The sequence below is a fragment of the Streptomyces sp. R44 genome (assembly GCF_041053105.1).
Classification (GTDB): Bacteria; Actinomycetota; Actinomycetes; order Streptomycetales; family Streptomycetaceae; genus Streptomyces.
In genome coordinates, this window is sequence record NZ_CP163444.1 from 3,382,925 (window position 1) to 3,498,267 (window position 115,343).

At 71.5% G+C, this 115,343-nt stretch carries 86 protein-coding genes, 3 rRNA genes, 1 other RNA gene and 3 pseudogenes; 36 read left to right on the forward strand and 57 right to left on the reverse strand.

Translation table 11 applies throughout. The annotated features are described in order from the left end of the window. Positions 1–292 precede the first annotated feature (292 nt). The 3 genes from AB5J54_RS15595 to AB5J54_RS15605 form a co-directional block, all read right to left on the reverse strand. A complete protein-coding gene (locus AB5J54_RS15595; RefSeq protein ID WP_369144518.1) occupies positions 293–1,429 on the reverse strand; it encodes a uroporphyrinogen-III synthase in 1,137 nt (378 codons plus the stop codon). Between the two features lie 84 nt (positions 1,430–1,513). Further along, positions 1,514–2,869: a nitrate/nitrite transporter gene (locus tag AB5J54_RS15600; RefSeq protein WP_369144519.1), complete on the reverse strand. Its 1,356-nt coding sequence runs from the start codon at positions 2,867–2,869 to the stop codon at positions 1,514–1,516. Positions 2,870–3,002: 133 nt separating this feature from the next. Continuing rightward, positions 3,003–3,953, reverse strand: coding sequence for a LysR family transcriptional regulator (locus AB5J54_RS15605; protein WP_369144520.1), 951 nt, complete (start codon positions 3,951–3,953; stop codon positions 3,003–3,005). Positions 3,954–4,036: 83 nt separating this feature from the next. On the opposite strand from AB5J54_RS15605, the gene AB5J54_RS15610 reads away from it, so the two are divergent. Beyond that, on the forward strand, positions 4,037–5,317 hold the full coding sequence (locus tag AB5J54_RS15610; protein WP_369144521.1) for an MFS transporter: 1,281 nt from the start codon (positions 4,037–4,039) through the stop codon (positions 5,315–5,317). A gap of 99 nt (positions 5,318–5,416) precedes the next feature. Here AB5J54_RS15610 and ssrA read toward each other — a convergent pair. The 5 genes from ssrA to ftsE all read right to left on the reverse strand — a co-directional run bounded on the left by ssrA (position 5,417) and on the right by ftsE (position 9,340). Next, positions 5,417–5,810, reverse strand: a transfer-messenger RNA (tmRNA) gene (gene ssrA / locus AB5J54_RS15615). Positions 5,811–5,890: 80 nt separating this feature from the next. Continuing rightward, positions 5,891–6,436: an SsrA-binding protein SmpB gene (gene smpB, locus AB5J54_RS15620; RefSeq protein WP_369144522.1), complete on the reverse strand. Its 546-nt coding sequence runs from the start codon at positions 6,434–6,436 to the stop codon at positions 5,891–5,893. Positions 6,437–6,454: 18 nt separating this feature from the next. Continuing rightward, a complete protein-coding gene (locus tag AB5J54_RS15625) occupies positions 6,455–7,633 on the reverse strand; it encodes a S41 family peptidase (protein WP_369144523.1) in 1,179 nt (392 codons plus the stop codon). A gap of 78 nt (positions 7,634–7,711) precedes the next feature. Further along, on the reverse strand, positions 7,712–8,629 hold the full coding sequence (gene ftsX, locus AB5J54_RS15630; RefSeq protein ID WP_369144524.1) for a permease-like cell division protein FtsX: 918 nt from the start codon (positions 8,627–8,629) through the stop codon (positions 7,712–7,714). 21 nt (positions 8,630–8,650) lie between these two features. Beyond that, a complete protein-coding gene (gene ftsE, locus AB5J54_RS15635) occupies positions 8,651–9,340 on the reverse strand; it encodes a cell division ATP-binding protein FtsE (protein WP_030692056.1) in 690 nt (229 codons plus the stop codon). A 235-nt stretch (positions 9,341–9,575) separates the two neighbouring features. Between ftsE and AB5J54_RS15640 the strand changes: the two genes are divergently transcribed. Further along, complete coding sequence (locus AB5J54_RS15640; protein WP_041129480.1) at positions 9,576–9,758, forward strand: hypothetical protein; 183 nt, start codon at positions 9,576–9,578, stop codon at positions 9,756–9,758. Between the two features lie 102 nt (positions 9,759–9,860). On the opposite strand, the gene AB5J54_RS15645 is transcribed toward AB5J54_RS15640, so the two are convergent. Further along, positions 9,861–10,058: an LPXTG cell wall anchor domain-containing protein gene (locus AB5J54_RS15645; protein ID WP_369144525.1), complete on the reverse strand. Its 198-nt coding sequence runs from the start codon at positions 10,056–10,058 to the stop codon at positions 9,861–9,863. A 31-nt stretch (positions 10,059–10,089) separates the two neighbouring features. Here AB5J54_RS15645 and AB5J54_RS15650 point away from each other — a divergent pair, with 31 nt between their 5' ends. Next, positions 10,090–10,974, forward strand: coding sequence for a hypothetical protein (locus AB5J54_RS15650; RefSeq protein WP_369144526.1), 885 nt, complete (start codon positions 10,090–10,092; stop codon positions 10,972–10,974). 234 nt (positions 10,975–11,208) lie between these two features. Here AB5J54_RS15650 and prfB read toward each other — a convergent pair whose 3' ends face one another. The 3 genes from prfB to AB5J54_RS15665 all read right to left on the reverse strand — a co-directional run bounded on the left by prfB (position 11,209) and on the right by AB5J54_RS15665 (position 15,412). Next, positions 11,209–12,312, reverse strand: coding sequence for a peptide chain release factor 2 (gene prfB, locus AB5J54_RS15655; protein WP_365224777.1), 1,104 nt, complete (start codon positions 12,310–12,312; stop codon positions 11,209–11,211). A 29-nt stretch (positions 12,313–12,341) separates the two neighbouring features. Continuing rightward, complete coding sequence (locus tag AB5J54_RS15660) at positions 12,342–13,580, reverse strand: serine/threonine-protein kinase (RefSeq protein ID WP_369144527.1); 1,239 nt, start codon at positions 13,578–13,580, stop codon at positions 12,342–12,344. Between the two features lie 107 nt (positions 13,581–13,687). Beyond that, a complete protein-coding gene (locus AB5J54_RS15665; RefSeq protein ID WP_369144528.1) occupies positions 13,688–15,412 on the reverse strand; it encodes a protein kinase in 1,725 nt (574 codons plus the stop codon). Positions 15,413–15,909: 497 nt separating this feature from the next. On the opposite strand from AB5J54_RS15665, the gene AB5J54_RS15670 reads away from it, so the two are divergent. The 4 genes from AB5J54_RS15670 (at position 15,910) to AB5J54_RS15685 (ending at position 23,498) form a co-directional block, all read left to right on the forward strand. After that, positions 15,910–19,872: an FHA domain-containing protein gene (locus AB5J54_RS15670; protein ID WP_369149342.1), complete on the forward strand. Its 3,963-nt coding sequence runs from the start codon at positions 15,910–15,912 to the stop codon at positions 19,870–19,872. Between the two features lie 131 nt (positions 19,873–20,003). Beyond that, positions 20,004–21,341 (forward strand): ABC transporter substrate-binding protein, encoded by a 1,338-nt coding sequence (locus AB5J54_RS15675; protein ID WP_369144529.1) that lies wholly within the window; start codon positions 20,004–20,006, stop codon positions 21,339–21,341. Between the two features lie 7 nt (positions 21,342–21,348). Continuing rightward, positions 21,349–22,650: a carbohydrate ABC transporter permease gene (locus tag AB5J54_RS15680; protein ID WP_369144530.1), complete on the forward strand. Its 1,302-nt coding sequence runs from the start codon at positions 21,349–21,351 to the stop codon at positions 22,648–22,650. After that, positions 22,647–23,498 carry a carbohydrate ABC transporter permease gene (locus AB5J54_RS15685; protein WP_369144531.1) on the forward strand — a complete coding sequence of 284 codons (852 nt, stop codon included), beginning with the start codon at positions 22,647–22,649 and terminating at the stop codon, positions 23,496–23,498. Before AB5J54_RS15680 ends, AB5J54_RS15685 begins: the two co-directional genes overlap by 4 nt. Before the next feature lie 12 nt (positions 23,499–23,510). On the opposite strand, the gene AB5J54_RS15690 is transcribed toward AB5J54_RS15685, so the two are convergent. After that, on the reverse strand, positions 23,511–24,119 hold the full coding sequence (locus AB5J54_RS15690; protein WP_369144532.1) for a TetR/AcrR family transcriptional regulator: 609 nt from the start codon (positions 24,117–24,119) through the stop codon (positions 23,511–23,513). Positions 24,120–24,304: 185 nt separating this feature from the next. Here AB5J54_RS15690 and AB5J54_RS15695 point away from each other — a divergent pair, with 185 nt between their 5' ends. From AB5J54_RS15695 to AB5J54_RS15705, 3 genes are read left to right on the forward strand one after another with little or no spacing between them, the layout of a single operon-like run. Continuing rightward, positions 24,305–25,222 (forward strand): ABC transporter permease, encoded by a 918-nt coding sequence (locus AB5J54_RS15695; RefSeq protein WP_369144533.1) that lies wholly within the window; start codon positions 24,305–24,307, stop codon positions 25,220–25,222. Next, on the forward strand, positions 25,215–26,024 hold the full coding sequence (locus tag AB5J54_RS15700) for an ABC transporter ATP-binding protein (protein ID WP_369144534.1): 810 nt from the start codon (positions 25,215–25,217) through the stop codon (positions 26,022–26,024). Before AB5J54_RS15695 ends, AB5J54_RS15700 begins: the two co-directional genes overlap by 8 nt. Before the next feature lie 26 nt (positions 26,025–26,050). Next, the gene (locus AB5J54_RS15705; RefSeq protein WP_369144535.1) at positions 26,051–27,364 is read left to right on the forward strand and encodes a glycosyltransferase 87 family protein; all 1,314 of its coding nucleotides are present in this window, start codon (positions 26,051–26,053) and stop codon (positions 27,362–27,364) included. Between the two features lie 430 nt (positions 27,365–27,794). Here AB5J54_RS15705 and AB5J54_RS15710 read toward each other — a convergent pair whose 3' ends face one another. Further along, positions 27,795–32,762: an NAD-glutamate dehydrogenase gene (locus AB5J54_RS15710; RefSeq protein WP_369144536.1), complete on the reverse strand. Its 4,968-nt coding sequence runs from the start codon at positions 32,760–32,762 to the stop codon at positions 27,795–27,797. A 430-nt stretch (positions 32,763–33,192) separates the two neighbouring features. On the opposite strand from AB5J54_RS15710, the gene AB5J54_RS15715 reads away from it, so the two are divergent. Beyond that, the gene (locus AB5J54_RS15715; protein WP_369144537.1) at positions 33,193–33,747 is read left to right on the forward strand and encodes a DJ-1/PfpI family protein; all 555 of its coding nucleotides are present in this window, start codon (positions 33,193–33,195) and stop codon (positions 33,745–33,747) included. A 111-nt stretch (positions 33,748–33,858) separates the two neighbouring features. Here the strand turns inward: AB5J54_RS15715 and AB5J54_RS15720 are convergent, their stop codons facing one another. Together AB5J54_RS15720 and AB5J54_RS15725 are read right to left on the reverse strand one after the other, a co-directional pair. Continuing rightward, complete coding sequence (locus tag AB5J54_RS15720; protein WP_369144538.1) at positions 33,859–34,515, reverse strand: HAD family hydrolase; 657 nt, start codon at positions 34,513–34,515, stop codon at positions 33,859–33,861. Positions 34,516–34,538: 23 nt separating this feature from the next. After that, entirely contained in the window at positions 34,539–35,045 is a 507-nt protein-coding gene (locus AB5J54_RS15725; RefSeq protein ID WP_369144539.1) for a hypothetical protein, read from the reverse strand. Positions 35,046–35,319: 274 nt separating this feature from the next. Here AB5J54_RS15725 and AB5J54_RS15730 point away from each other — a divergent pair, with 274 nt between their 5' ends. Further along, complete coding sequence (locus AB5J54_RS15730) at positions 35,320–35,826, forward strand: Rv3235 family protein (RefSeq protein ID WP_369144540.1); 507 nt, start codon at positions 35,320–35,322, stop codon at positions 35,824–35,826. A 52-nt stretch (positions 35,827–35,878) separates the two neighbouring features. On the opposite strand, the gene secA is transcribed toward AB5J54_RS15730, so the two are convergent. Beyond that, a complete protein-coding gene (gene secA / locus AB5J54_RS15735) occupies positions 35,879–38,686 on the reverse strand; it encodes a preprotein translocase subunit SecA (RefSeq protein ID WP_369144541.1) in 2,808 nt (935 codons plus the stop codon). A gap of 239 nt (positions 38,687–38,925) precedes the next feature. Here secA and AB5J54_RS15740 point away from each other — a divergent pair, with 239 nt between their 5' ends. After that, entirely contained in the window at positions 38,926–39,516 is a 591-nt protein-coding gene (locus AB5J54_RS15740; RefSeq protein ID WP_369144542.1) for a GNAT family N-acetyltransferase, read from the forward strand. 30 nt (positions 39,517–39,546) lie between these two features. Then, positions 39,547–40,710 (forward strand): winged helix-turn-helix domain-containing protein, encoded by a 1,164-nt coding sequence (locus AB5J54_RS15745; protein ID WP_369144543.1) that lies wholly within the window; start codon positions 39,547–39,549, stop codon positions 40,708–40,710. A gap of 21 nt (positions 40,711–40,731) precedes the next feature. Here AB5J54_RS15745 and AB5J54_RS15750 read toward each other — a convergent pair. The 7 genes and pseudogenes from AB5J54_RS15750 to mtrA all read right to left on the reverse strand — a co-directional run. Then, positions 40,732–40,848 (reverse strand): annotated as a pseudogene (locus tag AB5J54_RS15750) (response regulator transcription factor); the annotation flags it as partial. A gap of 59 nt (positions 40,849–40,907) precedes the next feature. Then, the gene (locus AB5J54_RS15755) at positions 40,908–41,660 is read right to left on the reverse strand and encodes a response regulator transcription factor (RefSeq protein WP_017237000.1); all 753 of its coding nucleotides are present in this window, start codon (positions 41,658–41,660) and stop codon (positions 40,908–40,910) included. Between the two features lie 210 nt (positions 41,661–41,870). Further along, positions 41,871–42,551 (reverse strand): ribosome-associated translation inhibitor RaiA, encoded by a 681-nt coding sequence (gene raiA / locus AB5J54_RS15760; protein WP_369144544.1) that lies wholly within the window; start codon positions 42,549–42,551, stop codon positions 41,871–41,873. 293 nt (positions 42,552–42,844) lie between these two features. Beyond that, a complete protein-coding gene (locus AB5J54_RS15765) occupies positions 42,845–43,648 on the reverse strand; it encodes a ComF family protein (protein ID WP_369144545.1) in 804 nt (267 codons plus the stop codon). Between the two features lie 122 nt (positions 43,649–43,770). Next, positions 43,771–45,534 (reverse strand): LpqB family beta-propeller domain-containing protein, encoded by a 1,764-nt coding sequence (locus AB5J54_RS15770; protein WP_369144546.1) that lies wholly within the window; start codon positions 45,532–45,534, stop codon positions 43,771–43,773. A 91-nt stretch (positions 45,535–45,625) separates the two neighbouring features. Then, on the reverse strand, positions 45,626–47,614 hold the full coding sequence (gene mtrB, locus AB5J54_RS15775; RefSeq protein ID WP_369144547.1) for an MtrAB system histidine kinase MtrB: 1,989 nt from the start codon (positions 47,612–47,614) through the stop codon (positions 45,626–45,628). Position 47,615: 1 nt separating this feature from the next. Beyond that, positions 47,616–48,293, reverse strand: coding sequence for a two-component system response regulator MtrA (gene mtrA / locus AB5J54_RS15780; protein ID WP_010356958.1), 678 nt, complete (start codon positions 48,291–48,293; stop codon positions 47,616–47,618). Between the two features lie 358 nt (positions 48,294–48,651). On the opposite strand from mtrA, the pseudogene AB5J54_RS15785 reads away from it, so the two are divergent. The 7 genes and pseudogenes from AB5J54_RS15785 to AB5J54_RS15815 all read left to right on the forward strand — a co-directional run. Further along, a pseudogene (locus AB5J54_RS15785) lies at positions 48,652–49,908 on the forward strand (glycoside hydrolase family 15 protein); the annotation flags it as partial. Positions 49,909–49,971: 63 nt separating this feature from the next. Continuing rightward, positions 49,972–50,800, forward strand: a pseudogene (locus tag AB5J54_RS15790) (MFS transporter). A 267-nt stretch (positions 50,801–51,067) separates the two neighbouring features. Beyond that, complete coding sequence (locus AB5J54_RS15795; protein ID WP_369144548.1) at positions 51,068–52,282, forward strand: hypothetical protein; 1,215 nt, start codon at positions 51,068–51,070, stop codon at positions 52,280–52,282. A 4-nt stretch (positions 52,283–52,286) separates the two neighbouring features. Next, on the forward strand, positions 52,287–52,979 hold the full coding sequence (locus AB5J54_RS15800; protein WP_369144549.1) for a DUF4129 domain-containing protein: 693 nt from the start codon (positions 52,287–52,289) through the stop codon (positions 52,977–52,979). Beyond that, a complete protein-coding gene (locus AB5J54_RS15805) occupies positions 52,976–54,184 on the forward strand; it encodes a DUF4350 domain-containing protein (RefSeq protein WP_369144550.1) in 1,209 nt (402 codons plus the stop codon). The genes AB5J54_RS15800 and AB5J54_RS15805 overlap by 4 nt, the downstream gene beginning before the upstream one ends. Further along, positions 54,181–55,164 (forward strand): AAA family ATPase, encoded by a 984-nt coding sequence (locus AB5J54_RS15810; protein WP_369144551.1) that lies wholly within the window; start codon positions 54,181–54,183, stop codon positions 55,162–55,164. The genes AB5J54_RS15805 and AB5J54_RS15810 overlap by 4 nt, the downstream gene beginning before the upstream one ends. Before the next feature lie 12 nt (positions 55,165–55,176). Then, on the forward strand, positions 55,177–56,487 hold the full coding sequence (locus AB5J54_RS15815) for a DUF58 domain-containing protein (RefSeq protein ID WP_369144552.1): 1,311 nt from the start codon (positions 55,177–55,179) through the stop codon (positions 56,485–56,487). 91 nt (positions 56,488–56,578) lie between these two features. On the opposite strand, the gene rrf is transcribed toward AB5J54_RS15815, so the two are convergent. From rrf to AB5J54_RS15835, 4 genes are all read right to left on the reverse strand, one after another. Further along, positions 56,579–56,695, reverse strand: a 5S ribosomal RNA gene (rrf, locus tag AB5J54_RS15820). A gap of 72 nt (positions 56,696–56,767) precedes the next feature. Beyond that, positions 56,768–59,886 (reverse strand): 23S ribosomal RNA (locus AB5J54_RS15825). Between the two features lie 286 nt (positions 59,887–60,172). Further along, a 16S ribosomal RNA gene (locus tag AB5J54_RS15830) occupies positions 60,173–61,698 on the reverse strand. Together the 16S, 23S and 5S rRNA genes form the textbook arrangement of a ribosomal RNA operon. Positions 61,699–62,267: 569 nt before the next feature. Further along, positions 62,268–63,275: a stage II sporulation protein M gene (locus AB5J54_RS15835; protein ID WP_369144553.1), complete on the reverse strand. Its 1,008-nt coding sequence runs from the start codon at positions 63,273–63,275 to the stop codon at positions 62,268–62,270. A gap of 119 nt (positions 63,276–63,394) precedes the next feature. On the opposite strand from AB5J54_RS15835, the gene AB5J54_RS15840 reads away from it, so the two are divergent. After that, a complete protein-coding gene (locus AB5J54_RS15840; protein WP_369144554.1) occupies positions 63,395–64,339 on the forward strand; it encodes an RDD family protein in 945 nt (314 codons plus the stop codon). A 10-nt stretch (positions 64,340–64,349) separates the two neighbouring features. On the opposite strand, the gene AB5J54_RS15845 is transcribed toward AB5J54_RS15840, so the two are convergent. The 8 genes from AB5J54_RS15845 to AB5J54_RS15880 all read right to left on the reverse strand — a co-directional run bounded on the left by AB5J54_RS15845 (position 64,350) and on the right by AB5J54_RS15880 (position 72,940). Then, positions 64,350–64,964 carry a hypothetical protein gene (locus tag AB5J54_RS15845; RefSeq protein ID WP_369144555.1) on the reverse strand — a complete coding sequence of 205 codons (615 nt, stop codon included), beginning with the start codon at positions 64,962–64,964 and terminating at the stop codon, positions 64,350–64,352. 162 nt (positions 64,965–65,126) lie between these two features. After that, complete coding sequence (gene ahcY, locus AB5J54_RS15850; RefSeq protein ID WP_369144556.1) at positions 65,127–66,581, reverse strand: adenosylhomocysteinase; 1,455 nt, start codon at positions 66,579–66,581, stop codon at positions 65,127–65,129. 402 nt (positions 66,582–66,983) lie between these two features. Next, a complete protein-coding gene (locus tag AB5J54_RS15855; protein WP_369144557.1) occupies positions 66,984–67,961 on the reverse strand; it encodes a cation diffusion facilitator family transporter in 978 nt (325 codons plus the stop codon). Between the two features lie 66 nt (positions 67,962–68,027). Continuing rightward, positions 68,028–69,179, reverse strand: a complete 1,152-nt coding sequence (gene manA, locus AB5J54_RS15860) for a mannose-6-phosphate isomerase, class I (RefSeq protein WP_369144558.1) — start codon at positions 69,177–69,179, stop codon at positions 68,028–68,030. Between the two features lie 180 nt (positions 69,180–69,359). Further along, positions 69,360–70,508 carry an SIS domain-containing protein gene (locus AB5J54_RS15865; RefSeq protein ID WP_369144559.1) on the reverse strand — a complete coding sequence of 383 codons (1,149 nt, stop codon included), beginning with the start codon at positions 70,506–70,508 and terminating at the stop codon, positions 69,360–69,362. A gap of 259 nt (positions 70,509–70,767) precedes the next feature. After that, complete coding sequence (locus tag AB5J54_RS15870) at positions 70,768–70,950, reverse strand: Trm112 family protein (protein ID WP_086832166.1); 183 nt, start codon at positions 70,948–70,950, stop codon at positions 70,768–70,770. An 89-nt stretch (positions 70,951–71,039) separates the two neighbouring features. Next, the gene (locus AB5J54_RS15875; protein ID WP_369144560.1) at positions 71,040–72,407 is read right to left on the reverse strand and encodes a phosphomannomutase/phosphoglucomutase; all 1,368 of its coding nucleotides are present in this window, start codon (positions 72,405–72,407) and stop codon (positions 71,040–71,042) included. Between the two features lie 104 nt (positions 72,408–72,511). Beyond that, positions 72,512–72,940: a DUF3499 domain-containing protein gene (locus tag AB5J54_RS15880; protein ID WP_369149343.1), complete on the reverse strand. Its 429-nt coding sequence runs from the start codon at positions 72,938–72,940 to the stop codon at positions 72,512–72,514. 299 nt (positions 72,941–73,239) lie between these two features. Here AB5J54_RS15880 and AB5J54_RS15885 point away from each other — a divergent pair, with 299 nt between their 5' ends. Further along, complete coding sequence (locus AB5J54_RS15885) at positions 73,240–73,695, forward strand: metallopeptidase family protein (protein ID WP_369149344.1); 456 nt, start codon at positions 73,240–73,242, stop codon at positions 73,693–73,695. Positions 73,696–73,873: 178 nt separating this feature from the next. Here AB5J54_RS15885 and AB5J54_RS15890 read toward each other — a convergent pair whose 3' ends face one another. From AB5J54_RS15890 to AB5J54_RS15900, 3 genes are all read right to left on the reverse strand, one after another. Next, positions 73,874–75,400 carry a DUF5719 family protein gene (locus AB5J54_RS15890; protein WP_369144561.1) on the reverse strand — a complete coding sequence of 509 codons (1,527 nt, stop codon included), beginning with the start codon at positions 75,398–75,400 and terminating at the stop codon, positions 73,874–73,876. Further along, entirely contained in the window at positions 75,397–79,092 is a 3,696-nt protein-coding gene (locus tag AB5J54_RS15895) for a glycosyltransferase family 2 protein (protein ID WP_369144562.1), read from the reverse strand. The genes AB5J54_RS15890 and AB5J54_RS15895 overlap by 4 nt, the downstream gene beginning before the upstream one ends. A 309-nt stretch (positions 79,093–79,401) precedes the next feature. Continuing rightward, positions 79,402–79,665 (reverse strand): WhiB family transcriptional regulator, encoded by a 264-nt coding sequence (locus AB5J54_RS15900; RefSeq protein WP_015033978.1) that lies wholly within the window; start codon positions 79,663–79,665, stop codon positions 79,402–79,404. Positions 79,666–80,319: 654 nt separating this feature from the next. Here AB5J54_RS15900 and AB5J54_RS15905 point away from each other — a divergent pair. The 3 genes from AB5J54_RS15905 (at position 80,320) to AB5J54_RS15915 (ending at position 83,155) form a co-directional block, all read left to right on the forward strand. Beyond that, positions 80,320–80,829, forward strand: a complete 510-nt coding sequence (locus tag AB5J54_RS15905) for a cysteine dioxygenase family protein (protein ID WP_369144563.1) — start codon at positions 80,320–80,322, stop codon at positions 80,827–80,829. Positions 80,830–80,894: 65 nt separating this feature from the next. Continuing rightward, positions 80,895–81,851 carry a 2-phospho-L-lactate transferase gene (cofD, locus tag AB5J54_RS15910; protein WP_369144564.1) on the forward strand — a complete coding sequence of 319 codons (957 nt, stop codon included), beginning with the start codon at positions 80,895–80,897 and terminating at the stop codon, positions 81,849–81,851. Continuing rightward, a complete protein-coding gene (locus AB5J54_RS15915; RefSeq protein ID WP_369144565.1) occupies positions 81,848–83,155 on the forward strand; it encodes a coenzyme F420-0:L-glutamate ligase in 1,308 nt (435 codons plus the stop codon). Before cofD ends, AB5J54_RS15915 begins: the two co-directional genes overlap by 4 nt. Positions 83,156–83,306: 151 nt before the next feature. Here AB5J54_RS15915 and AB5J54_RS15920 read toward each other — a convergent pair whose 3' ends face one another. The 3 genes from AB5J54_RS15920 to AB5J54_RS15930 form a co-directional block, all read right to left on the reverse strand. After that, positions 83,307–84,263 (reverse strand): DNA-3-methyladenine glycosylase, encoded by a 957-nt coding sequence (locus AB5J54_RS15920; RefSeq protein WP_369144566.1) that lies wholly within the window; start codon positions 84,261–84,263, stop codon positions 83,307–83,309. Positions 84,264–84,511: 248 nt separating this feature from the next. Further along, complete coding sequence (locus AB5J54_RS15925; RefSeq protein WP_369144567.1) at positions 84,512–85,594, reverse strand: sugar phosphate nucleotidyltransferase; 1,083 nt, start codon at positions 85,592–85,594, stop codon at positions 84,512–84,514. Positions 85,595–85,710: 116 nt separating this feature from the next. Next, positions 85,711–87,126, reverse strand: coding sequence for a peptidoglycan recognition protein (locus tag AB5J54_RS15930; protein ID WP_369144568.1), 1,416 nt, complete (start codon positions 87,124–87,126; stop codon positions 85,711–85,713). 137 nt (positions 87,127–87,263) lie between these two features. On the opposite strand from AB5J54_RS15930, the gene AB5J54_RS15935 reads away from it, so the two are divergent. The 4 genes from AB5J54_RS15935 to AB5J54_RS15950 all read left to right on the forward strand — a co-directional run bounded on the left by AB5J54_RS15935 (position 87,264) and on the right by AB5J54_RS15950 (position 93,128). Continuing rightward, a complete protein-coding gene (locus AB5J54_RS15935) occupies positions 87,264–88,016 on the forward strand; it encodes a TIGR03089 family protein (RefSeq protein ID WP_369144569.1) in 753 nt (250 codons plus the stop codon). 189 nt (positions 88,017–88,205) lie between these two features. Further along, positions 88,206–89,393, forward strand: a complete 1,188-nt coding sequence (locus AB5J54_RS15940) for an LCP family protein (protein ID WP_369144570.1) — start codon at positions 88,206–88,208, stop codon at positions 89,391–89,393. Between the two features lie 231 nt (positions 89,394–89,624). After that, the gene (locus AB5J54_RS15945; protein WP_369144571.1) at positions 89,625–91,331 is read left to right on the forward strand and encodes an LCP family protein; all 1,707 of its coding nucleotides are present in this window, start codon (positions 89,625–89,627) and stop codon (positions 91,329–91,331) included. Positions 91,332–91,382: 51 nt separating this feature from the next. Then, positions 91,383–93,128 carry an LCP family protein gene (locus AB5J54_RS15950; protein ID WP_369144572.1) on the forward strand — a complete coding sequence of 582 codons (1,746 nt, stop codon included), beginning with the start codon at positions 91,383–91,385 and terminating at the stop codon, positions 93,126–93,128. A gap of 72 nt (positions 93,129–93,200) precedes the next feature. Here AB5J54_RS15950 and AB5J54_RS15955 read toward each other — a convergent pair whose 3' ends face one another. Then, the gene (locus tag AB5J54_RS15955) at positions 93,201–94,229 is read right to left on the reverse strand and encodes a glycosyltransferase family 2 protein (RefSeq protein WP_369144573.1); all 1,029 of its coding nucleotides are present in this window, start codon (positions 94,227–94,229) and stop codon (positions 93,201–93,203) included. 211 nt (positions 94,230–94,440) lie between these two features. Here AB5J54_RS15955 and AB5J54_RS15960 point away from each other — a divergent pair, with 211 nt between their 5' ends. After that, positions 94,441–95,814, forward strand: coding sequence for an LCP family protein (locus AB5J54_RS15960; RefSeq protein ID WP_369144574.1), 1,374 nt, complete (start codon positions 94,441–94,443; stop codon positions 95,812–95,814). A 6-nt stretch (positions 95,815–95,820) separates the two neighbouring features. On the opposite strand, the gene AB5J54_RS15965 is transcribed toward AB5J54_RS15960, so the two are convergent. Further along, positions 95,821–96,366, reverse strand: a complete 546-nt coding sequence (locus AB5J54_RS15965) for an acyl-CoA thioesterase (RefSeq protein ID WP_369144575.1) — start codon at positions 96,364–96,366, stop codon at positions 95,821–95,823. A gap of 169 nt (positions 96,367–96,535) precedes the next feature. Here AB5J54_RS15965 and AB5J54_RS15970 point away from each other — a divergent pair, with 169 nt between their 5' ends. Continuing rightward, positions 96,536–97,747 (forward strand): LCP family protein, encoded by a 1,212-nt coding sequence (locus AB5J54_RS15970; RefSeq protein WP_369144576.1) that lies wholly within the window; start codon positions 96,536–96,538, stop codon positions 97,745–97,747. A gap of 58 nt (positions 97,748–97,805) precedes the next feature. Here the strand turns inward: AB5J54_RS15970 and AB5J54_RS15975 are convergent, their stop codons facing one another. Further along, on the reverse strand, positions 97,806–98,978 hold the full coding sequence (locus AB5J54_RS15975) for an acyl-CoA dehydrogenase family protein (RefSeq protein WP_369144577.1): 1,173 nt from the start codon (positions 98,976–98,978) through the stop codon (positions 97,806–97,808). A 125-nt stretch (positions 98,979–99,103) separates the two neighbouring features. Between AB5J54_RS15975 and AB5J54_RS15980 the strand changes: the two genes are divergently transcribed. Beyond that, positions 99,104–100,429 (forward strand): UDP-glucose/GDP-mannose dehydrogenase family protein, encoded by a 1,326-nt coding sequence (locus AB5J54_RS15980; protein ID WP_369144578.1) that lies wholly within the window; start codon positions 99,104–99,106, stop codon positions 100,427–100,429. Positions 100,430–100,486: 57 nt separating this feature from the next. Here AB5J54_RS15980 and AB5J54_RS15985 read toward each other — a convergent pair whose 3' ends face one another. From AB5J54_RS15985 to AB5J54_RS16000, 4 genes are all read right to left on the reverse strand, one after another. After that, a complete protein-coding gene (locus AB5J54_RS15985) occupies positions 100,487–101,410 on the reverse strand; it encodes a membrane dipeptidase (protein ID WP_369144579.1) in 924 nt (307 codons plus the stop codon). 120 nt (positions 101,411–101,530) lie between these two features. Then, positions 101,531–102,727, reverse strand: a complete 1,197-nt coding sequence (locus AB5J54_RS15990; RefSeq protein ID WP_369144580.1) for a dipeptidase — start codon at positions 102,725–102,727, stop codon at positions 101,531–101,533. After that, a complete protein-coding gene (gene purE / locus AB5J54_RS15995) occupies positions 102,724–103,257 on the reverse strand; it encodes a 5-(carboxyamino)imidazole ribonucleotide mutase (protein WP_369144581.1) in 534 nt (177 codons plus the stop codon). The genes AB5J54_RS15990 and purE overlap by 4 nt, the downstream gene beginning before the upstream one ends. Next, entirely contained in the window at positions 103,254–104,393 is a 1,140-nt protein-coding gene (locus AB5J54_RS16000; RefSeq protein WP_369144582.1) for a 5-(carboxyamino)imidazole ribonucleotide synthase, read from the reverse strand. The genes purE and AB5J54_RS16000 overlap by 4 nt, the downstream gene beginning before the upstream one ends. Positions 104,394–104,592: 199 nt before the next feature. On the opposite strand from AB5J54_RS16000, the gene AB5J54_RS16005 reads away from it, so the two are divergent. Beyond that, the gene (locus AB5J54_RS16005) at positions 104,593–105,108 is read left to right on the forward strand and encodes a GtrA family protein (RefSeq protein ID WP_369144583.1); all 516 of its coding nucleotides are present in this window, start codon (positions 104,593–104,595) and stop codon (positions 105,106–105,108) included. Between the two features lie 53 nt (positions 105,109–105,161). On the opposite strand, the gene AB5J54_RS16010 is transcribed toward AB5J54_RS16005, so the two are convergent. Next, positions 105,162–106,433 carry an ATP-binding protein gene (locus AB5J54_RS16010; RefSeq protein ID WP_369144584.1) on the reverse strand — a complete coding sequence of 424 codons (1,272 nt, stop codon included), beginning with the start codon at positions 106,431–106,433 and terminating at the stop codon, positions 105,162–105,164. Between the two features lie 83 nt (positions 106,434–106,516). Then, positions 106,517–107,194, reverse strand: a complete 678-nt coding sequence (locus AB5J54_RS16015) for a response regulator transcription factor (RefSeq protein ID WP_041129540.1) — start codon at positions 107,192–107,194, stop codon at positions 106,517–106,519. 424 nt (positions 107,195–107,618) lie between these two features. Between AB5J54_RS16015 and AB5J54_RS16020 the strand changes: the two genes are divergently transcribed. Then, positions 107,619–109,136 carry a peptide MFS transporter gene (locus tag AB5J54_RS16020; protein ID WP_369144585.1) on the forward strand — a complete coding sequence of 506 codons (1,518 nt, stop codon included), beginning with the start codon at positions 107,619–107,621 and terminating at the stop codon, positions 109,134–109,136. 63 nt (positions 109,137–109,199) lie between these two features. Here the strand turns inward: AB5J54_RS16020 and AB5J54_RS16025 are convergent, their stop codons facing one another. The 6 genes from AB5J54_RS16025 to AB5J54_RS16050 form a co-directional block, all read right to left on the reverse strand. Next, a complete protein-coding gene (locus AB5J54_RS16025) occupies positions 109,200–110,636 on the reverse strand; it encodes a hypothetical protein (RefSeq protein ID WP_369144586.1) in 1,437 nt (478 codons plus the stop codon). A 14-nt stretch (positions 110,637–110,650) separates the two neighbouring features. Then, entirely contained in the window at positions 110,651–111,709 is a 1,059-nt protein-coding gene (locus AB5J54_RS16030; protein WP_369144587.1) for a hypothetical protein, read from the reverse strand. A 17-nt stretch (positions 111,710–111,726) separates the two neighbouring features. Further along, complete coding sequence (locus AB5J54_RS16035; RefSeq protein WP_369144588.1) at positions 111,727–112,539, reverse strand: hypothetical protein; 813 nt, start codon at positions 112,537–112,539, stop codon at positions 111,727–111,729. Further along, positions 112,539–113,237 (reverse strand): peptidase, encoded by a 699-nt coding sequence (locus tag AB5J54_RS16040; RefSeq protein ID WP_369149346.1) that lies wholly within the window; start codon positions 113,235–113,237, stop codon positions 112,539–112,541. The genes AB5J54_RS16035 and AB5J54_RS16040 overlap by 1 nt, the downstream gene beginning before the upstream one ends. A gap of 118 nt (positions 113,238–113,355) precedes the next feature. Continuing rightward, positions 113,356–113,775 carry an ATP-binding protein gene (locus tag AB5J54_RS16045; RefSeq protein ID WP_041129544.1) on the reverse strand — a complete coding sequence of 140 codons (420 nt, stop codon included), beginning with the start codon at positions 113,773–113,775 and terminating at the stop codon, positions 113,356–113,358. Between the two features lie 80 nt (positions 113,776–113,855). After that, positions 113,856–114,224, reverse strand: a complete 369-nt coding sequence (locus AB5J54_RS16050) for an STAS domain-containing protein (RefSeq protein WP_369144589.1) — start codon at positions 114,222–114,224, stop codon at positions 113,856–113,858. Between the two features lie 222 nt (positions 114,225–114,446). Here AB5J54_RS16050 and AB5J54_RS16055 point away from each other — a divergent pair, with 222 nt between their 5' ends. Beyond that, positions 114,447–115,334, forward strand: a complete 888-nt coding sequence (locus tag AB5J54_RS16055; RefSeq protein ID WP_369144590.1) for an RNA polymerase sigma factor SigF — start codon at positions 114,447–114,449, stop codon at positions 115,332–115,334. The last annotated feature ends 9 nt before the right edge of the window (positions 115,335–115,343 follow it).

Genomic DNA, 115,343 nt, shown 5'->3' on the forward strand with positions numbered 1-115,343 from the left:
CCCCCACCCACCCCCGTGTGGGCCCGCGCCCGTACTGGGCGGTGCCCCCACCCACCCCCGTGTGGGCAATCGTCCCGCTGGGGCGGGACGGGTGGGCACACGGGACGGCGCGCCGAGCGGCGCCTCCGCGTTCCGCGCCTGGACCCGAACCCGATGCGCGGCGCCCAACGTGGTGCGGGTCAGGGCGCGTAAGCCTCTGGCGCCGGCAAGGGCGCCGTTCCGTTGTGCCCACCCGTTCCGCCCCTTGCGGAACGCCTGCCCACAACGGCGGAAGCGCGCCCACAACGGGGGCCTAGCCGTCGTACTTCGACTCCGGGGACGCGTCCAGCGCCAGCCGATACCCCCGCTTCACCACCGTCTGGATCAGCTTCGGCGTGCCGAGGGCCGTGCGGAGGCGGGCCATCGCCGTCTCCACGGCGTGTTCGTCGCGCCCCGCGCCGGGCAGGGCGCGGAGGAGGTCGGCGCGGGAGACGACCCAGCCGGGCCGGCGGGCCAGGAGGCCGAGGAGGGCCATCCCGGCGGGCGGGACGGGCCGCAGGGCGCCGTCGACGAGGACCGCGTGCCCGCGGACCTCGACCCGGTGCCCGGCGACCGGCAGGACCCGCGCCCGCCCGGGAAGCTCCCGGCAGAGGAGCTGCACGAGCGGCCCGAGCCGGAACCGCTCGGGCTGGTACGTGTCGATGCCCTCCGCCTGCAGCGGCAGCGCCGTCACGGGCCCCACGCACACCGCGAGCACGTCGTGCCGGAGCGCGGCGACGAGGTCGTCCCGTACCCCCCGCTCCGCCGCCCGGGAGAAGAGGGAGGCGGCGGCCGGCGCGCTGGTGAAGGTCACCGCGTCGAGGCCCCGCGCGAGCGTCGCGTCGAGGAGCCGGTCGAGCGGCCCGATGTCCTCGGGCGGCATCCACCGGTAGACGGGGACGCCGACGACCTCCGCGCCGCCCGCCGTCAGGGCCTCCACGAAGCCGGGCAGGGGCTCCCCGTGCAGCTGGAGCGCGATCCGCCGACCGGCCACGCCTTCGGCGAGGAGCCGGTCGAGGACCTCGGCCATGGACTCCGAGGAGGGCGACCAGGACTCGGTGAGTCCGGCGGCCCGTACGGCGCCCTTGACCTTGGGGCCCCGGGCGAGGAGCTCCACACGACGCAGCACGTCGAGGAGCTCCTCCCCGTACCCCCAGCCCTCCGCCGCCTCGACCCAGCCCCGGAAGCCGATCGCCGTGGTGGCGACGACGACGTCCGGGGCGTGGCCGATGAGTTCCTTGGTGGCGGCGAGGAGCTCGGTGTCGTCGGCCAGGGGGACGATCCGCAGGGCGGGGCCGTGGACGACGGCCGCGCCGCGCCGCCGCAGCAGCGCGATCAGCTCGTCGGCGCGGCGTGCCGCGGTGACGCCGACGGTGAAGCCGGCGAGGGGGCCGTGTTCTTGCTCGTCCATGGGGCCTGAGCCTGACGGGGACGCGTGACGGTCTCGGTTCGCCCGTATTTCCTGGTCGTTACGGTCCGCGCCGGGCATGGGGGGTCACACCCGAGCGTAGCCGGACCGGGGCTCCGGCTCCGTGACCGCGGCGGCGGTCTCGGGGACGGCGGCCGGGGCCCGAAGGTATACCGCCCAGGTGACGACCATGCAGGCCGCGTAGAAGGCGAGGAAGGCGACGAAGGCGCCGGTGCCGGTGCCGGCGGTCTGGAAGGACTGGCGGAAGGCGAGGTTGATGCCGAGTCCGCCGAGCGCGCCGACGGCTCCGATGAGGCCCATGGAGGCCCCGGAGAGCCGTCGTCCGTAGGCTTCGGCGGCCTCGCCCGCGAGGCCCTTGCGGTGTCCCTGGGCGAGGAAGATCGCCGGGATCATCTTGTACGTGGAGCCGTTGCCGAGCCCGCTGAGGACGAAGAGCCCGATGAAGCCGACGAGGAAGACGGCGAGGGACTCGATCACGGAGGCGTAGATCACGACGGCGGTCGCGGTGGCCATCGCGGCGAAGGTCCACAGGGTGATGCGGGCGCCGCCGTGCCGGTCGGCGAGGGTGCCGCCGACGGGCCGGATGAGGGAGCCGAGGAGCGGGCCGATGAAGGTGAGCGAGGCGGCCTGGAGCGGGGTGCGGCCGAACTGGGTCTGGAGGACGAGGCCGAAGGCGAAGCTGTAGCCGATGAAGGAGCCGAAGGTGCCGATGTAGAGGAAGGCCATGATCCAGGTGTGCCGGGCCCTCACGGCCTCCTTCGCGGCGCCGGTGTCGTTCTTCACCGGGGCGAGGTTGTCCATGAAGAGCGCGGCGCAGACGGCGGCGACGACGATCAGCGGCAGGTAGACGCCGAGGACGATCCGGGGGTGCAGTGCCCCGGCGGTGCCGATGACGAGGAGGCCGACGAGCTGGACGACGGGGACGCCGATGTTGCCGCCGCCGGCGTTGAGGCCGAGGGCCCAGCCCTTCTTCCGGAGCGGGAAGAAGGCGTTGATGTTGGTCATGGAGGAGGCGAAGTTGCCGCCGCCGACGCCGGTGAGCGCCGCCACCAGGACGAAGGTCGTGTACGAGGTGCCGGGCCGCATCACCGCGAAGGCGAGGGCGGTGGGCAGCAGGAGCAGCAGAGCGCTGACGACCGTCCAGTTCCGGCCGCCGAAGCGGGCGACGGCGAAGGTGTACGGGATCCGGATCAGAGCGCCGGTGAAGGTCGCGGTGGCGATCAGGAAGAACTTCCCGGCCGGGTCGACCCCGTACTGCGGGCCCATGAAGAGGACCATGACCGACCAGAGGCTCCATACGGAGAAGCCGATGTGCTCGGAGAGCACGGAGAAGAGCAGATTGCGCCGGGCGATCTTCTCCCCCTTCTCCCGCCAGAAGGTCTCGTCCTCCGGTTCCCAGCGTTCGATCCAGCGGCCACCCATCTCGCACCTCCACGGAGTCGGATCCTGATGCGACCGACGGTAGGAAGGGCGCGTTTCAGGCCGGTGCCGTGAGGTGACGGTGGCGGAACCTTGCTCTCACCCGGCGTACGACTCCCCTGTGAGCGCCCCCGCTCTACGCGGGCAGGCCGGGCTCGCCCTCGGGCAGCCAGGAGCCGGGCGGGCGCTCCAGCCAGCTCTCCCGGGCGCCCAGCTCCGCGGCGGCCCGGCGCAGGGCGTCCAGGCCGGGGTGGCGGAGTCCCTTGCGCCACACGAGGCTCACGGGTGAGAGGGGGACGGGGTCGACGAGTGGCCGGATCACGCAGTTCGGCATGGACGGGAAGTCGACGACGGCGAGGACCGGGTCGCCGTACTTGGCCATGAGCCGGCGGAACTCCTCGTGCCCGACGGCGAGCGGTGCGGGCGGGGCGACCTCGATGTCCCGGCCGGCGAAGAGGCGGGCGGCGAGGTCGGTCCACTCGGGCGTGCGGTCGTTTCCGGCTCCGGCGTAGATCCTCAGGCCGGCGAGGCGGGCGAGCGGCACCTCGGGCAGCGCGGCGAGGGGGTGGTCCTCGCGCAGGACCACGGCCATCGGCTCGTACCGGACGAACTGGGAGTCGAGCCGCGACCGGAGCCGGGCGTCGAGTCCTCCGTACCGGCCGAAGGAGGTGTCGATCCGGCCGGCGAGGATGGACTGCGCGGCGCCGGTGAGCCCGCTCTCGTAGCGGGCCATCAGCTCCTGTTCGGGGGCGAGTTCACGGGCCCGGAGGAGAATGCGCTCCTGGACGAGGTCGGGGCTGTTGAGGTCGACGAGGAGCGGCCGGGGCGCGGCGCGGAAGGCGTCGCTCAGCTCGTCGTGGGCGGCCAACACCCGGCGGGCGTACGGGAGGAGGCGTTCGCCGTCGGGGGTGAGGGCGACCTGCCGGGTGGTCCGTACGAAGAGTTCGGCGCCCAACTCCCGCTCCAGGCGCCGGATGTCGCGGCTGAGGGCCTGCTGGGCGACGTAGAGACGGGCGGCGGCGCGGGTGAAGTGCAGCTCTTCGGCGACGGCGGTGAAGGCGCGCAGCAGACGCGGGTCGGTGGACACCGCCGCATTTAACAACACAGGCGCGTGAATGGCCACCGAGAAGGTGTTGGACCGGCACGGCCGTGCCCGAGGAGCCTTGGTCCATGCCGCAACCGGACCTCACCCTCACCCCGGCGGGCCCGGCCCTCGCCCCCCGCTACCGCGACCGGCCCGCCGTCCTCCCCCGCCACCGCGACCGCCACCGGCCCGCCGCCCTCCCCCGCAACCCCTACCTCCGCCTCTTCACCCACCCCGGCACCCGCGCCTTCACCGCCGGGAACCTGATCGCCCGGCTGCCCATGGGCATGTTCGGCGTCAGCGCCGTGATCATGATCGCGGCGGCGTACGGCTCCTACGCCCTGGCCGGCGCTGTCACCGCCACCGGCCTCGCCGTCGGCTCCGTCACCGGACCGCTGATCGCCCGGCTCGTCGACCGGTACGGCCAGGCCAGGATCGCGGTCCCGGCCACCGCCTACGCGGTCCTGGGCCATCTGGTCCTGCTGCTCTGCGTCCACGAGAAGGCCCCCGCCTGGGCGCTGTTCCTCACGACCGCCGTCACCGCGACCACCCCCAACACGGGCGGCATGTCCCGGGCCCGCTGGGCGCACCTCTTCCGGGACGACCCGGACGCGCTGCACACCGCCAACGCCTTCGAGCAGGCCGCCGACGAGCTCTGCTACATGATCGGCCCGGTGCTCGCCGCCGTCCTCTGCTCGGCGCTCTTCCCGGAGGCGGGCACGCTCACCGCGGCCGCCCTCTTCCTCGGCGGCGTCCTGGTCTTCGCCGCCCAGCGCTCCACCGAACCCCCGGTCGCCCCCCGCACCACGGCCGGCTCCCCGCTGCGCGCCCCCGGCATGGCGCCGCTGCTCGCGGTCTTCCTCGCCACGGGAGCGGTCTTCGGCTCCATGGAGGTGGTCACCCTCGCGTACGTGGACAGCCCCGTCGCGGGACCGGTCCTCGCCCTCCAGGCCGCGGGCTCCTGCGCGGCCGGCCTCCTCTACGGCCGGGCCCGCCGGACGGCCCGGCTGCGCACCTGCCTGGCCGCGATGACCGTCCTGATGGCGATGCCGCTGCTCGCCGCCTCGACCGGCTTCCTGCACGCCCTGGCCGTCGGCCTCCTCCTGGCGGGCATGGCGACGGCGCCGACGATGGTGACGGGCATGGGCCTGGTCCAGCGCCTCACGCCCGCGGCCCAGCTCAACGAGGGCATGACCCTCGCCGTGACCGCCCTCCTGGCGGGCATCGCGACCGGTTCGGCCACCGGCGGCTGGGCCGCCGACCACGCGCCCTTCGCCTCCTTCGGCTTCCTGATCCCGGTGACGGCGGCGGCGGTGGCCCTGACCTTGTGCGCGACGACCGGGGTCGGCCGCCGCGCAGCGAGGTGATCAGCTCTGCCGCCCAGACCGAGCCTGCAAGAGGGCTTACGGCATGACAAAGGCCCGGCAGTCGCTCGCGCGACCACCGGGCCTGTGCCCACATGGGATGAGTGGAGATGGCGGGAATCGAACCCGCGTCCAACGGTGCAGAATCAGGGCTTCTCCGTGTGCAGTCTGGTACGAGTTTCTCAGCCCTCCGGATCACCCAGACAAGTCCGGAACGGGCTCAGTCACTGTTTGATTTCCCTCCCACCCCCGTGACCGGGGCGAGAGGTTTAGATCCCTGAATGACGCCAGGATCCGGGTCGGGACCACCCCCGGGCTGACGCTCCTCACAGAGGCTTCTGTTCGTTACCTAAAATTAGGCAGCGAGGGCGAAGCGGGAGTTATCGCTCTTGGTGTTGGCGATTATTGGTTGCGACATATGGTTTACGAGATCATTGCCGCTTCCTCGACACGCTTCCCACTGCTTCGACATCCGCTGTCGAAACCGATCATCCCCATGTTGTTTTTTCAAAGGTCGCACCCTCTGTGGGGTGCAGGACCCATGGTACGTGACCGACGGGTCCGGTTGCCAGCGTATTAACCGCGCTCGGCGGCCTGGGCCGCCCGCTGCCGCCGACGGGCCGACGCGATCGCCCGGTTCGTCTCGCGCGTGTCCTGCTTCTCCCGCAGCGTCTGCCGCTTGTCGTACTCCTTCTTGCCCTTGGCCAGCGCGATCTCGCACTTCACCCGGCCGTTCAGGAAGTACAGCGAGAGGGGCACGATCGTGTGACCCGTCTCCTGCGACTTCGACTCCAGCTTGTCGATCTCGGCCCGGTGCAGCAGCAGCTTCCGCTTCCGCTTCGCGTGGTGGTTGGTCCAGCTGCCCTGCATGTACTCGGGCACGTGGATGTTGTGCAGCCACGCCTCGTGGCCGTCGATCTGGACGAAGCCGTCCACCAGCGAGGCCCGGCCCATGCGCAGCGACTTCACCTCGGTGCCCATGAGCACCACACCGCACTCGTAGGTGTCGATGATGTGGTAGTCGTGCCGCGCCTTCTTGTTCTGCGCGATGAGCTTGCGCTCCGGCGCCTTGTCCGTCTTCTTCGCAGGCTTGCCCTGCACGTTCACGAGTCCCTTTGCCATAGTGCGCTCATTTTCGCACTACGAGCCCCCTCCGAGGCCACTCAATACCGTTCTCGCCCGCTCCTCGGCCCGCTCCCCCACCGCCAGGTCCGGCGCGATGCCACGGCCGTCGACCGCGTGCCCCGCGGGGGTGCGGTAGTGGCCGACGGTCAGCTCGGCGACCGAGCCGTCGGGCAGGGCGCTCGGCATCTGCACCGACCCCTTGCCGAAGGTCCGCGAGCCCACCGTGACCGCCCGCCCCCGGTCCTGGAGGGCGCCGGTGAGCAGCTCGGCCGCGCTCATCGTGCCCCCGTCGATCAGCGCCACCAGGGGCCTGCCGGTGTCGCCGCCGCCCTCCGCGTACACGGCCCGCTGCTCGCCCTTCACGTCGTACGTGGCGACGAGACCGCCGTCGAGGAAGGCGGAGGCGGCGACGGCGGCCTCGGCGACGAGGCCGCCCGAGTTGCCCCGCAGGTCCAGGAGGACCCCGGCGCCGGCGGGGGCCGCCCGCACCGCGTCACGCACGCGCGTGCCGGCGCCCTTGGTGAAGGCGGCGACCCGGATCAGCACGGTCCCGTCGTCGAGACGGCGGACGGTGACCGGGTCCGTGGCGAGCCGGGCCCGGCGCAGGGTCTGCGTCCACACGGCCCGGCCGCGCTCGACGCGCAGAGCGACGGCCGATCCGGGAACGCCGTCCCCCCGCAGCAGGGAGACGACCTCGGACACGGAGAGCCCTTCGACCGACCGCCCGTCGACGGACACGAGCCGGTCACCGACCCGCAGCCCGGCCCGCTCGGCGGGCCCCCCGGCCTGCACCCGCGTCACCCGGACCCCGCCCTCGCCGGACCGCCCGGCGGAGAGCCCGACCCCGGTGTAGGTGCCGTCGAGGGCCTGCTCGAACTCGGCGTACTCCCTCTTGTCGTACACCGCGCCCCAGCGGTCCCCGCTACGGCTGACGAACTCCTCGGCGGCCTGCTTGCCCGACTTCCCGTCGGCCATGGCCGCGGCGGCGGCCCGGCTGAGCGCGGCACTGTCGACGGTCGCACCGTCCGGCGTCCGGGCCGGGACGGCCCGCCGCTCGGCACTCGCGGACTCCTGGCGGGGCAGCACACCGGTGGCGGCGGCCGTGGCGAGCACCCCGGTGAACACCAACGTCAGAACGGCCCCGCGGACGACTCCACGGGGCCGGATACAGAAGGGTGCGGACCCGGCCGGCATGGCGCCCACTCTAGGACAAGGCGATGGCGCCGCACGGGCTTTGTCCGCACGACGCCATCCGCCGTCAGAAGTGTCTTGTCACACCTTCAGGTACTTGCGCAGCGCGATGAAGGCGGCCACGGCGGGCATGAGGAGTCCGATGGCGATCACCAGCGGCAGCTTCGCGAGGACGGCGTCCCAGCCGATGAAGTTGACGAGCTGCATCTTCTCGGCGAGCGCGATGCCGTGGTCGATCAGGAAGTACCGGCCGACGAGCAGCAGCACGCAGGCGACGCCGCCGCCGAGGAGTCCGGCGAAGGCGGCCTCCATGATGAACGGCATCTGGATGTAGAAGCTGGACGCGCCGACCAGCCGCATGATGCCGGTCTCGCGGCGGCGGCTGAAGGCCGAGACGCGGACCGTGTTGACGATCAGCATCAGCGCGATGATCAGCATCAGGCCCATGACACCGAGGGCGGCGATGTTCATGCCGTTCATCAGGTCGAAGAGGTTCTGCAGGATGTTCCGCTGGTCCTGGACGGATTCGACGCCGTCCCGGCCGGCGAAGGCCGTGGCGACGACCTTGTACTTCTCCGGGTCCTTGAGCTTGACCCGGACCGACTCCTGCATCTGATCAGGCGTCACCACGGAGGCGATGGCGGTGTCGCCGTACTGCTGCTTGTAGTGATTGAAGGCCTCGTCGGCCGTCTCGTGATGGACGGACTCGACGATGTCCATCTTCTTCAGATCGGCCTCGATCTGCTCCCTCTGCTGGCGGGTGGCCGCACCCTTGGAGCACTTGGCCGCCGTGGCCGCGTCCGCCTTGTTGCAGAGGAAGATGGAGACGTTGACCTTGTCGTACCAGTAGTCCTTCATCGTGCTGACCTGCTCGCGCATGAGCAGCGCGCCACCGAAGAGGGCGAGGGACAGGGCGACGGAGACGATGACGGCGAAGGTCATCGTCAGGTTGCGGCGGAGACCGACGCCGATCTCCGAGAGCACGAACTGAGCGCGCATGGTGTTCTGGATCCCCCGCCGTCAGTGCTGGTAGCCGTAGACGCCGCGCGCCTGGTCGCGGACGAGGCGGCCCTTTTCGAGCTCGATGACGCGCTTGCGCATCTGGTCGACGATGTTCTGGTCGTGGGTCGCCATGACGACGGTGGTCCCTGTCCTGTTGATGCGGTCGAGCAGCTTCATGATGCCGACGGAGGTCTGCGGGTCGAGGTTGCCGGTGGGCTCGTCGGCGATCAGCAGCATCGGCCGGTTGACGAAGGCCCGGGCGATGGCGACGCGCTGCTGCTCACCGCCGGAGAGCTCGCCCGGCATCCGGTCCTCCTTGCCGCCGAGTCCGACCAGGTCGAGCACCTGCGGCACGGCCTTGCGGATCTCGCCGCGCGGCTTGCCGATGACCTCCTGGGCGAAGGCCACGTTCTCGGCGACGGTCTTGTTGGGCAGCAGGCGGAAGTCCTGGAAGACGGTGCCCAGCTGGCGCCGCATCTGCGGCACCTTCCAGTTGGAGAGCCGGGCCAGGTCCTTGCCGAGGACGTGCACCTGGCCCTGGCTGGCGCGCTCCTCACGCAGGAGCAGTCGCAGGAAAGTCGACTTTCCGGAGCCGGAGGAACCGACGAGGAAGACGAACTCCCCCTTCTCGATCTCCAGGGAGACATCCCGGAGCGCGGGGCGGCTCTGCTTCGGATAGGACTTGGAGACGTTGTCGAATCGGATCACGGATGCACCACGGTCGGCCGGGAGTAGGTGTGCGTGACCTTACGCGACCGGGGATGGCCCGCGCAGTCGCGGTCCTGGCTTGCGACGTTTATCCTTTTCGCCCTTACGGACGGAAGGCGGGCAATCGGACGGGGCGCGCCGAAACGCCGCGGAGCTGGCACAGTGGTAGGGGGAACGTCCGGATCCCTCCGGGCGTTGTCCTGGTGTGTACCCCAGTGCGGGAGGAGGAGAGCGCATGACCTACGACCGACTGGTGTGCGCCAACTGCGCGGCCCCGGTCGCCGAGGGCCGCTGCCCCGTCTGCCGCGCGAACCGGGAGCGTCTGACCCCTCAGGGTCTTTCGCCCGCGATGCTGCTGACGCTGGCGATCGCGCTGCTGGCGGCGATCGCACTGCTCGCCGCGGTCCAGGCGGCCTGACCCGAGGGCGTACGAAGCCCACACGAGCCGGAACCACGCGAAAGGGCCGGGGAGCTCGCTCCCCGGCCCTTTGTCATGCGTCTACGCGCCCGCGCGGGTGCCTCAGACGGCGGCGCGACCGCCGCCGACGAGGCGCGGCAGCATCCGGAAGCCGATGCCGCCGGCGATCATCGTGGCGGCACCGATGATCAGGAACGAGGTCTCGGCCGCACCGGTCTCGGCGAGCTCCTCCTTGGCCTGACCCTGCTGGACGGGCTGCGAGCCGGCCTGGTCGGTGTCGGTGTTGTTCGGGGTGTCCACGCACTCGGCGCCGTCGAGGTCGACGGTGCAGGTGCCGGCGCCACCGTCGGTGGTCGAGCTGCCACTGGTGGTGGAGCCCGTGCTCGACGTCGACGAGGACGAGGACGACGAGGACGACGACGAGGAGGCCGAGGACGGGTCGCCCGACGTCGACGAGGACGAGGACGACGGCTGGCCCGAGGTCGACGACGACGAGGACGACGGCTGGCCCGACGTCGACGACGAGGAGGACGACGAGGACGAGGACGACGAGGAGGACGGGTCGCCCGAAGTCGTCGTCGTCGAGGACGACGGGTCACCCGAGGTGGTCGTCGTCGAAGAGGACGGGTCACCCGAGGTGGTCGTCGTCGAGGACGACGGGTCACCCGAGGTGGTCGTCGTCGAAGAGGACGGGTCACCCGAGGTGGTCGTCGTCGAGGACGACGGGTCACCCGAGGTGGTCGTCGTCGAAGAGGACGGGTCACCCGAGGTCGTCGTCGTCGAAGAGGACGGGTCGCCCGAGGTCGTCGTCGTCGAGGACGACGGGTCGCCCGAGGTCGTCGACGCGGCCGCCGCAGCGGCGCCGCCGGAGATCCCGCCGCCGATCACAGCGGCGGTCTCCTCCTCGTTGTCCAGGGCGTCCTGGACACCGAGGCCCGCGTCCTGGGTCTGCTCTGTTCCGAATCCGCCGACGGCCTGCGCGGCACCGGCCGCCGTCAGGGACGCACCGGCGATGATCACGGCACTGGCCGCGACCCGCACCAGGCGGACTCGCGTCTTGTTGGTCATCTGGCTGCTACCCCCAGTAGCTCATCTCGTCATGGGGCAGCGCTCGTGGCCCCGCGCAGCAGGGGTGCGTCACGACTGGACCTGCCCCCGTTCACACGCGTCCCAGAAAAGCGCATGCCAGTACGCCACCCTTCCGAGTTTCCGATGAAGCGTCAAGGTCGTTGCGCGTGCGATGCCCGAAAGATCACCAGGTGACCGAGATGCGACGATGCAACTGTGACGTAAACCCGGAACTCCGGGCCCGACGACGGCAGTTCCCTTGTCGACAAAGCGCCCCGACGGCCTCCGTTCCGCTTGCGTCAGCGAACGCGCGGGGGTCGCGGAACGGCACTGGGCCCCGCGCCGAAAAGGTGCGGGGCCCAGTGCCGTACGAACGAGGGGACTACTTGTCCTGCTGCTTGCGCCAGCGGATGCCCGCCTCCAGGAAGCCGTCGATCTCGCCGTCCAGGACGGACTGCGGGTTGCCGACCTCGAACTCCGTACGGAGGTCCTTGACCATCTGGTACGGGTGGAGCACGTACGAACGCATCTGGTTGCCCCAGGAGCTGCCGCTGTCCTTGAGGGCGTCCATCTTGGCCCGCTCCTCCTGGCGCTGGCGCTCCAGGAGCTTGGCCTGGAGGACGTTCATGGCGCTCGCCTTGTTCTGGATCTGGGAGCGCTCGTTCTGGCAGGAGACGACGATGCCGGTCGGGAGGTGCGTGATGCGCACGGCCGAGTCGGTCGTGTTGACGCCCTGGCCGCCGGGGCCCGAGGCGCGGTACACGTCGACGCGCAGGTCCGACTCCTCGATCTCGACGTGGTCCGAGGACTCGACGACGGGGAGGATCTCGACGCCGGCGAAGGACGTCTGGCGGCGGCCCTGGTTGTCGAAGGGCGAGATGCGGACGAGCCGGTGGGTGCCCTGCTCGACGGAGAGCGTGCCGTAGGCGTACGGGGCCTTCACCACGAAGGTGGTGGACTTGATGCCCGCCTCTTCCGCGTACGAGGTCTCGTAGATCTCCGTCGCGTAGCCGTGGCGCTCCGCCCAGCGCAGGTACATGCGCTGGAGCCGCTCGGCGAAGTCGGAGGCGTCGACGCCGCCGGCCTCGGCGCGGATGTTGACCAGGGCCTCGCGCTCGTCGTACTCGCCGGAGAGGAGGGTACGGACCTCCATCTCGTCGAGGGCCTTGCGGACGGAGGTCAGCTCCGTCTCGGCCTCGGCGAGGGTGTCCGGGTCGTCCATCTCCTCGGCGAGCTCGAAGAGCACCGCGAGGTCGTCGATCCGGCCGCGCAGGGTCTCGGCCTTGCGGACCTCGGCCTGGAGGTGCGAAAGCTTGCTCGTGATCTTCTGCGCCGCCTCCGGGTCGTCCCACAGGGACGGGGCCGCGGCCTGCTCTTCGAGCACGGCGATGTCGGCCCTCAGCTTCTCGAGGTCCAGGACGGCCTCGATCGACCCCATGGTCGAGGAGAGGGACTTCAGCTCTTCGGATACATCGACGACTGCCACGCGTCCAGCGTAACGGCTCGCCGCCGGTACTACGGCAGGGAGGACTGCTTGGAGTCCTGCGGCGGGGCCTCCGCGTCCCCGGAGGACGCCAGGTAGCCGCCCGCGCCGAGCGCGCCGGCGACCACGACCGCCGCGACGGCGAGGGTGATCCGTCTCTTGCGGACCGCGCCCGCCTTGTGGCGGGCCGAGCCCGGCCGCCGGGCCCCGGCGGGGCGCGGGGCACGGGCGGTGCCGAGGGGGCCGCCGGAGAGCTCGTCGGGGGCCGGGACGCGCATGGAGGTGTGGGTGTCGCGGTTGGAGTCGGCGGAGGCGCCGGGGACGAGCGGGACGGCGGCGCGGCGCGGGCCGGGCTCGCCCGTGCCCGTACCGGTGGTGTACGTGTCCTCCTCGTACGGCTCCGGGGCCGGCTCCGCGTCCGGCTCGTCGACGTCGAGCGGCGGGATGCCCTTGAGCAGCGGCAGGACGTCGCCCAGGCGGGTGGCGAGCTCGGAGGCGCGCAGCCGGGAGGCCGGGGCCTTGGCGAGGCACTGGACGATCAGCTGCCAGAGCTCCTCGGGGATGCCGGGCAGCGGGACGACCGTCTCGGTGACGTGGCGGCGCAGGACCGCGCCGGGGTGGCCGCCGCCGAACGGGGTGAAGCCGGCGAGCAGCTCGTACAGGACGGTCGCGAGGGCGTAGATGTCGACGGCGGCGCGCGGCGGGAGGCCCTCGACGATCTCGGGGGCGAGGTAGTCGGGGGTGCCGATGATCCGGGTGGCCTTGGTGCGGCCGGGGGTGTCGATCAGCTTGGCGACGCCGAAGTCGGTGAGGAGGGCGGGGTGGGCGCCGCCGGGGCCGAGCGGGCCCTCCATGTCGAGCAGGATGTTCTCCGGCTTGACGTCCCGGTGGACGACGCCGGCCGCGTGCGCGGCGGCGAGGGCCTCGGCGACGTCCTTGACGATCGCGACGGCGGCCTCGGGCGCGAGGCGCCGCTCGCGGTCGAGCCGGGTGCGCAGGTCGGTGCCGCGGACGAGGTCCATGACGAGGGCCAGGTCCGTGCCGTCGACGACGAGGTCGCGGACCTTGACCACCCGGGGGTGGTCGAGTCCGAGCAGGGCGGTTCTCTCCTGGACGAAGCGGCCGACGAGCTCCTGGTCGGAGGCCAGGTCCTCGCGCAGGAGTTTGACGGCGACGGGCCCTTCGGGTCCCTCGCCGAGCCACACCGTTCCGGCGCTGCCCCGCCCGAGGATCTGGTGGGCGGTGTAGCGGCTGCCGATGTTCCGTGCCAAGACTGCTCCCTCAGCGGCTGCGGTTCTCGACAAAGCTACGCGTCCACGGCCGCCGGTCTCGACCTCCGAGGGGAAATCACCCCTCGGAAGTCGACAAATCGGCAGCGTTACTGCCCCGTACCGCCGGTAGCACCCCCGGAACCGGTGGCCTCGCCGATGGAGGAGATCCAGTCGGTGACGGTCGAGATGCCGTCGCCGATGGCCTCCCAGTAGCCCTTGCCCTGGGCGACCCAGTCCTGGAGCGGGGTGAGCTCCCAGACGAGCCAGCCGGCGACCACGAACAGGACGATCATGATCAGGCAGCCCTTGAGGCAGCCGAGACCGGGGATGTGCACCGGGTTGGCGCTGCGCTGGCGCGGCGGGCGCGGCTCGCGGGGCGCGGGGGCCTGGGGCGGCGGCTGGGGCGGCTGGTACTGCTGCTGGGGCGCTGCGTACTGCTGCGGCGGGGGCGGGGGTGCGTACTGCTGCGGCTGCGGCTGGTACGGCTGCGGCTGCGGCGGCCGCTGCTGGGCGGGGCGCTGCTGGTACGGCTGCGGCTGCTGTCCGTGCTGCTGCTGACCGTACGGGCCGGGCCGGGCGTCCTGCGGGGGCTGCTGCGGCTGGCGCTGCGGGCGGCGGCGCAGCGGGTCGTCGCTCGGGTCCAGGTACTGCACCTGGGTCTGCTCGTTGCGGTCGCGGACCTGCCGCAGCTGGCTCTGCCAGGGGTGCGGCTCCTCGGCCGGCGGATTCTGCGGTACGGGAGGCATGACGGCCGTCGGGTCGGCGGCGCCCGCCGGTCCACCGGTCGGCATGACGCTGGTCGCGGCGGCGGGGTCGTACTGCGGGGGCATGCCGGCGGCCGCGGCACCGGTGGGCAGCACCTGGGTGGGGTCGGCGGCGCCCGGGGCCGACGCCTCCGGGGTCCCCGGGACCGGGGCGGGCGCGGGGTCGGGGGCGAGGAGCGCGCCGACGCCCTCCGCGGCCTCGATCTGGGCGGGCGTGGCGTGCACGCCGATGCCGGCGGCGACCGCGCGCAGGCCCCGGGCCAGGTTCACGGCGCTCGGCCGCAGGTCCGGGTTCTTGCTGAGGCAGCGCTCTATGACCGTCCACAGCGGTCCGGGCACGGTCGAGGGCCGGCGCGGCTCCTCGCTGAGGTGCCGGTGGAGGACCTCCAGGGCGGTGCCGCCCGCGAACGGGGGCCGGCCGGTGACCAGCTCGTAGAGGAGGATGCCCGCGCCGTAGATGTCGACGGCGGAGGTCTGCGGGCGGCCCTCGGCGGACTCCGGCGCCACGTACGCGGGCGTGCCGACGAACTCGTGGGTGCGGGTGAGGCCCGGGGAGTCCGCGAGGCGCGCGATGCCGAAGTCGGTCAGCATCGGGTGCATCTGGCCGCCCTGCTCGGCGAGCAGCACGTTGGCCGGCTTGAGGTCGCGGTGGACGACGCCGTCGGCGTGGCTGGCGGCGAGCGCGTCGGCGATCTGGGCCGTGAGGAGTGCGGCGGCGACCGGGGTGAGCGGGCCGCTCTCCCGGATGTACCGGTGCAGGTCGGGGCCCTCGACGAGGTCCATGACGAGGGCGAGGACATCACCCTCGACGACCAGGTCGCGGGTGCGCACGATGTTCGGATGGGTCAGCCGGAGCAGTACGGACCGCTCGCGCAGGAAGCGCATCACGATGTCCGCGTCGTTGGCCAGCTCCTCCTTGAGGACCTTGATCGCGACGGTCTCGCCGGGCTGGCCGGGCACGGCCGCCTCGGCGCCCGCCGTCTCCCGCTGGCGGGCTCGCCAGACGGTGCCCGTGGCGCCGCGGCCGAGCGGCTCCTCGAGCAGGTACTTGCTGCCGATAGGCCGCACGTCACGCGCTCCCTGCTGATCGTGGTCCTGGGGTGGTTCCTGAGCTGTCCCCGGGGTCCCTGTCCTCTGTTGTGTCCCCGTCCGGGTGTCCGGCCCACTTTAGTGCCGCCGAACGGGTCGCAGGCCGGTCGTCCACAGGCCGATTCCGACGCCGTGTCCGAGCCCCGCCGGGGGGCCCGAGCGAACGGAACTCGTCCCGAACTTGTCCGGAAGAAGACGCTCCACAGCGGTCGACGGTTGCCACGCATGCTCCGAAGGCATGCCCAACCAGGCTATTTCTCGTCCACGGCCGACCATTCAAGATCACTTGTGGCCGACCCGCGGGCGTGTTGTCGGTGGCAGGTGCGAGGATGCCTACAGCACGTCGCATCGACGGGGTCGGGAGCCCCCGCGCCGTGCCGACCTGTACCGGGCGACGCGTCCGTGCCGGGTGGGGGGAGACACAGGGCGGTTCCCTCCTGCCGGGCCATCTCGCGCAGAAGGGACCGCTGACGGCGATGCAGATCCGGCTGACCGTCCTCGCGCCGTACGCCGGCCACGGCGCCGGGCGCGCCTGCGACGTGCTCGTCACGGCCCCCGCCGGGACGGCCCTCGCCGCCGTGGCCTCGAACCTCGCCGCCGCCGTCACCGGCCCCGAGACCTCCGCCTCGGGCACCACCGTGCTCTACGCGGGCGCGGAGCGGCTCGACAACCGGCGCTGCGTGCTCGGCGAACCCCCGCTGGTCGACGGCGCGGTCCTCTCCCTCCAGGTCCCGGGACCGGACGACCGGGCCGACGAGACGGCCGCGGCCCGGCTGCACGTGGTCGCGGGCCCCGACGCGGGCGGAGTGCACCTGCTGCACGGCGGACCGATCAGAATCGGCCGTTCCGTCGACGCCGACGTGCCGCTCGACGACCCCGACGTCTCCCGTTCCCACTGCACGGTGACCGTCGGCGAGGACGGCCGGGTCACGGTCGCCGACCACGGCTCCACGAACGGGACGACGCTCGACGGCGTGCCCGTCGGCGACCGCCCGGTCCCGCTCCGTCCGGGCGCGCTGCTGCGCCTCGGCGAGTCCGCCCTCCGCCTGACGGGCCCCGGCGGTACCACCGAGGCCACGGAGGCGGTGGCGACGGCCCCGGACGGCGAGGGCCACCTGCGCGTCGCGCACGCGACGGAGCTGCCGGACCGGCCCGACCCGGTGGGACCGGCGGACGACGCCACCCACGGCGGGGCGCGCGGCATCGCGTACGGCGAGGTCTACGACGGGGGCCACGCGCACGCGGGGGACCCCGGCATCTCCCCCCACGACGGCGGCGAGCCGCACGGCAGGACCCGGGACCGGGGCGAGACGCCCACGGCCCCCGGCGACGCGTCCGCGCGCGCCGGCGGCAAGCGCGGGCTCGGCGCCTGGGCCCGGCGCCTCGCGGGCGGCCGCGAGGAGCCCCCGGTCACCGACGCCCACGCCACCCACTCCTCGCCGGACACGCACACCCACACCCGGACCGCCCCCGGCGCGCGGGGCGGCGCCCCCGGCCCCGTACCGGGCGCGGACACCTGGCCCGACCCGGCCACCGTCCTGCTCACCGCCCTCGGCCCGGGCTCCCGGCTCTGGGAGCGGCCCCAGGGCCACCCCGAGTCCCTGGTGGTCCGGCTCGGCACCACCGACCGCGCCGAACTCTCCGGCGTGCCCGTCACCGTCGGCCTCCGCGAGGCCGGATCCCTCGGCCTGGCCGGCCCCGGCGACCGGCTCGCCGGGCTCGCGCGCTCGGTCGTGGCCCAGCTCGCCGCCCTGCACTCCCCCTCCGACCTGGAGATCGTGCTCATCAGCGCCGACCGGAACCGGCCCCTGGAGGCGCGCCGCCGCGCCTGGGGCTGGCTCGGCTGGCTCCCGCACGTCCGGCCGGCCCACGGCCAGGACTGCCGGCTGCTCCTGGCGTACGACCGCGAGCAGGCCCAGGCCCGTACGGCCGAGCTGACCCGGCGGCTCGACGACGGCCCGCTCGGCCCCGGCTGGCCCAGCGCCGACCGCGCGTCGGTCGCCGAGGCCGCGGCCCGCCACGACGGCCCCACGACGGTCGTGATCGTCGACGGCGACCCCGGTTCGGCGGCCCTGCGCGAGACGGTCGCGCGCCTCGCGGGCGTCGGCGCGGCGGCCGGCATCCACCTGCTGTGCCTCGCCGAGGCGCCCGCCGCCACGCCGGACTCGCCGGTGGCCGCCACGTACGAGGCCGCGTGCGCCGCTTCCCTGGCCTTCCGCGAGTGCGGGGCCGCCGCGCTCCTCAGCGGCGACGTGGCGACGGCGCTGCGGCTGCTCCGGACCTCCGGCGGGCGGCTCGCGGGCCACGGCACCGTCGGCGTCGTCGACGCGGTCTCCGTCGCCTGGGCCGAGCGGTTCGGCCGGGCCCTCGCCCCGCTGCGCCCCGAGACGGCGGCGGCGCCGGGCGCCCGGGCCGCTGCGCTGCCCCCGTCGTCCCGGCTCCTCGACGAGCTCGGGCTCGCCCGGGCCACCCCCGCCTCCCTGATGGCCCGCTGGGCCTCGGCGGGGGACGGCACGGCGGTCCTGGGCGCGGGCCCGCGCGGCCCGCTGTCCGTGGACCTCACGGCGGAGGGTCCGCACCTGCTGATCGAGGGCCCGGCGGGCAGCGGGCGCACGGAGCTGCTCCGCTCGATCGCCGCCTCCCTCGCGGCGGGCGGCCGCCCGGACCGGCTGGGCCTGGTCCTCGTGGACGGCGCGGGCGGGGAGCGCGGCGAGGGCCTCGCGGTCTGTACGGAGCTGCCGCACGTCACCGAGCACCTGGTGGCCTCGGACCCGGTACGGATGCGGGAGTTCGCGCAGGCGCTGGGCGCCGAGCTGAAGCGCAGGGCGGAGCTCCTGGGCGACGCCCACTTCGCCGACCGCCGGGGGGTGGCGCGCGCCGCCGACCGGCTGATCGCCCAGCGCGCCCCGAGCGCGGCGGAATCCGTACCGCAGGGCGCCCGCGCGACGGCTCGCGTCCCGGAGGCCGGCGACCTGACGGACCGCCCGAGCGGCCGCACGCTCCGCACGGGCGACGGCACGATCGGCGCGCTGCCGAACGCCCGGGCCCCGTACCCGGGCGCGGACGACGTGCAGGGCCGCGGGAGCGGCCGGGTCCCGTACCCGGGCACGGGAGACCTCACCGGCCATCCGAGCGGCCGCACCCTCCGCACCACCACCGACGACCGGTCCTCGCGCACGGGGGCGGACGACGTACAGACCCGAACGAGCGGCCGGGCCCCGTACCCGGGCGCGGACGACCTCAACAGCCGCACCAGCGGCCGCATGCCGTACCCGGGCGCGGACGACCTCAACAGCCGCACCAGCGGCCGCGTCCCGCACCCCGGCGCCGACGACGTCACCGGCCGCTCCAGCGGACGCATGCCGTACCCGGGTGCCGGTGATCTCACGGATCACCCGAGCGGGCGGGTCTCCCGTTCCGGCGATCTCGCCGACCGCCCGAGCGGCCGCGTCCCTCGTACGGGTGAGCTGACCGACCGGTCCAGCGGGCGCGTCCCCCGGGCCGGGGACGGGTCCCTCGACGAGCGGGCCGGCACGCGGGCGCGGTCCGGCGGGGACGCGTTCCTCGGCGACACGCCCAGCGGGCGGCTGCCACGGCGGGACGCCGGGGCCCTCGACGACCGCCCGAGCAGCCGCACCCTCCGCACCGGCGACGGAGACCTCTCGGACCACCCGAGCGGCCGTGTCCCGCGCGCGGCGGGGGCGGACGACGTGACGGGCCGGTCGAGCGGCCGCGTCCCGTACCCGAGCACGGACGACGTGACCGGCCGCGCCGGCGGCCGCGTCCCCCACCCCGGCGCCGACGACGGAACCGCCCGCGCCGGCGGCCGGATCCCCCACCCCGCCTCCGAAGACGCCGGCGGGCGGATTCCGCGGCCCGCGGCGGGCGAGCAGGTGCCCGCGCGGGCGTTGCCGCGGCTCGTCGTGCTCGTCGACGACTTCGACGCCCTGGTCGCGCCCGCGCTGGGCGCTCCGGGCCGGCCGGCGGCCGGTTCCGTCGTGCGGGCCCTGGAGGCGGTCGCGCGGAACGGTGCGCGGCTCGGGGTGCACCTCGTCGCGACGTCGGCGCGCCCGGACCGGACCGCCGACACGGAGCTGGCCCACGGGGCCCGGCTGCGGATCGTGCTCGACGCGCCCCCGGTGGCGGCGGGCCCGGACGTGCCGGTGGCCGGGCGGGGCCGCCTCGGGCATCCGGACGGCCGGGTGACCCCCTTCCAGGCGGGCCGCGTCACGGGCCGGATCCCCCGGACGGCGACGCTGCGCCCGACGGTCGTCCCGCTGGAGTGGGAGCGGATGGGCGACCCGCCGACCCGTCGCCCGGTCCGCGAGCTGGGCAACGGACCGACGGACCTGGCCCTCCTGGCGAGCGCGCTGGACCGGGCCGCGCGTTCGGTCGAGGCGACGCCCGTGCCCCCGCTCGCCCCGGCCACGCACGGCTGACGGCACGTCACAAGGGCGTCACGATCGCACACGTGACCGCACGGGACGCGGAAGGCGGTATTGCGGGGCCCCGCGGCCCGGCGTAGACCTGTCGGACGGACAGCGAAGCGCACGGGAGAGACGGGGCAGCGATGCGTACAACTCTTCGTCCACACAAGGCCGCAGTGACGTTGACGGCGCTCGCCACCCTGGCCCTCGCGGGCTGCGGCGGCGAGAGCGCGAAGGACCCACAGCCCGCGCCGGACCGCGAACTCTCCCTCAAGGGCGAGAAGATCGAGGTCGCCGCCGTCTGGACGGGCCCCGAGCAGGAGAACTTCACCAAGGTCCTGAAGGAGTTCGAGAAGCGCACCGGTGCGACCGTCACCTTCGTGCCCGCGCAGGACCCGATCGTGAACTTCCTCGGCACGAAGATCGCCGGCGGTTCGCCGCCCGACGTGGCGATGCTCCCGCAGGTGGGCGCGATCCAGCAGGCCGCCGCCCAGAAGTGGCTGAAGCCGGTCGGCCCGGACGCCAAGGCGCAGCTGGCGGCGAACTACTCGCGCGGCTGGCAGGAGCTCGGCGCGGTGGACGGCACCCAGTACGGGGTGTACTTCAAGGCCGCCAACAAGTCGCTGGTCTGGTACAACACCGGCGTCTTCGAGAACGCGGGCGCCTCCGAGCCGAAGACCTGGAAGGACTTCCTCGCCACCGCCGAGACGATCTCGGCCTCCGGCGTGACCCCGGTCTCGGTCGGCGGCGCGGACGGCTGGACCCTCACCGACTGGTTCGAGAACGTCTACCTCTCGCAGGCGGGACCGGCCAAGTACGACCAGCTGGCGAAGCACGAGATCAAGTGGACGGACCCGTCCGTCGCCGCCGCCCTGAAGACCCTCGCCGAACTCTTCGGCAAGCCGTCGCTGATCGCGGGCGGGTCGTCCGGCGCCCTGCAGACGGAGTACCCGGCCTCGGTCACCCAGACCTTCACGGGCGGCGACCAGCCCAAGGGGGCGATGGTCTTCGAGGGCGACTTCGCGGCCGTCAACATCGCCCAGACCAAGGCGGAGATCGGGAAGGACGCGAAGGTCTTCCCGTTCCCGAAGGTCGGCGACGCCGGCACGGTCCCGGTGGTGACGGCCGGCGACGCGGCCGTGGCCCTGAAGGACACCAAGGGCGCGCAGGCGCTGCTCGCCTTCCTGGCCTCCCCGGACGCGGCGAAGATCTGGGCGGCCGAGGGCGGGTTCCTCTCCCCCAACAAGAACCTGGACCCGGCGGCGTACCCGAACGACGTCCAGCGCGAGATCGCCAAGGCGCTCATCGGCGCCGGTGACGACTTCCGCTTCGACATGTCGGACCAGATGCCGCAGTCCTTCGGCGGGACGCCGGGCAAGGGCGAGTGGAAGGCGCTCCAGGACTTCCTGAAGAACCCGAAGGACATCGCCGGGACGCAGGCACGCCTGGAGGCGGACGCGGCGAAGGCCTACAAGGGCTGAGGCCGACATGCCGGCCACAGGGACCAGGCCCAGGAGCAGGGTCGTGGCGGCGGGTTTCCTGCTGCCCGCCCTGCTCCTCCTCGGCGCGCTCGTCGTCTACCCGATCGGGTACTCCGTCCGGCGGTCGCTCTTCGACCGCTCGGACTCGTCCTTCGTCGGCCTCGACAACTACCTGGCGCTCGTCACCGACGACTCGCTCCGCACCGCCGTCCGCAACAACCTGATCTGGCTGCTCGTGGCCCCGGCGGTGGCCACCGCGCTCGGTCTGGTCTTCGCCGTGCTCACCGAACGCGTCCGCTGGGGGACGGCGTTCAAGCTGGTCGTCTTCATGCCGATGGCGATCTCGATGCTGGCCGCGGGGATCATCTTCCGGCTCGTCTACGAGCAGGACCCGGACCGCGGGGTGGCCAACGCCGTCTGGGTCGGGGTCCACGACACCTTCGCCGAGTCCTCCGGCTTCCCGAGGGCCCGGCCGCTGCCGGTGCACCCGCTGAAGGCGGCCGGCGAGGGCGCGTACGAGACGAAGACGCCGGTACGGGCCGGGGTGCCCGTCCTGCTCCCCCTGGTCGGGGTGGCTCCGGCGCAGATGCCGCAGGACGCCCGCCCGGCGCACGCGCCCACCGGCTCCGGCGCGGAGATCAGCGGAACGGCCTGGCTGGACTTCACCCGGGGCGGCGGCGGGAAGCCGAACGTGGTCGACCCGAGGGAGCTGGGCCTGAAGGGGCTGCGGATCGAGGCCGTAAGGGACGGGAAGGTGGTCGCCACGGCCACGGCGGCGGCCGACGGCAGCTTCACCCTGCCCGCCGACCGCGCCGACGGAGCCGTACTGCGTCTGCCCGCGAGCAACTTCCGGGAGCAGTACAACGGCGTGGAGTGGCTGGGCCCCTCGCTCGTCACGCCGGCCGTCATCGGGGCGTACGTGTGGATGTGGGCCGGGTTCGCGATGGTCCTGATCGGCGCCGGGCTCGCGGCCGTACCGCGCGAACTCCTGGAGGCGGCGCGGGTGGACGGGGCGAACGAGTGGCAGGTGTTCCGCCGGATCACGGTGCCGCTCCTGGCCCCCGTCCTCGTGGTCGTCCTGGTCACCCTGATGATCAACGTGCTCAAGGTCTTCGACCTGGTCTTCGTCATCGCGCCGGGCTCGGCGCAGGACGACGCGAACGTGCTGGCGCTCCAGCTGTACCGCTCGTCCTTCGGCACGGACGCGGATCTCGGGGTCGGCTCGGCGATCTCCGTCGTGCTGCTCCTGCTGGTGCTGCCGGTGATGGTGGTCAACATCCGCCGCATCCGAAGGGAGTCCCGCAGATGAAGGGCTTCGCGGCAAGGGCCTCGGCGCGCGTGACGGGGGGAGCCGTCCGGGTCTTCCTGCTCCTCACCGGCCTGTTCTGGCTGCTGCCGACGGTCGGGCTGCTGCTCTCCTCGCTCCGCTCGCCCTCCGACATCGCGGCGAGCGGCTGGTGGCAGGTGTTCACGGCCCCGGCCCAGCTGACCACCGAGAACTACGGCCGGCTCCTCGCGAACGACACGATCACCGGCTCGCTCGTCTCCACCGTCCTGATCACCGTCCCGGCCACCCTCCTCGTCCTGCTCATCGGCTCTCTCGCCGGTTACGCCTTCGCGTGGCTGGAGTTCCCGGGCCGGGACTGGTGGTTCCTGGGCGTGGTGGCGCTCCTCGTGGTCCCGGTGCAGGTGGCCCTGGTGCCGGTGTCGAAGCTGTTCGGCGCGGTGGGGCTCTTCGAGACGACGGCCGGGGTGGTCCTCTTCCACACGGCCTTCGGCCTGCCGTTCGCGATCTTCCTGCTGCGGAACTTCTTCGCGGAGATCCCGCGCGAGCTGCTGGAGGCGGCGCGGCTCGACGGGGCGGGCGAGATCCGTCTCTTCACCCGGGTGGTGCTGCCGCTCGGCGGTCCGGCGATCGCCTCGCTGGGGATCTTCCAGTTCCTGTGGGTGTGGAACGACATGCTGATCGCGCTGATCTTCGCGGACTCGCAGTCCCCGCCGATCACGGTGGCGCTGCAGCAGCAGGTGCGCCAGTTCGGCAACAACGTGGACGTGCTCGCGCCGGGGGCGTTCGTGTCGATGGTGGTGCCGCTGGTGGTGTTCTTCGCGTTCCAGCGGCAGTTCGCGTCCGGGGTGATGGCGGGCGCGGTGAAGTAGCGCCCGGCGGGGTCACGCCGTGAGCGCCGCGACCGCCGCGCGCGCGAGCTCGTCCGCGTACCCCTTCGGCAGGGGCGTGCGGACGACGACGAGCCGCCAGTAGAGCGGGCCGACGACCAGGTCGAGGGCCTTGCCCGGGTCGGTTCCCTCGGGGAGCTCGCCGCGCGCGACGGCCTCGCGGACGATCTGGGTCATGACGCCCTGCTGCCCGTCGAGGAGCACGGCCTTGACGGTCTCGGCGATCTCGGGGTGCCGGGCGGCCTCGACGAGCAGGTCGGGGATGACCTGGGAGGCGACCGGGTGCCGCAGGGCGTGCGAGGCGACTCCGAGGAGGGCGCGCACGTCCCCGTACAGGGAGCCGGTGGCGGGGGCCGGCAGGCCCTGGGCGGCGAAGGCGCCGACGAGGTCGAGGACGAGGGCGAGCTTGGACTTCCAGCGCCGGTAGACGGCCGTCTTGCCGACTCCCGCGCGGCGCGCGATGCCCTCGATGGACATCCGGGCGTAGCCGACGGCCGCGAGCTCCTCGAAGACGGCAGCGCGGATGGCCTCGGTCACGTCCTCGCGGAGTACGGCGGCTCCGGCGGGGGCGCGGCGGGGGGTCGGATCGGTCATGGACGGCATCCTAGCCAACCGCGACATCCCAGGTTCGTTACGACGAGACGGTTGCGTTCCGACGTGCGGGCGTCCTAATGTCCCCGTAGCGACGATACGGACCCGTTCCATCGCCGACGGCATCACGCGCCCGGCCCCCGCACGCCGGGACCGGCCGCCCACGCCCCCGCACCCCTCGTCGAAAGCGCCCGCCCGTGACCACGACCCTCGCCCCACCCGTGCAGCAGGCCACCCCCGCGGAGCCGGAGGACCTCACCGCCCTCGCCCGCCGCCACGGCCTGAGCGTCAGCGGCGCACGCCCCTCGCTCCGCGTCTACGTGCGGCAGCTCTGGTCCCGCCGCGACTTCATCGCCGCCTTCGCGACCGCCCGCCTCACCGCCCAGTTCAGCCAGGCGCGGCTCGGCCAGGTCTGGCAGGTGGCGACCCCGCTCCTCAACGCGGCCGTGTACTACCTGATCTTCGGCGTCCTGATGAACGCGAAGAGCGGCGTGCCCGACTACGTGCCCTTCCTGATGACCGGCATCTTCGTGTGGACCTTCACGGCCAACACGGCCCAGGCCGGCACCCGGGCGATCAGCGGCAACCTGGGCCTGGTCCGCGCCCTGCACTTCCCGCGCGCGAGCCTGCCGATCTCGCTCGCGGTCCAGCAGCTCCAGCAGCTGCTGTTCTCGCTCGCCGCGCTGGTCGTGATGCTGGCCTGCTTCGGGGAGTTCCCCACCTGGAGCTGGCTGCTCGCGATCCCCGCGCTGTTCTGCCAGGCGCTGTTCAGCACGGGCGTCGCCCTCGCCCTGGCCCGGGTCGCGGCCCGCACCCCGGACATCAGCCAGCTGATGCCCTTCGTGCTCCGGACCTGGATGTACGCCTCGGGCGCGATGTGGTCGATCCAGAACCTGGCGAGCAGCGGGCGCTTCCCGGAGGCCGTGGTCCTCGCGCTCCAGTGCAACCCGGCGGCGGTCTACATCGACCTGATGCGCTTCGCGCTGATCGAGAGCTACACGCGGGCGCAGCTGCCGCCGCACGTGTGGGGGCTCGCCGTCGGCTGGGCCGTGCTGGCCTTCGCGGGCGGTTTCATCTGGTTCTGGAAGGCGGAGGAGACGTACGGCCGTGGCTGAGACGCAGAAGCACACGCAGGGGACCCCCACCGTCATCGCCGACGGCGTCCACATCACGTACACCGTCCACGGCGGGCACCCGGGCGGCCGGGGCGGCGCCACGGCCGCGCTCGGCCGGATCATGCGGCGCGGCACGGCTCCGGCCGGCCGCCGGGTCCACGCCGTGAAGGGCGTCAGCTTCGTCGCGTACCGGGGCGAGGCAATTGGCCTGATCGGTTCGAACGGATCGGGAAAATCCACCCTCCTGAAGGCGATCGCGGGTCTCCAGCCGGTCGACCGGGGGGCGATCCACACCCACGGGCAGCCCTCCCTCCTCGGCGTCAACGCGGCCCTGATGAACGATCTGACCGGCGAGCGGAACGTGATCCTGGGCGGACTCGCGATGGGCATGAGCCGCGCGGAGGTCCGCGAGCGCTACGACGAGATCGTCGACTTCTCCGGCATCAACGAGAAGGACGACGCCATCTCCCGCCCGATGCGGACGTACTCCTCCGGGATGGGCGCCCGACTGCGCTTCGCCATCGCCGCCGCCAGGAGCCACGACGTGCTCCTCATCGACGAGGCCCTGTCGACCGGCGACGCGCGTTTCCGCCGCCGCAGCCAGCAGCGGATCGACGAGCTGCGGGCGGAGGCGGGCACGGTCTTCCTGGTCAGCCACTCGAACTCCACGATCACGGAGACCTGCGAGCGGGCGCTCTGGCTGGAGGCCGGCACGCTGCGGATGGACGGCCCGGCGAAGGAGGTGGTGGCGGCATACGAGGAGTTCACGGCCAAGCCGGACCCGAAGAAGGCCAACAAATAAGACATAGCGGTCTAAAGTGCGGTGGGATGACGAACGATCACCCGCAGCCGGATCCCCTTCAGTCGCCACCCCGCTCCGCGAGCGAACCCCCCACCCTCACCGGGTCCCCCTTCGACTCGGACACCTTCACCTCCGCCACCTTCGTCACCGTCGGCCGCGGCCCCCACCTCACCCTCGCCGCCGTCTGGCTCCTCACCCGGGCCGGCATGCTCCTGCTCCTCGCCCGCGACGACCTCGGCATCGGCGGAGTGGCCCGCGAGGTCGCCCTCTACCAGCACTGGTACGGGAAGTTCGCCGACGGCACCTTCCCGCCCGGCGACGCCACCTGGCAGTATCCGCCCGGCGCGGGCCTCGTGATCATGTCGCCGGGCATCCTCCCCTGGCTCGGCTACTTCCAGGCCTTCGTCACCCTCACCCTCCTCGCCGACGCCCTCGTCACCCTCGCCCTCGCCCGCGCCGACAGCGCCCGCCTCACCCACGGCGCCTGGATCTGGGTCTGCGGCCTCCCCCTCCTCCTCCACCTCCCGCTCGCCCGGTACGACGTCCAGACCACCGCCCTCGCCGTGCTCGCCCTCCTCGCCCTGGGCGCCCGCTCCACCGCCGGCCACCAGCTCGGCGGGGCGCTCGCCGGGATCGGCGCCATGGTCAAGGTGTGGCCCGCGCTCGCCCTGATCGGCACGCCCCGGGGCCGCACCACCCGCGAGGCCTGGACCGCCGCCGCCGTCACCGCGCTCGCGCTCCTCGCCACCCTCGCGCTGTTCTTCTCCGACTCGCTCGGCTTCCTGCGCCAGCAGGGCAGCCGCGGCATCCAGATCGAGTCCCTGGGCGGCACGGCCCTCGCCGTCGCCCACGCCACCGGCATCTGGCCGGGCAGGGTCGAGTTCCGCTACGGGGCCTTCGAGTACGTCGGCCCGTACGTCTCCAGCCTCGGCCACCTCGCCCTGCTGCTCACCGTCATCGCCTTCGGCTGGCTGCTCCTGTGGCGCCTCCAGGCCCACCGCTGGACCCCCGCCACCCCCCTCGACGCGGCCCTCGCCGCCGTCCTGCTCTTCACCGTCACCAGCCGGGTGATCAGCCCCCAGTACATGATCTGGCTGCTCGGCCTCGCCGCCGTCTGCCTGACCTCCCGCGACACCGTGATGCGCCCGGTCGCCCTGCTGCTCCTCCCGGCGGCCGCGCTGAGCTCCCTCGCGTACCCCGTCCTCTACGACGAGGTCGTCCTCGGCACCCCCACCGGCCTGACCGTCATGGTGCTCCGCAACGCCCTGCTCCTCACGGCGGCCCTGCTGGCCGCCCGCCGGCTGTGGACGTCGACGACCGGCGCACCGCCCGCCGACTGAATCCACCCGGGGACAAGGGAAGTTGGGGAACTCCACCGTGCCGTAGTCTCGTTCGGAAAGCGCTGTCGGCACCTGACTGCGGCGGCGGTGGGAAGGGCGGGGGAGGCTCTCAGCGGTACCGGCGTCGACGGCATGCTCACGCCCCTGGGCCCCGACGATCCGGGGGAGGCCGCCGGATACCGGCTGGTCGCCCGGCTCGGCGCCGGCGGCATGGGCACCGTCTACCGCTCAAGGAGAAGGGCCTGCTCGACCGCCGCCGCAAACCGCTCTCGGAGATCGTGCGCCGCAACTGGCGCTGCCCCGAACCCCGCTGCACCCTCTACGACACCGAGCAGGAGCCGGGCGCGGCGCGACGACGTACGTCTGATTCCGCCGGAACACGGGGAAGGGCCCCGCCGGAACACCGGCGGGGCCCTTCCTCACGCACGGACTAGCTGTGCGAGCGGAGCAGCGTCCGCATGGTCCGCATCGCGACCGACAGGTTCGCCAGGTCGAAGGTGTCCGAGCCCTGGATCTCCTCCAGGGTCGTCCGCGCGCGGCCCAGGATCGCCGCGTTCTTCTCCTCCCAGGCCTTGAACCGCTCCTCGGGGCTCGTGGTGCCGTTGCCGACCGTCAGGACGTCGGCGGTCAGCGCCGCGTGCGCCGCGAAGAGGTCCTCGCGGATCGAGGCGCGGGCCATCGACTGCCACCGGTCGCTGCGCGGCAGCTCGATGATCCGGTCCATGAGGTCGGTGATCCGCAGCCGGTCGGCCAGGTCGTAGTAGACCTCGGCCACCGCGAGCGGCTCCTTGCCCATGCGGTCCGCGATCGCGACGATGTCGAGCGTCGGGAAGGCGGAGGAGAAGCCGGCGACCCGCAGCGCGAGCTCCTCCGGCACACCGACCTCGGTCAGCTCGTCCAGGATCGACTGGTACCACTCCAGGTCCGAGCCGCGCAGCAGCTGCGGCAGCTGTGCCCAGACCTCCTCGACGCGCTCGGCGAAGAACTCGATGGTCTCGCTGAGCTGGAGCGGCTGCGGCCGGTTGTTGAGCAGCCAGCGGGTGCCGCGCTCGACGAGCCGGCGGGAGTGCAGCCGCATCCGGGTCTGGACGTCGGCCGGGACCACGTTGTCGAGGGCCTCGACGGCGTCCCAGACCTGGCCGAGGCGGAAGACCACCCGGGCGGCGGTCTGCGCGCGGACAATCTCCTCGATGGACGCGCCGGTCTCCTCGCGGAGGCGGTGCAGGAAGGTCGAGCCACCGGTGTTGACGGTGTCGTTGACCAGGACCGTCGTGATGATCTCGCGGCGCAGGGCGTGGTTGTCGACGGCCTCGGTGAACTTCTCGCGCAGCAGCGTCGGGAAGTACGCGTGGAGCAGCCCGCGCAGGTACGGGTCGTCCGGCAGCTCCGTACCGATCAGCTCGTCGGCCACCGTGATCTTGGTGTACGCGAGGAGGACGGCGAGCTCGGGCTGGCTCAGGCCCCGGCCGTTGTTGAGGAGCTCGCGGATCTGCCGGTCGTTGGGCAGGAACTCCAGGGAGCGGTCGAGGGCCCCGTCGCGGCCCAGGCGGCGCATGAAGCGCTGGTGGGCGTGGAGCAGGGACGGCGACTGGGCGACGGCGTTGGCCAGGGCGGTGTTCTGCGCGTAGTTGTTGCGCAGGACGAGCGCGCCGACCTCGTCCGTCATCTCGGCGAGGATCTTGTTGCGCTGCTTGACGGTCATGTCGCCCTCGGCGACGAGCCCGTTGAGCAGGATCTTGATGTTGACCTCGTGGTCGGAGGTGTCGACGCCGGCGCTGTTGTCGATGGCGTCGGTGTTGACCTTGCCGCCCTGGCCCTCGGGGCCGCCGGAGCGGGCGAACTCGATGCGGCCCAGCTGGGTCGCGCCGAGGTTGCCGCCCTCGCCGATGACCTGGGCGCGGACGTCCTGGCCGTCGACGCGGATGGCGTCGTTGGCCTTGTCGCCGACGTCGGCGTTGGACTCGGCCGAGGACTTCACGTAGGTGCCGATGCCACCGTTCCACAGCAGGTCGACGGGCGACTGGAGGATCGTCTTCATCAGGTCGGCCGGGGTCATCTTGGTGACGCCGTCCTCGATGCCGAGGGCGGCCCGCATCTGCGCGTTCACCGGGATGGACTTGGCGCTGCGCGGGTGGATGCCGCCGCCCGCCGAGAGCAGCGAGGTGTCGTAGTCCGCCCACGAGGAGCGCGGCAGTTCGAAGAGCCGGCGGCGCTCGGCGTACGAGACGGCCGCGTCCGGGTTCGGGTCGATGAAGATGTGGCGGTGGTCGAAGGCGGCGACCAGGCGGATGTGCTCGGAGAGCAGCATGCCGTTGCCGAAGACGTCGCCGGACATGTCGCCGACGCCGACGACGGTGAAGTCCTCGGTCTGGGTGTCGTGGCCCAGCTCGCGGAAGTGCCGCTTGACGGACTCCCAGGCGCCGCGGGCGGTGATGCCCATGCCCTTGTGGTCGTAGCCGGCGGAGCCGCCGGAGGCGAAGGCGTCGCCGAGCCAGAAGCCGTACGACTCCGCGACGCCGTTGGCGATGTCGGAGAAGGTCGCGGTGCCCTTGTCGGCGGCGACCACGAGGTACGTGTCGTCCTCGTCGTGGCGGACCACGTCGACCGGCGGCACGACCTCGCCCGCGACCAGGTTGTCGGTGATGTCGAGGAGCGCCGAGATGAAGGTCTTGTACGAGGCGATGCCCTCGGCCAGCCAGGCGTCGCGGTCCACGGTCGGGTCCGGGAGCTGCTTGGCGACGAAGCCGCCCTTGGCGCCGACCGGCACGATGACGGTGTTCTTCACCATCTGCGCCTTGACCAGGCCGAGGATCTCGGTACGGAAGTCCTCACGGCGGTCGGACCAGCGCAGGCCGCCTCGGGCGACCTTGCCGAAGCGCAGGTGGACGCCCTCGACGCGCGGGGAGTACACCCAGATCTCGAAGGCGGGGCGCGGGGCCGGCAGGTCGGGGATGGCCTGCGGGTCGAACTTCATCGACACGTAGGAGTGCGGCGTGCCGTCGGCCGTCGTCTGGAAGAAGTTGGTCCGCAGCGTCGCCGTGATGACGGTGAGGAAGGACCGCAGGATCCGGTCCTCGTCCAGGCTCGCGACCTGGTCGAGGGCGGCGTCCAGCTCTTCGAGGAGCGCGTCGATCAGCTCGGTGCCGGCACGCTGCCGCTCCGGGGCCATGCGGGCCTCGAAGAGGTTGACCAGCAGCCGGGTGGTGTGGACGTTGTTGCGGAGGGTGTCCTCCATGTAGTCCTGGCTGAAGGTCGAGCCGGCCTGGCGCAGGTACTTGGCGTAGGCGCGGAGCACCATCGCCTCGCGCCAATTGAGCCCGGCGGAGAGAACGAGCGAGTTGAAGTTGTCGTTCTCGGCCGCGCCGGTCCAGGTGGCGGCGAAGGCCTCCTGGAAGCGCTCGCGGGCGTCGTCGGCGAGGTAGTCCCCGCCGTTGCCCGTGGTGGCCGGCATCCGCAGACCGAAGTCGTAGATCCAGGCGTGGGTGCGGTCGGAGCAGCGCAGCTCGTACGGGCGCTCGTCGGTGACCTCGACGCCGAGCCGGTTGAGGACCGGCAGGACGGCGGAGAGGGAGATCTGGTCGCCCGTCTTGTAGATCTTGAAGCGGCGCTCGCCGGGGCCGGCGACGACGGGCTCGTACAGGGAGAGCGCGAAGTCCTTGCCGCTGCTGGCGAGGGCCTCCAGGTGGACGAGGTCGGCGACGGCCGCGCGCGGCGAGTGGTCGGCCTTGTAGCCCTCGGGGAAGGCGTTGCCGTAGCGGCGGAGCAGCTCGGCGGCGCGCTCCTCGCCGAGCTCGGCGGTCAGCGCCTCGCCGAAGCCGTCGGCCCAGGAGCGGGCGGCGTCGACGAGCCGGGCCTCGATGCGGTCGACGTCGGCGTCGGTGAGCTTGGCCAGCTCGGTGCCGGGCTTGACGCGGACGACGAAGTGCAGCCGGGACAGGATCGACTCGGTGTTCCAGGCGGTGAAGTCGACGCTGGTGCCGTCGAGCTCCTCCTTCAGGATGTCGATGATCCGCAGCCGGACGCGGGTGGTGTAGCGGTCGCGCGGCAGGTAGACGAGGGCCGAGTAGTAGCGGCCGTACTCGTCCTGGCGCAGGTAGAGCCGCAGCCGGCGCCGCTCCTGGAGGTACAGGACGCTGGTGACGATGGACTGCAGCTGGTCGGACGGGGTCTGGAAGAGCTCGTCGCGCGGGTAGGTCTCCAGGATCTGGAGCAGGTCGCGGCCGTCGTGGCTGTTCGGCGAGAAGCCGGCGCCCGCGAGGACCTCCTGGACCTTGCGCTTGACGACGGGGACCCGGCGGACGGACTCGGTGTAGGCGGCGGACGAGAAGAGGCCGAGGAAGCGGCGCTCGCCGATGACGTTGCCCTCGGCGTCGAACTTCTTCACACCGACGTAGTCGAGGTACGAGGGGCGGTGCACGGTCGCGCGGCTGTTGGCCTTCGTCAGGATCAGCAGCTTGTGCTCGCGCGCCTTGGCGCGGGCGTCGGCGGGCAGCCGGCTGAAGGAGGGCGACACGGGGTGGGCGTGGTGGCCCTGGTCGTCGGCGCCGTGCTGCGGGTCGGAGCGCAGGATGCCGAGGCCGGTGCCGGGCACGGCCGACAGGGCGTCGCCGTTGACCAGCTCGTACTCGCGGTAGCCGAGGAAGGTGAAGTGGTCGTCGGCGAGCCAGCGCAGCAGCTCGCGGGCCTCCTCCACCTCGGTCGGGCGCAGGTCGGAGGCGGTGGGCTCCTCGGCGAGGCCGTCGGCGATGCGCAGGGCGGCATCGCGCATCTTGTCCCAGTCCTCGACGGTCTCGCGGACGTCGGACAGGACGCGCAGCAGGTCGTTGGTGATCTGCTTGAGGTCGGCCTTGTCGGTCTCGCGGTCGATCTCGACGTGGATCCAGGACTCGGTGAGCGCGTCGTGCGGCAGCTCGCCGTGGACCTGCGCCGACAGCACCTCGATGAGCTTCCCGGCGACGTCACGGCGGACGAGGACCTGCGGGTGGATCACGACGTGGATGCCGCGGCCCTGGCGGGACAGCTCGTTGGTGACCGAGTCGACGAGGAACGGCATGTCGTCGGTGACGACCTCGACGACGGAGTGGCTGCTGGTCCAGCCGTTCTCCTCCACCGTCGGGGTGTGGACGCGCACGTTCGCGGTGCCCTGCGGGCGGTTCTCCGCGAGCCGGTAGTGAGAGAGCGCGGCGCCGAACACGTCGACCGGGTCGCGGTCGGCGAGGTCCTCGGGCGCGGTGTGCAGGTAGTAGCGCTGGAGGTAATCGAGCACGGTGTCCCGGTCCGGACGCTCCCCAGAGCCCTCCGGGCCCGTCGGAAGTCGCCCCCCGACCGGGCTGTGCTCAGCTACGCGAGCGGCCCTCTCGAGCAGCTCGGCCTTTGCTTCGTCCAGCTTGGTCTGCATGTCCTCTGACTCCTGTCGCGCGCCGTTGCGTGACGTCGGTGGAAGAAAGGACACAACGCCACGACGCGGTGATTCCGGTCGAAGTCGACGTTATGCCCGGATGAGAGATGCCCAGGTCGTTATCGGCCACGGAACGCGGCACGCCCGGACGGAGAGGATCGGCGAACGCACGGTCGGCCCGGCCGCTGTCGCGGTCCGGGCGGCAGCCGGGGGCTTCACTGCCCCCCTGGCGTATCGCGCTGATCACGGCAAAAGCCTATCGCCCCCGACCCCCGAACCGTCATGAGCCGTATGCGTACAAAAGAGCGGGGGAAGTTTGACGATATGGACAGCGACACGTGTCTCCTCGGCAAACCCCCACGCCGGAGGCCGCGTGTGCGCAAGCATGGGCACAGCACGACAGACCGACCATCTGTGATCTGGGAGAGCCATGGCGAAGATCCTGATCGTGACCGGGGACGCGGCCGAGTCGCTGGAGGTGATGTACCCCTACCAGCGGCTTCTGGAGGAGGGCTACGAGGTCGACATCGCGGCCCCGGCCCGCAAGACGCTCCGCTTCGTCGTCCACGACTTCGAACCGGGCTACGACACGTACACGGAGAAGCCGGGCTACACCTGGCCCGCCGACCTGGCCTTCTCCGAGGTCGACCCGGGCGCGTACGTGGCGGTGGTGATCCCGGGCGGCCGGGCGCCGGAGTACCTGCGCAACGACCCGGAGCTCCGGAAGATCCTCAAGGCCTTCTTCGACGCCGACAAGCCGGTGGCCCAGATCTGCCACGGCCCGCTCCTGACGGCGGCGATCGGCGGGCTTGAGGGCCGCCGCGTCACGGCCTACCCGGCGCTGGAACTCGACATGCAGTCGGCGGGAGCGACCTTCCAGGACAGCGCCGCGGTCGTGGACGGCCTCCTGGTCTCCTCCCGCGCCTGGCCGGACCACCCCACCTGGATGCGCGAATTCCTGAAGGTCCTCCGAGCCAAGGGCTGACGAGCCGGGTGGTTGTGGGCATCCGTTCCGCAGGGGCGGAACGGGTGGGCACAACCACCCACCGGGCCGCGCCCGGCCTTCCTCCACCCGCCCACCACCGGACGGACGCCGTCAGACCAGCTCCTCCGCCACAGCCACCGCCTCCTCCAGCGAGTCGACCACCGGCACCCCCACCCGCGACAACGACGCCCGACTGTGCGACCCCCCGGTGTACAGCACCGCCCGAGCCCCCACATGCGCCGCCGCGATCGCGTCATCCGCGGCATCGCCGATGACGACGACCCGCTCGGCCGGAACGGCGAGCGCGGCAAGGTGCCGCACCATGTGCCCCGACTTCCCATCCGTCGACGCATCCACGCGCCCGTCCATGCGAACGAACCGCTCGGCGATCCCGTACCGCCGCACGAGCGGCACCAGATGGGCGTGCGGGGCGAGCGACAGCAGCGACTGCGTGAGCCCGGCCTCCTGCCGCGCCAGAAGCAGCTCCGCCGCCCCCGCGGTGAGCCCGCAGGACTCGGCCCGCTCCCAGTAGTGCCGGTGGAAGGTCCCGTCCATGACGGTCCACTCCTCGTCCGTGGGCAGCCGCCCCATGATCCGCTCGTAGAACCTCGGCACCGGCACCGTGTACAGCTCGCGGTACCGCTCCAGCGTGATCTCTTCGAGCCCCAGCTCCACGAAGGCGGCGTTCGTCGCGCCGATGACCGCGGCGATGTCGTCGAGCAGTGTGCCGTTCCAGTCCCAGACCAGGTGCTTTCCGTGCTTCCCCATGAGGAGAGACGGTACCCGGCGACTCAGCCGAGCAGGGAGGGGATCTCCTGCACCCCGAACCAGAGCAGCTCGTGGTCCTCGGCCCCGTCCACGACGAACTGCGCGTCGTCGTCGCCCTGGTCCGCCGCACCGAGCGCGTCCGCCGCCGCCGTGACGTCCGCCTCGGCGTCGTCCGCGTCGGCGTGCACGGCCGCGGCCTTGGCCAGCCGTACGGCTCCGGAGACGCGGACCTCGCCGATGGAGCCGGCGTCGAGCCCGCGGTCGGGGTCGACGGTCGCGTCCTTGTCGGCCACGTCGACGGCGACGACGATCCGGCGCCGGGGCGCCTCGGGGTCGCCGGCGAGGAGCCGCAGGGAGGCGGAGGCGGCCCGGTTGAGCGCCGCGTACTCCAGCTCCTCGATGTCGTCGGAGACGTACCACTCGCGCAGCGCGGGCGTGACGGCGTAGGCGGTCAGCGGACCGGGACCCAGCTCGCCCGCCTTGTGCGCCTGTGCGAGACCGGGGAGGGTCAGAGGGACGTAGACGCGCATGGCAGGCCGCTTTCGTAGACGGAGAGCCCTCAGGATACGTGCGGAGTCCCCCTTCGGGGCGGCGGCCCGGACGTACCGTCCGTCCACCGCGGAAGGCCGCACGCCGAGCCGCCGGAGAGCCGATTTTCGACGGCGTCACCCGGATAGGTGATCCGATTTCGAGGCCGCCCCGGCGCCGCGGACTCCTTGCGGGGCCTCGGCGTACCCCCGTACAAGATCCCCAACGGAAGTTACCGACTGGTACCACCCGGTTACGCAACGACAGGGGATCGCCATGAACGCCACGCTCGCCAGCACGCCCTCCCCGCTCCCCCGGCCCCGCTCCCGCACGGCCCCCGGCGGCCCGGCCGGCACGCGCCCGCGTGGCTCCGCCGGAGCCCGTCCGCGCGGCACCGCCGGCACCCGCCCCCGCACCCCGGCCCAGGGCGGCCCGCCCCGCACCCTCCCCCCGCACACCGTCTTCGCCGAGCGCCTGCTCGCCGTGCTGAGCGGGGAGCGGCCCGTCCACTGGATGCTCGGCCACACCGTCGGAGACGCGTACGAGCAGCTGGTCAGGCTGGCCCCGGAGACGCCCCTGCGCTCCCTCGGCCCCCGCCCGGTCCTGCGCCGCTGCTCGATCCAGGTGCACCGCCCGCAAGCGGCGATCGAGGCCTTCGCGACCATCGCGACCGGCCCCCGCGTACGCGCCATGGCGTTCCGCCTGGAGCGCGGCGAGGACCAGCGCTGGCGCTGCGCGGCCGTGGAACTGGACGGCCTCGGCGTGGCCGCCCGCCACCCATGACGAAGGGGCCGGCCGCCACCGGGCGACCGACCCCTCCTCCCGCTTCAGAACGTCACTTCTTGCGGCGGCGCCCGCCACCCGCGTTCTTCTGCGCCTTGCGGCGCTCCGCACGGGTCAGCCCGTCGCCGGAGTCCACGTCGTCGGAGGCGAAGTCGCCCTCGACGACACCGCCGTCCCCGTCCACGGTCGGCGCGGAGAAGTGCAGCCGGTCCGGCCGCTGCGGGGCGTCGAGCCCCTTGGCGCGGATCTCCGGACGCCCGGCACCCGCCGGCACGTCCTCCTTGTCGAGCGACGGAGCGCTCGCCTGCACCGGGACCTCCTCGACCTGCTGCTCGACCTGGACCTCCAGGTTGAACAGGTAGCCGACGGACTCCTCCTTGATGCCCTCCATCATGGCGGTGAACATGTCGAAGCCCTCGCGCTGGTACTCGACCAGCGGGTCCTTCTGCGCCATGGCGCGCAGGCCGATGCCCTCCTGGAGGTAGTCCATCTCGTAGAGGTGCTCGCGCCACTTGCGGTCGAGGACGGAGAGGACCACGCGACGCTCCAGCTCGCGCATGATGTCCGAGCCGAGCTGCTTCTCGCGCGCGTCGTACTGCTCGTGGATGTCGTCCTTGATGGACTCGGCGATGAACTCGGCGGTGATGCCCGCCCGGTCCCCGGCCGCGTCCTCCAGCTCGTCCACGGTGACCTTCACCGGGTAGAGCTGCTTGAAGGCGTTCCACAGACGGTCGAGGTCCCACTCCTCCGCGAAGCCCTCGGCGGTCTCCTGGCGGATGTAGTCGTCGATCGTGTCGTCCATGAAGTGGCGCACCTGCTCGTGCAGGTCCTCGCCCTCCAGGACGCGGCGGCGCTCGCCGTAGATGACCTCACGCTGCCGGTTGAGGACCTCGTCGTACTTCAGGACGTTCTTGCGCGTCTCGAAGTTCTGGGTCTCGACCTGGGACTGCGCGGAGGCGATGGCACGGGTGACCATCTTGTTCTCGATCGGCACGTCGTCCGGCACGTTGGCCATGGCCATCACGCGCTCGACCATCTGCGCCTTGAACAGACGCATCAGGTCGTCACCGAGCGAGAGGTAGAAGCGGGACTCGCCAGGGTCGCCCTGACGGCCGGAACGACCGCGCAGCTGGTTGTCGATACGACGCGACTCGTGGCGCTCGGTACCGAGGACGTACAGCCCGCCGAGGTCCTTGACCTCCTCGAACTCCGCCTTCACGGCCTTCTCGGCCCGCTCCAGGGCGCCGGGCAGAGCCGCGGCCCACTCCTCGACGTGCTCGACCGGGTCCAGGCCCGCCTGGCGCAGCTCGGCCTCGGCGAGGTCGTCCGGGTTGCCGCCGAGCTTGATGTCCGTACCACGGCCGGCCATGTTCGTGGCGACGGTGACGGCGCCGCGGCGGCCGGCCTGCGCGACGATCGTGGCCTCGCGCTCGTGGTGCTTGGCGTTGAGGACCTCGTGCGGGATGCCGCGCTTGGCGAGCTGCTGCGAGAGGTACTCGGACTTCTCGACGGAGGTCGTGCCGACGAGGACCGGCTGGCCCTTCTCGTGCTTCTCCGCGATGTCGTCGACGACGGCGGCGAACTTGGCGACCTCGGTCCGGTAGATCAGGTCGGACTGGTCGTTGCGCTGCATCGGCCGGTTCGTCGGGATCGGGACGACGCCGAGCTTGTAGATCTGGTGGAACTCGGCGGCCTCGGTCATGGCCGTACCGGTCATGCCGGAGAGCTTGTCGTACAGGCGGAAGAAGTTCTGCAGGGTGATCGTGGCGAGCGTCTGGTTCTCGTCCTTGATCTGCACCCCTTCCTTCGCCTCGATCGCCTGGTGCATGCCCTCGTTGTAGCGGCGGCCGGCGAGGATACGGCCGGTGTGCTCGTCGACGATCATGACTTCGCCGTCCATGACGACGTAGTCCTTGTCCTTCTTGAACAGTTCCTTCGCCTTGATGGCGTTGTTCAGGTAACCGACGAGCGGCGTGTTCACCGACTCGTAGAGGTTGTCGATGCCCAGCCAGTCCTCGACCTTGGCGACGCCCGCCTCGTGGATGGCGACGGTGCGCTTCTTCTCGTCGACCTCGTAGTCGCCGGTCTCCTCGATGCCCTTGAGCGGGTTGCCGGGCTCGCCCTTGCTCAGCCGGGTGACCAGCTTGGCGAAGTCGCCGTACCACTTGGTCGCCTGGTCGGCGGGGCCGGAGATGATCAGCGGCGTACGGGCCTCGTCGACGAGGATCGAGTCGACCTCGTCGACACAGGCGTAGTTGTGGCCGCGCTGGACGAGCTCGTCCTTGGACCACGCCATGTTGTCGCGGAGGTAGTCGAAGCCGAACTCGTTGTTCGTGCCGTACGTGATGTCGCAGGCGTACTGCTCGCGGCGCTGGGCCGGCGTCATGTTGGCCAGGATGCAGCCGACGGTCAGACCGAGGAACTTGTGGACGCGACCCATCATCTCGGAGTCGCGCTCGGCCAGGTAGTCGTTGACCGTGATCAGGTGCACGCCCTTGCCGGAGAGCGCGTTGAGATACGCCGGGAGGGTACCGACGAGGGTCTTGCCCTCACCGGTCTTCATCTCGGCGACATGGCCGAGGTGGAGTGCGGCGCCGCCCATCAGCTGGACGTCGTAGTGGCGCTGGCCGAGAACGCGCTTGGCGGCCTCGCGGACGGTCGCGAAGGCCTCCGGCATCAGGTCGTCGAGGCTCTCGCCGTCGGCGTACCGCTGCTTGTACTCATCGGTGAGCGCCCGCAGGTCGGCGTCGGAGAGGTTGACGAAGTCCTCTTCGATGGAGTTGACCTGGTCCGCGATGCGGTGCAGTTTGCGCAGGATCTTGCCTTCGCCTGCACGCATGAGCTTGTTGAAGACGGACACTGAGGCTGGTCTCCTTGCCGGTCGGGCCTGGCACTGGGTCTTGTGATGGACGCGAGCGCGGGCACGGCAGGTGGTCCCCACCGCAACGGCCATCGTAAGCGAGACCGCCCTCGCGCAGGGAGGCCCGCAGTGCCGGAGCCGTACGTCCGCCCGTAAAGAGAACGCACGAGGTGGGCGGAAGGTGCCGCCCCATCCGAAAAGTGTTCGCTTCCGGTACGAGCGGTCAGCACAATCCCGGCATGGATCCCATCATCCTCACCACAGACCGCCTGCGGCTGCGGAGCTTCGTCCCCGAGGACGTCGACGCGGTGTACGCCATCTGCCAGGACCCCGCCATCCAGCGCTGGACCGTCGTCCCCTCCCCGTACAAGCGCGAGGACGCCGAGCTCTTCGTCCTCCGGCTCGTCCCGGACGGCTGGCGGGACGACGCCGAGTACGTCTTCGCCGCCGAACCGGTGGAGGGCGGCCCGCTCCTCGCCTCCGTCGGCCTGTTCAACCGCGGCCAGGGCGCCTGGGAGGTCGGCTACTGGATGGCGAAGGAGCAGCGCGGCTCCGGCTACATGACGGAGAGCGTCCGGGCCCTGGCCCACTGGGCCTTCACCGGGCTCGGCTGCACCCGCCTGATCTGGCGCGCCGAGGTCGGCAACACCGCCTCGCGCGCGGTCGCCGAGCGGGCCGGCTTCGTTCTGGAGGGCGTCCAGCGCGCCGGGCTCGCCAACAAGGGCACGCTCCGGGACGCCTGGGTCGGCGCCCTGCTCCCCTCCGACTTCGGCCTGCCGAGCCCCTTGCCGTACCTCCCCGCGCCCGAGCGTCCGGCCGAGGCGGTGTGACTGTCAGTGCCGGGGCCTAGGGTGCGGTCCATGACGACTGCGCCGCGCCCCGCCGCCGAACTGTCCGCCGACGACGCCCGCAGGATCGCCCTGCGCGCCCAGGGGTTCCTCGGCGCGCCCGACCGCAGGGCCGGGGTGCGCGGCGTCCTCCGCTCCCTCGGCCAGGTCCAGCTCGACACCATCTCGGTCCTGGCCCGCTCGCACGAGCTCATTCCGTACGCACGCCTGGGCGCAGTGGGACGCCCCGCGGTGGAGAAGGCGTACTGGACCGAGGCGCACGCCTTTGAGTACTGGTCGCACGCCGCCTGCATCCTGCCCGTCGAGGAGTGGCCGCACTTCGCCTTCCGCCGCCGCGCCTACCGCGACCGCCCGCAGTGGCACCACGAGCTGTCAGCCGGGGCGTACGACAAGGTGATCGACCAGCTGCGGGACCAGGGCCCGCTGACGGCGACCGAGCTGGGCGGCGCGAAGAACAAGGGCGAGTGGTGGGACTGGTCGGACTCCAAGATCGCCGTGGAGCGGGCGCTGATGTACGGCGAGGTGGTCGTCACGGAGCGGCGCGGCTGGAAGCGGGTCTACGACCTGGCCGAGCGGGCGATCCCGCAGGCGCTGCTCCACGACGAGCTGGACGACGCCGAGTGCGTGCGGCGCCTCGTGCGGCAGGCGGGCGAGGCCCTCGGCGTGGGCACGCGCGCGGACATCGCCGACTACCACCGGATCAAGGCCGAGCAGTTCGACGCGGTCGTGGAGTCCTCGGGTCTGGTGCCGGTGACGGTGGCCGGCTGGGGGAAGCCCGCCTGGGCGGATCCGGCGGCGCTCGCGTCCGAGCCGCGCGGCCGGCACCGCACGACGCTGCTCTCGCCCTTCGACTCGCTGATCTGGGAGCGGCCGCGCACGGAGCGGATCTTCGGCTTCACGCACCGCCTGGAGGCGTACGTGCCGAAGCAGAAGCGGATCCACGGCTACTTCGCGATGCCGGTGCTCGCCGGGGGCCGGCTGGTCGGCCGGGTGGACCCGGCGCGCGAGGGCAGGACGCTGGTGGCGAAGCAGGTCTCGCTCGACGGCCCCAAGGCCGTACCGGCGGTGGCGAAGGCCCTGCGCGAGGCGGCCGAGTGGGTGCGCTGCGACGCGGTGACGGTCGAGCGGGTGGACCACCGGGAGCTGGCGCCCGAGCTGCTCAGGGCTCTCGCCTGAGGAGGCGCCCTGCGGCGCGCCTCAGCGGATCTCCAGGATCTTCTCCCGCATCGCGTAGACCACGGCCTCCATCCGGGAGTGCAGCTGCAGCTTCTCCAGGATGTTCCGGACGTGGTTCTTCACCGTGTTCTCGGAGATACTGCACCCCCCGGGGGACGACCCCCGGACCCCCAGCAGGGGCGTCCAGCGGCGGAGCCTCAGCGAATCTCCAGGATCTTCTCCCGCATCGCGTAGACCACGGCCTCCATCCGGGAGTGCAGCTGCAGCTTCTCCAGGATGTTCCGGACGTGGTTCTTCACCGTGTTCTCGGAGATGAACAGCTCCTTGGCGATGTCCCGGTTGTTCATGCCGGTCGCGACGAGCTTGAGGACCTCCAGCTCGCGGTCGGTCAGCCGGGGCGCGGGCACGAGCCGGCGCTCGTCGGTGCGCTGGATCATCGACTTGAACTCGGTGAGCAGCTTGGACGCCATCGAGGGGCTGATCTGCGACTGCCCGTCGGCGACCGCCCGGATCGCGGTGGCGACCTCGTCGGTGGAGATCTCCTTGAGGAGGTAGCCGGTGGCCCCGGCCTTGATCGCGTCGTAGAGGTCGGCCTCCTCGTCGCTGATCGTCAGCATGATGATCTTCGCGCTGGGGGCCACCTCCTTGATGGAGGTGCACGCCTCGATGCCGCCGCGCCGGGGCATCCGTACGTCCATCAGAACGATGTCGGGCAGCAGATCGGCGGCCTTGTCGACGGCCTCGGCGCCGTCACCGGCCTCGCCGACCACCTGGATGTCCTCCTCCTGGGCGAGGACGATCTCGAGTCCCCGGCGGAAGAGGGCATGGTCGTCCACGACGAGGACCCGGATCGGCTCCTTGCGGAAGGCTCCGCTGTCCGAATCCGATCCCTCCGGGACCGCACCACCGTGCTCGCGCCCGCTGAGCACCGGCCCGAAGCTGTCCGCCATCGTTCCTCCCCCTGAAGGCCGTGGCCTGAATTCGTTTCCGGTCCTCCAACCCGTGCCCGTTCGGCACCGGTTGGCGTGCACGCCATGATTTCATGCCCGGGCGGCCACGGGGCGATCCACGGGCGCACGGGGGTGCCCCTGGGGGCGCGAAGTGCGCCCCAGGGGCACCGAGAGGGACACCTCAGTTCGGAGGCGGCACGGGACGGCGGATCAGCCGCCGAGCGCACCGCCGGCGCCGCCGCCCTCGGCGAGCGGGTCGCTCTCCAGGTGGATGACGCCGTAGTCGTAGGCGTGGCGCCGGTAGACGACGCTCGGCTGCTTGGTGTCGGAGTCGACGAAAAGGTAGAAGTCGTGCCCGACCAGCTCCATCTCGTAGAGCGCCTGGTCGAGCGTCATCGGTGCGGCCCGGTGGGTCTTCTCGCGGACCACGAGCGGGCCTTCGCCCTGGACCTCGATGGAGCCCATCATCGTGGTGGGCACCTTGTCGGTCTCGTCCACGGCCAGTTGGCCGTCTCCGTTGAGCTTGGCGGCGCCGGGCACCACGTCCCCGACCTCCGCCGCGGACAGCCGGCCGTTGCCACGGCGGGTGTACCGCTTGTCGTGCTGCTTGCGCAGTCGGGCCTCGAGCTTGCCGTGGGCGAGGTCGAGCGCTGCGTAAGGGTCGCCTGCCGCTGCTTCCGCCCGGATCACCGGGCCTCGGGAATGGACGGTGATCTCCACGCGGTCGGACCGTTCGGCCTGCCGCGGGTTGGTCTCCTTGGACACCTCGACGTCGAGGCTGATCACCTTGCCGTCGAGCTTCTGGATCTTCTCCAGGTTCAGCTTCTCGGCCACGTGCTTGCGGAACCGCTCGGGCACCTCGGTCTTGCGGCCCTTGACGACGATGTCCACGCAGAACTCCGTTCCCGGATCGCCCTGGTCGGCTCCTTGGCCGCCGGGCATCTCCCTTTGCACCAGCTCCGGTGGTCACCGGAGCTCGGACTTGGCGACTTCGACCTCCTCCTCCCCAGTCGACAAGATCTCCACCCCATCGACAAGAGGTTAATTCGCCCTGAACTCCTGTCCTGTAGGCGCAACCATGTATTCGGTGAGGCGATGGCATTCGCCATTCCTCACAACCGAACATAGCCCCTTCGGACGGGTGTCGGCACCCGCTACCGCGACATACCTCCGTTCGGGTGCTTTCACCTCTCACCACCTGCAACGATCGAAGTTTCCGGCGAGTTCCGGTTTATTTCGAACGAAGCGGGAGAGGATGCGATCACAGCCGCCACCCGCTGTTCGATTCCGCGCTGCGCCGAACCGACCGGTAAGCCGTGCGGTATTCCATGAATGAACGGAAGGTGTACGGCTCCGAGGGCGCGCGCCGCCTCCGTGAGCGAGGCGCCCGTGGTCATCAGATCGTCCACGAGCATCACCCTTCCCTCCGTCAGGAGCCGTGCTCCGCCCGGCACGACCTCCAGCGCCCCCGACAGGTTCGCGAGCCGTCCGCGCGCCCCGAGACCCGCCTGGTCCGCCACGTACCTCCGCTGCCGCAGCACGGGCACGACCCGCGCCGGCCTGCCCGCCCGCCGCAGCCTGGCCGCCGCGGCCAGCGCGATCCGCCGCGTCGGATCATGGCCACGCGCCCGTACGGAACGCCGCGAGGACGGCACGGGTACGAGGAGCAGCGGGCCGTCCGCGGGTCCCGCCGCGGGCCCGGCAGCGGCCTCCACGGCCCCGGCGAGGGCGCCGCCCAGGGGCCCGGCGAGCGTGAGCGCCCCGCGCTCCTTGTGGGCGATGAGGAGCTCCCGTACGGCCTCGGCGTACGGCGCGGCGGCGTGCACCGAGGGCAGTCCGGCGGGCTCGGGCGAGGGCCTCACCCTGCGCGGCGCCGTCCCGGCGAGGGCGTCCGCGCAGGCGGGGCACAACTCCGTCCGCGGTCTGCCGCAGCCTCCGCAGGCGACCGGCAGCACCAGCCCGGCGATCTCGCGCCACCACCCCCGCATGGCTCCACTGTGCGCCTCCGGACGCCTCCCGGCCACCCCTGTGGAAAACCCGCCGGGAGCCTGGAAGTACGTCAGGTGCGCCCTTCGCGGCCCGGGCCCCGGCAGGGGCCCCGGGCCGGGTCCTAGCCGGGGTAGACGGGCGACAGGCCCTTCTTGGCGACCGGCTGCCAGTTGGTCCCGGGGGCCAGCCGGACGATGCCGTCGTCGCCGGAGTCGGCCACCACGGGCGCCTTGTCCGTGTGCGGCGCCGCCACCGACGTCACCCCGTTCAGACCGGGGAGCACCGAGGTCGTCGAGGTCGAGCCGTCGGTCTGGAGGTAGCGGACCTGCTGGACGCCGCCCGCCTCCTTGCCGACGACGACGAGCCGACTGGGCCCCGCCCAGGAGACGGCCGTGACCGACTCCATCCGGGGTGCGGCGGGCTGGAGGTCGAGGACGGAGACCACCGGTTCCTCACCGGTCGTCTGCCGCTGGATCCGGCCGATCTGCAGGGTCGTCCGCTCGCCCTGCGTGATGACCAGGGCGATCCGTACGCCGTCCGCGGAGACCCGCAGGGACTCGATGCGGGTGTCGTCCCCCAGCCAGGGCGTGCGGACCCTCACGGGGTGACCGGTGCCGTCGGGCACCATCCACAGCCGGGGCGCGGCCGGGTCCCGGTCGGCGACCCACAGGTCGCCCCTGACGTCCCAGCTGGGCGCGGACAGCCGGTCGGCCGGGCGGGCGGCCCGGCTGGTCAGGACGGGCGGCAGCGGGTCCTGCTCGGTGGTGATGGAGGAGACGAGGAGCTGGCGGCCGGCCTCGCCGACCCCGGCGGCCCGGGTCTCGCCGCGGTCGACGGCGACGGAGCCGAGCGGCACGGTGCCCTTGCCGAACGGCCCGGGCACGTCGATCGGCGCGTCCGCCTCCTTGCCGCCGACCAGGAGCTTCATCAGCTTGCCGTGCTCGTCGACGAAGTAGGGGTGCTCCTCGCGGTCGGTGTTGCGCACCGCCGCGAACTCTTCCGCCTGCCCCTTGCCGAGACGGCACAGCGACTGCCCGGTCGATCCGAGGAGCTCCACCTGCTCGACCCGTACGGAGGTCAGGTCGCCCAGCGTGAACAGCAGCTGCGCCGCCATCCGCCGGCACGCCTCGGCGCCGGCCCCGTCCGCCTTGCGGTTGAGCGGCACCCTCAGCGTGGACTGGTCGTCCGTGGTCAGGGTGGTGACGCCGCTCTTCAGCTCCGTACCGGAGGGGAACCGCGAGTCGACGGCCGGCTTCAGCCAGTTCGTCGGGCCTTCCAGGAGCGCCTTGACCGTCTGCGTCACCGGATCCATCCGGGTGACGGGGTCCTGCCGCTGCCGGATGTAGACGGGGTCGGCGACGACCCAGTCCGCCCCGGAGGCGAAGTAGTACTTGTTGACCGACCGGTAGTTGCGAAGGAAGTCGGCCTCGCCGAGGACCAGGCCGGGCGGGAGGCTGTCGATGCGCCATTCCTTGCCCTTGCCGTTCGCCGAGGGCTGCTGCACGACATGGATCGACTGGAGGTATTCGGCGGGGCTGACCGGCTGGTACGCGTGCCGGGCGTCCACGGTCGCGATCTTGCGTCCGGACAGCGGGTAGGCGCGGCCCTGGTTGTCGGGGTCGGCGTTGCGGTCGGTCGGCTCACGGTCGGGCGCGGTGGTGAGCACGGTGATGCTCTGCTCCGGCCTCCAGCTCTGCGCGGCCTTCTTCGTGAGGTACTTGCGGGCGGTGGCGAAGCCGGGGTCGTCACTGGTCATGGCTTCCAGGAAGCCGTCGACGATCTCGTCCGGGTCCGCGTTCTCCCGGGGCGCGACGGCGTAGACCCGCACCTGCGAGTCGCCCGTGTTGGACCCCTTGACCGGCTGGACGTCCCCGCTGTCGGGCATCGTCGCGCACCCGGTCACCAGGAGGCCTCCGCACGCGGCGAGGACCACCGCGCGTGTACTGCGTCCCCGCCCCGCGTGCTCCGCTCGGGAGTCAGCGCCCACGTGTTCCGTCCTCCCGCTCCAGTGGTCCGTTCCCGCCGGCCGTCGTCGTGCCCGCCGCGCCGCCGTCGCCGTCCGTCACCGCTCGTGCCACGACCCGTGCGCCGCTGCCGGGCAGCGCCGTCGGATCGACGGTCGCCCGCGGCGGCGCGGGCAGCCTCGGCGGTACGGCGAGCGCCGGACGGTCGCCCGCGGGCTGCGTCGGCACCGAGGCGAGCCGGCCGCTCTCCTGGGCGCGTCCGGCGGCCGCCTGCTCGCGGTTGCGCCGGGAGTCCTCGGGCTCCAGCGGGATCGGGGAGCCGCGCAGCGGCTCGTCGGCGGTGCGCGGCAGGGTGAGCCGGAACTGCGAACCGCCGCCGGGCTCGCCCCAGGCCTGGAGCCAGCCGCCGTGCAGCCGCGCGTCCTCGACGGCGATCGACAGGCCGAGGCCGGTGCCGCCGGTCGTACGCGCGCGTGCCGGGTCGGCGCGCCAGAAGCGGTTGAAGACCCGGGTGGCCTCGCCCGGCTTCAGACCCACGCCGTAGTCCCGTACGGCCACCGCGACGGCCCCTCCGGCGGCGGCGAGCTTCACGACCACGTCGCGGCCCTCGCCGTGCTCGACGGCGTTGACGACGAGGTTGCGCAGCACCCGCTCGACCCGGCGGGCGTCCGCCTCGGCCACCACGGGCTGCTGGTCGCCGAGGACGACGATCCGGGTGCCCTTGCGCTCGGCGAGCGGCTCGGCACCGCCGATGACGCGGCGGACGACCTGTCGCAGGTCTATCGGCTCGGCTTCCAGGGCGGCCGCGCCCGCGTCGAAGCGGCTGATCTCCAGGAGGTCGGAGAGCAGCGACTCGAAGCGGTCTAGCTGGTCGCCGAGGAGTTCGGCGGAGCGTGCGGTGATCGGGTCGAAGTCGACGCGGGCCTCGTGGATGACGTCGGCGGCCATCCGGACGGTGGTCAGCGGGGTGCGCAGCTCGTGCGAGACGTCGGAGACGAAGCGCCGCTGCATCCGCGAGAGCTCCTCCAGCTGCTGGATCTTCAGCTGGAGGTTGGAGGCCATCTTGTTGAAGGCCTCGCCGAGGCGCGCGATGTCGTCCTCGCCGGTGACCTTCATGCGTTCCTGGAGCCGGCCGGCCGAGAGCCGCTCGGCGATCCCCGCGGCCATCCGTACGGGCGTGACCACCTGGCGCACCATGAGCCAGGCGATGGCGCCGAGGAGGACGACGACGAACAGTCCTGCGGTCGCCAGGGTGCCCTTGACCAGGGTGAGGGAGTCCTCCTCCTGGGTCAGCGGGAAGAGGTAGTACAGCTCGTACTGGTCGCCGTCGGCGTCGTTGAGCCGCTTGCCGATCACCAGGCCGGCCTCGGAGGCCTTGCCGCTGGTGTAGTGGATGCGCGTGAACTTCTGGTAGGTCCCGGTGCCCTGGGCGACGGAGTGCCGCAGTTCCGCCGGGATGCTCGTGGTCGGGTCGACCTCGCCGGAGGCGCGGGCGCCGCGGCTCGCGGTGTCACCGGTGTCGAGGGAGAGCGCGACCACGTTGAAGGCGCTCTGGCCACCGCTGGCGAGCTGCTCGACCAGCGTGGAGCGCCAGTTCACGGAGGCGCCGGCCCGTCCGCCGTCCTGCTGCCCGGGCGCCGAGGGGGTGGTCGCCGCCCGGTCCTGGGCGGCGGAGAACCCTCCGGCGGCCTGGCTCTGGGCGGCCCTCTCCTTGGCATCGAGCAGCCCGTTGCGGACCTGCCCGATGACGACGATGCCGAGCAGCAGCACGACTCCGAGGGACATCAGCAGGGTGCCCGCGACGATCCTCAGCTGGATGTTCCGCCGCCACAGCCGCACGGCGGGCAGCAACGGCCGGCGGACCCAGCGCGCGAAGAGCCGGAGGACCGCCCTGCTGCGCAGCAGACGGCCGAATCGCGAGCCCCCCCGCCCCGGTCCGGCAGTCCGCCCCGTACGGACTCCCGGGTCCCCGGGCCTCGGAGCAGTACTGCCTGTGCTCATGTCAGCTCGGCCCCGCCTTGTAACCGACACCGCGGACGGTCACCACGATCTCCGGGCGCTCGGGGTCCTTCTCGACCTTCGAGCGCAGCCGCTGGACGTGCACGTTCACCAGCCGGGTGTCGGCCGCGTGCCGGTAGCCCCAGACCTGCTCCAGAAGCACCTCACGCGTGAAGACCTGCCACGGCTTGCGCGCGAGGGCGACAAGCAGGTCGAACTCCAGCGGGGTCAGCGCGATGGACTGGCCGTCCCGCTTCACGGAGTGCCCGGCCACGTCGATGACGAGGTCGCCGATGGTGAGCTGCTCGGGGGCGGGCTCCTCGGACCTCCGCAGCCGCGCCCGGATGCGGGCGACGAGCTCCTTCGGCTTGAACGGCTTCACGATGTAGTCGTCGGCGCCGGACTCCAGGCCCACGACCACGTCGACGGTGTCGCTCTTGGCCGTGAGCATGACGATCGGCACCCCGGACTCGGCCCGGATGAGCCGGCACACCTCGATGCCGTCCCTGCCGGGCAGCATCAGGTCGAGCAGCACCAGGTCGGGCTTGGCCTCTCTGAAAGCGGCAAGCGCCTTGTCACCGTCCGCAACGAACGACGGCTCGAACCCTTCACCCCGCAGCACGATGCCGAGCATCTCGGCCAGTGCGGTGTCGTCGTCGACGACAAGAACGCGTCCCTTCATATCGACATCATCCCATTTCCGTATCAGTCCTAAGGCGGCTGGTGAGATACCTCACTGACCTGCGGCGACGTCCTTGATCAACCGTCGGTGACTGCCCGTGTTCATGGGTGTTGATGTCAGTCATGGATGTCACCCCCGTGTCCCCCGTGGTCGCGCAGAACCGTACCCGAATCGGCCCCGGAGGCCCACGGCCAGGACTGGGCCTTCTGGGCTCCGGACGGACCGAACGGGCCGGAACCGACGCCGGGCTTCCCGTCCGAGGTGCGGCCGGGCGGAGGCAGTGGTGAGCATGGAGGGGTGACTGTCCGCCCACCGCAGACAGTCGGTCTCGTCGTGCTCGACGACCCCGGGCCCGCACTCGCCGAGCCTGTTCGCCTCGCTGCTCGACAGTGATCGGGGCGGCCACTGCCGTCTGGCCGTGGACTTCGGTCAGGACTGCACGGTGCGCCAGCTGTCGGAGAAGTCATCGACTTCATGGAGCCCATCGACTCCGAGCTCCCCGCCGACAGGCACCGCCTCATCCGCGTGGCCCGGGTCGTCCGCGGCAGTCTGCCCTTCGAGCTGCTGTGCAGACCCCGCTTCGACTACGGACGCGCCTCGCACACGCTCAGCCACCTCGAAGACGGCAGTGTCGGCTTCCAGGGCCCCGACACCGACCTGCACCTCCAGGCTTCCGGTCCGCTACGGCTGCACGCCGACGGCGCCGACGTCACGAGCCGCTTCAACCTGAATGCCGGCGAGAGCGCGGCGGTGATCCTCACCAGCGACACGGGCACAGCGGGCGCTCGCAGTGGCCGCCCCGGAGGGGTGATGCCGACCACCGAGGAGATCACGGCACTGCTCGACGCATGCCGTGACTTATGGCTCGGCTGGTTGAAGTCCTGCCGCTACAAGGGCCGCTGGCACGAGATGGTCATCCGTTCCGCCATCACCCTCAAGCTGCTCACCTACGCGCCGACCGGCGCCCCGATCGCGGCGGCCACGATGGGTCTTCCCGAGGAGATCGGCGGCGAGCGAAACTGGGACCACCGCTACACCTGGGTACCGGCGCTCCGCCCCGGTCCGGGCCGGAAACGCCGCGGCCGACCAGATCCAACAGGACATCTACGGCGAGGCCGCGTACGCCCTTGCCCAGTCCAGCGACATCGGCGGCCTTCGCGGCTGGCGCGTGTTCGCGGGGCTCGTCGACTGGCTGTGCGACCACTGGGGCCGCCCGGACGAGGGCACACCGACGTCCTGGACGCCTCGCTGCTGCTGATGCCCCGCGTCGGCTTCGTGTCCCCCACGGACCCGGACTGGCTCAGCACACTGGACGCGATGGGCGAGGAGCTGGTCAGCGACAGCCTCGTCTACCGATACGACCCGTCCGCCTCCCCGACGGACTGCGGGGCTCCGAAGGCGCCTTCAGCCTGTGCAGCTTCCTGTACGTCGAGGCGCTCGCCCGATCCGGTCGGGTCCATCAGGCCCGCTACGCCTTCGACAAGATGCTCACCTACGCCAACCACGTCGGTCTGAGCTCGGAAACTTCCCGCAGGCGTTCACGCATCTCGCCCTCGTCACCGCCGCCCTCGCCCTCGACGAGGAACTCGACCGCGCCGACCGGCAGGACGCCTGAACCGCCGGCCGCGAAGAGAGGCCAGGTCCCATGCCCGAGGATGTCGCCCGCGCCGGGTCGCGGATGCTCGCTCCCCTCGCGCTGGCGCAGTTCATCTGCAGCTTCGCCGACTCGAACCTGAACGTGATGATCAACGACATCAGTCACGACCTGGACACCACCGTCCAGGGCGTTCAGGTCGCGATCACCGTGTTCCTCCTCGTCATGGCCGCCCTCATGATTCCGGGCGGGAAGGCGACCGACCGCTTCGGCCGCAAGCGCTGCTTCCTCGTGGGGCTGGCCGTCTACGGCGTCGGCGCCGTCCTCAGCGCCGTGGCCCCCGGACTCGGCGTACTGATCCTCGGCAACTCGATCCTCGAAGGCATCGGTACGGCCCTCCTCATCCCACCGGTGTACATCCTCACCACACTGCTCTTCACCGACCTCACCTCGCGAGCCCGCGCCTTCGGAGTGATCATGGCCGCCGGAGGCATCGGAGCCTCTTCCGCGAGCGCACCTCCAACCTCGGCCTGATCACCCAGAACGCCCCATGGCTCCTGCTCATGGGCACGTCCTTCACCGTGGCCACCTACCTCCAGGTCGTCCGCGGCTACGACGCCATCGAAACCGGCGTCATCTTCACCGCCGCCACCCTCGGCCTGCTCGTCTCCTCGCTCGGGGCGGAACGCCTCGCCAAACGCCTCGCACAGCGAACATTGATCATGATCGGCTCGGCTCCACCTTCGGCACCGCCATCGCCGGCACGATCCTGGTCGCCAACCTCACCAAGAACGCCTACGCCGCCGCCATGGCCACCCTCGCTCTGGCAGCTCTCGTCGGCCTCATCACGGCGTCACGCCTCCCCCGTACCTCACCCGCGCAGCCCTCGCCCCACACCGCCCGTCAGCCCTGAGCCGGACTCGACCTCTCGCCCGCTCCTTTGATGCCAGTGACGGATGTCACAGCCCTCTCGTCGGCGGAACCATCCGCACACTGTGCCGCCCACCGCTTGCACCATGAAGGTCCGGACAAAGGTACGAAGGAGATCAAGGCTCCGGCCCACGGGCGGGCCCCGCGTGGCACGATGGCACCCGGCCCGCCGCCGTGTCAGGTGTCGGCCGCCGTGACCGAGCCGGTTCGCCGATCCGGCACCGCGACCAATCCTCCGAGGTGGACGACCGTGAACGACACTCCGGGCTGGACCTCGCCCGGATCCGCCCCCTCCGACGGCCAGGACGACTCCGGGGTCCAGGGACCCCCCGCCACGGCCGACGCGAACGGCTCCGCCACCCAGTGGTCCAAGGACCAGCCGCCCGCCGGCCAGTGGACCTCGCCGACCGACCGGACCCCACAGCCCGCCCCCGGCCAGAACTGGGGAACCCCGCCCCCGCACGTCAACTGGGGCAGGCCTCCGGCCGCGAAGCCCGGAGTCATCCCGCTGCGCCCGCTGGGCATGGGCGAGATCCTCGACGGCGCGGTGAAGACCCTCCGCACCTACTGGCGCACGGTCCTCTCCATCACGGTGACGGTCGCGGTGATCTCCCAGATCGCCGACATCCTGGCCCAGCGCTACCTCGTGCCGGCCGCCCCGGAGCTCAACCCGGACGCCACGCCCGCCGAACAGCTGGAGCAGTCCCTGGACTCCGCCCAGGCCTCCCTGATCGGCCTGGGCCCCGCCCTTCTCGTGACGATGATGGCGTCGCTCGTGAGCGCCGCCCTGCTGACCGTCGTCATCAGCCGCGCGGTCCTCGGCCGCCCGGTCTCGCTGGGCTCGGCCTGGCAGGAGGCCCGCCCGCGGCTGCTCCAGCTGCTCGGCCTGACCCTGCTGCTCGCGGCGATGACCGTGGCCATCGTGAGCGTCGGCCTGTTCCCCGGCCTCCTGATCGGCGGTGCCGCCGGCGTGGCACTGACCTTCCTCGGAGGTCTCGGCGCCATCGTGGCGGTCATCTGGCTGATGATCCGCTTCAGCCTCTCCTCCCCCGCCCTGATGCTGGAGCGCCGCGGCGTCGTCCAGGCGCTGAAGCGCTCGGCGAAGCTGGTGCAGGGCACCTGGTGGCGGATCTTCGGCATCACGCTGCTGACCCAGCTGCTGATCTTCCTCTTCGCCATGATCATCGCGATCCCGTTCACCATCGTCGGCATCGCGGTGGACGGCGAAGGCTTCGAGGGCCTGCTCTCCGGCACCGCCACCACCTTCGGCTGGCCGTTCCTGATCGTCACGGGCATCGGCGGCGTGATCACCAGCGCGATCACCTACCCGATCTCGGCCGGTGTCACGGTCCTCCTCTACGTGGACCAGCGCATCCGCCGCGAAGCCCTGGACCTCGAACTGGCCCGGGCCGCAGGCCTCCCCGGCTACGACCCCACGCCGGGCACCGACACCGTCGGGGGCTGATGCGGTGACGGTCACGGGGGGAACGGCCGCGGCACTGGCACGGCTGCGCGCCGAAGGCGACGTACCGGTGGACATCTCCCGCACACCCGCCCGCGAGGCGGCGGAGCGGGAGCTGTCCGACCCGAAGTACCACCAGAACGACCCGAACCTCCTCCAGCGCGGCCTCGACCGCTTCTGGGAGTGGCTCGACGACCTCTTCGGCACCGCTTCGGGGGCCACCCCGGGCGGCGTCCTCGGCCTCGTCGTCATCGTCCTGCTCGTGGCCGCCCTCGCAGCCGCCTTCTGGTGGCGCCTCGGCACCCCGCGCCGGTCCCCCGGCACCACCGGCGACTCGCTCTTCGCCGACGGCCCCCGCACCGCCCGCGACCACCGCACGGCCGCCGCCCGGCACGCCTCCGCCGGCCGCTGGAACGAGGCCGTCCAGGAACGGATGCGCGCCATCGTCCGCTCCCTCGAAGAGCGCACCCTCCTCGACCCCCGCCCCGGCCGCACCGCCGACGAGGCCGCCGCCGAAGCCGGCCGCTCCCTCCCCTCCCACGCGGACGACCTGCGCCTCGCGGCCCGCACCTTCGACGACGTCACATACGGCGGCCGCACCGCCGACGAGCCCGCGTACCGCCGCGTCGAGGAACTGGACACCGCCCTGGAGCGGACCCGCCCCACCCTCGACACCGCCTCCACGGGGACCCCCGCATGAGCCGCCCGGCCGCCGGCACCTCGACCGCCCCAACCGCCCGCCAGGTGTGGACCCGCGTCCGCGGCGCGGTCCTCGTCCTCGCCCTGGTCCTGATCGGCGGCCTCGCCCTCGCGACGGTCCGCTCCACCGACGCCCACGCCTCCCTCGACCCGCGCTCCGCCGACCCGCACGGCAGCCTGGCCGTCGCCGAGCTCCTCAGGGCCCGCGGCGTCACCGTCACCGTCGCCACCACCCTCGACGAAGCCATCGCCTCGACGGCCACCGGAACGACCCTCCTGGTCACCACCCCCGACCTGCTGACGGACAGCCAGCAGTCCACGCTCCACACGGCCATGGAGAACTCCACCGGCCGCACGGTCCTCATCGGCGCCGGCCGCGCCTCCCTCGCCACCCTCGCCCCGGGAGTCACCAGCGCCCCGAGCACCCCGGTACGGGAACGCACCCCCGACTGCACCCTGCCGGCCGCCACCCGCGCCGGCAGCGTCGACCTCGGCGGCGAACGCTACGAGCCCTCCCCCGGCACCACCGCCTCCGCCTGCTACCACGCGGACGGCCTGCCGACCCTGCTGCACCTCCCCGCCGACGACACCGGCAGGGGTCCCGACACGGTCCTCCTCGGCTCGCCCGACATCCTCTACAACTCCCGCCTCGACCAACGGGGCAACGCCTCGCTGGCCCTGCAACTCCTCGGCTCCCAGCCCCATCTCGTCTGGTACCTCCCCTCCCTCTCCGACGCCTCGGCCACCGCCGACACACCGGCCGGCGACACCACGGGCAACTTCCTCTCCCTGATCCCCTCAGGCTGGCTGTGGGGCACCCTCCAACTCGCCCTCGCGGCCCTGCTGGCCGCCCTCTGGCGCGGCCGCCGCCTCGGCCCCCTGGTCACCGAGCGCCTCCCCGTGGCCCTGCGCGCCTCGGAGGCCACCGAGGGCCGCGCCCGCCTCTACCGCAAGGCGAACGCCCGCGACCGCGCCGCCTCCGTCCTGCGCACCGCGACCCGCTCCCGGCTCGCCCCGCTGCTCGGCGTCGCCGTCCAGGACGCCCACGCCCCCGACCGTCTCCTCCCCGCACTCTCCGCCCGTCTCCCCGAGACCACCGCGGACCCCAAGGACCTCCTCTTCGGCCCGGCTCCCGCCGACGACGCCACCCTCATCCGCCTGGCGGACCAACTCGACGCCCTCGAAAGAGAGGTACGCACCTCATGAGCGCCCCGACCCCCGAGATCGCCACGGACTCGGACAGCGCCCGCGCTTCCCTGGAGGCCCTGCGCACCGAGATCGCGAAGGCCGTGGTCGGCCAGGACCCCGCCGTCACCGGTCTCGTCGTCGCCCTGCTCTGCCGGGGACACGTCCTCCTCGAAGGCGTCCCCGGAGTCGCCAAGACCCTCCTGGTCCGCTCACTGGCCGCCGCACTCGAACTCGACACCAAGCGCGTCCAGTTCACCCCCGACCTGATGCCGAGCGACGTCACCGGCTCCCTGGTCTACGACGCCCGCACCGCCGAGTTCTCCTTCCAGCCCGGCCCGGTCTTCACCAACCTGCTGCTCGCCGACGAGATCAACCGCACGCCCCCGAAGACCCAGTCCTCCCTCCTGGAGGCGATGGAGGAGCGTCAGGTCACGGTCGACGGCACCCCGCGCCTCCTCCCGGAGCCGTTCCTGGTCGCCGCGACCCAGAACCCCGTCGAGTACGAGGGCACCTACCCCCTCCCCGAGGCCCAACTGGACCGCTTCCTCCTGAAGCTGACGGTCCCTCTGCCCTCACGCGCGGACGAGATCCACGTCCTCACCCGGCACGCCGAGGGCTTCGACCCCCGCGACCTGAAGGCCGCCGGAGTCCGCCCGGTCGCGGGCCCCGCCGAGCTCGAAGCGGCCCGCGCCGCCGTCGCCAAGGTCTCGGTCTCCGCCGAGATCGCCGGCTATGTCGTCGATATCTGCCGTGCCACGCGTGAATCCCCCTCACTCACACTCGGGGTCTCTCCCCGAGGCGCCACCGCCCTGCTCTCCACCGCCCGCGCCTGGGCCTGGCTCACCGGCCGGGACTACGTCACCCCGGACGATGTGAAGGCCCTCGCTCTCCCCACCCTGCGTCATCGCATCCACCTGCGGCCCGAGGCCGAGATGGAGGGGGTCACCCCCGACTCCGTCATCAACTCGATCCTCGCCCACGTCCCCGTCCCCCGCTGAGAACGGCGCCTCATGGCCCTCACCGGACGAACCGCGCTGCTCGCCGCCCTCGGATCGCTCCCCGTCGGCATCCTCGCCCCCAGCTGGACGGGGATGCTTGCGGTGAACGCGCCTCTCTCCCTCGCAATTCTGTGCGACTACGCCTTGGCGGCGCCAGTACGAAGGCTCCAATTCACCCGAAGTGGTGATACATCCGTTCGACTCGGTGACGGAGCCGAAGTCCAGCTCACCGTCAGCAACCCCTCCCGCCGGCGCCTCCGCGCCCAGCTCCGCGACGCCTGGCCGCCCAGCAGCTGGGTCCCCGGCACCGAGCAGGCCTCCTCGCGCCGCCGGCTGACCGTCCCCGCCGGCGAGCGCCGCCGCCTCACCACGAGCCTGCGCCCGACCCGCCGCGGGGACCGCCACGCGGTACGGATCACGGTCCGCTCCTTCGGCCCTCTCGGGCTCGCGGCCCGCCAGGGCCACCACGAGGTCCCCTGGACCGTCCGGGTCCTGCCGCCCTTCACCAGCCGCAAGCACCTGCCGTCCCGCCTGGCCCGGCTCCGCGAGCTCGACGGCCGCACCAGCGTGCTCACCCGCGGCGAGGGCACGGAGTTCGACAGCCTCCGCGAGTACGTCCCCGGGGACGACACCCGCTCCATCGACTGGCGGGCCACGGCCCGCCAGACCGCCGTCGCGGTCCGCACCTGGCGCCCCGAGCGCGACCGGCACATCCTGATCGTCCTCGACACCGGTCGCACCTCGGCGGGCCGCGTCGGCGACGTGCCGCGTCTGGACGCCTCGATGGACGCGGCTCTCCTCCTCACCGCTCTCGCCTCCCGCGCCGGTGACCGCGTGGACCTGCTGGCCTACGACCGGCGGCTCCGCGCCCAGGTCCAGGGCCGTTCCGCCGGCGACGTGCTCCCGGCCGTGGTCAACGCTCTCGCCCCGCTGGAGCCCGAACTGGTGGAGACGGACGCGCGCGGCCTGGCCGCGACGGCTCTGGCACGCGCTCCACGCCGCTCGCTGATCGTCCTCCTGACGAGCCTCGACGCGGCCCCGATCGAGGAGGGCCTCCTCCCGGTCCTCCCGCAGCTCGCCCAGCGCCACACGGTCCTGGTGGCCTCCGTGGCCGACCCGCACGTCACGCGCATGGCCGAGGCCCGAGGCACCATCGAGGCCGTCTACGAGGCAGCAGCGGCCACACAGACCCAGTCCCAGCGCGCCCGTACCGCGGACCAGCTCCAGCGCCACGGCGTCACGGTCGTCGACGCCACCCCCGACACCCTCGCCCCCGCCCTGGCAGACGCCTACCTGGCCCTGAAAGCAGCCGGCCGCCTCTGAGCCCGACAACAAGCGCCCCTCCGGAAGGGGTCCGTACCGTAAACGCAGAAAAGCCCCGCACCATGAGGTGCGGGGCTTTCCCACAATGATTGTTCGGCGGCGTCCTACTCTCCCACAGGGTCCCCCCTGCAGTACCATCGGCGCTGAAAGGCTTAGCTTCCGGGTTCGGAATGTAACCGGGCGTTTCCCTAACGCTATGACCACCGAAACTCTATGAAGTTGAACTCAACCGGCAAGGGAGTTCATTGCTTCAGAACTAACACAGTGGACGCGAGCAACTGAGGACAAGCCCTCGGCCTATTAGTACCGGTCAGCTCCACCCATTACTGGGCTTCCACATCCGGCCTATCAACCCAGTCGTCTACTGGGAGCCTTACCCTCTCAAGGAGGTGGGAATACTCATCTCGAAGCAGGCTTCCCGCTTAGATGCTTTCAGCGGTTATCCCTCCCGAACGTAGCCAACCAGCCATGCCCTTGGCAGGACAACTGGCACACCAGAGGTTCGTCCGTCCCGGTCCTCTCGTACTAGGGACAGCCCTTCTCAATATTCCTACGCGCACAGCGGATAGGGACCGAACTGTCTCACGACGTTCTAAACCCAGCTCGCGTACCGCTTTAATGGGCGAACAGCCCAACCCTTGGGACCGACTCCAGCCCCAGGATGCGACGAGCCGACATCGAGGTGCCAAACCATCCCGTCGATATGGACTCTTGGGGAAGATCAGCCTGTTATCCCCGGGGTACCTTTTATCCGTTGAGCGACGGCGCTTCCACAAGCCACCGCCGGATCACTAGTCCCGACTTTCGTCCCTGCTCGACCCGTCGGTCTCACAGTCAAGCTCCCTTGTGCACTTACACTCAACACCTGATTGCCAACCAGGCTGAGGGAACCTTTGGGCGCCTCCGTTACCCTTTGGGAGGCAACCGCCCCAGTTAAACTACCCATCAGACACTGTCCCTGATCCGGATCACGGACCGAGGTTAGACATCCAGCACGACCAGAGTGGTATTTCAACGGCGACTCCACCATGACTGGCGTCACGGCTTCAAAGTCTCCCACCTATCCTACACAAGCCGAACCGAACACCAATATCAAACTGTAGTAAAGGTCCCGGGGTCTTTCCGTCCTGCTGCGCGAAACGAGCATCTTTACTCGTAGTGCAATTTCACCGGGCCTATGGTTGAGACAGTCGAGAAGTCGTTACGCCATTCGTGCAGGTCGGAACTTACCCGACAAGGAATTTCGCTACCTTAGGATGGTTATAGTTACCACCGCCGTTTACTGGCGCTTAAGTTCTCAGCTTCGCCCTGTCGAAACAGAGCTAACCGGTCCCCTTAACGTTCCAGCACCGGGCAGGCGTCAGTCCGTATACATCGCCTTACGGCTTCGCACGGACCTGTGTTTTTAGTAAACAGTCGCTTCTCGCTGGTCTCTGCGGCCACCCCCAGCTCACGGAGTAAATCCGATCACCAGGCGTGGCCCCCCTTCTCCCGAAGTTACGGGGGCATTTTGCCGAGTTCCTTAACCATAGTTCACCCGAACGCCTCGGTATTCTCTACCTGACCACCTGAGTCGGTTTAGGGTACGGGCCGCCATGAAACTCGCTAGAGGCTTTTCTCGACAGCATAGGATCATCCACTTCACCACAATCGGCTCGGCATCAGGTCTCAGGCTTCATGTGTGACGGATTTGCCTATCACACGCCCTACACCCTTACCCCGGGACAACCACCGCCCGGGCTGGACTACCTTCCTGCGTCACCCCATCGCTTACCTACTACCACCTTGGGTCGACGGCTCCACCACTTTCCTTTCCCCGAAGGGTCCGGAACGGCTTCACGGCCTTAGCATTAATGGGCTCGATATTGGGCGTTTCAAAGCGGGTACCGGAATATCAACCGGTTGTCCATCGACTACGCCTGTCGGCCTCGCCTTAGGTCCCGACTTACCCTGGGCAGATCAGCTTGACCCAGGAACCCTTAGTCAATCGGCGCACACGTTTCTCACGTGTGTATCGCTACTCATGCCTGCATTCTCACTCGTGAACCGTCCACAACTCGCTTCCGCGGCTGCTTCACCCGGCACACGACGCTCCCCTACCCATCACAGCGGGCGTTGGCCCTCATGCTGCAATGACACGACTTCGGCGGTACGCTTGAGCCCCGCTACATTGTCGGCGCGGAATCACTTGACCAGTGAGCTATTACGCACTCTTTCAAGGGTGGCTGCTTCTAAGCCAACCTCCTGGTTGTCTCTGCGACTCCACATCCTTTCCCACTTAGCGTACGCTTAGGGGCCTTAGTCGATGCTCTGGGCTGTTTCCCTCTCGACCATGGAGCTTATCCCCCACAGTCTCACTGCCGCGCTCTCACTTACCGGCATTCGGAGTTTGGCTAAGGTCAGTAACCCGGTAGGGCCCATCGCCTATCCAGTGCTCTACCTCCGGCAAGAAACACACGACGCTGCACCTAAATGCATTTCGGGGAGAACCAGCTATCACGGAGTTTGATTGGCCTTTCACCCCTAACCACAGGTCATCCCCCAGGTTTTCAACCCTGGTGGGTTCGGTCCTCCACGAAGTCTTACCTCCGCTTCAACCTGCCCATGGCTAGATCACTCCGCTTCGGGTCTTGAGCGTGCTACTGAATCGCCCTATTCGGACTCGCTTTCGCTACGGCTTCCCCACACGGGTTAACCTCGCAACACACCGCAAACTCGCAGGCTCATTCTTCAAAAGGCACGCAGTCACGAGATACAGCAAGCTGTATCCGACGCTCCCACGGCTTGTAGGCACACGGTTTCAGGTACTATTTCACTCCGCTCCCGCGGTACTTTTCACCATTCCCTCACGGTACTATCCGCTATCGGTCACCAGGGAATATTTAGGCTTAGCGGGTGGTCCCGCCAGATTCACACGGGATTTCTCGGGCCCCGTGCTACTTGGGTGTCTCTCAAACGAGCCGTACAGATTTCAGCTACGGGGGTCTTACCCTCTACGCCGGACCTTTCGCATGTCCTTCGCCTATCCATACGGTTTCTGACTCGTCTCACAGCCGGCAGACTGTGAAAGAGAGATCCCACAACCCCGCATGCGCAACCCCTGCCGGGTATCACACGCATACGGTTTGGCCTCATCCGGTTTCGCTCGCCACTACTCCCGGAATCACGGTTGTTTTCTCTTCCTGAGGGTACTGAGATGTTTCACTTCCCCTCGTTCCCTCCACATGCCCTATGTGTTCAGGCATGGGTGACAGCCCATGACGACTGCCGGGTTTCCCCATTCGGAAACCCCCGGATCAAAGCCTGGTTGACGGCTCCCCGGGGACTATCGTGGCCTCCCACGTCCTTCATCGGTTCCTGGTGCCAAGGCATCCACCGTGCGCCCTTAAAAACTTGGCCACAGATGCTCGCGTCCACTGTGTAGTTCTCAAACAACGACCAGCCACCCATCACCCTGATCCAAAGAACCAGGTTCACTGGGGCCGGCATCCTCGAAGGCATGACCATGACGGCCGTACCCTCAGACACCCAACAACGTGCCAAGCACACTCTTCAGAACTCTCGTCACGTTCCACGCCGAAGCAGTACTTGTGAAGGAGACATCCGAGTGTGCCAACTAATCAACGTTCCACCCATGAGCTGACCGTGCAGAACGTTTGCCTGCAATCGGTACTGTGCTCCTTAGAAAGGAGGTGATCCAGCCGCACCTTCCGGTACGGCTACCTTGTTACGACTTCGTCCCAATCGCCAGTCCCACCTTCGACAGCTCCCTCCCACAAGGGGTTGGGCCACCGGCTTCGGGTGTTACCGACTTTCGTGACGTGACGGGCGGTGTGTACAAGGCCCGGGAACGTATTCACCGCAGCAATGCTGATCTGCGATTACTAGCAACTCCGACTTCATGGGGTCGAGTTGCAGACCCCAATCCGAACTGAGACCGGCTTTTTGAGATTCGCTCCGCCTCACGGCATCGCAGCTCTTTGTACCGGCCATTGTAGCACGTGTGCAGCCCAAGACATAAGGGGCATGATGACTTGACGTCGTCCCCACCTTCCTCCGAGTTGACCCCGGCGGTCTCCTGTGAGTCCCCATCACCCCGAAGGGCATGCTGGCAACACAGGACAAGGGTTGCGCTCGTTGCGGGACTTAACCCAACATCTCACGACACGAGCTGACGACAGCCATGCACCACCTGTATACCGACCACAAGGGGGGCACTATCTCTAATGCTTTCCGGTATATGTCAAGCCTTGGTAAGGTTCTTCGCGTTGCGTCGAATTAAGCCACATGCTCCGCTGCTTGTGCGGGCCCCCGTCAATTCCTTTGAGTTTTAGCCTTGCGGCCGTACTCCCCAGGCGGGGAACTTAATGCGTTAGCTGCGGCACCGACGACGTGGAATGTCGCCAACACCTAGTTCCCAACGTTTACGGCGTGGACTACCAGGGTATCTAATCCTGTTCGCTCCCCACGCTTTCGCTCCTCAGCGTCAGTAATGGCCCAGAGATCCGCCTTCGCCACCGGTGTTCCTCCTGATATCTGCGCATTTCACCGCTACACCAGGAATTCCGATCTCCCCTACCACACTCTAGCCTGCCCGTATCGGATGCAGACCCGGGGTTAAGCCCCGGGCTTTCACACCCGACGTGACAAGCCGCCTACGAGCTCTTTACGCCCAATAATTCCGGACAACGCTTGCGCCCTACGTATTACCGCGGCTGCTGGCACGTAGTTAGCCGGCGCTTCTTCTGCAGGTACCGTCACTTTCGCTTCTTCCCTGCTGAAAGAGGTTTACAACCCGAAGGCCGTCATCCCTCACGCGGCGTCGCTGCATCAGGCTTTCGCCCATTGTGCAATATTCCCCACTGCTGCCTCCCGTAGGAGTCTGGGCCGTGTCTCAGTCCCAGTGTGGCCGGTCGCCCTCTCAGGCCGGCTACCCGTCGTCGCCTTGGTAGGCCATTACCCCACCAACAAGCTGATAGGCCGCGGGCTCATCCTTCACCGCCGGAGCTTTCCACCGCAGGAGATGCCTCCCGCAGTCGTATCCGGTATTAGACCCCGTTTCCAGGGCTTGTCCCAGAGTGAAGGGCAGATTGCCCACGTGTTACTCACCCGTTCGCCACTAATCCACCCCGAAGGGCTTCATCGTTCGACTTGCATGTGTTAAGCACGCCGCCAGCGTTCGTCCTGAGCCAGGATCAAACTCTCCGTGAATGTTTACCCGTAATCGGGTCAGACACTCGCGTTGAGCGGGACAGTCATGCCGGAATATGGCCGACCGTCCACAGCGTCCTCGCTGTAGTGTGCCACCCCGAGGGGTGGACTTTTTCAAAGGAACCTCGACCATCCGAAGATGGACGGGGTATCAACTAATCTGGCGTTGATTTTTGGCACGCTGTTGAGTTCTCAAGGTGCGGACGCTTCCTTCGTTCCTGTTTCCAGGCCCTCCGGGCGCTTCCTTCGTTTCCGACTCTATCAGATCTTTCCGATCCGATTTCCTCGGTGCTTTCCGGTCCCTTTTGCTTTCGCTCCGGGCCCTTCCGGCGGTTTCGACTTTATCAGATTCATTTCGGCCGACCTAATCGGTGGCTTTCGTGATTCGAATAAGAATCGGGGTGACTCCGTGGAATCAAATCCCTGCCGGAGTGAGTGAGACTCTACCCGGTCACTGCCGAACTGTCCAGTTCTAGGCAACCGTTTGAATCTACCTCCCCACGAGCCCCGTGTCAACGGGTTTCGCGAGCACCGGAGGAGACTAGCAGCTCAGGAGGGGTCGACGCACATCAGGCGGCGGTGGGGAGCGCGGCGCTGCGGTCGGGCTCCTCCAGGTCGCCGATGTCGCCGGCCCGGGCGGCGCGGCCGCCGAGGACGTACACGTACGCGAGGAAGGCCAGCTCGGCGGCGATGCCGATGGCGATGCGGGCCCAGGTGGGGAGGCCCGAGGGGGTGACGAAGCCTTCGAGCAGGCCCGAGACGAAGAGGACCAGGGCCAGGCCGATGGCCATGCCGACGGCCGACCGGCCCTGTTCCGCCAGGGCGGCGCGGCGGGTTCTGGGGCCCGGGTCGATGACGGTCCAGCCGAGCCGGAGGCCCGTACCGGCGGCCACGAAGACAGCGGTCAGTTCGAGCAGGCCGTGCGGCAGGATCAGGCCGAGGAAGACGTCGAGGCGGCCGGCGGAGGACATGAGGCCGAGGCCGACGCCCAGGTTCAGCATGTTCAGGAAGAGGATCCAGAGGACCGGGATGCCCAGGAAGGCGCCCAGGACCAGACACATGGCAGCGGCCTGGGCGTTGTTCGTCCAGACCTGCGCCGCGAAGGACGCCGCCGGGTGGCTGGAGTAGTACGTCTCGTACTGGCCGCCGGGGCGGGTCATCTCGCGGAGGTCGGTGGAGGCGCCGATCGAGGCCTGGACCTCCGGATGCGTGCCGATCCACCAGCCGATGAGGACCGCGAGCAGGGTGGAGAGGACGGCCGTGGGGATCCACCAGTGGCGTGAGCGGTAGACCGCGGCGGGGAAGCCGGCCGTGAGGAAGCGGATCGCGTCGCGCCAGGAGGAGCGGCGGGTGCCGGTGACGGTGGCGCGGGCGCGGGCCACGAGCTGGGTGAGCCGGGCCGTGAGCATGGGGTCCGGGGCGCTGGACTGGACGATCGAGAGGTGGGTGGCCGTGCGCTGGTACAGCGCGACGAGCTCGTCGGCCTCGGCGCCGGTGAGCCTGTTGCCCTGGCGCAGAAGGTGGTCGAGGCGTTCCCACTCGGCGCGGTGGGCGGTCACGTAGACGTCGAGGTCCATGATCGGCTGCTGCTCCAGGCACTGGCTGCGGACGGGTCCGTACTACTGCGGCGCGCTGCGGGTCAGCTTGGCAGACTGGCGTTCGGAGGGGTCGGGAAGGTCGGAGAAGGGTGGGTGCCGTGAGTGGGTTGGTGACGGGAGACGCCGTCGTACTGGGGTTGCAGCCGGCGCGGCTGCCGAGTCGGGCGCTCGCGGTGCTCATCGATCTGGTCGTGGTGTGGGCCGCGTATCTGCTGATCTCGCTCGGGCTCGCGGTCGCGACGGCCTCGCTGGACGAGGCCGCGGTCATGGCGGTGTCGATCGCGTCCTTCCTGCTGGTGCTCGTGGGGGCGCCGATCGCTGTGGAGACGCTGTCGCACGGGCGGTCGCTGGGGAAGATGGCCTGTGGGCTGCGGGTGGTGCGGGACGACGGGGGGCCGATCCGGTTCCGCCACGCGCTGGTGCGGGGCGCGATGGGGGTCGTGGAGATCCTGATGACCTTCGGGGTCGTCGCCTGTGTCGCTTCGCTGGTGTCCGAGCGGGGGCGGCGGCTCGGTGACGTCTTCGCGGGGACGCTCGTGGTGCGGGAGCGGATACCCGCGGCGCGCGTTCTGGCGGTGCCTCCGCCGCCGCCGTGGCTGGTGGGGCGGTTCGCCGGGCTGGATCTCTCGGCGGTGCCGGAGGCGCTGTGGCTGGAGATACGTCAGTACCTGACGCGGTCGCGTGAGCTGGACCCGGTGGTGGGGCGGCGTCTTGCGGAGCGGCTGGCCGACGAGGTCGTGACGCGGACCGGTACGCCTCCGCCGGCGGGGGTGCCTGCGGATGCCTATCTGGCGGGCGTGGTGGCCGAGCGGCAGGCGCGGGACGCGCGAAAGGTCTTCGCCCTGGGAATGGGGGCCGGTAGGCCTGGGGTGCCCGCGGTGTCCGGGGTGCCCGCGGTGCCCTCGGTGTCCGGAGTGGCGGGCGCTGTTCCGTCCTCGGTTGTCGCTCCCCCTGCGTCGGCTCCCCCGGTGTCCTCTCCCCCGGTTGTCGATCCCGTCGGGGAGTCCAGCGCTCGTCCTACCGGGTTCGCTCCGCCGGCCTGAGGCGCCCCCGTCAGGGGAAGACCGACGGCGGGGTCTCCAGGGCTTCGAGTTCGATGCCGGGGGCCGAGAGGACCACGTCGCCGGCGATGTGGACCGTATGGCGTTCGCCCGTGTCCAGGGCGTTGACCTGGTATTCGTCCACCATCAGCAGACCGTTGTCAGTGGCGTGCGCTTCACTTCTCAGCAGGGCCCAGGACTGGTCGACCGTGAGGGGGGCGAGCACCGGGTCCGTGAAGGCGACGAGCCTGACACGGGTCTCGGGGGAATCGGGGGTGAGACGCAGGAGTCGCGTGAGGGCGACGAGGAACGCCGGGGACGTGCCGGTGAAGGCGTGGGCGCGCACATTGCCTTCGGTGGCGTGGGTTCCGGTGGGGTCCGTACGGACCCAGGTGACGCCGTCGAGGGCCGCGCCGCGGACCTGCCAGCTCGCGGCGTGCAGTTCGAGGCGGATGGGGCGGCCGAGTTCGTCGACGGCCAGGTCGACGGAGCCCCGGTGGTCGCCCGCGGGGGTGGTGATCTGCGAGACGTAGCGCCAGCCGGAGGGGCCGGGCGCGCAGTGGAAGTGTTCTTCACCGAGGGGGGTGTGATCGTGCGGGTCATGGAGCGAATAGCGGCCGCGGGGCATGGGTCCTCGGGGTCCTCGGAGTCCTCGGATGGCTACCGGGTGCGGTAGCGGGGGCGGGACGGGGCAGGCCCCCCGGCACGGGGGTGCGGGGGGCCTGCCTGAGTCCTCTACGGGTGTCCGGGACGGCCCCGCGTCAGCGCGCGGGCGCCGCCGGCCGGGGCATCAGTAGCGGTAGTGGTCCGGCTTGAAGGGGCCCTCGACCTCGACGCCGATGTAGGCGGCCTGCTCCGGGCGGAGGGTCGTCAGCTTGACGCCGAGCGAGTCCAGGTGGAGGCGGGCGACCTTCTCGTCCAGGTGCTTCGGCAGCACGTAGACGTCGGTCGGGTACTCCTGCGGCTTGGTGAAGAGCTCGATCTGGGCCAGGGTCTGGTCCGCGAAGGAGTTCGACATCACGAAGGAGGGGTGGCCGGTCGCGTTGCCGAGGTTCAGCAGGCGGCCCTCGGAGAGGACGATGAGGACCTTGCCGTCCGGGTAGGTCCAGGTGTGGACCTGCGGCTTGACCTCGTCCTTGACGATGCCCGGGGTCTTGGCGAGGCCGGCCATGTCGATCTCGTTGTCGAAGTGACCGATGTTTCCGACGATGGCCTGGTGCTTCATCTTGGCCATGTCGGCGGCCATGATGATGTCCTTGTTGCCGGTGGTGGTGATGAAGATGTCGGCGGTCTCGACGACCTCGTCGAGGGTCGTGACCTGGTAGCCGTCCATCGCCGCCTGGAGGGCGCAGATCGGGTCGATCTCGGTGACGATGACGCGGGCGCCCTGGCCGCGGAGGGACTCGGCGCAGCCCTTGCCGACGTCGCCGTAGCCGCAGACGACGGCGGTCTTGCCGCCGATGAGGACGTCGGTGGCGCGGTTGATGCCGTCGATGAGGGAGTGGCGGCAGCCGTACTTGTTGTCGAACTTCGACTTCGTCACGGCGTCGTTCACGTTGATCGCCGGGAAGAGGAGGGAGCCGGCCTGGTGCATCTCGTACAGGCGGTGGACACCGGTGGTGGTCTCCTCGGTGACGCCGCGGATCTCGGACGCCAGCTGGGTCCACTTCTGCGGGTTCTCGCCGAGGGTGCGGTTGAGGAGACGGAGGATGTGGCCGTACTCCTCGCTGTCCGCGGTGGACGGGTCCGGGGCGGAGCCGGCCTTCTCGAACTCGACGCCCTTGTGGACGAGGAGGGTGGCGTCACCGCCGTCGTCGAGGATCATGTTCGGGCCGCCGGTGGGCGAGTTCGGCCAGGTGAGGGCCTGCTCGGTGCACCACCAGTACTCCTCCAGGGTCTCGCCCTTCCAGGCGAAGACCGGGACGCCCTGGGGGTTCTCCGGGGTGCCGTTCGGGCCGACGGCGATGGCCGCGGCGGCGTGGTCCTGGGTGGAGAAGATGTTGCAGGAGGCCCAGCGGACCTCGGCGCCGAGGGCGACCAGGGTCTCGATGAGGACGGCGGTCTGCACGGTCATGTGCAGCGAGCCGGTGACGCGGGCGCCGGCGAGCGGCTGGGTCTCGGCGTACTCGCGGCGGATCGACATCAGGCCGGGCATCTCGTGCTCGGCGAGGGTGATCTCCTTGCGGCCGAAGACGGCCAGGGAGAGGTCGGCGACCTTGAAGTCCTGGTGGGCGGCAGTCGTCATGACTGGGCTGCTCCTCGTGTGTGCGAGTGCGAGGGTCGGTTGAGGCGCCTGGCACCGTGGCAGGGCGCCGCTGGGCACACGTATGCCCGGGCGCTTGCTCGGTGCCGTCGTCGGAGGCCCTCTCTCCCTCGGCCGGTCCGCGGACCGCCCGACCGCCATCAGCAGCGACGTCTGGCTGGTCACGAATCTACACCGATCGGTGCGGTGGGCCACAGTCCGCATCGAGCCCGCCTCGACTTCGCACGGGGCTGCGGCGGCCCTGCCTCGTACGGCCGTGCGCCCGTCACCCGCGGCCCGGACGAACGTACGGACATGCGGACGTGCGGACGTGCGAGACCCCCGGGCCGTGTGGTCCCGGGGGTCTCGTAGGTGGGGCAGGCGCGCCCTGGCGTCGGTGGCGCGTCAGTGGCCGGGGGCGGAGCCGGGGCCGCCCGGGGTCTTGGCCGGGTTCTTGCCCGCCGAGGCGGCCGACTCGCTGTAGATGTCGGGCTCCAGGTAGATGACCCGGGCGATCGGGACGGCGGCGCGGATGCGCTCCTCGGCGGCGTTGATGGCGTTCGCGACCTCGGTGGCCGTGTCGTCGTGCTGAACGGCGACCTTGGCGGCGACGAGGAGTTCCTCGGGGCCGAGGTGGAGGGTGCGCATGTGGATGAGGCGGGTGACGGTCTCGCCGTCGACGACGGCCGCCTCGATCTTCTTCACCTCGTCGGCGCCGGCGGCCTCGCCGAGGAGCAGCGACTTGGTCTCGGCGGCGAGGACGATCGCGATGAGGACGAGGAGGACACCGATGCAGACGGTGCCGATGCCGTCCCAGACGCCGTTGTCGGTCGCCAGGGCGAGGCCGACGCCGCCGAGGGCGAGGACGAGGCCGACGAGGGCGCCGAGGTCCTCCAGGAGGACGACGGGGAGCTCGGGGGCCTTGGCGCGGCGGACGAACTCCTTCCAGGAGAGGCCGCCGCGGATCTCGTTGGACTCCTTGATGGCCGTCCGGAAGGAGAAGCTCTCGGCGATGATCGCGAACACCAGGACGCCGACCGGCCAGTACCAGGCCTCGATGGGGTGCGGGTGCTTGATCTTCTCGTAGCCCTCGTAGATGGCGAACATGCCGCCGACGGAGAAGAGCACGATGGAGACGAGGAAGGCGTAGATGTACCGCTCGCGGCCGTAGCCGAAGGGGTGCTGCGGCGTGGCCTCGCGCTGGGCCTTCTTGCCGCCGAGGAGCAGCAGGCCCTGGTTGCCGGAGTCGGCGAGCGAGTGGACGGCCTCGGCGAGCATCGACGACGAACCGCTGAAGAGGAACGCCACGAACTTGGCTACGGCGATCGCGAGGTTGGCGGCGAGTGCCGCCACGATCGCCTTGGTTCCGCCTGACGCGCTCATGGGTGTACGTGGTCCCTTCGTCGGTGCTCCGGCTCGATCGCCGCGGTTCGGCCGGTCATTGTCGCATCAGGCCACGACGGTCGCGCGGAAGACCGTACCCACCCCCGACAGTTCGGTGGGCTCGCCCGCCGGTACGAAGACGGACTCGCCGGGGCCGAGGGCGACCCCGCCCGCCCGCGGGCTGCCCGCGACGGCGAGCAGGATCTGCGGGGTGGCGGCGGTGACGTCGGTGGGCGCGGCGCCTTCCGGGCGGACGAACCGGGAGAGGCGGAACTCGTCGATCGGGGTCTCGTAGACCTCCTCGCCGGAGGGGGAGGCCTCGGGGCGGAGGACGGCCGGCTCGTTCGGTTCGAAGCGGACGACGCGGAGGAGTTCGGGGACGTCGACATGCTTGGGCGTGAGGCCGCAGCGCAGCACGTTGTCGGAGTTGGCCATGATCTCGACGCCGAGGCCTTCGATGTAGGCGTGCGGGACGCCCGCGCCGAGGTAGAGGGCCTCGCCGGGCTGGAGCCGGACGCGGTTGAGGAGCATGCCGGCGATCACGCCGGGGTCGCCGGGGAAGTGGTGGGCGAGGGTCGCGAACGGGGCGTGGTCCCCGCCGAGCCGGTCGGCGGCGGCGGCGGCCTCGGCGACGGTGTGCGCCATCTCCTCGCGGTCGGCGGTGAGCAGGGCCGTCAGGACCTCGCGGAGCGCGGCCTCTTCGGGGTGGGCGTGGAGGAGGTCCACGTACGGCTTGAGGGAGTCGACGCCCAGCGCGGCGATCAGGTCGGCGGCCTCGACGGGGGCGCGGAAGCCGCACAGGCCGTCGAAGGGGGTGAGGGCGCAGATCAGCTCGGGCTTGTGGTTGGGGTCCTTGTACGTGCGGTGGGGGGCGTCGATCGGGATGCCGGCGGCCTCCTCCGCGGCGTACCCGGCCTTGGCCTGCTCCAGGTCGGGGTGGACCTGGAGGGAGAGCGGGGCGCCCGCGGCGAGCAGCTTGAGGAGGAACGGGAGCCGCGGCCCGAACTTCTCGACGGCCCGCTCCCCCAGTTCGCGTACGGGGTCGGATGCGATGAGCTCGTTCAGCGCGCCGCGGTCGGTGCGGGAGGGGGCACCGGGGTGGGCGCCCATCCACATCTCGGCCTGGGGCTCGCCGGTGGGGGCGGTTCCGAGCAGTTCCGGGATGGCCGTCGTGGATCCCCAGGCGTAGGGGCGGACGGTGTTGACGAGGCGTTCCATGGTGCCTGCCAGCTCCTCGGGGTGATGACGGATCGTGCGGGGGTCGGGAGACAGGTGACAGGGGGAGGGTGACGGGTGGGTGACGTCGTGGGGGCTTGGTGGTGGCCTCCCGCCGACGTGGGCGCTGAGCTTGTGCCGGTGGGTGTCCGGCGGGTGCGGGTGGGCCGGTGCGGGTGCCCTCTAGTGCGGGGTGCGGGGTGGGGTGGCCAGGTTGAGGTAGACCGCCGCGAAGTCGGTCACCGCGAGGAGTTCGGCGAGTGTCTCCAGGTCGTCGCCCTCCTCCGGTTCCAGTTCGCTGATCGCCGTGTCGTGGCCGAGGGCCAGTTCGCGGGCGGCCGGGGCCGCGGTCAGGCCGTCCGCCGGGCGGTCGCGGAGCAGCACCACGCGCGCGCGGAGCGCCTGCTGCTCCTCCACGCGGTCGCGGAAGAAGTCGTCCGGGTCGGCGCCGGCCGCGTAGTCGCCCGCGAGGAGGACCCCGTGCGCCGGCAGGGCCTCGGGGAGTTCGGCGGCGAGCGCGGGCAGGCCGGCGAGTTCGGCGAGGACGGCGGCGAAGCGGCGGCCGGCCGGGCCGGCGGCGTTGCCCTCGGTCCAGATCAGCGGGAGCGAGTCCGCGAGCTCGGCGGCGAGCGTCTTCGCCGGGTTGCTGTACGTGGCGATGGCCGGGCCGCAGCGTTCCGCCGTGCGGTCCAGGCGGTCGGCGACCTTCTCCAGGGCCTCCTGGGGCGCGTCGAGCAGGCCGACGCGGTCCAGGAGCATGAGCAGCGGGGTGAACAGTGCCCACAGGGCGCCCGGGCTGGCTGCGATGCTCTCGGCGTACTCGTCGGGTGTCTCGTTCGGGGCGGTCGCCATCGGGACGAACAGGCCGCGCGAGCCGTTCACCGTCTCGGCGAGCGGGGAGGCCTTCGGGGCGACGGCGACGACCGTGATCCCGCGGCGGTACGCCTGCTCGGCGAGGAGCGCGAGGCCCGGTTCGGAGCCGTCGGTGGTGGGCAGCAGGAGCAGGTCCACCGAGCCCGCCCAGCCCGGCAGGGCCCAGCGCAGGGCGCCCGCCGCGGGGGCGACGCCGGTCGGCTGGAGCCGTACGACCGGGGCGGCGGCTCCGGCGAGCGCGCCGATCAGGTCCGCGACGCCGGCGGCCGCGGTGCCGCGGCCCGCGACGAGGACGGCACGGGGACGGCCCTCGGGGCGGAGGTCCGCGATGCCGGCCTCGGCGGCGTGCCGGGCGGCGGTCCGTACCCGTGCGCCTGCCTCGGCGGCGCCGCGGAGAAGGCCTCGGCGGTCGGCCAGGGCGAGGTCGTCCGGGGTGTCGAGGAGGGTCTCGTCGAGCATGTGCGGCCTCCCTGCGGGGCGCGGCGTGTGCGGGGCGCGGGTTGTGCGGGGCGCTGCCTTGTGCGGGTGCGGGGCGCTTGCTTGTGCGGGTGCGGGGCGCTGCTTTGTGCGGGTGCGGGTGGTGCGGGTTCGGGCGCGGAAGCCTTGTCCCGGCAAGGGCGCCGTCCGTTGTGCCCACCCGTTCCGCCCCAGCGGAACGATTGCCCACAACGGGCGGAAGCGCGCCCACAACGGGCGGGGCACCGCCCCGGCCCGGGCGTTACGCCGGCTTGCGGGCTTCGTCGGTGAGGAGGACCGGGATGCCGTCGCGGACCGGGTAGGCGAGGCCGCAGTCGGGGCTCGTGCAGATCAGCTCGGGGGTCTCGTCCGCCGTGCGGTCGTTCAGCGGAGCGTGGCAGGCCGGGCAGGCCAGGATCTCCAGGAGGCCGGCTTCGAGCGGCATGGGTTGTCCCTTCGAACAGACGGATCGGGCCAGGTCAGCCTACCGCCGGGGAACGGGGCACGCCCCCGTTCCCCGGCGGTACGGCGGGGTCAGTCGGTCGCCCGGACCAGGGCGAGGACCGCGTCGCGGATCTCGGCCATGGTGGCCTCGTCGCGGGCCTCGACGTTGAGGCGGAGCAGCGGCTCGGTGTTGGAGGGGCGGAGGTTGAACCACCAGTCCGCCGCCGTCACCGTCAGGCCGTCCAGTTCGTCGAAGGTGACGCCCTCCTGGCCGGAGTACGCCGCCTTCACCTTGGCCGTGCTCGCCGCCTGGTCCGCGACCGTCGAGTTGATCTCGCCCGAGGAGGCGTACCGGTCGTAGGCGGAGACCAGGTCGGACAGGGTGCCCTTCTGGCCGCCGAGGGCCGCGAGGACGTGGAGCGCGGCGAGCATGCCGGTGTCCGCGTTCCAGAAGTCCTTGAAGTAGTAGTGCGCCGAGTGCTCGCCGCCGAAGATCGCTCCGGTCTTCGCCATCTCCTCCTTGATGAAGGAGTGGCCGACGCGGGTGCGGACCGGCTCGCCGCCCTGCTCGCGGACGACCTCCGGCACCGACCAGGAGGTGATCAGGTTGTGGATGATCGTTCCGCCGGGGCTCTTGGCGAGCTCGCGCGCGGCGACGAGGGCCGTGATCGCGGACGGGGAGACCGGCTCGCCGCGCTCGTCGACGACGAAGCAGCGGTCGGCGTCGCCGTCGAAGGCCAGGCCGAGGTCGGCGCCCTCGGCGAGGACGCGGGCCTGGAGGTCGACGATGTTCTTCGGGTCGAGCGGGTTGGCCTCGTGGTTCGGGAAGGTGCCGTCCAGCTCGAAGTACATCGGGACGGTGTCCAGGGGCAGGCCTTCGAAGACCGTCGGGACCGTGTGGCCGCCCATGCCGTTGCCCGCGTCCACGACCACCTTGAGGGGGCGGATCGCGGTGAGGTCGACCAGGTTCTTGAGGTGGGCCGCGTAGTCGGCGAGGGTGTCGCGTTCGGTGATCGTGCCCGGTTCGGCGGCAGCCTCCGGGGCGCCCTTCTCGGACCACTCCTCGGCGAGGGCGCGGATGTCGGCGAGGCCGGTGTCCTGGCCCACGGGGGCCGCGCCGGCGCGGCACATCTTGATGCCGTTGTACTGGGCCGGGTTGTGCGAGGCCGTGAACATGGCGCCGGGCAGGCCGAGGCTGCCTGAGGCGAAGTACAGCTGGTCCGTGGAGCAGAGCCCGATGAGCGTGACGTCGGCGCCGAGGCGGGCCGCGCCGCGCGCGAACGCGGACGCGAGGCCGGGCGACGAGGGCCGCATGTCGTGGCCGATGACGATCGCGTCCGCGTCCGTCACCCGTACGAAGGCGGCACCGAAGAGCTCTGCGAGCGTCTCGTCCCACTGGTCGGGTACGACTCCGCGGATGTCGTACGCCTTCACGATCTGCGACAGATCGGCAGTCACGGATCCACCCTCCTGAGTTCTCCACACGCGTGTGCGGCGCGTGTACGGAACGCCAAAACTACCCGGAGCGCAGTCGGGGATACGCGGACGGTGGCCGGTTGCCGTCAGTTGTCGGGCGAACGGAGCACCCTGAGGTGCCCGCGGCGACCGACCTCCATGGGGTCGCCGCCGCGGCCTCCCTTGCCGCCGGCCTCGGCCGCGCGCTCCTGGGGGCGGGCCGCCTCCCGTACCGCGTTGGCCAGCGCTTCGAGGTCGTCGCCGCTGGGGCGGGTGGGGGCGGATCCGTCGGAGAGCCGCACCACCTCCCAGCCGCGCGGGGCGGTGAGGCGCTCGCTGTGCTCGGCGCACAGGTCGTAGCAGTGGGGCTCGGCGTAGGTGGCGAGCGGGCCGAGGACCGCAGTCGAGTCGGCATAGACGTACGTCAGTGTCGCGACGGCAGGGCGGCCGCACGCGGTGCGCGAACAGCGACGTACAGGGCTCACGACGTTGGACGGTACCGCACTCTTGAGCGGGCCGCGACGACTCTCCCTCAGGTCACTCCACCGTGTCGCGGTGTGACCTCCGCCACCCCCCTTCGAGTGGTGACGGCTCTGACCTGCGCGGGAGGGGGCCTACGGGGGTGGGGGCAGGGGGCTATCCGGACACCTTGGGATGCAAATCCGGTCAACCAGGGCCAGATGGCCGATCGTGACGGGCTGTCGAATCGGGCGTGCGGATGGCCGGAATGTTCAGGTTTCGACAAGGTGTGGTGCGGCGGGGCGGGCACGCCGGGAAAGGTGGCGAGGATGCGCCACGGTGCGCTGGGACGGATGAGGGTTACGCTGCGTCAGTGATGGACAGTCCTGTGCCGCCGAGCCCCTCGCACCGTCCCGCGGAGCCCCCGGCGGAGCCTCGGGTCCGCCGCCGCGACCGGCACGGCCGCGGGATGCGGGGACCTGTCGCGCCGCCGCAGGTGCCGCTCTCCGCGAGCCGGGCCGACACCTTCCGCGATCTCGTCCTCGACTCGGTCGAGCGCCTCGAACGGCGCTGGCCGCAGCTGGCGGACGTCGACTTCCTGGTGATGGAGGTGCCGCCGCCGGTGCCGGGCGAGACGGTGCCGCTGGGGGGCTCGGTGCCGGCCGAGAAGAACGAACCCGCTCGGGTGGTCGTGTATCGGCGGCCGGTCGAGATCCGGTCCAAGAGTCGGGACGAGCGGGCGTTGCTCGTCCACGAGGTCGTGGTGGAGCAGGTTGCCGAGCTTCTGGGGCTCTCGCCCGAGTCCGTGGATCCTCGGTACGGGCAGGACTGAGCCCGGGCCTCACGGTGCCGCGCGCTCCGGGGGCGGGTTCAGGCCCTGGAGCCTCTGGCGCCGGCAAGGGCGCCGTTCCGTTGTGCCCACCCTCCCCCAAGCTCTCGGCTTCGCCCGAGCAGGGGGACCCCCATCGCCCCTTGCGGAACGCCTGCCCACAACGGGGGCGCCCCCCGGCTCAGTCCAGGACCCCCAGGTCCTGGTGGGCCGAGGGGACCTCTACCGTGCCTCGGTCGTCCACGAAGGTCTGGACCGTGAACATCGGGATGCCGTCCTCCGGTAGGGCGAGCGTCCGGGCCGCGTGGACCTTGCCGCCCGAGACCGGTTCGACCGTCAGCGCGTAGGAGCCCTTGAGGCCCTCCGGGACGAGGTCGGTCAGGACCGTCGTCGTGCCCGCCTTCACCGTGACGGTCTTCGACACCGGCGTGCCGCCCTCGGAGCCGGCCGAGGCGGTGACCTTGACCTGGGCGTCCGCGCCGGGGGCCGTCAGGGACAGCGTCGAGGCCTTCGCGCGGTTGTCGGCGACCGTCGCCCGCGCGGAGACGGCCGCGGTCGCCGGGATGAACGCGATCTCGGTGTTCGCTCCCTTGCCCCGCACGACCTGGAGGGCCGCCACCACCGGCGTCGGCTTCTTCGGGTCGCTCGGCGTCAGCAGCAGGGAGCCCACCGCGCCCCGGGTGAGGTTCGGCAGGTCGACGGCGGCCGTCATCCCCGACTTCACGTGGAGGGAGTCGGCGCCGGCCGGGACGATCGTGCCGCTCGCGGTGACCAGCTGGACCTTGAGGTCGGCGTCGTCGTCGCCGGGGGCGAAGGCGACGAGCCGCACCGCGGTGGCGTCGGCCGGGATGCCGGGGAGCACGGCGCTGCTCGCCGGGTCGGCGGCCGGGGCGATCCAGTCGCTGCCGAGCTTGTCGTCGGCGGCGGCCACGGCGGCGCCGACGCGGCCGCTGCGGGTGGTGACGTGGACGGTGAGGTCCTTCCGGCCGGCCTCGTTCGTGAGGGTGGACAGGAGCACCGGGACGGTGGAGCGGGCGGGGACCGGGATGCCCTCGGTGAACTGGGACTTGAGGACGCCCTCGGGGCCGTACAGCTCGATGTCGGCGACGGCGGCCGTGTCGTCCGGGTTGGTGAGGTGGACGTAGTCCTGGCGGTCCTTGTCGGTGGAGGACGCCGGGAACCAGAAGTCGGTGTCGGGGGCGCCGCAGCCGAGGCCGAGGAGGCCGCGCGCGCCGCCCGCCGGGACGACGGTGGTCTGCTGGACGGTCCAGCCGGGGGCCAGGGTGCCGGTCGCCGCGCCGGTGAGGGCGGGCACGGAGCCGCCCTCCGCCTGGGCGGTGACGGGCTTGCCGGGGGCGGTGACCGTGGCCGGGGCCTTCGGGGCCGTGGGCTTCTTGCCGGTGGTGCCGGTGCCGCCCGCCACGGAACCGCTCGCGGCGGGCCGCAGCACCGCCGTGGGCGGCTCGGCCTTGCCGGAGCCCGCGGGAGCGGAGCCCGTACCCGTCGGGGTGTACGAGGTGTAGCGGGTCTCGGCCACCTCGGAGGTGCTGGGCACCGGGCAGACGAGGCCCGCGCGCTCCACCGGCAGGCGGGTGGTGGGCTTCGCCTCGGCGGCGGCGGTGCCGTCCGGGGCGGTGAGGGCCGCGAAGCCGGTGACGGCGGCGAGGGCCGTGGCGCCCACGATCAGGGAGAGGTTGGTGCGCTTCACTGGTTGCTGCTCCCGTCGGGACGCTGCTCGGTCTCGTGGCCCTGGGGGTACCCGTAGCCGTAGCCGCCGTACGGGTCGTACTGCTGCGGGTCGTACTGCTGCTGGGGCTGCTGCGGGTCGTACTGCTGCGGCTGCTCGTAGCCCTGCTGCTCGTAGCCCTGCTCGTAGCCCTGCTGGGGGTACGCGTACGGCTGCTGCTGGTACGGGTCCGCCGCGTAGTCCTGGTAGTAGCCCTGGTCGGCGTACGGCTGGGTTCCCGGCTGTGCCGGGGCCTGCGCGTAGGCCGGGTCGTAGCCGCCGGCGCCTTCCTGGTCCCCGGGCTCGTAGGACTGCTGCTCCGGGATCGGGGCCGGCGCGCCCTGCGCGTTCCCGAAGGCGTCGAAGGTGTCGGTGGTGCCGGGGGCGCCCGGGGCGGTCTCCGCGGCCGCTTCGGCCTCCGCGGCGGCGCGCAGGCGGCGGGCGCGGCGGCCGTCGCCCTCGGTCGCCTGGGCGGGGATCGCGAGCTCCTCCTCGGGCAGGTCGTCGTCGATCTCGCGGCGCCGCCCGGGCAGGGCGAGGACGAGCAGGACGACGGCGAGGCCGGCCTGGGCCCAGATCCACGCGGTGTGGGTGAGCGGCTCGTCGTACGTGAGGTCGAGGCGGCCGCCTCCGGCGGGGAGCTCGAAGCCCTGGGCCCAGCCGTCGACGGTGGTACGGGTCAGCTCCTTGCCGTCGAGGGTGGCGGTCCAGCCCTCGTCGGCGCGGTCGGCGAGGCGCAGGACGCGGCCCGTGGGTCCCGCGGGGACCTGGGTGTGGGCCTCGACGGGGCCGGCGGCGACGGCGACCGGCTTGGCGGTCTCCTCCGCCTTCTCGCCGTCGGCGGCCTTGGCCGCGGGCGGAACGATCATGACGCGGGCGATCTCGCGGTCGACGCGCCAGAGCGCGCTGCCGTCGAGCTGGCTGAGGCGGCTGAGGCCGGGCGTGGAGTCGAGGACGCGGCTCATCTGGCGCGGTGCCCCGTCCCGTACGAGGACGTACCGGATGGCGTAGCCGCTGAGCTCCTGGGTCTGGTCGGCGCCGGAGCCGGCGACGAGGTGGGCGACGACCGCGTCGAGACGCGGGTCGGCCTCGGCGGTCGCGGTGAGTTCGGAGTCGCCGAGGCGGGCGCCGGAGCCGCGGACCAGGGTGTAGGCGACCTCGCCGGGCGCGCCGGCGCCGAGGACGAGGGTGCGGGGCTGGTCGCGGGTGCCGCTCTCCTCGGCGACGAAGGCCGGGACCTGGACCGGGTCGCGGCGGGTCAGCGGGCCGTCGGCGCCGCCGATCATCCAGCCGGCGGCGGCGACGGCGGGGCCGAGGGCGCAGGCGAGGGCGATGAGGGCGGCGACGGGCTGGCGCCAGCCGAAGCCGTGGGCGGCGACGCGGGTGCGGCCGCCCTCGGCGCCGATCATGCCGGCGGCGATGAGGGCGGCGCCGTAGACGAGGGTGGCGGGTCCGGCCCAGCCGGTGCCGCCCGCGCCGTTGGTGAGGACGGCGAAGAGGAGTCCGGCGAGGGCGGCGGCCCATGCGGTACGGACGGCGAGCTGCCGCTCCTCGCGGAGGAGGCCGGCCAGGCCGGCGAGGACGAGGCCGATCAGGAGCAGGCCGCCGGTGGTGCCGGGGCCGCCCGGGCTGGTGCCGAGCAGGTCGAGCGCGGTGGCCGTGCCCGTGCGGACGTCGAGGCCGGCCTCGCGCAGGAGGGCGCCGGGGTCGGTGAGGAGGGTGAGCGACCAGGGCGCGAGGACGAGCAGCGGGGTGCCGACGGCGGCGAGGAAGCGAAGTCCGTACGCCGTGATGTCGTCGCGGCGGACGGCGAGGACGCCGAGGCCGAGGAGGACGGCGAGCGGCCAGACGACCGGGGTGAACGCCGTCGCGAAGGTCAGCAGGAAGGTGTACGCCCAGGTGGCGCGCCAGCTGCCGCGGTCGGGCCGGTTGAAGCCGTGGGCGGCGACGGCGGCGCGGGCGATCAGCGGGAGCAGGATCGCGAGGACGGCGGTGCCGAGCCGGCCGGCGGCGAGGGCGCCGGTGGCGGCGGGCAGGAAGGCGTACGCGATGGCGCCCCAGGCGCGCAGGAGCCGGGACTCGACGATGCCCCGGGCCGCGAAGTACGCGGTGAAGCCGGCGAGCGGGACCGAGCAGACGAGCAGCAGGGTCAGCGCGGTGGAGGTGGAGCCGAGGAACAGCGCGGAGAGCCCGGCCAGGACGGCGAGGTAGGGCGGGGCGGTCTGGGTGCCGCCGGCGCCGATGGGGTGCCAGGCGTCGGCGTACCGCGACCAGAGGCCGGAGACGGTGTCGGGGGCGGGCAGCAGGGCGCCGCCGGCCAGCGAGCCGCCGGCGAAGAGGTTGCGGCAGGCGACCAGGGAGACCAGGAGGAGCAGGGCGAAGAGGACCGGTCCCGGCTTGCGGGCGATCTTCTTGAGCCGGGCGAACTGCTCGATCTCCAGGTAGTCGGCGTCGTCGCCGCCGGGGCCCGACTCGACGACGCCGTGGCGGGAGCCGCCGGTGTCGGCCTCGGCGCCGCCGAAGTGGGAGGCGAGCTGCTCGACGGTGGCGCGGACGGTGGCGCCGGGCGGCGGGAAGAGGGAGCGGAACTCGCTGTTGAGGACGGCCGGGTTCCTGCGGCGCTTGCGGGCGGCGAGGATCTTCTCGGGCCGCAGCAGGGTCGCGAGGAGGCCCATGACCTCGTCGACCGCCTGCCCCGGGGCCTTGCCGACGAGGTAGGCGAGGGTGCGGAGCAGGGTGCTGAGGACGAGCCGTACGAAGACGTACGGGAGGGCCCGGCCGCGGGCGTTGGCGAGCAGGGTGTGGACGGCGCCGGCCTTGTCGACGCGGTGCGGGTTGGCGGCGGTGCGTCCGGCGCAGTCGACGGTGCGGCGCTCGCGGGCGGAGGCCTCGGCGTGCCGCAGGACGGCGTCGGGGGCGACGAGGACGTGGAAGCCGGCGGAGTGCGCGCGCCAGCAGAGGTCGACGTCGTCGCGCATCAGGGGCAGGCGCCGGTCGAAGCCGCCGAGTCCCTCGAAGACGTCGCGGCGGACGAGCATGCCGGCGGTGGAGACGGAGAGGACGGAGCGGACCTGGTCGTGCTGGCCCTGGTCCTGCTCGCGGCGGTCGAGTCCGGTCCAGCGGCGGCCGCTGCGGGCGATGCTGACGCCGGCTTCGAGGAGCTGCTTCCTGTCGTACCAGCCGCGCAGCTTGGGGCCGATGACGGCGGCTTCGCTGTCGGACTCGGCGACGCGCAGGAGTTCGGCGAGGGCGCCGGGCTCGGGGGCGCAGTCGTCGTGGAGGAGCCACAGCCACTGGACCGGTTCGCCGTGCGGGAGTTCGGGGAGGTCGTACGCCTCGTCGTTCCAGCTGCGGCTGACGGGGTCCCAGCCGCTGGGGCGCTTCAGGTAGGGCAGGTCCTCGGGTCCGAGCAGGGGCGCGGTGCGGGCGGCCTCCTCGACGGCGGCGCCGAAGCCGGTGCGGCGCGCGAGGTGCAGGACGCGGTCGGCGCCGATGGCGTCGGCGACGAGCTGCGCCGAGTCGTCGGCGCTGCCGGTGTCGGCCGCCACCACGGACTGCACGGGGCGCTCCTGGGCGAGCAGCCCGGCGAGTGCGTCGGGCAGCCAGCGGGCGCCGTCGTGGGTGACGAGCACGGCGGTGACGACGTGTCGCGGAAACTCAGGAGTTGAGGACATCGAGCTACGGGCCCTCCGGCCGGGGTCGCCCGCGGGGGGCGTGGGGAGCGTCTCGGACGGAGGCCCACACTAACGGCTGCACGCGGAGCGGTCCGCCGCCCTGTGGACAGACCGTGCGGGACGGCTTCTTAAAGGACACCGCGCGAAGGGCGCCGTGTGAAAGACACCGCGCGAAGGACACCGCGCGAAGGACACCGCGTGCCGGACAAGCAGAACGGTCCGCCGCCTGTGGATGGTGCACAGGGGCGGACCGTTCGTCGTGTTCAGGTGTGGGCGCCGGGGCGCGGGGGCCGGCGGGCTGTGCGCGGTTCAGACGGCGGCCTTCTTCAGGCGGCGTCGCTCGCGCTCGGAGAGGCCGCCCCAGATGCCGAAGCGTTCGTCGTTCTGCAGGGCGTATTCGAGGCACTCGGAGCGGACCTCGCAGGCGAGGCAGACCTTCTTGGCCTCGCGGGTCGAGCCGCCCTTCTCGGGGAAGAAGGACTCGGGATCGGTCTGGGCGCACAGCGCGCGCTCCTGCCAGCCGAGTTCCTCGTCCGCGTCCTCGACCAGCAGTTCCTGGAACAACTCGGTCATGTGCGCCCCTCGTCTGTTCTGTGCGTCCCCGTGATGTTGCCGGGGCGAACCCGGCCGAACGACACGAGTGAAATTACAAGTTCGTGCTCTGTGCGAGTCAAGCCGAGATCTGCTATTGGGCCCCGTATTCACTCTGCGGAACCAAGCCTATGCGGAAAGTGTTCAAATCACCAAAAAACGTGACACATGCCGCTGGCTCGACCGCGCCGCGACACCCTCACAGGGGAGGACGTCCAGGACTTGGATCTTGTTGCGATCCGGCCATGGATGCGATCTGGATCACAGTCCGATCACGCCCATCCATGTTTAAAGGCGCGGTCGAAGCGCCATCTCTCCTGGTCCGCACCTGAACAAACCTTTCTCCGGGCACGGTAACCGGATGAGGTGAAACATTACCCCCAAATCGGGCATTGAGTTGACAGTCGGGTGCCCCTCCGGCCACCTTTGGTGGCATGCCAGCGACCGCAGCGCCCTCCGCGACCCACAGCCGTGGGTTCCGCCGCGCTGTCCAGGCGCGCTGTTGCTGTTGCTGTCCCAGCTGTTGATGCCGTAGAGCTCCAGCTTCTTCTCCCAGCGTCACCCTGCGTCACCCGTGTCACCTCTCTTCCGTGACCCCCCACCGCTTCTGTTTCTGCTGAGGAACCTCCCCATCCCATGAACATGGACAGCGACCTTCAGATCGCCGGCGACATCCTCGAAGTCCCGCACCTGCTCCAGCCCGAGCGCGCCCACCCCGTCACCGTGGCCGAGTTCGCCGGCCTCGCGCGCTCCATCGCCGAGGACCGCTCCCAGTGGGCCCCGTACGTCGAGTACGACGCCACCACCCGCTGGTACCACCGCCTGCGCACCGGCCCCGGCTACGAGGTGTGGCTGCTCTCCTGGGTGCCCGGACAGGGCAGCGGCCTCCACGACCACGGCGTCTCCTCCGGCGTGCTGACCGTCCTGGAGGGCGAGCTGACGGAGCGGACGGACCGGGGCGTGCGGACCCTCGACGGCGGCGCGCAGCGGGTCTTCGCGCCGGGGTACGTCCACGAGGTCGTCAACGACTCCCTCGAACCGGCCGTCAGCCTGCACGTCTACTTCCCCGGCCTCACCGAGATGCCGATGCACGAGTCGCTCCAGGCGCAGTGCGCCCCGGCCGCCCCGGGACTGATCGTCGCCTGACAGGCCCGCCCGTCTCCCGACCACCACCCCTCATGCGATCAGCCTTCGGCTGACAGACTGTCTGCATGCGCATTGTGGTTCTGGCCGGCGGCATCGGTGGTGCCCGTTTCCTTCGCGGCCTCAAGCAGGCCGCGCCGGACGCGGAGATCACGGTCATCGGCAACACCGGTGACGACATCCATCTCTTCGGGCTGAAGGTCTGCCCCGACCTGGACACGGTGATGTACACCCTCGGCGGTGGCATCAACGAGGAACAGGGCTGGGGACGCACGGACGAGTCCTTCACCGTCAAGGAGGAGCTCGCGGCGTACGGGGTCGGGCCCGAGTGGTTCGGCCTCGGCGACCGGGACTTCGCCACCCACATCGTCCGTACGCAGATGCTCGGCGCGGGCTACCCGCTGAGCGCCGTCACCGAGGCGCTGTGCGCCCGCTGGCAGCCCGGCGTGCGCCTCCTCCCCATGTCCGACGACCGCGTCGAGACGCACGTGGCGATCGAGGCCGACGGCGAGCAGCGCGCGGTGCACTTCCAGGAGTACTGGGTGAAGCTGCGCGCCTCCGTCGACGCGAAGGCCGTCGTGGCGGTCGGCGCGGAGGCCGCGAAGCCCGCGCCGGGCGTCCTGGAGGCCATCGCCGAGGCGGACGTCATCCTCTTCCCGCCGTCCAACCCGGTGGTGAGCGTCGGGACGATCCTGGCCGTGCCCGGGATCCGCGAAGCGGTCGTCGCGGCCGGGGCGCCGGTCGTGGGCCTCTCCCCCATCGTCGGCGACGCGCCCGTGCGCGGCATGGCCGACAAGGTCCTCGCGGCCGTGGGCGTGGAGTCCACGGCGGCGGCGGTCGCCCTGCACTACGGCGCCGAACTCGTCGGCGGCTGGCTCGTCGACACCGTGGACGCGGGCGCGGTCGCGGAGGTCGAGGCGGCGGGCATCGCGTGCCGCGCGGTGCCGCTGATGATGACGGACGTGGACGCGACGGCCGCGATGGCCCGCGAGGCGCTGGCGCTGGCCGAGGAGGTACGGGGGTGAGCGGCGCCGCTCCCTCCTTCCGGGTGTGGGCGCTTCCCGGGCTGCCCGAGGTGGCCGCAGGGGACGATCTCGCCAAGCTGATCGCCTCCGTCTCGCCGGAGCTCGTCGACGGGGACGTCCTGCTCGTCACCTCCAAGATCGTCAGCAAGGCCGAGGGGCGGGTGATCGCGGCCGACGACCGCGAGGAGGCCATCGACGCCGAGACGGTACGGGTGGTGGCGCGGCGCGGCACGCTCCGCATCGTCGAGAACCGGCAGGGGCTCGTCATGGCCGCCGCCGGGGTCGACGCCTCCAACACCCCCTCCGGGACCGTGCTGTTGCTGCCCGAGGACCCCGACGCCTCGGCGCGGCGCATCCGTTCGGGGCTGCGCGAGGCGCTCGGCGTCGACGTGGGCGTCGTCGTCACGGACACCTTCGGGCGGCCCTGGCGCACCGGGCTCACCGACGTGGCGATCGGGGCGGCCGGGGTGCGGGTCCTCGACGACCTGCGCGGCGGGACCGACGCGCACGGCAATCCGCTGAGCGCGACCGTGGTCGCCACCGCCGACGAACTCGCCGCCGCCGGCGACCTGGTGAAGGGCAAGGCGGCGGGGCTCCCCGTCGCCGTCGTCCGCGGACTGCCCCAAGTCGTGGGCGGCGACGCCGAGGAGGGCGCGCGGGCGCTCGTACGCGGGGCCGCCGACGACATGTTCCGGCTCGGGACCTCGGAGGCCGTACGCGAGGCGGTGACGCTGCGGCGGACCGTACGGGAGTTCACGGACGAGCCGGTCGACCCGGGCGCGGTCCGGCGCGCGGTCGCCGCCGCCGTGACGGCCCCGGCGCCGCACCACACCACGCCGTGGCGGTTCGTGCTCCTGGAGTCGGCGGGGTCGCGGACCCGGCTGCTCGACGCGATGCGGGACGCGTGGATCGCGGACCTGCGACGCGACGGCAAGTCCGAGGAGTCCATCGCGAAGCGGGTCCGGCGCGGGGACGTCCTGCGCAACGCGCCCTACCTCGCGGTGCCCTGCCTCGTCATGGACGGCTCCCACCACTACGGCGACCCGCGCCGGGACGCCGCCGAGCGCGAGATGTTCGTGGTCGCGACGGGCGCCGGCGTGCAGAACTTCCTCGTCGCCCTCGCCGGTGAGCGGCTGGGTTCGGCCTGGGTGTCCTCGACGATGTTCTGCCGGGACGTCGTACGGGACGTCCTGGGGCTGCCGGAGGAGTGGGACCCCATGGGGGCCGTGGCGATCGGGCATCCGGCCGCCCCGCCGAAGGACCGGCCCGCACGGCTCGCCTCGGAGTTCGTCGAGGTCAGGTAGGGCCTTCGGTCAGGAGTGGTACAGCACCCGGACGAGGATCGTCTCGTCCGGGAGGCCGTCCGCGTACGCGTTGAAGCGCACCGTCGGCAGGACGTCCTGAGTCGCCCGTTCGACGAAGAAGGGTTGCTTGGACGCGCTTCTCGTCGGCTCCTCAGAGGGCGGTGATGTTCCCGGGTGTCATACGGGGCGCCCGGCGCGGTGGTACGCGGCCGCTGAGGAGGATCAGGCGGGCCGCGCGGTGGCGCTGGCCCGCGTACGGGGCCAGGAGCTCCAGCATCGCCTCGTCGTCCGTCGTACGGTCGCCCGCGAGCGCCCAGCCGACGATGCCCGGCAGGTGCAGGTCGCCGGTGGTGACCTCGTCGGGGGCGCCGTTGCTGCGCTGGATCGTCTCGGCGCTCGTCCAGGGGCCGATGCCCGGGACCAGCTCCAGGCGGCTGCGGGCCGCCGGTCCGTCCATGTGCGCGGCCTCCTCCAGGCGGGCCGCGACCCGGGCCGCGCGGACGATCGTGGCGGAGCGCTTGCCGTCCACGTTCGCGCGGTGCCACTCCCAGGACGGGATCTGGGTCCACGCGCGCGCGTCCGGCATCACGTACATGCCGTCCGGGGCCGGGCCCGGGGCCGGCTCGCCGTACTTCCGTACGAGCGTCCTCCAGGATCCGTAGGCCTCGTGCGTCGTGACCTTCTGCTCCAGGACCGACGGGATCAGCGACTCCAGGACCAGGCCGGTACGGGTCAGGCGCAGGCCCGGGCGGCGGCGGTGGGTCGCCAGGACCAGCTTGTGGCGGGGGACGAAGGCGGAGGGGTCGTCCTCGGCGCCCAGGAGGGCCGGGAGGCGGTCCAGGAGCCAGCCCGCTCCGGAGCCCCAGGCCTCGGCGGCCACCTTGCCCTCGGCGATCCCGATACGGAGCGTGCCGGGGCCGTCCGGGGTGCGACTGGCCCGCCAGACCGAGCCGTCCGGGGTCGCCCGGAAGGTGGGGTCGGCGGGGCCGCGGCGGAGGGGGCCGAGGGTGAGGCCGAGGTCCAGGGGGGCGTCTTCGGTGACGGGGAGCGGGATGTGGCCGCCGCGGACTGTCGTGCGGGTGGGGTGGGGTGTGAAGCGGCCGGCCATGCGTATGAGCGTAGCCCGGTGTGGGCACACGGGACGGCGCCCTCTCGCGGCGCCTCCGCGTTCCGGGCCCTGACCCGCACCGGCTGGACGGCGCCACGGGGTGCGGGTTCAGGCGCGGAAGCCTCTGGCGCCGGCGAGGGCGCCGTTCCGTTGTGCCCACCCGTTCCGCCCTGGGGGCACCTCCCGGACGAAGTCTGGGGGAGGAACGATTGCCCACAACGGCGGAAGCGCGCCCACAACGGGGTGGGCTACTGGTCTGAGGAGAAGCGGACTGCGCCTGCGGGGAGGGTGGTGTTGCACCAGATGCGGACGCCGTCGCGGAGTTCGTTGTCCGGGCCCACCTGGGCGCCGTCGCCGATCACCGCCCCGCTCACCACCGTACGGGCGCCGATCCGGGCGCCCGCGCCGATGAGCGAGTCCGTGATCACCGCGCCGGGTTCGACGATCGCGCCCGCGAGGAGGGTCGAGCCGGTCACCCGGGCGCCTTCGCCGACCACCGCGTCCGCGCCCACCACCGTGCCGCCGGTCAGCTTGGCGTCCGGGGCGACGCGTGCCGACGGGAGGACCAGGCGGTCGCCGCAGCGGCCCGGGACGGCCGGGGAGGGCGCGCGGCCCAGGACCAGGTCGGCGGAGCCGCGGACGAAGGCCTGCGGGGTGCCCAGGTCCAGCCAGTAGGTGGAGTCGACCATGCCCTGGAGGTGGGCGCCGGAGGAGAGGAGCTCCGGGAACGTCTCTCGTTCCACCGAGACCGGGCGGCCCGTGGGGATCGCGTCGATGATCGAGCGCTTGAAGACGTACGCGCCCGCGTTGATCTGGTCCGTGACGATCTCCTCCGGCGTCTGCGGCTTCTCCAGGAAGGCCGTGACGCGGCCGGTGGCGTCCGTGGGGACCAGGCCGAAGGCGCGCGGATCCTCGACCCGGGTCAGGTGGAGCGAGACGTCCGCGCCGGAGGAGGAGTGGGTCTCGACGAGGGCCTGGATGTCCAGGCCGGTGAGGATGTCCCCGTTGAAGATGAGGACCGGCTCGTCGGGGCCCGAGTGCAGCCGCGAGGCGACGTTGCGTATGGCGCCGCCGGTGCCGAGGGGCTCCTCCTCGGTGACGTACTCCAGGCTCAGGCCGAGGGACGAGCCGTCACCGAAGTGCGGCTCGAAGACCTCGGCCAGGTAGGAGGTGGCGAGCACGATGTGCTCGACGCCGGCGGCGCGGGCCCGGGCCAGCTGATGGGTCAGGAAGGGGACGCCCGCCGCCGGAACCATGGGTTTGGGCGTGTTGACCGTGAGGGGTCGCAGCCGTGTGCCCTTGCCACCGACCAGGAGGATCGCTTCTGTCACCTTGTCGTCTCTGCTTCCTGTTCGGGGCCGGTCAGCTCGCCCGTCTCGGTCGTCCGTGCGATATGACCGGTCAGTTTATGCAGATGGTTGCCTCCCTGACCGCATCCGAGACCCCATCAGGGCCTTCCCTGGTACTTCGCCGAGGTCGCGCGGGCCGTGCCGAGCTTGCCGTACAGGCGTCCGCCGGGACATTCCGTGGCGAATCCGTCGCGGTGTCCGGCGATGGCGTTGAACCGTACCTGCTTGCCCTTCTTGTACAGGTTTCCGCCGCCTGAGATCAGGTACGACGTGCCCTTCGGATTCACCCCGTGCAGCCCGAGCTTCCAGGCCGTCAGGCGCGCGACGGCGGTCACGACGGCGGCGGGCGGGTTGCTCTTGCTGAAGGTGCCGAGGACGGCGATGCCCATGCTGTTGGTGTTGAAGCCGAGGGTGTGCGCGCCCATGACCGGCTTGGCGACGCCGCCGGCCCGGCCCTCGTAGATGTTTCCGCACTTGTCGACGGCGAAGTTGTAGCCGAAGTCCCGCCAGCCGCTGCTCTTCACGTGGTAGCGGTAGATGCTGCGCAGGACGGAGGGGGCCTGCTTGCAGGTGTAGTTGTTGCCGGTGGCGCTGTGGTGGACGAAGGCCGCCTTGATGGTCTTCGTGTAGACGAAGCCCTTCTCGCGGATGCTCTCGTCCGCGCTCCAGCCCTTGCGGGTGATGATCTTGGGCCGGGGGCCGATGTACGGCTTCGCCGCGAGGGCTGCCGGAGCGGCCTGGGCGGCTTGGGCGGCCGCCGGTGCCGCCGCCGCCTGCTGGGGCATCGCCCGGGCCGTGAGTTCCGTCTCCTCCTTGGAGAGGGCCGGGATCCAGGCCGCGCCGTACGGGGCGAGCTGGGCGTTCACCGCGCTCGCCGCCGCCTCCGCCGCGCTCGGGCCGGCCGGGGCGGCCGGAGTCCTGGCGCTGCGGGTGTGGGGCGCGGGGGCCTCGGGCCCGGCCGGCGCGTCCTGCCCCGGGGCCTCGCCCGGGTCCACGAGTTCGAGCCGCAGGCCCGCCGGGAGCGGTTCCTCCCCCCGTACGCGGATCTCGACGCCGTCCGAGTCGCCCACCCACAGCGGGGCCGTGGAGCCGCGGAGCACCCGGGCGGAGCCCTCGGCGGTGTCGGGGTCGGCACCGTGCTCCTCGTTGTGGGTCTCCACGTCCTGCCACGGCGACCAGGCGCCGCCGGTGGCGCGGGTGCGGACCTGGACGGTGCCGTGCAGCGGGGCCGCCGGGTCGTCCCAGACGACGCCGACGAGCGAGAAGGGCCTGACGTCGCGTCGGGTGAGCCCCTGCTCGCCCGAGCCGGTCGCCGTGCCGCCCAGGGACCGGGTGGCGGCGCCGAGTGGTTCGAGCGGCAGCGACTGGGTGGAGCCCGGGAGTTCGGGCGCGGGTGGCAGTGCGGAGGCGGCCGCGGGTGGCGCCGAGGCCGCCGCCGGCACGGTGAGGGAGACCGGCAGGGCGAGCACCGCCGCGCAGGTGACGGCGATCGAGGAGGCGAGTGAGGCACGCATGGGCCGATCGTGCGGATCGCCGGGCCGTTCCGCGCGCCGGGAACGCGCCCGGAAACTGACGGGCCGTCGGTCCGACCGGAGGACGCCGTCACCGGTACGGCGGACCCCCGCGCGCCCGCCCGCGTACGCTGTCGGGCGTGAACGCCAGCGACCGCACCCCCGCCGACCTGCTGCGATCCGCGCTCGCCGCGGACCCCGCCCGCCCCTTGGTCACCTTCTACGACGACGCCACCGGTGAGCGCGTGGAATTGTCCGTCGCCACCTTCGCCAATTGGGTGGCCAAGACGGCGAACCTGCTCCAGGGCGAGCTGTCCGCCGGGCCCGGCGACCGGCTCGCGCTGCTGCTGCCCGCGCACTGGCAGAGCGCCGTGTGGCTGCTCGCCTGCTCGTCCGTCGGCGTGGTCGCGGAGGTCGGCGGCGACCCGGCGGACGCGGACGTCGTGGTCGCGGGGCCGGACACCCTGGAGGCGGGCCTCGCCTGTTCCGGGGAGCGGATCGCGCTCTCCCTGGCCCCGCTGGGCCGCCGCTTCCCGGCCGCGCCCGCCGGCTACGCGGACTACGCGGTCGAGGTGCCGAGCCAGGGCGACCGGTTCGCCCCGTTCGTACCGGTCGATCCGGAGGCTCCGGCGCTCGTCGTCGACGGTACGGAACGCAGCGGCGCCGAGCTCGTCGAGCAGGCCCGGGCGGACGCGGCGACCCTCGGCCTCGCCCCCGGCTCCCGCCTCCTCTCCGGCCTCGGCTACGACGACTGGCAGGGCCTCTCGTCAGGCCTGTACGCGCCCCTGGCGGCAGGCGGCTCGGTGGTGCTCTGCCGGAACCTGGACGCCCTCGCCCCGGAGGGTCTGGAGAAGCGCGTGGAGAGCGAGCGCGTCACGCACACGGCGCTCTGAGCCGTACCGGCCCCACTCGTTCGGCCTACCACCGCGCCGAGTCCCCGGGTCCGTACGCCGAGTCCGGTACATGATCGGCCCGGGGGGAGTCGACTCCTTCCGCACAACCATGCGTCGGGTTCGGCCGTCTCCTCCAGTGACCGGTGGACGCCCGGCGCGCCGCCGACGCCTTGAAGGACGGACCCTGACGTGACGGACCGCGCAGGCACGCCCGCCGAACCGGATCCCCCGGCCACGGAGGACGAGGACACGGCACCCGGCGCTCCGGAGAAGCCGCGCCGGCGCCACTGGCTGCGCTGGACCGCCCTCGGTTGCGCGGTCGTCGTGCTGGCCGCCGCCGGGGTCGGCTGGTGGTTCTACCGCAAGCTCGACGACAACATCACCACGGACACCACCGCCGCCGCCGAGCTGGAGAAGTACGAGAAGGAGCGCCCGCCCGCGGGCACCTCGGCCGCCCGGAACATCCTGCTCATCGGCTCGGACACGCGGGCCGGCGAGGGGAACCGCAAGTACGGCAGGGACCGGGGCACCCAGCGTTCCGACACGACGATCCTGCTGCACCTCGCGGCGGGGAAGTCGAGCGCGACGGCCGTCTCGCTGCCCCGGGACCTGATGGTGACGATCCCGAGCTGCCGCAAGCCGGACGGGACCCGCACGCGGGAGCAGTTCGCTCAGTTCAACTGGGCCTTCGAGTTCGGCGGGACGGCGTGCACGATCCGCACCGTCGAGAAGCTGACCGGGATCCGGGTCGACCACCACATGGTGATCGACTTCCGGGGCTTCAAGAAGATGGTGGACGCCGTGGACGGGGTGGAGGTCTGCCTCAAGGAGCCGGTGAACGACCGGGACGCGAAGCTGAAGCTGCCCGCGGGCCGCCAGACGCTCAACGGGGAGCAGGCCCTCGGCTTCGTACGGGCCCGCAAGTCGATCGGGAACGGCAGCGACACGGAACGCATGGACCGCCAGCAGCAGTTCCTCGGCGCCCTCGTCAACAAGGTGCAGAGCGACGGGGTGCTGCTCAACCCGACCAAGCTCTACCCGGTCCTGGACGCGGCCACGAAGGCGATCACCACGGACCCGGGGCTCGACTCGCTGCGGGACCTGTACGACCTCGCGCGGGGCATGCGGGCCATCCCGACGGACAAGGTGCAGTTCCTCACGGTCCCGCGCCGGTCCTACCGGTACGACGCGAACCGGGACGAACTCGTACAACCGGCGGCGAGTGAGCTCTTCAAGCAGCTGCGTGAGGACAAGCCCGTTCTGGTGACACCCGACAACGAGAAGAAGGACGGGAAGCCCGATGACGCGGACTCACCGATGCCCTCCGCGACACCGACCTTCACGGGACGGAACGCTGCGGAAGGGGTGTGCGAGTAAAGCGCATCCCAAAGGGAGCGCGGGGAGCGATGAGGTTTGGGCAAATTGCCCGGTTGTAAGGGGCGTGGAATTTGTCACGGACGTCGCCCCACGCTGAACTGGGCGGATAGTGTGACGCGATCCGGTGCACCTCGACCGCGTGGTCGCACTCACCAAGGATCGAACGACCGAGAGAGCGGCGCCCTGTGGGGGAGGCGCCTCGCGTGGCACCGACGGAGGACTCGAGTAACCGTGGACGCGCACAGCCGTGGACGGGCGGACGAGATCGACCCCGCCGACCAGTGGGTCCTCAACCCGCAGACGGGCAACTACGAACTGCGACTGGACCGCTCCGCTGGGCAGCCGCGGCCGCAGTCCCCGTCCCGCTCCCGCAGATCCCCCTCCACCGCACCCGCGCCGTCCGAGGCGCCCGTCCCCGGCCAGCGCCGCCGCAGGGCCGAGGAGCCCGATGGCGGCCAGATCCCGGCGCAGGGCCGCCGCAAGCGCAAGCAGGGCGCGAGCCGCAAGAAGAAGGTCCTGCTGTGGACCGGCGGCACGATGGCCTTCGTGCTCGTGGGCGGCGCGGCCGGTGCGTACGCGATCTACAACAAGCTCAACAACAACCTCGACGTCGTCGACGTCGTCGGCAAGGACACCAACGCCGGCTTCGCCAAGGGCAAGGCCTTCAACATCCTGGTCATCGGCACCGACAAGCGGACCGGCGAGGGCAACGCGGGCTACGGCGACAAGAACAGCCCCGGCCACGCCGACACCACGATCCTCTTCCACGTCTCCAAGGACCGGACGAACGCCACCGCGCTGTCCATCCCGCGCGACATGAAGACGGACATCCCCGACTGCCAGACGCGCCAGACCGACGGGACCATCAAGACGATCCCCGGCGAGTCCGACGTCCGCTTCAACGTGAGCCTCGGGCAGAACGGCCGCGACCCCGGCTGTGTCATGCGTACGGTCGAGGAGCTGACCGGCGTGACGGTCGACCACTTCATGATGGCCGACTTCAACGCCGTCAAGGAGATGACGACCGCGGTCGGCGGCGTGAAGGTCTGCGTCGAGAAGGCCGTGAACGACCCGAAGTCCCATCTGAAGCTGCCCGCGGGCGAGTCGGTCATCCAGGGCGAGCAGGCCCTCGCCTTCGTCCGTACCCGGCACAGCTTCGGCAACGAGAGCGACCTGGACCGCATCAAGGTCCAGCAGCAATTCCTGAGTTCGATGATCCGCCAGATGAAGTCGGACGACACGCTGACGGACCCGGGCAAGCTCCTCGACCTCGCCAACGCGGCGACGAGCGCGCTCACCGTCGACTCCGGCATAGGTGACCTGACCAAGCTCCAGGGCCTGGCCCGCGAGTTGTCCTCGATCGACGCCAAGAACATCGCGTTCACGACGCTCCCGGTCATCGACAACCCCGCCGAGAAGATCAGGGCGACGGTCGTCCCCGACCCGGTCAAGGCACCGCAGCTGTTCGCGATGCTCCAGTCCGACACCTCGCTCACCGAGGTGAAGAAGCAGCAGCAGGACGCCAAGAACGCGCAGGCCGCGCTCCTCAAGGGCACCCGGTCCACCGCCGCCGAGGTGCGCGTCGACGTCTACAACGGCAGTGGCATCCGGGGGGCGGCCCAGTCGACCATCGTCTGGCTGCAGAACGACCAGGGTGTGAACCGCTCCACCAACAAGAGCAACGCCCCCGAGAAGGCGGCGAAGACCACGCTCGAGTACGCACCGAACCAGGCCGATCAGGCCCGCAAGCTCGCGGACATGATGGGTCTGCCGGCCACGGCTCTCAAGCCGGGCACGCAGAACGCCGGGGAACGCGAGCCCATGACGCTCGTCCTCGGCGCCGACTTCAAGGGCGCGGGGGTGCCCATCACCGGACCGGCAAAGGCGCCGAAGGATCTGGAGAAGGTAGCAGCTGACAAGCAGGTGTGCGCCAAGTGACCCGGAAACGCCGGGACTTGACGGACTCCTGATCTGACGAGGGGACCTGGGGTGGGACAGAGCAGCGTGCGTGGGGAGGGAACGCGGAAGAGCGTTCCGCGCGCCCGTGAACTGGGCTGGGACGACGACCTGTACGGCGCCGGCGAGGCGACCGGCGCGGGGGCCGAGACTTCCGAGGAGGACAGCTCCTCCGCACCGAGCCGCGCCGAGCGCCGGCGCGGTGGCGGGAAGGGCGGCGGCACGGGTCCGAACGGACGCGCGGCCGCGCGCCGGCGGGCCAAGAAGACCGGCAAACGCAAGGTGCTGCGCTGGGTGGCGATCACCCTGTCGCTGCTGATACTCGGCACGGCCGGCGCCGGATACCTGTACTACGAGCACCTCAACGGCAACATCCGCGGCGGGTCGCGGGCCGGCGGCGACAGCGGCGTGAAGAAGGCCGCGCCGAACGCGCTGGGCGACACCCCGCTGAACATCCTGCTCATCGGCTCCGACGACCGGAGCGACGAGAAGAACATCGCCCTCGGCGGCGGCCGGGACGACAAGAACCGCCCGCCGCTCGCCGACGTGCAGATGCTGCTGCACGTCTCGGCGGACCGGAAGAACGCCTCGGTCGTCTCGATCCCGCGCGACACCGTCGTCCACATCCCGGAGTGCAAGGGCGACGGCCGCACCTTCCCCGCCACCGACACCCGGCCCATCAACGAGACGCTCCAGCGCGGCGGCCCCGGCTGCACCCTCACCACCTGGGAGAGCCTCACCGGGGCCTACATCGACCACTGGATCATGGTCGACTTCGCCGGTGTGGTGGCCATGGCCGACGAGGTCGGCGGCGTCCCGGTCTGTGTGAAGTCCGGCGTCAGCGACCACCCGACACGGCTGCAGCCCGGTGGCTCCCACCTGAAGCTGCCCGTGGGGACGCACGAGGTCAAGGGCGAGCAGGCGCTCCAGTGGCTGCGCACCCGGCACGCGTTCGGCAGCGACCAGAACCGCGCCAAGGCCCAGCACATGTACATGAACGGCATGATGGAGAAGCTCCAGAAGCAGAACGCCTGGACCGACACCGGCCGCCTCATGGGCCTGGCCGAGACAGCCACCAATGCGCTCCAGGTCTCCGACGAGATCAAGTCGGTCAAGGGGCTCTTCGACCTGTCGATGCAGCTCAAGAACGTGAAGCTGGACCGCCTCACCACGGCGAACATCCCGACGGCTCCGTACCCGAAGGACGACAACTGGAACATCCTCGTCAAGTCGTCGGCCGACAAGATGTTCCGGATGCTCCGCGACGACGTCGCCTTCGACAAGAACGGCGACCCGGCCGACGCCAAGCCCAAGCCGAAGCCGTCCACGAAGCCGAAGGCCACCGCCGAGGCGCCCGGCTCCCTCGCCGTGACGGTCGTCAACGGCACCGGAAGCGACAGTGAACCCGCGGCCGAGGGTCGCGCCCGCACCGTCACCGAGCTCCTCCAGGGCAAGGGCTTCACCCAGGCCGAGTCCTCCAAGGAGGGCGGCAACCGCGCGGACACCGTGGTCACCTACCCGAAGGCCGACGGCGACCAGGGCCGGGCGAACGCCCAGTCCGTGGCCAAGGCGCTCGGACTGCCCGACTCGGCCGTCCGGGCCGACGCGAAGGCCCAGGGCCTCACGCTCGTCGTGGGCGCCGACTGGCGCGAGGGCACCGTCTACAAGAAGCCGGCCTCCGAGGCCGGTGACATCCCGGACGGCGCGGAGGTCCTCCGGGGCAACGACAAGGGCTGCATGGAGATCTTCGACCCCTACAAGTGGGACGGGAAGAGCTGACCCCACGCGATACGCACGAAGGCCGGGCCCCCGGAAAGGGGCCCGGCCTTCGCCGTGTTCGTGCGCGGCGCGTCAGACGCGCTCCGCCGTCACCGCCGGGCGGCGGCTCGCGATGACCTTCCGCGCGAGCGAGCGGGGGCTGGTGAGGAAGCCGTAGCCCCAGGACATGTGCATGGTCGCGAGGGCCACCGGGATCTGGAGGCGGGACTTCAGGGACAGGCCCTTGCCCGCCGGGACCGAGCCCGCCGTGATCGCTGCCAGGTAGCCCGCCGGGACCACGAAGCCGAGCGGGGTCAGGACGGCGCCCACGACCAGGCCCGCGGCGATCGCGCAGACGGCGGCCGGCGGGGCCAGGTAGCGCAGGTTGATCGAGCCCTGGTGGTAGCGGGCCACCACGTGCCGCCAACGGCCGTAGTCCTTGTACTGCTTCGCCAGCGCCTTCACCGAGGGCCGCGGACGGTACTGGACGCGCAGCTCCGGCGAGAACCAGATCAGGCCGCCGGCCTCGCGGATGCGGAAGTTCAGCTCCCAGTCCTGGGCGCGGATGAACTCCACGTTGTACCCGCCCTGCCGCTCCAGGGCCTCGCGCCGGAAGACGCCCAGGTAGACCGTCTCCGCCGGGCCGGCCTCGCCGCCCGTGTGGAAGGCGGCGTTGCCCACACCGATCTTCGAGGTCATCGCCGCCGCGACCGCGTCCTCCCAGGCGTTCTCGCCCTCGGCGTGCATCACACCGCCGACGTTCTGCGCGCCGGTCTCCTCCAGGAGCCGGACCGCGGTGGCGATGTAGTTCGGGGAGAGCATGCCGTGGCCGTCCACACGCACCACGATCGGGTGATGGGAGGCCTGGATCGCCGCGTTGAGCGCGGCGGGCGTGCGGCCGGTCGGGTTCGGGACCGTGATGACGCGGCGCGTTCCCGAAGCGGTTTCCCGGACGAGCTCGGCGGCGATCTCGTCCGTACGGTCCGTGGACGGGCCGAGGGCGATCACCACCTCCATCTCGCCGTCGTACTCCTGCTCCAGGATGTGACGAACCGAGGTGCGCAGATAACGCTCCTCGTTGAGGACCGGCATGATCACGGAGACGGGGGGCGTGGCGTTCATTGCCCGCCACGTTACCGCGAACGGGGGACAGCGGTGCGCGCCGAGCGGGTGGTGCGCCCTTGCGCTGATCGTATGGGCCTACCGTGCTCACGGTTCCCCTGTCCCACCGCGGAGGTGTCCGTCCGTGCCCACACCGCCCCGCACGCCCCGACCCCGGCCCGCCGCCCGTCGCGTACCGGTCCGCAGGCGGCGGAGGCGCCCCCGGTGGGGGATGCGGATGGCGACGGCGCTCTCCGTGGCGGTCCTCACGGCCGGCGGGATCGGGCACGCCGTGGTCACCGGCCTGGACACCGGGATCACCCGCGTCGACCCCTTCAAGGACATGAAGAACCGCCCGCAGGCCGGGCACGGGATGAACGTGCTGGTCGTCGGGACCGACGGGCGCGACCGGATCACCCCCGAGGAGAAGACGAAGTACCGGCTGGGCGGTGCGCCCTGTCACTGCACCGACACCGTCATGCTCGTGCACATCTCCGAGGACCGGGAGCGGGCGAGCGTCGTCAGCCTGCCCCGCGACTCGTACGCGGAGATGCCCGAGCACACCGACATGAACAGCGGCAGGAAGCACCGGGCCCACCCGGTGAAGCTGAACGCCGCCTACGCCGAGGGCGGGCCCGGTCTGACCGTGCGGACCGTCGAGTCCATGACCGGCGTCAAGATCGACCACTATCTGGAGGTCGACTTCACCAGCTTCATGCGGACCGTGGACGCGGTCGGCGGGGTGCAGATCTGTACGAAGCGGCCCCTGAAGGACTCGTACACCGGGCTCGACCTCTCCCCCGGCACCCATGAGCTCGACGGCGGGCAGGCCCTGCAGTACGTGCGCTCCCGGCACATCGACGGGGCCGCCGACATCGGCCGCATGCAGCGCCAGCAGCGGTTCCTCGCGGCGCTGATCGAGCGGATGACGAGCGGCGGGGTGCTGCTCAACCCGGTGCGGTTCCGTGAGCTCGCGACGACGATGCTGAGCTCCGTACGGGCCGACGAGGACTTCGGTACGGATCAGCTGCTCGCCCTCGCCAAGGCGATGCACGGCTTCACCCCGGCCTCCTCGGAGTTCGTGTCCGTGCCGATCGGCGACATGAGCTTCCCCGTGAAGGGCATCGGCTCGACCGTGAAGTGGGACGCGGCCAAGGCGCAGAAGCTGTTCCAGTCGCTGCGGGACGACCGGCCGCTCGCCGCCGCGCCCCGGTCGGAGAGCTCCGGGAAGGCGCCCGGGGTCGTCGTGGACGTGCCGCCGCGGACGATCCGCGTCCAGGTCTACAACGGGACCCGGACCGACGGGCTCGGCCGCAAGGTGGACGACGCCCTGCGCGCGACCGGCTTCGACACCACGCGCACGCCGATGACGGGGGCCGGGAAGGAGCGGGCGCGGACCGTCGTCGAGTACGACCCTCGGTGGGACCGGTCGGCCAGGTCCCTGGCGGCGGCCTTGCCGGGGGCGGAGCTGCGGGCGGTCGCCGGGAGGGGCGGGACGTTGCGGGTCACTGTGGGGGGTGACTACAAGGGCGTGCGGGCGGTACGGGCCGAGGCCTCGGGGCAGCCGTTCGAGGCGGTCACCGGGGACAAGGTGGTGTGCCCGTGACCCGGCTCAGTCCTCGTAGCCCTCTGCCGCTCGGCGTTCCCTCAGTTCCTTGATCGCCTGGCGGCGGGCCAGGCGGTGGGTCCGGCGGATCTGGGCTTCCTGGTTGCGGCGCTTGTCCTGTTCGGTCTCCGGGATGACCTGGGGGACCGGGCGGGGCTTGCCCTCCGCGTCGACGGCCGCGAAGACGAGGTAGGCGGAGCCGACCTGGGTGGCGGGCGTGGACTCGTTCCAGCGCTCGGCCATGACCCGTACGCCGACCTCCATGGAGGACCGGCCCGTCCAGTTGACCTGGGCCTTCACATGGAGGAGGTCGCCGACGCGGACCGGCTCCAGGAAGGCCATCTCGTCCATGGAGGCCGTGACGGCCGGGCCGCCCGAGTGCCGGCCCGCGACGGCGCCCGCCGCGTCGTCGACCAGCTTCATGATCACGCCGCCGTGCACCGTCCCGAGGAGGTTGGTGTCGTGGCTGGTCATGATGTGGCTGAGGGTGGTGCGGGAGGCGGAGGTCGGCTTGCCCGGGATTCCGTCCGGGGTATCGCCCTGGTCTGTCATGTCCTCCACCTTATGCCGGGTCCGGCCCTCGTCCCCGCCGGGTCCGCTTTGCATCAGCTTGGCAACAGCAGCGGTCCGATCTTCTACCCGGACTGTCGCCCGGAAAGGGCCGCCCGGCACACTGGTCCACATGAATGACTGGCCTGATGAGCCCCAGGGACCCCGACGGATGAGCCATGTGCAGCGCCCGCAGGTTCCGCAGCAGCCGCCGCGTTCCCAGCAGGGCCACGGCCAGGGCCAGGGGGGTTACAACCCGAACTTCACGCAGGCGCAGAACCAGGGGTACGACTCCGGTTACAGCTCCGGCCACGTGTACGGCGGCGGCCCCCAGAACCAGGGCGGTGGCGGCCGGGGCGGTGTCCCTCCGCAGTACGCGCCCTCCGGGCCCGGACGTCCCGCGCCGGACTGGCGCAAGCGGATCAAGGTCGGCTCGATCGTGCTGGTCGTCGGCGTCCTCGCCTGGGGCATCGGCACCTATGCCTGGGCCAGCTCGCAGATGCGCAACGAGGTCGACCTCTCCAAGGTCATCGAGCGGCCGGAGGAGGGCGACTGCACGACGTATCTGATCGTCGGCTCCGACAGCCGTGAGGGCATGTCCGCCGAGGAGAAGAAGAAGCTCCACACCGGTTCCGCCGAGGGCAAGCGGACCGACTCGATGATGATCCTCGCGGCCTGCTCCAGCGGGAACACGATGGTCTCGCTGCCCCGTGACTCCTGGGTGACGATCCCGAACTTCGTCGGCTCCGAGTCGGGCAAGTCGTACCCGGCCCGCGGCGGCTCCAAGCTGAACGCGGCCTACGCGATGGACGGCCCCGAGCTGCTCGTGCGGACCGTCGAGTACAACACCGGCCTGCACATCGACCACTACGCCGAGATCGGCTTCGCCGGCTTCGCGAACATCGTGGACGCGCTCGGCGGCGTCGAGCTGAACATCGACAAGGGCTTCAAGGACAAGAAGTCCGGCGCCGACTTCCAGGCGGGCAAGCAGACCCTCAACGGCGAGCAGGCCCTGGCCTTCGTCCGTACCCGCTACGCCTTCGCCCAGTCGGACCTCCAGCGGACGAAGAACCAGCAGAAGTTCCTCTCCGCCCTCGCGAACCAGGCGGCGACGCCGGGCACGATCCTCAACCCGTTCGCGCTGTACCCGACGCTCGGCGCCGGTCTGGACACGCTGATCGTCGACAAGGACATGTCCCTGTACGACCTCGGCAAGATGTTCTTCGCGATGAAGGGCATCAGCGGCGGCGACGGCAAGTCCATGAACATGCCGATCGCCGGCTCCGCCCCGCAGAACTCCCTGAAGTGGGACATGCCGAAGGTCAAGCAGCTGGTCGAGCAGATCAAGAACGACGAGAAGGTCACCGTCGAGTCCAACCGCTAGACGGATATACGAAAGGGGCGTCCTCCCGGCCGGGAGGACGCCCCTTTCGCGTGCTCCCCTACGGGAGGTTGCGGGCCATGACGATGCGCTGGACCTGGTTGGTGCCTTCGTAGATCTGGGTGATCTTGGCGTCGCGCATCATGCGCTCGACCGGGTAGTCGCGGGTGTAGCCGTAGCCGCCGAGGAGCTGGACGGCGTCGGTGGTGACCTCCATGGCGACGTCGGAGGCGAAGCACTTGGCGGCGGCGCCGAAGAAGGTGAGGTCCTCCTTGTCACCTCCGGCGGAGACGCGCTCGGACTTGGCGGCGGCGGCGTAGGTGAGCTGGCGGGCGGCCTCCAGCTTCATGGCCATGTCGGCGAGCATGAACTGCACGCCCTGGAAGTCGGCGATCGGCTTGCCGAACTGCTTGCGCTCCTTGACGTAGCCCTTGGCGTAGTCGAGGGCGCCCTGGGCGATGCCGATGGCCTGGGCGGCGATGGTGATGCGGGTGTGGTCGAGGGTCTTCATGGCGGTGGCGAAGCCGGTGCCCTCGGCGCCGATCATGCGGTCGGCGGGGATGCGGACGTTGTCGAGGTAGACCTCGCGGGTCGGGGAGCCCTTGATGCCGAGCTTCTTCTCCGGGGCGCCGAAGGACACGCCCTCGTCGGACTTCTCCACCACGAACGCGGAGATGCCCTTGGAGCGCTTCTCCGGGTCGGTGACGGCCATCACGGTGTAGTACTCCGAGACGCCGGCGTTGGTGATCCACCGCTTGACGCCGTTGAGGACCCAGAAGTCGCCGTCGCGCACCGCGCGGGTCTTCATGCCGGCCGCGTCCGAGCCCGCGTCGGGCTCGGAGAGGGCGTAGGAGAACATCGCGTCGCCCTTGGCCAGCGGGCCGAGGTACTTGTGCTTGAGCTCCTCCGAGCCGGACAGGATCACCGGCAGCGAGCCCAGCTTGTTGACCGCCGGGATCAGCGAGGAGGAGCCGCACGCGCGCGCGACCTCCTCGATCACGATCACGGTGGCGAGGGCGTCCGCGCCCGCGCCGCCGTAGGTCTCCGGGACGTGCACGGCGTGCAGGTCGTTGGCGACCAGCGCGTCCAGGGCCTCCTGCGGGAAGCGGCCCTCCTCGTCCACCGCCGCCGCGAACGGCACGATCTTCGCCTCCGCGAGGGCACGCACCGACTCGCGGAGCATGTCGTGCTCCTCGGAAGGCCGGTAAAGGTCGAAATCAGTCGAACCCGACACGCTCACTCACTCCCACGCTGCTAACTACCGTTAAGTAACCCAAATGGTAGGGCGTGACCCGGCCCCGGACCAGGGCACGACTATGCTCGGGCAGGCATTCCGCCCGACGTTCCCTGGAGTCCCGCATGGCCCTCAAGATCACTGTGATCGGCACCGGCTACCTCGGCGCCACGCACGCCGCGGCCATGGCGGAGCTGGGCTTCGAGGTGCTCGGCCTGGACGTCGTCCCCGAGAAGATCGAGATGCTGTCCGCCGGACGCGTCCCCATGTTCGAGCCGGGCCTGGAGGAACTGCTCGCGAAGCACGTGGCCGGCATCGAGGGATCGAGCGGCCGGCTGCGCTTCACCACCTCCTGGGAGGAGGTCGGCGCCTTCGGCGACGTGCACTTCGTCTGTGTGAACACCCCGCAGAAGCACGGCGAGTACGCCTGCGACATGAGCTACGTCGACGCCGCCTTCACCTCCCTCGCCGGAGTCGTACGCGAAGGGGCCCTGGTCGTCGGCAAGTCGACCGTCCCGGTCGGCTCGGCCGAGCGGCTCGCGGCGCTCCTCCCCGAGGGCGTCGAGCTCGCCTGGAACCCCGAGTTCCTGCGCGAGGGCTTCGCCGTCGACGACACCCTGCACCCGGACCGGATCGTCGTCGGCGTGCGCGGCGAGCGGGCCGAGAAGACCCTCCGCGAGGTGTACGCCGTACCGGTCGGCGAGGGCTCTCCGTTCGTCGTCACCGACTTCCCGACCGCCGAACTCGTCAAGACGGCCGCCAACTCCTTCCTCGCCACCAAGATCTCCTTCATCAACGCGATGGCCGAGGTCTGCGAGGCCGCCGGCGGCGACGTCGCCAAGCTCGCCGAGGCCATCGGCCACGACGACCGCATCGGCGCCAAGTTCCTGCGCGCCGGCATCGGCTTCGGCGGCGGCTGCCTGCCCAAGGACATCCGGGCCTTCATGGCCCGCGCGGGCGAGCTCGGCGCCGACCAGGCCCTGACCTTCCTCCGCGAGATCGACTCGATCAACATGCGACGGCGCGGCCAGATGGTGGAGATGGCCCGCGAGGCGCTCGGCGGGGCCACCTTCCTGGGCCGCCGGGTCGCGGTGCTCGGCGCCACCTTCAAGCCCGACTCGGACGACGTCCGCGACTCCCCCGCGCTCAACGTGGCCGGCCAGATACACCTCCAGGGCGGCCAGGTGACCGTCTACGACCCGAAGGGCATGGAGAACGCCCGCCGGGTCTTCCCGACCCTCGGCTACGCAGACTCGGCCCTGGAGGCCGTGCGCGGGGCGGACGTGGTCCTGCACCTGACCGAGTGGCGCGAGTTCCGCGAGCTCGACCCGGCCGAGCTGGCCGCGGTCGCCGCCACCCGCGTCATCCTCGACGGCCGCAACGCCCTCGACGGGGCGCGGTGGCGGGCGGCCGGCTGGACCTACCGGGCGATGGGCCGCCCGACGGCCTGAGGCAGCGGCAGAGGGGCGCGACCGCCTGGCGGTCGCGCCCCTCCGTCGTTCGCGCGGTCAGGCCGCGGCCGGCCGGATCCGGTTCGTCCGGGACAGGAACTCCGTCTCCCGCAGCGCCCGGGTGGCGTTGGCGTGCGCGAGGCCGACGAGTTCCTGGGCCGTCCAGCCGCGGCGGAGCAGCTCCGCGAAGAGCGGCACGTAGCCGGCGGCCGGGGCGGTGGTGTGGGAGACACCCGTGCACTGCGGGCCCGCCTGCGCCCGTACCCGGTCGAGGACGTCGGCGACGGCGGCCGGGTCCTCGGTGACCGTGACCATGAGGACGGCGCCGTTCTCGCCGAGGAGGCCGAGGACCTCGTCCGGCAGGGTCTCCGGCTCGGCCCGGGTGAGGAGCGCGGGGGCGCGGGTGACGGCGAGGGCGCGGCGGACCGTGTCCTGGTCGGCGCCGGAGAGGTCCACGGCCAGGCCGATCCGGTTCATCTCCCGTACGGCGTCCCGGGCGAAGCGGTCGAAGCGGGTGAGGTTCACCGCCCGTACGCCGAGGGCGTGGTAGGCCCGCAGGATGGCCGCGGAGCCGCCGAGCGCCGTCCAGCTGACCGGGCCGAGCAGCGCGGCGACACGGCCGCAGTTGCGGGCGTGGGCCAGCTCGGAGGTGGTGTACGCGAGGCGCAGGTCCTCGGGGCAGGTGGCGACGAGGGCGCGGACGGAGTCGATCCGCCGCAGGGTCCCGATGACGCCCTCTTCCGACTCGGTGTGCAGGGACCAGAGTTGGGCTCCGGCCTCCGCGGCGCGGACGGGCGGGAGGTCCTCGGGGTCGAGGGAGCCGGGGAGTTCGGTGTGGCCCTCGGTGACGGGCTGCGCGGCCAGCAGGGCGCGGGCGCGGGCCGTCTCGTCGGGCGGTGGCGGTGACTCCGGCGGATCGGGCTCGCCGGCGGCGGCAGGGACGGTGGAGAGGATGGGAGGGTCGTCTAGCAGTTCCGCCATGGTCTTACTCCGAACTCGGCGATGCAGTACCGCCCCGCCGAGAGCGGCGGGGCAGTACCGTCCACCGTGCCACCGGCCCCCTCGGGGGGCTCGGTGGGCTACGCCGACGGAGTGAGCCGGCTACGGCGTGTCGAGCGCCTCGATCGTGGCGTTCGACGGGGCCGTACGGTTCCTCAGATCGCGGGAGACCGCCTCCGCGTCCCGCAGCGCGCGGACCGCGTTGGACCAGGTCAGCTTGGCGAGGTCCGTCCGGGACCAGCCGCGGTGCAGCAGTTCCGCGATCAGGTTCGGATAGCCGGCGACGTCGTCGAGACCGGCCGGGGTGAAGGCCGTCCCGTCGTAGTCGCCGCCGATGCCGATGTGGTCGATGCCGGCGGCCTCGCGCATGTGGTCGAGGTGGTCGGCGACCGTGGCGGCGGTGGCGATCGGGCGCGGGTTCGCCTCCTCGAAGGCGCGGTGCAGCTTCATCGCCTCGGCGGTGGTGTCGAGGTGGTCGAAGCCGTGCGCCCGGAGGTTCTCGTCCGCCCGCGCCGTCCACTCGACGGCCGCGGGGAGGATGAACTTGGGCACGAACGTGGCCATCGCGACGCCGCCGTTGGCGGGCAGCCGCTCCAGGACGTCGTCCGGGATGTTCCGCGGGTGGTCGCAGACCGCGAGGGAGGAGGAGTGCGAGAAGATCACCGGCGCCGCCGTGGTGTCGAGCGCGTCCCGCATCGTCGTCGCGGCGACGTGCGAGAGGTCGACGAGCATGCCGGAGCGGTTCATCTCGCGGACGACCTGCCGGCCGAAGGCGGAGAGACCGCCGACGCCGGGCTCGTCGGTCGCCGAGTCCGCCCAGTCGTTGTTGTCGTTGTGCGTGAGCGTCATGTACCGCACGCCCAGGGCGTGCAGCGCGCGCAGGGTGGCGAGGGAGTTGTTGATCGAGTGGCCGCCCTCGGCGCCCTTGAGCGAGGCGATGCGGCCCTGCTTCCGGGCCGCCTCCATGTCGTCCGCCGTCAGGGCCGGCGCGAGGTCGGAGGCGTAGCGGTCGAGGAGCTGGTCGACGATGTCGATCTGCTCCAGGGTCGCGCTGACCGCGTCGTCGCCGGCCAGCCGGCAGGGCACGTACACCGACCAGAACTGGGCGCCGACCCCGCCGGCCCGCAGCCGGGCGAGGTCGGTGTGGAGCGCGCCGGTCTGGTCCGCGCCGATGTCCATCCGGTCCAGGTCGTAGCGCACGTGCTCGCGCAGCGCCCAGGGGAGGTCGTTGTGGCCGTCGACCACGGGGGACGAGGCCAGGAGTTCCCTGGCCTCGTCGAGACGGTCCGACGCGCTCACTTGGCGAAGCCGAAGGACGCGGAGCCCTCGACCTTGGCGCGGAGCCGCTTGCCCTTCTCCGTGGCCTGGTCGTTGAGGTCCTGGAGGAACTCGGTCATCCGGGCGCGGAGCTCGGCGTCGCCCGCGGCGAGGATGCGGGCGGCGAGCAGGCCCGCGTTCCGCGCGCCGGCGACGGAGACCGTGGCGACGGGGATGCCGGCCGGCATCTGCACGATGGAGAGCAGCGAGTCCATGCCGTCGAGGTACTTCAGCGGCACCGGCACGCCGATGACCGGCAGCGGGGTGACGGAGGCGAGCATGCCGGGCAGGTGGGCGGCGCCGCCGGCGCCCGCGATGATCGCCTGGATGCCGCGGTCCGCGGCCTCCTCGCCGTACGCGATCATCTCGCGCGGCATCCGGTGCGCGGAGAGGACGTTCACCTCGTACGGGATCTCGAACTCGTCGAGGGCCTGCGCGGCGGCCTCCATGACGGTCCAGTCGGAGTCGGACCCCATGGCGATGCCGACGACGGGGGCGGTGGCGGTGCTCATTCGGTGATGGTTCCTCGCAGATAGCCGGCGGCGTGACGGGCGCGCTCCAGCACGTCGTCGAGGTCGTCGCCGTAGGTGTTGACGTGGCCCACCTTGCGACCGGGCTTCACGTCCTTGCCGTACATGTGGATCTTGAGCTGCGGGTCCCTGGCCATGCAGTGCAGATACGCGGAGTACATGTCCGGGTAGTCGCCGCCCAGGACATTGCACATCACGGTCCACGGCGCGCGCGGGCGCGGATCGCCGAGGGGCAGGTCGAGAACCGCCCGGACGTGGTTGGCGAACTGCGAGGTGACCGCCCCGTCCTGGGTCCAGTGGCCGGAGTTGTGCGGGCGCATCGCCAGTTCGTTGACGAGGATGCGGCCGTCCGTGGTCTGGAACAGCTCGACGGCGAGGTGGCCGACGACGCCCAGCTCCTTGGCGATCCGCAGGGCCAGCTCCTGGGCCTGCCCGGCCAGCTCGTCGTCGAGGTCGGGCGCGGGCGCGATGACCGTGTCGCAGACGCCGTCGACCTGGCGGGACTCGACGACCGGGTAGGCGACGGCCTGGCCGTGCGGGGAGCGGACGATGTTCGCCGCGAGCTCGCGGACGAAGTCGACCTTCTCCTCGGCGAGCACCCGGACCCCGGCGAGGAAGGGGTCGCGGGCGTCCTCGGGCGTCCGGACGAACCAGACGCCCTTGCCGTCGTAGCCGCCGCTCACGGTCTTGAGGATGATCGGGAAGCCGCCGACCTCGTCGGCGAAGGCCGCGGCGTCGGCCGGATCGGCGACGATGCGGTGCCGGGGGCTCGGCGCGCCGATCTCGTCGAGCTTGGCGCGCATCACCCCCTTGTCCTGCGCGTGCACGAGGGCCTCGCGGCCCGGGCGGATCACGACGCCGTCCGCCTCCAGGGCGGCCAGGTGCTCGGCGGGGACGTGCTCGTGATCGAAGGTGATCACGTCGCAGCCGCGCGCGAAGTCACGCAGCGTGTCCAGGTCGCGGTAGTCGCCGATGACGACCTCGCTCACCACCTGGGCCGCGGAGTCCTGCGGGGTGTCGCTGAGGAGCTTGAACTTGATGCCGAGGGGGATACCCGCCTCGTGGGTCATACGGGCGAGCTGCCCGCCTCCGACCATGCCTACTACGGGGAACGTCACCCTCTTAGGGTATCCGCACCATCGGGGAACACTCGTCCGGCTGTGGTTTGGCACAAGGTCCCAGCAGGTGGGACGTGGGTGGGTCACGGGTTGTCCACAGGTTTGCGCGGTACACAGGCGGGTGACAGGGGCGCTGGTTAGCATGGTTGGGTTGACGTCGCCCGGACGTCATCCGGACGGACGGGACAGAGCGATCACCATGAGTGAACCCGGCGCGCTGCGCATGCGACTCCAGGGGCTCTTCCGGGAGGTCGCCAAGTTCGGCGCCGTCGGCGCGGTCGGGGTCCTGGTCGACCTCGGGGTGTTCAACCTCGTGCGCCACTTCTCGGACCTGCCGGTCGTGCGGGCGAGCGTCATCGCCACCGTGGTCGCGATCGTCTTCAACTACCTCGGCTTCCGGTACTTCACCTACCGGGACCGGGACAAGAGCAGCCGCGCCAAGGAGCTCTCCCTCTTCCTGGTCTTCAGCCTGGTCGGCCTGGTGATCCAGAACGGTCTGCTGTACGCGGCGACGTACGGGTTCGGCTGGGACACCCCGCTGCAGAGCAACTTCTTCAAGTTCTTCGGCATCGGCGTCGCGACGCTGTTCCGCTTCTGGTCCTACCGCACCTGGGTGTTCCGGGCGCTGCCGGCGAAGGAGGCGGTGCAGACCGCCGAATCGTTCCTGGAGCAGGCCCCGCGGCAGGCGACCCGCCGTCAGCCCGACCGCGTCTGACCCGTCGACCGCGTCTGACCCCTCGATCTCGCCTCACCCGTCGACCGCGGCGGTCACCGTACGGGGCGCTCCTGCGGCGCCTCCGCGACGCTCCTGACCTCCCGGCTCAGGAAGAGCGCGAAGACCGGCGGCTGCTGCTGGAGCAGTTCCAGACGGCCGCCGTCCGCCTCCGCCAGGTCCCGGGCCACCGCCAGGCCGATCCCGGTGGAGCTGCGGCCGCTCACCGCCCGCTCGAAGATCCGCGCGCCGAGGTCGGCGGGGACGCCCGGGCCCTCGTCGGTGACCTCGATCACCGACTGGTTGCCGGTGACGCGGGTGCGCAGGGCGACCGTGCCGCCGCCGTGCATGAGCGAGTTCTCGATCAGGGCGGCGAGGACCTGGGCGACCGCGCCCGGGGTGCCGACCGCCCGCATCCCCTGCTTGCCTGAGTGCACGATGGCCCGCCCCGCGCTGCGGTAGGCCGGGCGCCACTCCTCGATCTGCTGCTTGACGACCTCGTCCAGGTCGAAGGCGACGGCGGAGCCGGTGCGGGGGTCACGCGCGTTCGTCAGGAGCCGCTCCACGACGTCGGTGAGCCGCTCGACCTGCGTGAGGGCGATCGTCGCCTCCTCCTTGACCGTCTCCAGGTCGTCGGCGAGGGCGACCTCCTCCAGGCGCATGGAGAGCGCGGTGAGGGGCGTACGGAGCTGGTGGGAGGCGTCGGCGGCGAGCCGGCGCTCGGCGGTGAGCATCCGGGCGATGCGCTCGGCGGAGGCGTCGAGGACGTCCGCGACCCGGTCCAGCTCGGGCACCCCGTACCGCTTGTGCCGGGGCCGCGGGTCGCCGGAGCCGAGGCGCTCGGCGGTCTCGGCGAGGTCGGTGAGCGGGGACGCCAGCTTGTTCGCCTGCCGTACGGCGAGGAGGACGGCGGCGACGACCGCGAGCAGGGCCACCGCGCCGATGATCAGCAGGGTGCGGCCGACCTCGGCGGTCACCGCGGAGCGGGACTCCTCGACGATCACGGTCTCGCCGCGCTCGCCCTCCGCGAGGCCCCGGATGACCTCGCCCTCGGGGCGGTCGCCGATCTCGATGGGGTCGCGGCCGGGGATGCGGATCTGGGCGAAGCGCTTGGCGCCGCCCTGCTCGGCGAGGATGTCCGGATTGACCGGCTCGCCGCCGATCAGCCGGCTGTCGACGATCGAGACGAGCCGCAGCGCCTCCGAGTCCACGCTCTCCTGGGCGCTGCTGGAGATGGTGCGGGTCTCGACGAGGACCAGGGAGACGCCGAAGACGGCGATGACGACGAGGACGACGGCGAGCGTGGAGTTGATCAGACGGCGGCGCACGGTGCCCTCCGGGCGGGGTACGGGTTTGCGCTCCCGAGCCTACGGGGCCGACCACCGGCTCAGAGGCGCACCGGTGCGCGCTCTCAGCTCTTCTCGAAGCGGAAGCCGACGCCTCGGACCGTGGCGATGTAGCGGGGGTTCGCCGCGTCGTCGCCGAGCTTCTTGCGCAGCCAGGAGATGTGCATGTCCAGGGTCTTGGTGGAGGACCACCACGTGGTGTCCCAGACCTCGCGCATCAGCTGGTCGCGGGTGACGACCCGGCCCGCGTCCCGGACCAGGACCCGGAGCAGGTCGAACTCCTTCGCCGTGAGCTGGAGCTCCTCGTCGCCCATCCAGGCCCGGTGCGACTCGACGTCGATCCGTACGCCGTGGGTCGCGGGGGCGGCGGCGGGCTCGGTGGAGCCGCGCCGGAGCAGGGCCCGGACCCGGGCGAGGAGCTCGGCGAGCCGGAAGGGCTTGGTGACGTAGTCGTCGGCGCCCGCGTCGAGCCCGACGACGGTGTCGACCTCGTCCGCGCGGGCGGTGAGGACCAGGATCGGGACCGTGTGGCCCTCGGCACGCAGCCGGCGGGCGACCTCCAGGCCGTCCATGCCGGGCAGGCCCAGGTCGAGCACGACCAGGTCGACCCCGCCCTGGAGTCCGGCGTCGAGGGCGGTGGGGCCGTCCTCGCGGACCTCGACCTCGTACCCCTCTCTCCGCAGGGCGCGGGCCAGCGGTTCCGAGATGGATGCGTCGTCCTCGGCGAGCAGTACACGGGTCATGGGGTGATGGTAGTCCGCACGGCGTGCGGGCCGGGGCGGGATCCGACGGGCCCGAACGACCCCTGGGGATCTTGTGGGCATCCAGCAGATGACCTTCGAATGATCGCGTACGGTTCCTTCGTCACCTGTGATCCATCTCTCAAGTCCTTCCATATCCGGCACTGTCGTGTCGTATGGTGGCGACACGTCAGTAGCGGTATTCGGGGACCTTTGGCCAGCTTCGCGCGCCAAGGTCCTCTTTCTGCGTAAGGTCGGCCCCGCCGAACCTTGACGGTGAATGACCTGTGGGCCGGGTCCCGGGACGCGACAACGCGGCTTCCGGGGCGTGGATCCCGGTGGGGTCACACGACCCCGCCGGTGCCGGCCTCCCCCACCGGGCGCACCACGCTCACAAGGCGTGCGTCCCGACAGAGCAAGGATCGACATGGCGTCCAGCCTGACGACGGCTTCGACCGGAACCCCCGGTTCCGAGAAGACGTTCTTCGGCCACCCCCGTGGCCTGGCCACCCTCTTCATGACCGAGATGTGGGAGCGTTTCTCCTACTACGGCATGAGGGCCCTTCTCGTTCTGTACCTGGTCTCCGGCGGCGCGGACGCGGCGACCGGCAGCCAGGGTGGCGGCCTCGCCATGACGGCGGCCACGGCGACGGCCATCTACTCGGTGTACGTCTCGATGGTCTACCTGATGGCCATGCCCGGCGGCTGGTTCGGTGACCGCGTCTGGGGCGCCCGCAAGACCGTCACCATCGCCGGCTTCGTGATCATGGCCGGTCACGCCTCGCTGGCCATCCCCGGCCAGGCGATGTTCTTCGTCGGCCTGGCGCTCGTCGCCGCCGGCTCCGGTCTGCTCAAGGCCAACATCTCCACGATGGTCGGCCACCTCTACGACGGTCCGGACGACCCGCGCCGTGACGGTGGCTTCACGCTCTTCTACGTCGGCATCAACCTCGGCGCCTTCCTCGCCCCGCTGGTCATCGGCACCGTCGGCGAGAGCCACAACTGGCACCTGGGCTTCCTGCTCGCGGCCATCGGCATGGCCATCGGTCTGGGCCAGTTCCTGTTCGGCACCCGCCACCTGAGCGAGAAGAGCAGCGTGGTCCCGAACCCGCTGTCCGACGCCGAGCGCAAGTCCGTCCTCGTCAAGGTCTGCGCCACGATCGCCGTCGTCGCCGTCTTCTACGGCATCGTCGTCGCCGCCGGCATGTACACCCTGAACTGGGCGCTCGTCCCGATCACCCTCGCCGGTCTGCTCATCCCGATCGCCGTGATCGTCCGCATCAAGCGCGACAAGGACCTCGACAAGGCCGAGCAGTCGAAGGTCACCGGCTACATCTGGTTCTTCGTGGCCGCGGCCGTCTTCTGGATGATCTACGACCAGGGCGGCTCGACCCTGTCCCTCTTCGCGGACAGCAAGACCACCGACCACATCGGTGCGCTGAGCTTCCCTGCCACCTGGTTCCAGTCGCTCAACCCGCTCTTCGTCATGGCGCTGGCCCCGGTCTTCGCCTGGCTGTGGCTGTGGCTCGCCCGCCGCAACCAGGAGCCGAGCACCATCGTGAAGTTCTCGCTGGGCCTGGTGGGCATCGGCATCTCGTTCTTCGTCTTCCTGGCCCCGATCGGCATGGCCGGGGACGGCAAGGTCAGCCCGATGTGGCTGGTCGGGATCTACTTCATCCAGACCGTCGCCGAGCTGTGCCTCTCCCCGGTCGGCCTCTCCGTCACCACGAAGATGGCGCCGCAGAAGTACGCCTCGCAGATGCTGGGTGTCTGGTTCCTCGCCGTCACCGCCGGTGACTGCACCACGGGTCTGCTCTCCCTCGCGGGCGTGGACCTGAACGGCACCGGGATCATCGCGCTGCAGGCCGTGGCCGTCACGGTCGCCGCCGTCGCGGTCTTCATGTACCGCAAGAAGGTCAAGGCGCTCATGGGCGACGTCCACTGACGTCACCCGCCCCGCGCGGAGGGCCCGTCGCACCCCGGGGTGCGACGGGCCCTCCGTCGTTCGTCACCGCCTCAGGCGCGCCCAGGGGGTGAAGGTGAAGACCGCGCCGCCGACCAGGATGATCGTGCCCGCGACGAGGGCGAGGGCGCGCAGGGCGCCGTCGTTCTCGGCGCCGGTGTGGGCGAGGTTCCCGCCGTCGGAGCCACCGGAGGCCGAGCTCGTCGTCGTGCCCGCGGCCGTCCCTCCGTCGGAGCCGCCGGAGGCACCGCCGGCCTGCTTGCTGGTGTCCAGTTCGAGGGAGGCCTGCACGGCGCCCTTCACCTGGCAGGGGATCACGATCGGCGAGCCGCCCAGCGAGACGCTGATGGTGAGCGCGCCCGGGCTGAGGGTGGACTTGCCCGTCGCCCCCGGCGTGTAGGTGCCCTTCATGTCGGGCAGGTCGACCGGCTTGCCCGCCTCCAGAGGGGCCGCGTTGGCGGGGCCGGTGACCTTCACCGTCCCGCTGTCGGCGCCGCCGAGCTTGACGGCCATGGACGGCTTGAGGGCGCCGGCGGGCAGGGCCGCCGGGCTGTTCATGACGCCCTTGGCGGTCTTGACCGTGAGGTCGTAGCCGTTGCCGTTCTTCTTGGCGTCGATCGTCACCTTGGAGGCGATCGAGGCGGGTCCGGGGGGCTGGCAGGAGAACTGGACGGCGACCTGCTTGCCGAAGAAGTCGGTCTGCCCACCGGAGCCGCCGGTCCCACCGGACGAGCCCGTGGCGGAGCCGCCGGAGGTGGTGGTGCCGCCGGAGGTGGAACTCGTACCGCCGGACGTGGTGGTGCCGCCCGCCGTGGAACTCGTACCACCGGACGTCGTCGTACCGCCCGACGTGGTGGTCGAACCTCCGGACGTGGTGGTACCGCCCGACGTCGTCCCACCACCGGACGTGGTCGTGCCGCCCGACGTGGTCGTGCCGCCGCCGGACGTCGAGGAGCCGTCCGTGACCTTGATCGTCGCGCCGACCGGCACCGCCACCTTCGGGGAGCACTTGGTGTCCGTCGACAGGGGCTTGGAGACGTTGATCGTGTACTTGCCGGGCGTCAGCGTGATCTCGCCCGCCTTGTCCAGCTTCAGCTTCCCCTTCATGTCGGGGAGGATCATCGGGCTGTTCTTGGGGATCGCCGGGTTCTGCCGCGGTCCCTCCATCGCCACGGTCCCGCTGCCCGCGCCGCCCACGGTGAGGACGCCGGTGGGCTTCACCGTGTCCTTGTCGAGGTCGAGCACGTCTGGGTTCTTCGAGGCGGCCTGGACCGTCTTCCAGACGATCTCGACCTCGTCGCCGACCTTGGCCTCCGCGGGTGCCGTGATCAGCACCTTCGTGGTGCCCTGCACGGGCGGAAGGCCCGAGATCGACGGCGGGATGCACTCCGTCGCGTAACTCACCTCGGCGGCCTGGGCGGGGCCGGCGGCATACAGGATCCCCGCGCCGCCGAGCATCAGCGCGACTCCGGCCGCGCTCATCCTCCGTTGGGTACTCACACCTGTCCCTTCGTCGTCGGGCTGCTGCTCTCTGGCGCTGACGGTGCGGAGTCAGGGCTGAACCACGGCAGGGCCGCGGTCGTCTCCCCGTCCCCCGGTGCGGGGGCGGAAGCGGATGTACGGGCCGGGGCGCGCCGCCGCGGGCGCGCCCTCGTCCGGGTCCTGGGGGCGGCGGCCCTGCCGCCCCCGGAAGCGGGCCGCGCGCGGTCGACCACGGCCATGCCGATCCGGAACAACGCGGCCGGCACCACGACGGCGAGGAGCACCCAGAAGAGGGTCACGCCCCAGGGCCTGCCGACGCCCCACGGCTGCTCGACGAGGACCTTGCCGGCGTACTTCACGGAGACCTGGTAGTCGCCGTGGGCGCCGGCCGAGAGCTCGGCGGGGAGCCGGATCAGGGCCTTCTTGCCGGGTTCGATCGTGCCGCGCCACTGGCGTTCCTCGTACTGGGGCGCGAAGACGCCGTGGCTGGTGCCGACCTGGAAGACGGGGTCCTTGACGGGGGCCGCGCCGAGGTTGCCGACGGTGAAGACGACCTCGCGGCGCGCGGGCGCCCCGAACCAGACGAGGAGGCCGCTGGAGCCGTCGAGGCGGACGGCGGCGAGGACGGCGAGGCGGCCGTCGCCGGAGGCCTCGGGGAGCGGGGCCGTGGGGTGCCCGGCGACCGTGAACTCCTTGTCGACGGCGTCCTGCTGGCCGGTGACCCCGGCGACGTGCACCACGCAGGGGCAGGGCTTGGGCGGTTCGGCGACGGGGAGCTTCGCGCTGAACGCGCCCCGGCTGTCGACGGTGGCGGCCCGGCCCTCGGTGTTGGCGCAGGAGTTGGTGCCGCCGATGACGCCCTTGCCGGGGGCGCCCTGACCGCAGATCAGGAGCATGAGCAGCGCGCCGGGTTTCCAGCCGCTGCCGCTGACGGTGATCTCACCGCCCTTGCCGCCCTCGGTCGCGGAGAGTTCGACGACGGGCCCCGGGGCGGCCGTCGCCGCGGGGGCGGCGGGCAGCAGGACGAGGGCGAGGGCGGCGAGGAGCGCGGCGGCCGTGCGGATCGTCCTCATGCTGCCTCCGGTCGTCCTCATGCTGCCTCCGGCGCCGACGGGGTACGGGACGTTGCGCGCCGCCGTGCCCCGTACCCGGCTGCGCCCGCCGCCGCCAGGAGCAGCGCGGCCGAGGCGGCGAGCGCGGGGCCCGAGGCGAAGGAGGCCTCGGCGCGGGCGGTGGCGGGGGCGGCGCCCGGTGCGGTGGCCGTCAGCCGGACGGTGACGGCGTCGAGGGCGGGCGGGTCGGGCCAGGGTTCGGTCCTGGTGGCCCGCTCGCCGGGGCGCAGGGTGAGCGGCAGGGCGCGGTCCGGCCGGTCGAGGACGGTGCCGAGGAGGCCCTCGGCGCGGACGGCGAGGCGCGGGGCGAGGACGGTGGTGCCGCGGTTGACCAGGGTGTAGCGGACGGCGTCCTCCTCCACGTGGACGTCCTCGACGGTGAGCGCGGCGAGGTGCGGTCCGCTGACCCGTAGCCGCAGGTCGACGCCGACCTCGCGGCCGGCGGCCACGGCCCGTACGGTGCCGCGGTGTTCGCCGGGCGGGGTGTCCGCGGTGACGGTCACGGCGAAGGGCACGTCGGCCCGGGTCCTGGCGGGCACGGTCACGGACCGCGCGGCGAAGGACACCGGGGCGCCCTGGCCGGTGAGGCTCACGGTCAGCGGTGCGGTGCCGGGGTTGGTGACCGACAGGGTGTCCTGGAGGACGCTGCCGGCCGGGCCCTCCAGGTAGGCGTACGGCCGTCCGGCGGCGGGCGCCGCCGTCCACTCCTGGGCGCCGGGGGGCGCCGCCGCGACCGCGCCGAGGAGGGCTGTCGCGGCGACGACGAGCCCGGAACGCGCCGCCGTACGCATCAGCGTGCCGTGCGCCGCGTGAGCCAGAGGACTCCGGCGGCGCCGGTCAGCAGGACGGTGCCGCCGAGGGTGCCGAGCGCCATGGCGGAGTCGAGCGGGCCGGTCTTGGGCAGCTGGTCGCCGGCGCCCGAGTCGCCGCCGGCGGCGTCGTCGGCGGGCGGCGGGGTGTCGGAGCCCCCCGAGACGCCGGTGACCTGGAGTTCGAGCGAGGGCTTCGGGTTGTTCTTGGGGGTGCAGACGGCCGCGTCCATCCCGAGGGCGTGCACGGTGAGAACGCCCGCCGTGAAGGTGACCTTGCCGTTCTTCTTCGGGGTGAACGTGCCGGTCAGCGTGCCGATCTTGATCGGGGTGTCCGGCGGGATGGCGGCCGTGTTCGGCGTGCCCGTCACCTTCACGGTGCCGCTCGCGTCGCCGCCGAGGACGAGTTCGGCGCGCGGGGTCATGACGCCCTTGGGGAGCTCGACCGGGCTGTCGGAGACCCCCTTCTCGAACGACATCGTGATCGTGTACGCGCTGCCGCTCTTGACGGCCTTGATGTCGACGGGCGAGACGGCGCTCTTCGGCCCGATCTTCGTCTCGCAGGCGTAGTTGACGTCGACGACGGCCGCGTGGGCGGCCGGCGCACCGGCCAGCACGGACGCGCCCGCCACCGCGACCGCGGCCGTGAGCGCGGCGGTCGTTCTCCTCCGGTTCGGCACCTTGGACACCCGAGCACCCCTCACCGCAACGTAACTGACGGTCTTTCAGATCGGCCGTCAAGGTACGCCCGGGGCCTTGAGGAGGGAAGGCAGGGGAACCGGTGAACTTGTGAAAGTCCTAGGCAGGTGCGGCCAGTTCGGCCCAGACCGTCTTGCCGGGGGCTCCGGGGGTGCGGTCGATGCCCCAGTCGAGGCAGAGGCGCTGCACGATGAACATGCCGTGGCCGCCCGGCCGTCCGGAGCGGTGGGGGGTGCGGGGGGCGGGCTGGCCGGCGCCGCGGTCGGTGACTTCGAGGCGCAGGGTCCGGGGCATCCGCAGGACGCGCAGCCGCTCGGGACCCTCGGCGTGCAGACAGGCGTTGGTGACGAGCTCGGAGACGACGAGCAGGACGTCCTCCGCGGCGGCACGGCGGTCGGCGGTGGCCGCCGGGAGCCAGCCCCACTCGTGGAGCGCCGAGCGCGTGAAGTCACGCGCGAGCGGCACAGTGCCGCTGGTCTCGCCGAGGGCGAGCGTCCGGACGTCGGAAGCTTGGTCCATCAACGCTTCACCTCACCGATCGACGGGACAGAGGGACAGGACGTACGGGCGGAGCCGTTGAGCGGTGTATGACGTCGGTCTCAGCCGGGGAGCGCTGTGGCGAGCGTCTCGTGGACGGTGAAGACGGCGTCCGCGCCCGTGATGTGGAACACCCTGGCCACCGCGGGCCGCATCCCCACCAGATGGACGCCGCCGCCGGCGGCGTCCGCCCTCAACCGGGCGCCGAGCAGCACGTTGAGCCCGGTCGAATCGCAGAACTCCAGGCCCGTGCAGTCGACGACGAGCCGTGCGCGGCCCGCGTCGAGGGCGGTGTCCAGCGGGGCGCGCAGCAGTTCGGCGGTGTGGTGATCGAGCTCACCGACGGGCGTGAGGAGCGCGCTCCCGGCGACGTCGCGGACCTCGACCCGCAGCCGCGCGGGCGGCGCGCTGCCGATGTGTTCGCGGTCCATGGCCGTGCCTCTTCTCGCTGTCGCGGATGCCGACTGACGTGCCCCGAACCCTACAAGCGGCATGCCCTCCCATGCACACGAGGTACTTCTCATATCGGTACGAAACGGATTATTGCCACTTGCAACCATCAGGGTCGAGCGGGTAGGGCTAGAAGGGAACGTCCAACCCAACCGGCTTTGGAGGCGCCGCAAACCGCAGCGAGAAGCACCCGAAGGAGACCCATGTCACCCCGGCTCGACGCCCCGCGTACCCCCGACGCGCCGTCGGCAGCAGTCCCCCTCCCCCCTGTCGTCGACCTGCCCGATCGCCTGCTCGACACACCTCTCGACCGGATCGGACCGGTCGACGCCCGCGCCCTGTCGAAGCAGCTCTTCGCCCGGCTCTCCGAGCTGGAGGAGGGCACCCACGACTACGCGTACGTCCGCAACACCCTGGTCGAACTGAACCTCGCCCTGGTCAGGTTCGCCGCCGCACGGTTCGGCACCCGCAGCGAACCGATGGAGGACATCGTCCAGGTCGGCACGATCGGCCTCATCAAGGCGATCGACCGCTTCGAACTCACCCGCGGCGTCGAGTTCCCGACGTTCGCGATGCCGACGATCATCGGCGAGATCAAGCGCTTCTTCCGCGACACCTCGTGGTCCGTGCACGTGCCCCGCAGACTCCAGGAGCTCCGGCTCGACCTCGCCAGGGCAGGTGACGCGCTCGCGCAGCGCCTCGACCGGGCCCCGACCGTCGCCGAACTCGCCGAGGAGCTCGGCATCCGGCCCGAGGAAGTCGTCGAGGGCATGGCCGCGAGCAACGCCTACACCGCGACCTCGCTCGACGCGCAGCCCGACGAGGAGGACGGCGCGGGCGGCGAGGCCGCGCTCGCCGACCGGCTCGGCTACGAGGACCACGGGCTCACCGGGATCGAGTACATCGCCTCGCTCAAGCCGATGATCGCCTCGCTGCCCGCCCGCGAGCGGCAGATCCTCTCCCTGCGCTTCGTCTCCGGTCTGACCCAGTCGGAGATCGGCGCGGAGCTCGGCATCTCGCAGATGCACGTCTCCCGCCTGCTGACCCGCACGCTCGGCCGGCTCCGCCGGGGGCTGACGCTGGAGGAATGACCGCCACCA

Coding starts and splice junctions, on each gene's coding strand:
- AB5J54_RS15815 (WP_369144552.1), top strand. CDS start 55,177: ATGGCCCTCACCGGACGAACCGCGCTGCTCGCCGCCCTCGGATCGCTC.
- AB5J54_RS15685 (WP_369144531.1), top strand. CDS start 22,647: ATGAAGGGCTTCGCGGCAAGGGCCTCGGCGCGCGTGACGGGGGGAGCC.
- AB5J54_RS15690 (WP_369144532.1), bottom strand. CDS start 24,119: ATGCCGTCCATGACCGATCCGACCCCCCGCCGCGCCCCCGCCGGAGCC.
- AB5J54_RS15870 (WP_086832166.1), bottom strand. CDS start 70,950: ATGCCGCTCGAAGCCGGCCTCCTGGAGATCCTGGCCTGCCCGGCCTGC.
- manA (WP_369144558.1), bottom strand. CDS start 69,179: ATGGAACGCCTCGTCAACACCGTCCGCCCCTACGCCTGGGGATCCACG.
- AB5J54_RS15985 (WP_369144579.1), bottom strand. CDS start 101,410: ATGGCGGAACTGCTAGACGACCCTCCCATCCTCTCCACCGTCCCTGCC.
- AB5J54_RS15600 (WP_369144519.1), bottom strand. CDS start 2,869: ATGGGTGGCCGCTGGATCGAACGCTGGGAACCGGAGGACGAGACCTTC.
- AB5J54_RS16025 (WP_369144586.1), bottom strand. CDS start 110,636: ATGAGCGCGGCCGGAGTCGCGCTGATGCTCGGCGGCGCGGGGATCCTG.
- AB5J54_RS15885 (WP_369149344.1), top strand. CDS start 73,240: ATGGACAGTCCTGTGCCGCCGAGCCCCTCGCACCGTCCCGCGGAGCCC.
- AB5J54_RS15720 (WP_369144538.1), bottom strand. CDS start 34,515: ATGGGGAAGCACGGAAAGCACCTGGTCTGGGACTGGAACGGCACACTG.
- AB5J54_RS15725 (WP_369144539.1), bottom strand. CDS start 35,045: ATGCGCGTCTACGTCCCTCTGACCCTCCCCGGTCTCGCACAGGCGCAC.
- AB5J54_RS15610 (WP_369144521.1), top strand. CDS start 4,037: ATGCCGCAACCGGACCTCACCCTCACCCCGGCGGGCCCGGCCCTCGCC.
- smpB (WP_369144522.1), bottom strand. CDS start 6,436: ATGGCAAAGGGACTCGTGAACGTGCAGGGCAAGCCTGCGAAGAAGACG.
- AB5J54_RS15810 (WP_369144551.1), top strand. CDS start 54,181: ATGAGCGCCCCGACCCCCGAGATCGCCACGGACTCGGACAGCGCCCGC.
- AB5J54_RS15965 (WP_369144575.1), bottom strand. CDS start 96,366: ATGACAGACCAGGGCGATACCCCGGACGGAATCCCGGGCAAGCCGACC.
- AB5J54_RS15730 (WP_369144540.1), top strand. CDS start 35,320: ATGAACGCCACGCTCGCCAGCACGCCCTCCCCGCTCCCCCGGCCCCGC.
- mtrA (WP_010356958.1), bottom strand. CDS start 48,293: ATGAAGGGACGCGTTCTTGTCGTCGACGACGACACCGCACTGGCCGAG.
- AB5J54_RS15765 (WP_369144545.1), bottom strand. CDS start 43,648: ATGCGGGGGTGGTGGCGCGAGATCGCCGGGCTGGTGCTGCCGGTCGCC.
- AB5J54_RS15980 (WP_369144578.1), top strand. CDS start 99,104: ATGGCCCTCAAGATCACTGTGATCGGCACCGGCTACCTCGGCGCCACG.
- cofD (WP_369144564.1), top strand. CDS start 80,895: ATGCGCATTGTGGTTCTGGCCGGCGGCATCGGTGGTGCCCGTTTCCTT.
- AB5J54_RS16015 (WP_041129540.1), bottom strand. CDS start 107,194: ATGACCCGTGTACTGCTCGCCGAGGACGACGCATCCATCTCGGAACCG.
- AB5J54_RS15715 (WP_369144537.1), top strand. CDS start 33,193: ATGGCGAAGATCCTGATCGTGACCGGGGACGCGGCCGAGTCGCTGGAG.
- AB5J54_RS15670 (WP_369149342.1), top strand. CDS start 15,910: ATGCAGATCCGGCTGACCGTCCTCGCGCCGTACGCCGGCCACGGCGCC.
- AB5J54_RS16050 (WP_369144589.1), bottom strand. CDS start 114,224: ATGGACCGCGAACACATCGGCAGCGCGCCGCCCGCGCGGCTGCGGGTC.
- ahcY (WP_369144556.1), bottom strand. CDS start 66,581: ATGACGACTGCCGCCCACCAGGACTTCAAGGTCGCCGACCTCTCCCTG.
- AB5J54_RS15895 (WP_369144562.1), bottom strand. CDS start 79,092: ATGTCCTCAACTCCTGAGTTTCCGCGACACGTCGTCACCGCCGTGCTC.
- AB5J54_RS15905 (WP_369144563.1), top strand. CDS start 80,320: ATGAACATGGACAGCGACCTTCAGATCGCCGGCGACATCCTCGAAGTC.
- ftsX (WP_369144524.1), bottom strand. CDS start 8,629: ATGCGCGCTCAGTTCGTGCTCTCGGAGATCGGCGTCGGTCTCCGCCGC.
- AB5J54_RS15920 (WP_369144566.1), bottom strand. CDS start 84,263: ATGGCCGGCCGCTTCACACCCCACCCCACCCGCACGACAGTCCGCGGC.
- AB5J54_RS15865 (WP_369144559.1), bottom strand. CDS start 70,508: ATGCTCGACGAGACCCTCCTCGACACCCCGGACGACCTCGCCCTGGCC.
- AB5J54_RS16020 (WP_369144585.1), top strand. CDS start 107,619: ATGGCGTCCAGCCTGACGACGGCTTCGACCGGAACCCCCGGTTCCGAG.
- mtrB (WP_369144547.1), bottom strand. CDS start 47,614: ATGAGCACAGGCAGTACTGCTCCGAGGCCCGGGGACCCGGGAGTCCGT.
- AB5J54_RS15640 (WP_041129480.1), top strand. CDS start 9,576: ATGACCTACGACCGACTGGTGTGCGCCAACTGCGCGGCCCCGGTCGCC.
- AB5J54_RS15835 (WP_369144553.1), bottom strand. CDS start 63,275: ATGGACCTCGACGTCTACGTGACCGCCCACCGCGCCGAGTGGGAACGC.
- AB5J54_RS15680 (WP_369144530.1), top strand. CDS start 21,349: ATGCCGGCCACAGGGACCAGGCCCAGGAGCAGGGTCGTGGCGGCGGGT.
- AB5J54_RS15745 (WP_369144543.1), top strand. CDS start 39,547: ATGACGACTGCGCCGCGCCCCGCCGCCGAACTGTCCGCCGACGACGCC.
- AB5J54_RS15855 (WP_369144557.1), bottom strand. CDS start 67,961: ATGAGCGCGTCAGGCGGAACCAAGGCGATCGTGGCGGCACTCGCCGCC.
- AB5J54_RS15845 (WP_369144555.1), bottom strand. CDS start 64,964: ATGCCCCGCGGCCGCTATTCGCTCCATGACCCGCACGATCACACCCCC.
- AB5J54_RS16005 (WP_369144583.1), top strand. CDS start 104,593: ATGAGTGAACCCGGCGCGCTGCGCATGCGACTCCAGGGGCTCTTCCGG.
- AB5J54_RS15595 (WP_369144518.1), bottom strand. CDS start 1,429: ATGGACGAGCAAGAACACGGCCCCCTCGCCGGCTTCACCGTCGGCGTC.
- AB5J54_RS15625 (WP_369144523.1), bottom strand. CDS start 7,633: ATGCCGGCCGGGTCCGCACCCTTCTGTATCCGGCCCCGTGGAGTCGTC.
- AB5J54_RS15770 (WP_369144546.1), bottom strand. CDS start 45,534: ATGCCCGACAGCGGGGACGTCCAGCCGGTCAAGGGGTCCAACACGGGC.
- purE (WP_369144581.1), bottom strand. CDS start 103,257: ATGAGCACCGCCACCGCCCCCGTCGTCGGCATCGCCATGGGGTCCGAC.
- AB5J54_RS15930 (WP_369144568.1), bottom strand. CDS start 87,126: ATGCGTGCCTCACTCGCCTCCTCGATCGCCGTCACCTGCGCGGCGGTG.
- AB5J54_RS15710 (WP_369144536.1), bottom strand. CDS start 32,762: ATGCAGACCAAGCTGGACGAAGCAAAGGCCGAGCTGCTCGAGAGGGCC.
- AB5J54_RS15740 (WP_369144542.1), top strand. CDS start 38,926: ATGGATCCCATCATCCTCACCACAGACCGCCTGCGGCTGCGGAGCTTC.
- AB5J54_RS16030 (WP_369144587.1), bottom strand. CDS start 111,709: ATGAGGACGATCCGCACGGCCGCCGCGCTCCTCGCCGCCCTCGCCCTC.
- AB5J54_RS15960 (WP_369144574.1), top strand. CDS start 94,441: ATGCGGATGGCGACGGCGCTCTCCGTGGCGGTCCTCACGGCCGGCGGG.
- AB5J54_RS16055 (WP_369144590.1), top strand. CDS start 114,447: ATGTCACCCCGGCTCGACGCCCCGCGTACCCCCGACGCGCCGTCGGCA.
- AB5J54_RS15675 (WP_369144529.1), top strand. CDS start 20,004: ATGCGTACAACTCTTCGTCCACACAAGGCCGCAGTGACGTTGACGGCG.
- AB5J54_RS15805 (WP_369144550.1), top strand. CDS start 52,976: ATGAGCCGCCCGGCCGCCGGCACCTCGACCGCCCCAACCGCCCGCCAG.
- AB5J54_RS15970 (WP_369144576.1), top strand. CDS start 96,536: ATGAGCCATGTGCAGCGCCCGCAGGTTCCGCAGCAGCCGCCGCGTTCC.
- AB5J54_RS15705 (WP_369144535.1), top strand. CDS start 26,051: ATGACGAACGATCACCCGCAGCCGGATCCCCTTCAGTCGCCACCCCGC.
- AB5J54_RS15955 (WP_369144573.1), bottom strand. CDS start 94,229: ATGAACGCCACGCCCCCCGTCTCCGTGATCATGCCGGTCCTCAACGAG.
- AB5J54_RS16035 (WP_369144588.1), bottom strand. CDS start 112,539: ATGCGTACGGCGGCGCGTTCCGGGCTCGTCGTCGCCGCGACAGCCCTC.
- AB5J54_RS15900 (WP_015033978.1), bottom strand. CDS start 79,665: ATGACCGAGTTGTTCCAGGAACTGCTGGTCGAGGACGCGGACGAGGAA.
- AB5J54_RS15755 (WP_017237000.1), bottom strand. CDS start 41,660: ATGGCGGACAGCTTCGGGCCGGTGCTCAGCGGGCGCGAGCACGGTGGT.
- AB5J54_RS16045 (WP_041129544.1), bottom strand. CDS start 113,775: ATGGACCAAGCTTCCGACGTCCGGACGCTCGCCCTCGGCGAGACCAGC.